Source organism: Rhodobium orientis (genome assembly GCF_003258835.1).
Classification (GTDB): Bacteria; Pseudomonadota; Alphaproteobacteria; order Rhizobiales; family Rhodobiaceae; genus Rhodobium; species Rhodobium orientis.
In genome coordinates this window covers 1-85,023 of record NZ_NPEV01000015.1, presented here as the reverse complement: position 1 = coordinate 85,023, position 85,023 = coordinate 1, and the positions used below count along the sequence as shown (strand labels likewise).

Genomic DNA, 85,023 nt, shown 5'->3' with positions numbered 1-85,023 from the left:
TCTCGGCTACCGAAACCAGGGCCGCAGACCCATCGAGACAATCAACTTATTCGTAAGCCAAGAAGCTTAAGTGGACATACGATTGTATGGGGCGGCGAGGTTCAATGCCGAGCAAGCGCCAATGGCGAGAGGGATGCAACGGGAGAGTGCAGCGTCTCCCTTGCCAAGATTGCGGGTATTACCCCGCACATCTTGCGATCACTTCCAATGCCCGTAGCCCACCAATTCCTTTTCCGTATTTCTCAAGTCTTCGATCATATCCCATGACCCGGACAGCGGACCGCGGTATCCGGGATATGAATCGAGGTACTCCCCGGCCCGAAGTGCATTTCTTGCTGGTGGAGACATACGAGTTATATTCACGAGTGGGAAAAAAGTAGCCTTTGTGACGCAAAGACCTTATCTACAAAAACGTCGTAAAGGTGCTACCCGGCAACCGTGATGACAGGTTAAGTGAGCCGAAATAGCTAAACACAATGTGTGGAACTAGCTACTTTGCACGTAAAAATTGCATAAGTAAGCGGGGCTATACCTGAATTCCGACGAGGGTCCACGTCAAAATAGGGATATGTTCTTGTTTTGTTCGACGATTTCTAGTATAACGTGAGGCAGCGACAATAGTCTCGGAGAGAGGGGCAGGCAAAACGAAAGGAAACGCCGTGCGCCACCCACAAAAAGAGCCGAACAAGCCAGGCGATAAGCCTACATTTTCGATAGATTGGGAGTATTATTCGAGTTTTCTCGAGGATTCTACTCTCTCCGACGAACAAAAACGCGAACTGATTAAAACTCTGTGGTCGATCGTCATGTCATTTGTCGATCTCGGGTTCGGCGTCGATTCCACCCGTCAGGCGCTCGACCGGCGCGAGCGTGACGAACGACCGAGGAAGACCGGCTAGAAAGGAGGCTGGCAAATGAATTTCGACAGCAGTCAGCACCATAACGTCACGGATGCCGTCGTGTATGCGCGGGTGTCCTCCAAAGCCCAGACCCGGCGGGGCGACGGCCTGAACTCGCAGGAGACGCGGTGCCGCCAGTACGCCGACTACAAGGGCTATGCGGTCAAGCGCGTGTTTACCGACGACCTGACCGGCCAGAGGGCCGATCGTCCGGGCCTGCAGGCCATGCTGTCCTTTCTCCGGGTCGATCGCCGAAACCCGCATGTGGTGATTATCGACGATTTGTCGCGCTTTGCGCGCAACGTCCGTGTCCATTTCGATCTGCGCGCTGCGATTCTGGAAGCCGGGGGCATTCTGGAATCGCCGTCGATCGAATTCCGGGAAGATGCCGACGGGGAACTGCACGAATACATTCTTGCCAGCGTTTCCCAGCATCAAAGCCGCAAGAACCGCGAGCAGACGCTCAATCGCATGAAAGCGCGGTGCTATAACGGCTATTACGTGTTTCAGGCACCGGTGGGCTATCGCTACGAAAAGCAGGACGGTCACGGCAGGGTCCTGGTGCGCAACGAACCGCTGGCTTCGATCGTGCAGGAAGCCCTGGAAGGCTATGCCTCCGGTCGTTTCGATACGCAGGCGGAAGTGAAGCGCTTCCTTGAAAGCCAGCCGCTGTTTCCCAAGGATTTGCCCGGCGGACAAATCCGCAGCCAACGCATCACCGACATCCTGACCCGCGTCACCTATGCCGGTTATGTCGAAGTGCCGAAGTGCCGAAGTGCCGAAGTGCCGAAGTGGGAAATACCGCTTCGGGAAGGCAAGCATGAAGGTCTGGTCACGCTATCGACCTTCCAGAAGATTCAGGATCGCCTCAAGGGCGGCGCGAAAGTGCCTGCCCGTCCCGATCTCAATGCGGACTTTCCCTTGCGGGGATTCGTCCTGTGTGGCGATTGCGGGCGGCCTCTGACGGCCTGCTGGTCGAAGAGCAAGACCGGAAGGCGCCACCCCTACTACCTGTGCCACAATCGGGAATGCGAAAGCCATCGCAAATCCATCCGGCGCGATGATCTCGAAAGTGCCTTCGAGGCGTTGTTGCGGCAGCTCAAACCATCGCGGGCACTGTACGATCTTACCAAGGCGATGTTCCGACATGCATGGGACGCCCGCCTGGCTTCGGCCAAGGAAACCCAGGCTGCGGCGCGACAGGAAATCGTCAAGATCAAAAACCAGATCGAGCATTTGGTTGACCGGATCGTCGATACGACCGGCCCCGCGACGATCGCCGCCTATGAGCGCCGCATCGAAAACCTGGAACGGGAAAAGGCGGTCATGTCGGAACGGTGCGCTGAAATCGCCAGCCCGAAACGCCCCTTTGAGGAAATGTTCGAACGCGCCTTCCTATTCCTCGCAAACCCTTGGAAGCTTTGGGCTTCCGGTCGTCTGGAAGACAAGCGGACGGTGCTGAAACTGGCGTTTTCGGAGCGGTTGGCGTTCGATCGGAAAACAGGGCTTCGAACCCCGAAAACCGCGTTACCATTCAAACTGTTAGGAGACTTTCACATGGGAAATTGTGAAATGGCGCGCCGGAGAAGATTCGAACTCCTGACCCCCAGATTCGTAGTCTGGTGCTCTATCCAGCTGAGCTACCGGCGCCTGCCGTATCAAGGGGACCAACTGTGAGGCCAAACCCTTGTCGCCTGCGGCAGCGAACTGCCGAAGCGGAGGCTAGAGGTACGTCGATCCGATCCGAATTGCAAGCCTCGGCGACAATGTTTTCAACGGCCGCGACAGCATGGCGGAAATTCGCCGGCTATCCGGCCAGGGCCCGGTGAATTGCCGACCGAATCCGACAACGAGCCCGCAAGATCGTCAGGGGTGGCGAGGCCGGCGACCTTCGGGAGACCGGCTCCGGAAACCGGGAATCTGGAAGAACGCCCCCTATCCCGCCTTGCCGTTCTGCCCGTATTCGGGCCTGCCGCGGTCCTTCATCGCGTTTCGCTGGCCGTTCCTGCCCCTGTCGGGAATGTGGATTTCGAAACAGGCGCCGGGGCCGGCGTCGGTGAGGCTGATGGTGCCGCCGTGGGCGCGGACGAGTTCGGCCGCGATCGCAAGGCCGAGGCCCGTGCCGCCCTTTCGCGCCGTTGCCGAAAACGCCTGGAAGAGGGTCGGGCGCAACTGCTCCGGCACGCCGGGGCCGGTGTCGCGCACCTGGATCAGCGTCGCCCCGTCGCCGCGCCGTGCGCCGACCTCAAGCCGGCGCACCAGCGTCGGGTCGGCCTTGCCGTCGAGCACCTGGACGGCATTGCGGCAGAGGTTCATCAGGACGCGGAAAAGCTGGTCTGGGTCGGCGTCGATCTCCAGTTCCGGGTCGACGGCGTTCTTCCACTCGATGGTCTCCGAGCCGGCAACGCCGAGGAGGTCGCCGACGTCGTCGACGAGGTGCGACAGGCGGATCAGACGGCGTTCCGGGGCGGCTTCGCCGGCGCGGCCGTATTCCAGCACGGAGCGGGTGTAGCCGATGGCGCGATCGAGGGCGCCGACGATCTTCGGCGTGACGCGCTGAACCGTCGGATCCTCCAGCGTGCCGAGCCGGTCGGAAAAGAGCTGGGCCGAGGCGAGGATGTTGCGCAAATCGTGGTTGATCTTGGAGACGGCAAGGCCGAGATCGGCGAGCCGGCGCTTCTGGTGCAGGGTCTTGACCAGCTCGCGCTGCATGGCGGCGAGCCGGAGCTCCGCATCGCCGATCTCGTCGGCGCGGCCGGAGGGCGCGATGACGGTGTCGGCGTTTTCCGGGTCGTCGCTGAATTCGGCCATCGCCCGGGTCAATCTCTGCATGGGGCGCACGAACAGCCATCGCAGGGAGAGATAGACGAGGGTCGCGGTGATCGCCGAGATGATCAGCGAAAGCGCCAGGATGTTGCGCGAAAAGGTCAGCATCGCCTCGCGCAGGGGCGCATCGCGGATCAGGATCTCGACAAACCCCTCGCCCATGGCCGGGGCGCCGACGACCCGCAGCGTGCGGTCGCCGCCGAAGACCAGCGTCTCGAAGGTCTCGGCGACCGAGGTCCAGGGGTCCATGTCGCGCATGTCGATGTGGCTGTCGACCTCCGGCGGCATGGTGGTCGCGGCAATCAGGCGGCGGCGCTCGCCGTCATAGCCGGCGATGGCGAGGGCGCCAGAGGCTTCCAGGAGCTTGTCCTGGGTCGCCCTATCGAAGGACCGCTCGCCATGCAGGAAGACCGCGGTGATACCGGCCATGGTCAGCCGGTCGCGCAGCCAGCCGTCGCGGAAATTGGCGACGGACGGCACATAGATCATCACTTCGGAAAGCATCACGAAGAGGATGGTGAGGAACAGCAGCTTGCCGGAAAGCCCGGTGCGGTGGCGTCCCGCCGCGCGCGCGCCATCTGGCCCGGCCGCGTTCGCCGTGCCCTTTTGCCCCCCGTTGTCGGCCCCCGCGTCCATAAATGCTCCTGGCTCCGGCGGCGTGCCGCCGGGTCCGCTCAAAGGTTCCCGCGCCTCTCTATTTAGGAACGCGCGCGGCTTATCCAAAGACCCGCACAAGCCGGACCTCCGTTGAAGGTCCGATTCTTCTCAATTCCGAGCGGTCTTTTGCAGCGGCAGATAATCGTCCCTTAACGATGCCCGCAAAAGGCGTATGCGATTCATACAAACCTCAACCACAGGAGGTAATCTCTTGGGCAGTGCTGGAAACGCGGATATTCCCATGACCACGCCCGACGACCCGATCGATACACAACAGACGCGTTACATCGGATGGCACGACGGCAAGATCATTCTGATCCTCGCCGGTTGCGCATGCCTTCTTGCCCTGTTCTTGCATTCTTCCACCCTCGACGGCGTCGGCCGGCACGGCTTCAGCCATGAGACGGTGGGCATCGTTGGTGCTTCCTTCTTCGGATTTATGACGCTCCTAATGCTCCTGGAGCTGTTGACCCATCCGAAAATCGCAATCTCCCTGTCGCCGGATGGCTTGAAAGACGCCAGGGTTTCGCCAGATGTCATTCCCTGGAGCGCCGTCTCGACCCTCCGGATCGCACGCTACGCCAGGTCACCCAATTACCTCTTCCTGAGGATCGATCCCGACGTCATGGGCAACATGGCCTGGTCACCCAGGGGAAATTTGACCCGTTGGTGGTGGCGGTGGACCGGACGAAACGAGGTGGCATTGAACACGGCAGGGCTCGCAATCAGCTTTCCGGACCTCGTCGTTCTCGTACGCCGCTATGCGATCGACCACGGCGGCTTGCGCGAAGACGCGAACGCCAAAGCTCCAGACCCCAGCATTCTCCGCCGGACCTCTGCAGTCAAACAGTCACTGATCTCCGACCAGCTCCGGAACAGCCGACCCTAGCGTATCGCAGCCTTTCCTATCCAAAGACCCGGAGCCAGCGGACGAGGCGCTGGACCCAGGGATTCTTTGCGCCGGGGGCATAATAGTCGACGGCGGCGCGGCGCGAGACCTCCGAAAACGTGGGGTATGGGGCGACGAAGCCGGTGAGGTCGCGAAGCTTCAGGCCGGCGGAGACGGCAAGCGCCCAGGTCGCGATAAGATCGCCGGCCGAGACGCCGACGATGCTGACGCCGAGGATACGACCGCCCTTTCCCGCGACGACCTTGATGCGGCCTTCGGTGCGGCGCTCGGCGCGGGCGCGGTCGTTGCCGGTGAAGGGAACGGTGATGACGGTGACGGCATCGCCATGCTCCTTGCGGGCGGCGTCCTCCGTCAGGCCGATCTGGGCGAGTTCGGGGTCGGTGTAGGTCACCCAGGGGATGATCGGGGTCTTCACCTTGACCGGCAGGCGGAAGAGGATGGAGCGGATGACGAGGCCGGCGTGGTAGCCGGCGACATGGGTGAACTGCAGGCCGCCGGCGATGTCGCCGATGGCATAGATGCGGCGGTTGCTGGTGCGAAGGCCGGCGTCGACTGATATTCCCTTCTTGTCGGCAGCGATGCCGGCGGCGTCGAGGTTCAGGCCGGCAAGGTTCGGCCTGCGGCCTGCGGCAACGAGGATGTGCGAGCCGGCGATGCGCTCCCCGGTCCCCTCCCCCGTCCCCACGGTGACGACGATGCCGGCGGCATTCTTGGCGACGGATTTGACGGTGACGCCCTCGCGCAGGTCGACACCCTCGGCCCTTATCGTATCGAGCACGACCGCGGCGTTCTCCGGATCGTCCTTCGGCAGGGCCTTGGCCGCTTCCAGCACGGTTACCCTGGCGCCGAGGCGGCGGTGGGCCTGGGCCATCTCGATGCCGATGGGACCGCCGCCGACGACGATCATGTGCTCGGGGCACGCCTTGAGGTCGAAGACCGTCTCGTTGGTGAGATATGGCACGTCGGCAAGGCCGTCGATCGGCGGCACGGCGGGCGAGGAGCCGGCGGCGACGACGAAGCGGCGGGCCTTGATGGTGGTGTCGCCGGCGACGACCGTGTCGCGGCCGGTGAAGCGGGCCTCGGCGCGGATGACGGTGACGCCGAGGCTCTCGAAGCGCTCCTCGGAGTCATGCGGGGCGATGCCCGCAATCACGTCGTGGACGTGGGCGTTGACCTTGGCGAAATCGATGCCGGGAACTTGGGCCGCGATGCCGAAGGGCTCGCCCGTCGAAAAGGCGTGGGCGTGCTTTGCCGCGGCGATGAGCGCCTTTGACGGCACGCATCCGGTGTTGAGGCAGTCGCCGCCCATCGCTCCCTTTTCGATGAGCACCACCGGCACGCCGAAGGAGGCGGCCGCGGCGGCGACCGTGAGGCCGCCAGAGCCGGCGCCGATGACACAGATGTCGGGGGTGAGGGTGTCGCTCATCGTTGCTCCAAGGGACGAGAAATCGGGGCCGGCGGAGAACCGCCGGAGGACGGGATCGTTACGGGCGAACGCGCCGGCTCAGCTTTTGTTCGCCCCGTTGCCGGCCGCGCGGGCGCGGCGCCATTTCTTCAGCGCCGCCGGGATCAGCGCGACGACGCCGAGAAGGACGAAGGCGGCGATCAGTTCCGGCGTCAGGATCGCCGAGGTGTCGATGCTGCAGGTGCCGCTCGCCCCGCAGCCGGGATTGGCCTGTTCCTGGGCGGCGATGACGCTGTCGAGGCCGGAGCCGAAGACGGCATAGGCGAAGGTGCCGGGAATGATGCCGACGACGGTGGTGAGCACATAGGTGCCGAGCGGCACGTGGAACAGCGCCGGGGCGAGGTTGACGAGCCAGAACGGAAAGATCGGCGTCAGCCTGAGGAACAACAGATAGCTCGCCGCGTCCTTGCGAAAGCCTTCGGAAAGCTGGGAGAGCCGCGGACCTGCGCGGGCACGCAGCGCGTCGCCGAGCGACGTGCGGGCGGCCAGGAAGATGGCGGTGGCGCCGAGCGTTGCGGCAACGACCGTGACGAGGCCGCCGACGAGCCAACCGAAGAACAGACCGCCGGCAATGGTCAGGAACGAGCCGCCGGGGAACGAGAGCGCGATGACGAGGGCGTAGACGGCGGCGTAGATCAGGATCGAGGTCACCCTGTTGTCGGCGATGAAGCCGGCCACGGTTCCACGGTGGCGGATCAGCTCCGACAGGCTCAGATAGTCGTGCCAGCCGGCGAGATAGCCGGCGACCATGAGGGCGAGGATGGCGACCAGCGGCACCCAGCGCTTTGCGTGTCTGACCAAACCCCTGTCACCCCCCACTGCGTTGTTCCCGCCCCGCCTTGCCGGGGGCGCGGGCCGCGTGCCCCGCTCTGCCTCGTCGATCGACATGCCTGTCTTTCATTCCTTCGTTGTATTGCGGTCCGGGTCAAGCACGCGGCGAAAGGCCGGTGCCTGGCACGGTGGCGATGCCGGCCGTTGCCCCGGGCCGGCGCCGCCCTCCGGTGTCAATGTAGCGATCCGGGCGGCGCAGCGCGTCCACCTCAAGGTCTTTTGATCCGCGCTCACCGACGGTTCACCCGGGCGTGAACCGTGACGTGAACCCTGGCGCCGGATTTCCGCCGTTGCGGCGACGCGGTGCGATTGACTTGCCGCGGAGGCGCCCTTATAAGCCCGGCAGCGCAGCCGAAAGGCAGAGGATCGCCGCGACCGGCGTGTCGCGACGTCTTGTCGCGAGACCTCATTGGACAATTCGCAACAGGTAAAGAGGCCGCCAGCCGGCGGTGGCATGTGATGAAACGGACTTTTCAACCCAGCAAGCTGGTGCGCAAACGGCGGCACGGTTTTCGTGCGCGCATGGCAACCAACGGTGGCCGCAAGGTAATCGCGCGCCGCCGCGCCCGTGGCCGCAAGCGTCTTTCCGCGTAGCGGCCGGCGGCAGGTGGCATCGCGGCAATGACCGAGGCCACGCCGGCGACCCGCACCGCCACGAGCGCCTCTTGCGTCATGAACCGCCTGAAAAAGCGCTCCGAATTCCTGAACGCTGCCCGCGGTGCGCGGGCGGCGCGTTCGGCGTTCGTGCTGCAGGGGCTGTGCGAACGGCCGGCGGAGGCGCCGCCGCGCTTCGGCTTCACGGTGACCAAGCGCACCGGCAACTCCGTGGAACGCAACCGCATCCGAAGGCGGCTGAAGGCAGCGGTAAAAGAGGTCCTGCCGCAGGCGCGCGGCGGCTGCGATTACGTGCTGATCGGCCGGCGCAAGGCGCTGCGGCAGCCTTTCGACCGGTTGACACGAGACCTTTCGGCAGCGATTGGAATGATCCACAAGACCACGCGGTCCCCCAGACACACGGCCTGATGCGTTCGGGCCCGCAAGACGGACCCCGGCGGCGCGGCCGCGACCGGTCCTTTGCCAGGCAAGACAACAGCGAGAGCATTCGATGTCCGAAAACCGCAACCTGATCCTTGCGATCGTCCTCTCGCTGGTGGTGCTGGTGGCCTGGCAATATTTCTACGCCGGGCCGAAGATCGAGAAGGAACAGCAGCGCCAGGCGGCACAGCAGGAACAGACGGCCGCAGCGCCGGGCACTGCTGTCCCTGGAAGCGTCCCCAGCAGCGACAGCGCCACGCCGACGGCCCCGTCCGGAGCGCCGACGCAGACCCCGGGCCAGGCGGCGCCGACGCCGGGCGGCACAACGACGCCGGCAGCCCCGGCTGAGAGCCGCGCCGCGGCGCTCAGCGGCAGCGCCCGCGTTCCCGTCGACACGCCGAGCATTTCCGGCTCGATCAACCTGAAGGGCGGGCGCATCGACGACATCGTGCTGAAGCAGTACCGCGAGACCGTCGAGCCGGACAGCCCCAACATCGTGCTGTTCTCTCCGTCCGGCGCGCCGGACGCCTATTATGCGGAAATGGGCTGGGTCGCCGATCGGGCCGCGAACCTGTCGCTGCCGTCGGCCGACACGGTCTGGTCGGTGGCAAGCGGGACGACGCTGACGCCCTCGAGCCCGGTCGTGCTTTCCTGGGACAACGGCGCCGGGCTCACCTTCAAGCGCACCTACGAGGTCGACAAGGACTACCTCTTCACCGTTTCCGATACGGTGGAGAACACCGGCGATGCCGCTGCCGTGCTTTTCCCCTATGCGCTGATCTCGCGCCACGGCAAGCCGCACACGACCAATTTCTACATCCTGCATGAGGGCCTGCTCGGCGTCTTCGGCGACGAGGGGCTGCAGGAGGTCGACTATGACGACCTGACGGAGGATGCCCGCCACGTGACGCCGCCGAAGGTCTCGCGCGGCTGGCTCGGCATCACCGACAAGTACTGGGCGGCGACGCTGATCCCGCGCCAGGGCACCCAGTTCCAGCCGAAATTCTCCTCGCGCACGGCAGGGGCCAAGAACATCTTCCAGGCCGACTACCTCGCCGATCCGGTGACGGTCGCGGCCGGCGGCTCGGCGACGACCGAGCAGCGGCTGTTTGCCGGCGCCAAGCAGGTCTCGGTCATCGACCGCTACGGCGATGCCTACGACATCGAAGGCTTCGACCTTCTGATCGACTGGGGCTGGTTCTATTTCATCACCAAGCCGCTGTTCTACATCATCGACTACCTGTTCCGCCTGGTCGGCAATTTCGGCATCGCCATCCTCGTCGTCACCGTGATGGTCAAGCTGGTGTTCTTCCCGCTGGCCAACAAGTCTTACGTGTCGATGAGCCGGATGAAGAAGATCCAGCCGCAGGTCCAGGCCCTGAAGGAGCGCTTCCCCGACGACAAGGTGAAACAGCAGCAGGCGCAGATGGAGCTTTTCCAGAAGGAAAAGATCAATCCGCTGTCCGGCTGTCTGCCGATCGTCATCCAGATTCCGGTGTTCTTCGCGCTCTACAAGGTGCTGTTCGTCACCATCGAGATGCGCCATGCGCCGTTCTTCGGCTGGATTCAGGACCTTGCCTCGCCGGATCCGACGTCGGTGTTCAACCTCTTCGGCCTCATTCCCTGGGACCCGCCGCACATGCTGATGATCGGCGTCTGGCCGCTGATCATGGGCGTCACCATGTTCCTGCAGATGAAGCTGAACCCGGCGCCGCCGGATCCGACCCAGCAGATGATCTTCACCTGGATGCCGGTGCTGTTCACCTTCATGCTGGCCTCGTTCCCGGCCGGCCTGGTGATCTACTGGGCCTGGAACAACTCCCTGTCGATCCTGCAGCAATACGTCATCATGCGGCGCCAGGGGGTAAAGGTGGAGCTGTTCAAGAACGTCACCGACACCTTCAAGAAGAAGAAACCGAAGGAAGGCGGCAGCTAAGCCCCGCCGCCGCTCCGCTGACATGGCCGAGACGCCCGACGCTCCGCAGGACCAGGAACCGGCCGTCGATCCCGATGCCCTCACCGAGGCCGAGATCGAGGCCGGGCGGCTGCTGTTCGCCCGGCCCTGGCAGTTCCTGCTCGGCGTCGCCGCCGTCCGCCAACTGCCGCCGGAGGCCGGCATCGAGGTCGCCTTCGCCGGCCGCTCCAATGTCGGCAAGTCGAGCCTCATCAACGCCCTGACCGGCAGGAAGGCGCTCGCTCGCACCTCCAACACGCCCGGCCGCACCCGCGAGCTCAACTTCTTTGCCGCGGCAGAGACGGCCACCGCCTCGCCCATCGTCATCGTCGACATGCCCGGCTACGGCTATGCCAAGGTCGCCAAGACCGCGGTCGCCAACTGGACCGGGCTGATCATCGACTATTTGAAGGGCCGGACCAGCCTGAAACGGGTCTATCTCCTGATCGACGCCCGCCACGGGCTGAAGGAGAACGACGGCGCGGTGATGGACCTGCTCGACGCCACCGCCATGTCCTACCAGATCGTCCTCACCAAGGCCGACAAGCCGAAAAAGGGCGAACTGGAAAAGGTCATCGAAAAGACCGCCGCCGGCATTGCCAAGCGCCCTGCCGCGCACCCGAAGATCATCGTGACCTCTTCGGAAAAAGGCACCGGAATTGCCGAATTACGGGCCGAGGTCACTCGCCTGTCGGCCCTCTGACAGAGTTCTTCGGTCTTACCCTCTCGTATTTTTCGACAATACCTTCTCGAAAAACCTGAAAACTATTCTTAACAAAACACCGAAGTGTTGCACGCGCAACAGTTCTTTATGCTGCACTGCCGAAAGACATGGCATCGCTGCCGTTTTTATTGGCGAGTACGTCGAAACACCTGTTTATTTTCAAAAAAATGAATATTAGGCTTTCCCTCCCAACAAAAACCAAACACCAGATGGGAGGAAACATGAAAGCTCGGGGGATTCTTTCGTCAGCACTCGCTTTCATGGCGCTGGTGAGCGTCGCGGGCAAGGCGCCCGCGGCCGAGCTGGAAGCGTCCATGCTTGCCAACACATGCAATGGCTGTCACGGCCCGAACGGCACCAGCTACGGGCCGGCGGCGCCGACCATCGGCGGCACCAATGCCGCCTATATGTTCGAGACCATGATCGCGTTCCGGGAAGGGGAACGGCCGTCGACGATCATGCAGCGCATCGCCAAGGGCTATTCGGACGAGGAGCTGAAGCTCATCGCCGACTATTTCGCCAAGCAGCCCTTCGGGCGCGTCGTCGACCAGGACACCGACCCGGACCTCGTCGCCAGGGGCAAGCAGATCTACGACAACCTCTGCGAGGACTGCCACGAGGACGAGGGCATGTCGGCGATCGACTATCCGGCGCTCGCCGGCCAGATGATGCCCTATCTCGACCACCAGCTCCACGACCTGATCTCCGGCCGGCGCGACCTGGAAAAGAACGAGGCGCTGTCGTCGAAGGAACGGCGCAAGAAGATGCGCAACCTGAAGGAACTGGTCGAGACCGAGGGCGGGGACGGTGTCGCGGCCGTCATCCACTTCTTCGGCTCGAAGAACTAGGGGGGAGGACACCATGACCAACTTATCACGCCGCAACTTCATCAAGATCGGCGGTGCGGCTGTGGCCGGCGCGACGCTCGGCCTTCCCCACATCGCGCGGGCGGCGGGCGGCAACGTCGTTATCGTCGGCGGCGGCGTCGGCGGCGCCACCACGGCGCGCTACCTGAAGCTCGCCAATCCGGACATCTCGGTCACCGTGGTGGAGCCGAAGGCGAGCTACCACACCTGCTTCATGTCGAACGAGGTGCTCGGCGGCGAACGCACGCTGGAGGGCATCGAGGTCGGCTATGACGGCCTGAAGTCGATGGGCATCACCATGGTCCAGGACCGGGCGGCGGGTATCGACCCTGACGCCAAGACGGTGACCACGGCAGGCGGCGAGACCCTTTCCTTCGACCGCTGCGTGGTGGCGCCGGGCATCAGCTTCGTCACTGACGGCATCGAGGGCTATGACGAGGCGGCGCAGGAAAAGATCCCGCACGCCTGGCAGGCCGGGCCGCAGACCGCGCTCTTGCGCTCGCAACTGGAGGCCATGGAAGACGGCGGCCTCGTCGTCATCATTGCCCCGCCGAACCCGTTCCGCTGCCCGCCGGGGCCCTACGAGCGGGCCAGCCTGATCGCCCACTACCTGAAGGCCGAAAAGCCGAAATCGAAGGTGATGATCCTCGATCCGAAGGAGAAGTTCTCCAAGCAGGGCCTCTTTACCCAGGCCTGGAAGGACCTCTACGGCTTCGGCACCGACGACAGCATGATCGAGTGGAACACCTTCTCCAAGGTCGGCGCGATCAACAAGCTGGACGCGGCGGCGATGACCGTGGAGACCGACTTCGAGAGCTTCGATCCGGCCGTCATCAACTACATCCCGCCGCAGAAGGCCGGCAAGATCGCTCTCAACGCCGATCTCGCCGACGACAGTGGCTGGTGTCCGGTCGACAAGATGACGTTCGAGTCGTCGAAGCATGCCGGCGTACATGTGATCGGCGATGCGGCGATCGCCACGGCGATGCCGAAGTCGGGCTATTCGGCGAATTCGCAAGGCAAGGTGACGGCGGCGGCGATCGTCGCGGCGCTCTCCGGAAAGGAGATGCCGCAGCCCTCCTACGTCAACACCTGCTACTCCATCGCCGGCACCGACTACGGCTTCTCCGTCGCTGCCGTCTATCGCTACAACGCCGAGGACAACACGATTGCCGGCGTCAAGGGCGCGGGCGGGCTGACCCCGGTCGATGCCAGCGCCGAGCAGCGCAAGCGCGAGGTCGCCTTCGCGCATAGCTGGTACAACAACATCCGCAAGGACACCTGGGGGTAACCTGACCGCCCCCCGGACCCAGAGGGACTTCCCGCCCCCGGCGGGAAGTCCCGACGGTCGCAAGGGTCTGCGTCCGTATCTCAAGCAGCAAAGCGGTGAATTAGCCGCGCGACAAACGGAGGCGCAACGTCGTCTTCGCCAAGGGTGGAAACGAGACGTGAAGCGTTTTTGGAACTGGGTGAAACGGCCCGCCGTACTCGGCACGCTGTTTCTCGGCACACTCGGCATCTTCGTTGCCATGGTCGGCTTCAGCGCCGCCCTCGACTACACCAACCGCACCGAATTCTGCATTTCCTGCCACGAGATGCGGACCAATTACGAAGAATACAAGCGCAGCTTCCACCACAAGAATATTTCGGGCGTCCATGTCGGCTGCGCCGACTGCCACGTGCCGAAGGACTTTCCGGCGAAATACATCGCCAAGATCGCCGCCTCCAAGGACGTGTTGCACCACCTGCTCGGCACCATCGACACGCCGGAGAAATACGAGGCGCAGCGGCTGGTGATGGCCCAGCGCGTCTGGAGCCATATGGAAAGCCGCAAGTCGAAGAACTGCCGCGGCTGCCACGACTTTGAGTCCATGGAGCTGGAAGAGCAGAGCCGGCGCGCCCGGCGCAAGCACACCGAGGCGGTCGAGACCGGCGACCACTGCATTTCCTGCCACAAGGGCATCGTCCACAAGCTGCCGGCAAACTACGACGGGTAGGATGGCTCCCCTTCCCTAGCGTTCAAACGCCACGCAGGCTTTACGGCGCAACGGCGCCGGCGCGCGTTCGCGCTTGCGGTCCCCGAAGCGTTCCGCCTGCCGGGAACCGAATGGAATTTCGGGCCTCAGACCCCGCTTTCCGCCGTTCGCTGCAGCGCGCCTTGACGGCGGGCGCTTCCGGCGTCTTTTTAGGGGCAAGACAATCCTGTTTGCGTCGCCCACCCTTTCCGGCGCCGCCGAGCCGCCTCGCGCGGCACCGGCATGGCGGCCGAACAGCCCGACAGACCCAGAACGAGGACCGCCAGCCGTGGACACAGTCGAGCTGCCGCAGCTTGAAAGCTTCATCAAACGGGCGCGGACGATTTCCGAGGCGCTGCCGTATATGCAGCGCTATGACGACACCACCGTCGTCGTCAAATATGGCGGCCACGCCATGGGCGATCCGGAAATCTCGCGCACCGTCGCCCGCGACGTCACGCTTTTGAAGCAGGCCGGCGTCAACCCGGTGGTGGTCCATGGCGGTGGGCCGCAGATCGGCAAGATGCTGGAGCGGCTCGGCATCCAGAGCGAGTTCCGCGAAGGCCTCCGGGTTACCGACGAGCCGACCATCGCGGTCGTGGAAATGGTGCTGGCCGGCGGCATCAACAAGGAGATCGTCGCCGCCATCAACGCGGAAGGCGGGCGCGCCATCGGCCTGTGCGGCAAGGACGGCAACATGGTCACGGTGGAAAAGCTGAAGCGGACCGTGCGCGATCCGGAATCGGCGATCGAGCGGATCGTCGACCTCGGCTTCGTCGGCGAGCCCAAGAAGGTGCGCCGGGAGGTCATCGACCTTCTCGCCCGCGGGGAGTTCATCCCGGTGCTGGCCCCGGTCGCCGCCGACGAGGCGGGCGCCACCTACAACGTCAATGCGGATACCTTTGCCGGCGCCATCGCCGGTGCGCTAAGCGCCAAGCGGCTGCTGTTCCTCACCGATGTGCCGGGCGTGCTCGACAAGAACGGCAAGCTGATCCGGGAGCTGAGCGAGGCCGAGGCCAAGGCGCTGATCGCCGACGGGACCATCCATGGCGGCATGATCCCCAAGGTGCAGACCTGCATCGACGCGCTCGACCAGGGCGTCGAGGGCGTCGTCATCCTCAACGGCACGGTGCCACACCCGGTGATCCTGGAAATCTTCACCGAACACGGCGCCGGCACGCTGATCACGAGATAAATTTAGCGTTCAGGCGCCACGCAGGCTTACGGCGCATCGGCGCCGGCGCGCGTTCGCGCTTGCCTGGTCACGATGGCGGCCCATCATGACCAGGATGATCCGCGAGCCGGTTGCCGGAGCCTGTTGCGTTTGCCGCCGGGCGCTATAGGTTCCCGGCAGCAGCCCTTTCCCCGATCAGAGCACCGTCTTGCGCCAGCACCTGCGTTCCCTCGATGCGTTTTGCGACGTCGACACCTGGATCTTCGACCTCGACAACACGCTCTATCCGGAACACATCAACCTCTTTGCCCAGGTCGATGTGCGCATGCGCGATTTCGTGCAGCGGCTGACCGGCTCCGGCCCGGACGAGGCGCATCGGCTGCAGAAGGACTACTACCGGCGCTACGGCACCACCCTGCGCGGCCTGATGCTGGAACACGGCGTCTCGCCGGAGGAATTCCTGAAATACGTCCACGACATCGACCATTCCGCGGTGCAGCCGGACCCGGAGCTGGGCGACGCCATCGACCGGCTGCCGGGCCGCAAGTTCATCATGACCAACGGCACCGTCAGCCACGCGGAAAAGGTGGCGAACCGGCTCGGTATCACCGGCCATTTCGAGGACATCTTCGACATCGTCGCGGCCGACCACCTGCCCAAGCCGCATGCAGAGACCTATGACCGGTTCCTGACCCTCAACAGCATCGATCCGACGAAGGCGGCGATGTTCGAGGATTTGCCGCGCAACCTCACCGTGCCGCACGACCTCGGCATGCGCACCGTGCTCATCGTGCCGCGTGGCACCCGCGAGGTGTTCCGGGAAAGCTGGGAACTGGAAGGCTCGGCCGACCCGCATATCGAGTTCATCGCGGACGGGCTGGCGGAGTTCCTCGGCGAAATCCTGGCTGAGATCGGCCGGCCGGAGTGACGGACGACACCGGCCTCACATGCCGTAGTGATCCTTGATCATCTTCCAGCCGTCCTCGGCCGTCTCGACGTAGGAGAAGAGGTTGAGGTCGCGGGCGGCGATCGTGCCCTCTTCCACCAGCGCCTCGAAATCGATCACCCGGCGCCAGTAGTCCTCGCCGAAGAGCAGGATCGGCATCGGCTCGACCTTGCCGGTCTGGATCAGGCAGAGTGCCTCGAACAGCTCGTCGAAGGTGCCGAAGCCGCCGGGAAAGCAGGCGAGCGCCTTGGCCCGCAGGAGAAAATGCATCTTGCGGACGGCGAAGTAGTGGAACTGGAACGACAGCGCCGGGCTGATATACGCGTTCGGCGCCTGCTCGTGGGGCAGCACGATGTTGAGGCCGATGGAAGGCGCGCCGATTTCCGCCGCGCCGCGGTTGGCGGCCTCCATGATGCCGGGACCGCCGCCGGAGCAGACGACGAATTCGCGCCCGTAATGCTTCATCGATTCCTGGGAGGCGAGCCGGGCCAGCTTGCGGGCCTCGTCGTAATAGCGCTGCTTTGCGGCCAGCTTTTCAAGGACCTCCGGCGCGGCATCGACGATCGGCTCGCCGCCCGGCGGCGCGATGCGGGCCGAGCCGAAGATGACGATGGTCGAATCGATGCCGCGCTCGCGCAGGATGATCTCCGGCTTCAGGAGCTCCAGTTGCAGGCGCATCGGCCGCAGTTCCGGGCGCAGCAGGAAATCCGGATCATCGAAGGCGAGCCGATAGGCGGGCGACAGGGTCTGCGGCGTGTCGGGCGTGCGCTCCCAGGCCTCGCGGTCCTGGACCGCACTCGGAAAGCCCTGGCCGGACCGGCGGCCTTCGCCATCTTGCATCGCGCATCTCCCCTTGTCGCGCCGTCAGACCTCCCGCGGCCCCGGCCCCTTCCGGTAGGCGTTTCGCGGCGCGAGTGCAAGGGCGCGCGCAAGGCTGCCGCATCGAGGGCGACGGGGCCGCATTGCACTCCGCCCCGGCCGCGGCTATCGTCCGCGCTTCAAAACGGACAACCGGGGTGACCCCCGCCCTTTAGAGACGACCGGAGCCCGTACGCAATGAACCACCTCAACACGGACATCGCCGCGCTTGCCGGCATTATCGACGCCGCATTCGACGACCGTGAGACGATCGGCACATCGACCAGGGGCGAGGTGCGCGAGGCCGTCGACACCGCGCTCGACCTCCTCGACAAGGGCCGGATCCGGGTGGCGGAGAAAAAGGACGGCGACTGGGTCGTCAACCAGTGGGCCAAGAAGGCCGTGCTTTTGTCGTTCCGGCTCTATCCGATGGAGGTCATCAAGGGCGGCCCGGGCGATGCCGCCTGGTGGGACAAGGTCCCCTCCAAGTTCGACGGCTGGCGGGCGATGGATTTCGAGAATGCGGGGTTTCGCGCGGTGCCGAACTGCACCGTGCGCCGTTCCGCCTTCGTGGCGCCGGGCGTCGTCCTGATGCCGAGCTTCGTCAATCTCGGCGCCTATGTGGACGAGGGCACCATGGTCGACACCTGGGCGACCGTCGGCTCCTGCGCCCAGATCGGCAAGAACGTGCATCTTTCCGGCGGCGCCGGCATCGGCGGCGTGCTGGAGCCGCTGCAGGCCGGCCCGACCATCATCGAGGACAATTGCTTCATCGGCGCGCGCTCCGAAGTCGTCGAGGGCGTCATCGTCGGCGAGGGCTCGGTCATCTCCATGGGCGTCTTCATCGGCGCCTCGACCAAGATCGTCGACCGCGAGACCGGCGAGGTCCATATGGGCCGGGTGCCGCCCTACTCCGTCGTCGTCTCCGGCTCCATGCCCGGCAAGCCCTTTCCGAACGGCGATCCGGGGCCGAGCCTTTACTGCGCAGTCATCGTCAAGCATGTGGACGAGAAGACGCGCTCCAAGACCTCCATCAACGAGCTCTTGCGCGACTGAATGGCGAACCGAACGACGGAATATTGCGGCCTCAGAAAGCGAATGGCGGCGGAGGCGCGGCCATGAGCACCGGACCCGGCAGCGGCCTGCCGAAGATGCGCGGCGTCCTCTGGCTGTTTTTTGGCATCGACGGGCGGATTTCGCGCGAGCCCTACTGGCTCGGCATTCTCCTGCTCAACATGGTCATGCTGATCCTGCTCGGCACCGCGATGCGCTATCCGGAGACGCAAGCAACGGTCGGCGTCATCCTGCCCTTTGCGGTCATTCCGATGATCTGGGCGGAGATCGCGCTGATGGCCAAGCGCGCGCACGATTACGGGCTGACGGGCTTCGTCGCGCTGCTCGCCTTCGTGCCCTTCGTCAATATCCTGACGGCGATCTTCCTCGGCGTGGTGCCGGGCGAAAAGGGGCCAAACGCCTACGGCAAGCGGGCGAATCTTCCCGACTGAGCCAATGGACGGTGGCTCCTGGCGAAAGGCGCCGCCGTTTTGCGGCGGCGCAAGTCGCACTTGTGTCCGAGATCAGATAAGAGCGCGCCTACTCGCTCTTTTGCATGTCCATGTTGCCGTGGTCGTGCATCATGCCGCCTCCGTCGCCGGCGAGCGAGCGCGCACCGACCTTGGCGACCGGCATCTTGATGGTGACGTCGCCGGCGTTCTTGAAGGTCAGCGTGACGTCGACGGCCTTGCCTTCGGTCAACGGCTCGGTCATTCCCATGAACATGACGTGGTAGCTGCCGGGCTCCAGCGCCACGGTCTCGCCGGGCGGGACCGGCAGGCCGTCTTCCAGGTGGCGCATCTTCATGACGTCGTTGATCACCGACATTTCGTGGATTTCCACCCGCTCGGCGAAGTCGACCGAGCCGGAGACCAGATAGTCGGTCTTGGACCCGTTATTGGTGATCTTAAGGTAGCCGCCGCCGGCGCGGGCGGCGGGCGGCGTGGCGCGGGTCCAGGCGCCGGTCAGTTGCAGATCGCCGATGGTGGCCGAGCCGCCCTCCATCATCATGGCATGGTCGTCGGCATAGGCGGCCGGGGCAAAGGTTGCGGCGGCAAGGCCAAGCGTCGCGGCGGCAAGGATCGCGGAAAGTCGGGGCATCGGGTCTTCTCCTGTTCGTTCAAGGCAGCGGGCAACCGGCGGCCACCATTGGCCGGGCCGGCCCGATCGGTTCACGGGTCTCAGGAGAGGACAGGGGGCGCGCGGATCGAGCGGTGCCGTACCGCCGCCGGATCGGCAGGGTTCGTTTCGGCAGGCGGCGCGGAGGCGAGGTAGCCGATGGTCCGCAAGAGCTCGGCCGGCGCGTCGGGCACGGCCATCGCCTTGGCAACGCCGAGGCAGCAGGTCAGGCAGTCGGTGACGGCGCTGGCGCTGCTGTCGCCGTCGATCCTGTGGCCGTCCGGATGCAGGCAGGTGACCAGCCTGAAGCCGCCCGTACCGTCATGGAAAACGATCTCGACGCCGCCGGCAAAGGAGACGTTGACGACGAACATCAACAGCGAGAGCGCGGCCAGCGGGCCCCGCAATTCCCGCAATGCACGGAACAGGTTAATAGGCGTTCCTTGCCGGTGTGATGCCGCAGTCGTCATGCGGCCTTACATAGCATGTCTGGCGGCGCCGTAAACGACCGGCTTGCGAGCCGTTCCGCACCGCCCGCCGATCACCGCTCGTCGCCGAAATACTGCTTTTCGAGCTGGTCGACGAAACCGTCTTCCTGGAGCTTCAGCAAGGTCACCGTCACCGGGAAGATCAGCGAGCTATCCTTGTAGGGCAAGGCGTAGCCGAACTTGTCCGGATGGAAGATGCGGCCGACGACGTCGAGGCCGTGGCCCGGATTCTGGCGCTTGTAGTATTCCAGCACGGCGGCATCGGCGACGATGGCGTCGACGTCGTTTGCGCGCAGCGCTTCGACCGCGGCATCGACATCGTCATAGCCGCGCGTGTCGATGCCCTCGTTGCGCATCACCTCCTCGCCGATGCTGCCGGTGAAGACGGCGATGGGGTGACCGTTGAGATCGTCCGGGCCGGTGATGCCGCCCTCGATGGCGAGGCTGGTCATGACGCTGGTGACCGAGGAGGTGATGTAGGCAAAGACGGCGATGCCGATCACAAGCCAGAAGGCGGAAAAGATCTTGCCCATCCACCCGAACAGGCTGGAGCGGCTCGGCAAGGACCCCTTGGTGACGACCAGCATGACGGAATAGAAGCTCGCCGCGACGCCCTCACGCCAGCTCTTGGTAAAGTTCTTGTCGAAACGGCGGTCGAAGAGGGTGAGGCCGATGGTCGACAGGATGATGATGAGGACCAGCCAACCATAGGATTTCAGGTAGCCGGCATCGGCAAGGCCGGTCCAGATATCGCCAAACGAGGTGGTGCCGCTCTCGTCGACCATCACCCTGAGGCCGGCATCGAACCAGGGCTGGGTGAAATCGACGTGCTTGGCGCGGTCCTCGGTGATCGATATGCCGCCGACGGCAACGTCGATCTCGCCGGTCTCGGCCGCCTTCAGGAGTTCCGGAATATGCGGGTATTCGGCATAGGTCACCGTGTAGCCGAGCTCTTCGGCGATCTTTTCCCAGAGCTGGACCGCCATGCCGCCGAGCTTGCCCTCGCCGTCGCGCATGACGAAGGGCGCGCTGACGCGGTAGCCGACGCGGACTTCCTTGCCCGCTTCCGGCGCGACGGCGGTCGCATCACCGCTGTCCTGGGCGCGGACCCCAGTGCCGGCAAAGGCGATCGCCAACCCCATGGCGAGCGCGGCGAGGAGCCCGAAATGTCGGGAAAAAGAAACGGTCATGCGATGCCCCCTGGCCTTGACTCGAATTCCTGTCGCACCGGCATCCGTGCGACGCGCAAAATATGCCGACACCCTATCGCCAAGGCCTCAACAAACGGTTTCGAAAGGCGTTTTCAGTTCTGGAAGAGGAGAAACAGGAAGGCCAGGAACAGCAGCAGATGGACGGCGCCCTGCAGAAGGTTGGTGCGGCCGCTGGAAAAGGTGATGACGTTGACCGCCAGCACCAGGAGCAGCATCACCATCTCCGTCGACTGCAGGCCGAGCACCAGATCGAGGCCGATCAGGTTGGACACCACCAGCATGATCGGAACGGTCAGACCGATGGTCGCCAGCACCGAGCCGAGGAAGACGTTGACCGAGATCTGCAAACGGTTGCGGAGCGCCGCCTTGACGCCGCCGATGGCCTCCGGTGTGGTGACCAGGATGGCGACGATGACGCCGCCGATGATGTGCGGCGCGCCGGCGGTCTCGATCACGTAGTCGATCGGCCGGGCAAGCTGTTCGACGAGGAAGACGACTGGCACGACATAGGCGAGCAGCAGGATGACGTGCGGCAGCAGCGGCGGCGACACATGTCCCTCGGCGCCGTGGCCGTCGCCGTCGGGCTCCGGCTGGGCGAAATAATCCCGGTGCCTGCCGGTCTGGATAAAGAGAAAGACAATGTAAAGCCCGGCGGCCATGGCGCCGACCATGAGCTGCTGCGCGGGCGTCAGGGTCGGGCCGGAGGTGGAGCGGGTGAAGTCCGGCAGGACGAGGCTGAAGACGGCCAGCGGCACGATCAGCCCGAGATAGGCGTTGGCGCCCTGCAGGCTGAAGCTCTGTTCGCGGTGGCGGATGGCGCCGAGAAGCAGGGAGATGCCGACCATGCCGGCCATGAAGATCATGGTGACCGAAAAGAGGGTGTCGCGGACGAGGGTCGGATTGTTGTCGCCATGCATCATCACCGCAGTGATGCTCATGACCTCGATGGCAGCGATGGCGAGGGTCAGCACCAGCGTGCCGTAGGGCTCGCCGAGCCGCTCCGAGACATGCTCGGCGTGGCGGACGACGCCGAGGGCGGAGCCGAGGACGACGGCGAACAGCCAGGCCGAGAGGGCGAAGAGGGAAGCAGGATCGGACAGGTCGGGAAAGAGGGTTTCGCCATAGACGAGGAAGATGCCGCAGGTGATGGCCGCCGCCCCCAGCATCCATTCGCGGGCGATCGCCGACCCCCACCGCGTGCCGGGCGCTGGCGCAGCAGTCTCGTTCGTCGTCTCGTCCAAAAGGCGGTCCCCCTAGCAAAGCGCCCGCGGCGGTTAGCGGGCCGCGCAAGGTCAACCGGCGAATTGAACCGCGAAAAGACGAACAATTCGTGCACCTGCAAGATGTACCGACCCCGAAAAAGCGGGGGAGAAACCACGGCAAAGGCCGTGCACAAAGGTGATCGGGCGGCAATGACGGCCTGGCCAGACGTTTTGCCGCCGCAGGACTGGCCGCAGCTTGCAGCGGAATCGCTTCAATATCGGGGCCAAGTGCTCTAAATGCTCATCTGCTGAAAAAAGACCGACGAGCCTTCATGACCGATACCGCCGCACCGACGACCGACCCGATCCGCCTTGCCCGCGACTTGCTGGCCTGCCCGTCAGTCACGCCCGAGGAGGGCGGCGCGCTTGCCTATCTGGACGACGTGCTGTCGGCAGCCGGCTTCGAGGTCCACCGGATGGTGTTTTCCGAAGAGGGCACGCCGGACGTGGAAAACCTCTATGCGCGGATCGGCAGCGGCACGCCGCACCTCACCTTCGCCGGTCACACCGACGTGGTACCGGTCGGCGATGCGGCGCACTGGAGCCACGATCCGTTCGCTGGAACGATCGTCGACGGCGTGCTGTTCGGGCGCGGTGCCGTCGACATGAAGGGCGGCATCGCCGCGTTCCTGGCCGCCGCCCTTCGGTTCCTGGAGCGGACCGGCGACAGCTTTGCCGGCTCGATCTCGTTTCTCATCACCGGCGACGAGGAAGGCCCGGCCGTCAACGGTACGCGCAAGCTTCTCGACTGGTGCACGGCGCGCGGCGAGGCCTTCGATGCGGCCATCGTCGGCGAGCCGACCAATCCGCAAACGCTCGGCGATGCCATCAAGATCGGCCGACGCGGCAGCCTGTCGGCGACGCTGACGGTGACGGGCACGCAGGGCCATGCCGCCTACCAGCATCTCGCCGACAATCCGATCCCCGGCATCGTCCGCCTTGTCGACGCGCTGATCGGCGAGCCGCTCGACGGCGGCACGGAACATTTCCAGCCCTCGAACCTGGAGGTTACCTCCATCGACGTCGGCAATTCCGCGTTCAACGTCATTCCGGCCAGGGCGACGGCGCGCTTCAACATCCGCTTCAACGACACCTGGACGGCCGAGCACCTGAAAGCCTGGTTGTCCGAAAAACTCGATGCGGCGGCCGGCAACAGCATCCGCTATGACCTTGTCTTCGAGCCGGCCGTCAGCGACGTCTTTCGGACCGAGGCAACGGACCTCATCCGCACCCTGTCCGATGCGATTGCCGAGGTTACCGGCCGGCGGCCGGAACTTTCCACCAATGGCGGCACGTCGGACGCCCGCTTCATCAAGGATGTCTGCCCGGTGGTGGAGTTCGGCCTTGTCGGCCAGACCATGCACCAGGTCGACGAGCGCGTGCCGACCGCCGACCTCGACCGGCTGTCGGCGATCTACGAGCGCTTCCTTGACGGCTTCTTTGCCACGGCGAACGGAAACGGGCGTTGATGCTGACGCTTGAGGAGATTGCCCGCTCGCTGACCGGCGCCTGGCTTCTGATGAAGGGCAAGGAGGCCGGCATGCGGGCCTTCGACGTCAGCATCGACGGGTTCTGGCGCTCCTTCGGCGCGATCCTCCTGATGCTGCCGCTCTATCTCCCGACGCTGCTCGCCCAGCGCGCCGTCAGCATCGAGATGCTGCCGGTGACGGCGGCGGACTTTCCCGACGGCCTGTTCTTTACCGTCAGCGCGCTCGGCATCGCCGTCGACTGGATCGCCTTTCCGCTCGTCGCGGCTGCGATCGCCGGACCGCTCGGCTTTTCCCAGCGCTACATCCCGCTGATCGTCGCCCGCAACTGGACCAGCGTCATCGCCCTTGTCCCTTACGCGCTGCCGCAGATCCTCTACGCGCTCGGCATTGCGTCCGGCCAGATGATGATGCTTTTGACGCTGATCGCCGTCGGCATCGTGCTGCGCTATCGCTATGTGGTGACGAAGGCGGCGCTGGGCGGGCAGACCTCTGTCGTCGTCGGCCTCGTCGCCCTCGACTTCGTGCTCGGCCTCTTCCTCAGCGAGCTGATCGGCCAGATGGTCGGCATTACCTGACCGCGCCGACACCGTTCCATACACACGGGAATGTGAATGGCCGCACACGGCCGCAACCGCGCGCCATCGCGCCTGCCCCTTTACCTGCCTCAAAGCGATGCCATAGTCGGACAAATACGGATGATTCGCGGAGAAGGGGATGCCCGGCCGACCGACAACCCGACGCACCAGCCTGACGCTTGCCCTCGCCCTGGCCGTACTGGCCGTGGCGCGGCCGGCCGCGGCCTCGTTTGAGAGCTGCGTCGCCGGGCTGAAGCGCGACGCCATTCGCGCCGGGGTCAGTCCTTCGGTCGCCTCCACGGCGCTCGACGGCGCCCGCTACGACGAAAAGGCCGTGCGGTTCTCCGGCAAGCAGCCGGAACACAAGACGCCGATCTGGGACTACATGGCCTTCCTCGTCGACGAACAGCGGATCCGCGACGGCAAGGCGATGATGCGCAAATACGACCGGGTGCTGCGCGGCGTTGAGCGGCGCTACGGCGTCGACCGCCACGTGGTCGCCGCGGTCTGGGGCATCGAAAGCAATTACGGCCGCGACCAGGGCGACTTCTACATCCCGCATGCGCTGGCCAGCCTCACCTGCGTCGGCGGCCGGCGCCAGAAGTTCTTCCGCCAGCAGCTCATTGCGGCACTGAAGCTTGCCAGCGACGATCACCTGCGCCCCGACCAGCTCTACGGCTCCTGGGCCGGCGCCTTCGGCCAGACCCAGTTCATCCCGACCACCTACAAACGGCTCGCCGTCGACGGCGACGGCGACGGCCGGCGCGACCTCATCAACTCCGTGCCCGACGCGCTCGCCTCGACCGCGAACTTCCTCAGGAAGGCTGGCTGGCGGCCGGGCGAATCCTTCCTCTGGGAGGTGAAGCTGCCGAACGGCTATCGCGGCCCCTCGGGTCGCAAGCGCACGGCCTCCATCGCCACCTGGCGCAAGCGCGGCCTCACCAAGGTCGACGGCCGCCCGCTCGGCAATGGCGGCAACGCGGGGCTGCTGCTTCCCGCCGGAAAGCGCGGGCCGGCGTTCCTCGTCTTCCGCAACTTCAACGCCATTTATTCCTATAACCTCGCCGAATCCTACGCCCTTGCCATCTCGCACCTCGCCGACCGGCTGGCCGGCTACGGGCCGATCCAGACACCGTGGCCGACCAATGACGGGGGTCTGTCACGGGCGGAACGGCTGGAGCTGCAGAAGCTCCTCAACCGCGCCGGCTTCAATGTCGGGGAACCCGATGGCAAGGTCGGCCAGGGAACCCGCGCCGGCATCAAGCGGGCGGAGGCGCATTACGGCATGGAGGTCACCGGCCGGGCCGGGCGGGAGATCTATCGAAGGTTGGGCGGGCGGTAGGACAAGCCCGTGCAATTCCTCGCATGGAGCCTCTGGATTGCCGCGTCGGCCTGTCGGCCTCCTCGCAATGACGTTGAAAATAAAAACAAAACTGTCATTGCGAGCAAAGCGAAGCAATCCAGAGCGGCCGTCCCCTCACGCAGAAGCACCCTCTACCCATAGTCCACAGCCGTCAGAAACAGCCCGTCCGGCGGGGCGACGGGGCCGCAGCGGGTACGGTCGCGGGCTTCCAGGGCCGCGCGCATGTCGTCCGGCGACCAGCGCCCGGTGCCGACCTCGGCCAGCGAGCCGGCCATGGAGCGGACCTGGTTGTGCATGAAGGAGCGGGCCGAGGCACGGATTTCTAACCCCTCGCCGAACCGCTCGACGCTGAGCACGTCGAGCGTCTTCACCGGGCTCTTGGCCTGGCATTCGCTGGAGCGAAACGTCGTGAAGTCATGCAGGCCGACGAGGTGCTGGGCCGCCTCGTGCATGCGTGCCGCGTCGAGCGGCTTTGCCACCTGCCAGGCGCGGCCGCGTTCCACGGTGAGCGGCGCGCGGCGGTTGACGATGCGGTAGAGATAGTGCCGGGCGGTCGCGGAAAACCGTGCGTCGAAATCGTCGGCGACGTTTTCCGCCGACAGCACCGCGATCGGGTGCGGCCGCAGATGGGCGTTGAGGGCGTCGCGCACGGTATCGCTCGGCCAGTCCTTCGACAGATCGATATGGGCGACCTGGCCGAGGGCGTGGACGCCGGCATCGGTGCGCCCGGCGCCGCCGACGGTGACCGCCTCGCCGCAAAAGCCGGCGACGGCCGCCTCCAGCGCCTCCTGGACGCTCACGCCGTTCTTTTGCCGCTGCCAGCCGACGAAGGGTCCGCCGTCATATTCGACGGTCAGCTTGTAGCGTGGCATGATCCGATTATCTCGAGGCTTCGCCGGCGGGAATGAAGCGTTCGAAGCCGCGACTGTAGGTGACGTTGCCGGCCTTGTCGGCGAGGCTGCGGGACTTCAGGGCCAGCACCATATGGGCCTCGCCGGCCTCCTTCGACCACGGGCAGCGGAACGCCTTGGCGTCTTCTGAGGAAAAGCCGAAGCGCCGGTAGTAACTGGGGTGGCCGATGACGAAGACGATGTCCTCGCCCTTTGCGGCGAGGCGGCCGAGCCCCTGTTCGACGAGCGCGGCGCCGATGCCGCGCCGGCGATAGGCCTCGGCGACGGCGAGCGGCGCAAGCGTCACGGCAGGAACGGGCCCTTGCAGGGTGTCGATGACGACGCGCGAGAACAGGACGTAGCCGACGATGTCGCCGTCCGCCTCGGCGACGAGGCCGACGAGGACGTCACCGTCGCGGTGCAGGTCCTCGGTGAGCTGGGCGTCGTCGATCTTGCCGAAGGCATCGCACAAAAGGCGGACCACGGACGAGCGCTCGGCGATGTGCTCCTCGCGAACGATCAGGTCGGCGGGTTCGGTCATGACGGCCCCCTCCGTCTGTTACCGGAGCACGGAGCCGACCGTCAGACCGGCACCGCGCAGGAAGGCCTCTGCAGACATCGCCGCCTTGCCGGCGCGCTGAACCTCCAGCAGCCGGATGGCTCCGTCACCGCAGGCGATTGTCAGTGCGTCGTCGAGCAGCGTTCCGGGTACTCCTGTCCCCTCGGCGGGCTCGGTGCGCAGAACCTTGATCCGCTCCGTCTTGCCGCCGCGGGCCATCTCGCACCAGGCACCCGGGAATGGCGAGAGGCCACGGACGTGATCATGCAACTCATCGGCGGTCCGCGTCCAGTGTATACGTGTCTCGGCCTTGTCGATTTTTTTCGCGTAGGTGACGCCGTCCCCCGATTGCGGGGTGCAGGACAGGGCGTCGCGCTCCAGCGCGGCAAGCGCCCGGACCATCAGGTCACCGCCGAGCCGCGCGAGCCGGTCGTGCAGTTGGCCTGCGGTCATTTCCCGTGTGATCGCAACCTCTTCGGACATGCAGACCGGGCCGGTGTCGAGCCCCTCCTCCATGCGCATGACCATGACGCCGGTGGCCTCGTCGCCGGCCATGATCGCCCGGTTGATGGGCGCGGCGCCGCGCCAGCGCGGCAGCAGCGAGGCATGCAGGTTGAGGCAGCCATGGGCCGGGGCCTCGAGCACGGGCGCCGGCAGAATCAGTCCGTAGGCGACGACCACGGCGGCGTCCACGCCGAGTTCGGCAAAGCGCGCCTGCTCGTCCGCGTCGCGCAGGGTCTTGGGCGTGCGGACCGGAATGCCGAAGGCCTCGGCCTTTTCGTGTACCGGGGATTTACGTTCGTCCATGCCGCGACCGGCCGGCCGCGGAGCGCGCGTGTAGACGGCGGCGATCTCGTGGCCCTGGCCGAGGATTTCCACCAGCGTCGGCACGGAAAAATCCGGCGTTCCCATGAAGGCGATCTTGAGGGGCATGGCTGGCAGCGCGCCTTCCCGGCGGTTCGTGGTCGGTCAGGCCGGTTTATCAAACGGGTCGACGAGAGCAAGCCCGAGCCCCTCGAAATCACCGAGGTTTCGTGTCGCAACGGCAAAGCCGGTGTGGCGGGCAATGGCCATCACCATCACAGCCAAACAGTATGTTCAGTGAACCGGGAGCCTTACGCCGCGCCGACCTTTTCGAACTTGACGTCCTGGCGGGCGTATTTCTTGAACTTCTTGACGACCCGGTCGCGCTTCAGCTTCGACAGGTAGTCGATGAAGAGGCCACCATCGAGATGGTCGATCTCGTGCTGGATGCAGACCGCAAGAACGCCGTCGGCCTCGATCTCCTGCCAGGTGTTGTCATAGCCGAGGAACCTGACCCGGATGCGGTCCGGGCGCTCGACATCCTCGTAATAGTCCGGGATCGACAGGCAACCTTCCTGGTAGACCTTGGTCTCCTCGGACTTCCAGAGGATTTCCGGGTTGGCGAGGCAGATCGGGTTCTCCTCCTCGTCCTTTCCGGCGACGTCGACGACGATCACCCGCTTCGGCACGGCGACCTGGATCGCGGCAAGGCCGATGCCCGGCGCGTCGTACATCGTCTCCAGCATGTCGTCCATGAGCTGGCGAATGGTGTCGTCGACCTCTTTCACCGGTTCGCAAACCAGCCGGAGGCGGGGATCGGGCAGGGTTATGATATCGAGCTTGGCCATGGGGTTAGAAATAGGCAATCCGTTTTTAATGGTCAACTTTGTACGCGCGAATGCACGCGTTGGATGTCGAACGCCGCCCCGAATCGTTCTATCTTTGTTTCATGAACGAGACCTTGTTGCTTATCGGGGACCGCGCCGTCTCCACCGGCGAGGCGGTTATCGCCGTTGCCGGCCTCTTCTTCCTCATCCTCCTGGTCATGACCGTGGCGCTTTGGCGCAATGCGAGGGCCCGGGCCGAGGCGGAAGCGGCCGCGGCGGAGCGTGGCCACGAGATGGAAGCGCGCATCGCCGATCTTCTGAAGACCCAGTCGGAAATGACCGGGCGCATGCAGACCATGGCCGAGGTGTTCGGCTCGCGCCAGTCGGACCTGACGCGGGCGCTGGCAGAGCGGCTCGACGGCCTCGGCCACCGGCTCGGCCAGTCGATGTCGCAGAGCTCCAAGGACACGCAAACCAACCTCAGCCAGCTCAACGAGCGGCTGGCGCTGATCGACCGGGCGCAGAAGTCGATCCAGGACCTGACCGGCCAGGTCTCCGGCCTGCAGCAGGTGCTCGCCAACAAGCAGACCCGCGGAGCCTTCGGCCAGGGGCGCATGGAGGCGATCATCTCCGACGGCCTGCCGGCCGGCAGCTACACGCTGCAGGCAACGCTGAGCACCGGTACGCGGCCCGACTGCCTGATCCACATGCCGAATGAGGCGCCGGGCCTCGTCGTCGACGCCAAGTTCCCGCTGGAAGGCTTCACCCGGTTCCGCGAGGCGGAAACGCCGGAACGGGCACAGCAGGCGGCACAGCAGGTGCGGCGCGACATCTCAAAGCACGTGCAGGATATTTCCGAGCGCTACTTCATTCCCGGCGAGACCCAGGACACCGCGTTCTTGTTCGTGCCGTCGGAGGCGATCTTTGCCGATCTGCACGAGCATTTCGACGACATCGTCCAGAAGGCGCACCGGGCGCGGGTCGTCATCGTCTCCCCTGCCCTGCTCGTCCTTTCCATCCAGATCGTGCAGACGGTGCTGCGCGACGTGCGCATGCGCGAGGAGGCCCTCGTCATCCAGCGCGAGGTCGCCCATCTTGCCGACGACACCAACCGGCTGCGCGACCGGGTCCTGAAGCTGCAGAACCATTTCGGCCAGGCAACAAAGGACGTGGAGCAGATCCTCATTTCCAGCGACAAGATCATCAAGCGTGGCGGCAAGATCGAGGCACTGGAATTCGACGATGTGCCGCGGGACGGCGAGACCGGCCGCAGCTCTTCGCAAAACGCTGCCGAGTAGACAGGAATTCTCTCCAATGACCGTGCTTTTTTCCGCGCCCCGCTGGGACCAGGACGTCTGGATGGGGCGCATCCGCGAACGCGCGCCGGGCCGGGCGCTGCAATCGGCCGGCGCGGACGGCGTAGTCGACGACCCTGAAGCCGTGCGCTACGCCCTCCTCTGGCAGGCGCCGCACGGCATCGTCGCCGATCTTCCCAATCTTGAGGTCATCTTCTGGCTCGGCGCCGGCGTCGACCATCTGATGGCCGACCCCGACGTCCCCGACGTCCCGATCGTGCGGGTGGTCGATCCGAGCCTGACGCGGCGGATGACCGAATGGGTGGTGCTGCAGGTGCTGACCCATCACCGGGACCAACTGCGCTACCTGGACCAGCAGCGGCACCGGGAATGGCGCGCCCATCGCTGTCCGATGGCAAAGGACGTGCGCGTCGGCGTCATGGGCCTTGGCGAGCTCGGCCGCGATGCCGCCGAAATGCTGCGGCGCCTCGGCTACGACGTCGCCGGCTGGAGCCGCAGCGAGAAGACCATCGAGGGCGTCGCCTGCTTTGCCGGCGATGCCGGGTTTGGGGCTTTCCTTGCCCGCACCGCCATCCTCGTCTGCCTGCTGCCGATGACGCCGGCAACCGAAGGCATTCTCAACGCCGATCTCTTCTCCAGGCTCGCCCGCGACGGCCGGATCGAGGGTCCCGTCGTCATCAATGCCGGGCGCGGCAAGTCGCAGGTGGAGGCCGACATCGCCCGCGCGCTCGACGACGGCACGCTCGCAGGCGTCAGCCTCGATGTCTTCGAGACCGAGCCGCTGGTGGAGGCGAGCCCGCTCTGGGGCCACCCCCGCGCCATCCTCACCCCCCACGTGGCGGCGGAGAGCGACCCGGACCACCTGATTTCCTACGTCTTCGACCAGATGGAAACGTTCGAGGCCGGCGGGGAACTGGTCAATGTGGTGGACCGGACGCGGGGGTATTGAGGCAGGGTTTGCGCCGGACGGCCGTCATTGCGAACGAGCGCAGCGAGTGCGGCAATCCAGGGCTCCACGCTCGGAGCAAGCGGCTCTGGATCGCCGCGTCGCCTTCGGCTCCTCGCGATGACGCCGTGTTTTACGTTTGAAACCCGGCAAATTCGCTCCGCCGCCTCTCACGCAATGCGCCTGATCGCGGTGACGGGGAGGCCGGCTTCTTCCAGGCGCCGCGTGACCGCGGCAAGCGGCTCATACGCCACCGTCATGGTGAAGCCGTTGGCGTGGAGCAGGGTCTGCGGATCGCTCAACACGCCGACATGGCCCTTCCAGAAATAAAGGTCGCCGCGACACGGCATGGCGCAGGCCTTTTCGTTGTTCATGCGGCTGCCGAGCTCGTCCTCCTGCATGTCGGAATCGCGCGGCGCGTCGATGCCGGCGGCCTGGCAGGCAATCTGGATCAGCGCCGAGCAGTCGAGGCCGAGGCTGGTGCGCCCGCCCCACAGGTACGGCGTGCCGGCAAAGCGCTCGGCAACCGCGACCCAGTCCGGCTCGGCCTCGCCGACGGGCATCAGGTGACGGGAGACCATGGCGGTGCCGTCGGCAAGGACGGCGTAGTCGAGGTCGCGGACCCTCTCCTCGCCGACGACCGTGACGCGGGAGCCCATGGAGAGGAGCCCGAGCGGCGGCAGCTTCAGTTCCGGCTGCGGATAGCGATAGCTCCTGAGCGCCGCGACCCGGTGGGTCGGCTCGGGGCCGGGGATGCCGAGGGCGCCGGCCGGCAGCCAGCCGACATAGCCGTCGGTGGCAAGCTGGCCCCAGCACCAGGCATCGCCCTCTTCAAAGACCGTGAATGTCTCCCCGAAGAGGGCCTCGGTGTCGATGGGCGACCGCTCGTCGGCCTCGGGCCTGAGCGGTATGGCGTCGGCATTGACGCGGCGCTCGATGCCTTCGGCAAAAATGCCGGCCTCGACGCGGCCGCGATAGGCCTCGGCGGCGAGATCCGGGCGGACCGGATGGCGGCGGCGGTCGAATTCTGTCATCGCGGCAGCGCTCCTGCCTTGGCGACGATCAGGTCGCCAACGCGTTCCAGATACAGCGCGCCCTCCACCGTGCGCTGGACGATGACGTTGCGCCGGTCCTTGTCGTCGCGGCGGCGGGCGACGAGCTTCAGGCGGCCCATGGTGTCGAGCGCCCGCGTGATTGCCGGCTTGGTCACGCCAAGCTTTTCGGCAAGGCCGCGCACGGTGTGCGGCGGGGCTTCGAGATAGACCGTCATCAGGATCGTCATCTGCCGCGCCGAAAGGTCGGCATCGCCGCCACGCACAAGGTCGAGCGTCACGTCATGCCAGAGTTTCAGCGCCTGGCTCGGGCGAATTTCAACGGTCATCGGATACGCACACTCTCGCAACTGACCGAATTGTCGCATCGGACCGGCGACGCGCGGGAAGGACCGTCGCCGGCCCGATCATTTCGGGCCCGAGACAGTTTTCGACGGAAGCGCCGTCCTTGGCAAGGGCGGCGTTCGGGGTTTTCGGATCAGGCCGGCGGATAGCGGTCGGACAGAACCTTGAAGAGGGCGCGGATGGCCTGCGCCTCGCCACCCTCGGGGCGCCCGGTCTTGCCGGCCGGGCACCAGGCGTAGATGTCGAAATGGGCCCAGCTTTTCGCCTTTTCCACGAAGCGCGCGAGGAAAAGGGCCGCCGTCATGGAGCCGGCAAAGCCGCCGCTGGAGATGTGGTTGATGTCGGCGATCTTGGACTCCAGCAGCTTCTTGTAGGGTTTCCACAGGGGCATGCGCCAGAGCGGGTCGGCGGTCGCCTCGGCGGCCTCAGCGACGGCGGCGGCCAGATCCTCATCGTCGGTGTAAAAAGGCGGCAGGTCGGTGCCGAGGGCGACGCGGGCGGCACCGGTGAGGGTTGCAAGGTCGAGGACGAGTTCCGGCTCCTCCTCGTCGGCGAGCGCCAGCGCATCGGCGAGCACCAGCCGGCCCTCGGCGTCGGTGTTGCCGATCTCCACCGTCAGCCCCTTGCGGCTCGAAAGCACGTCGCCGGGCCTGAACGCGTTGCCGGCGACGGAGTTCTCCACCGCCGGGATGAGCACGCGCAGGCGCACCGGCAGTTTGGCCGCCATGATCATGGAGGCGAGGCCAAGGACGTTGGCAGCACCGCCCATGTCCTTCTTCATCAGCGCCATGGAGGTGCCGGGCTTGAGGTTGAGGCCGCCGGTATCGAAGGCAACGCCCTTGCCGACCAGCGTCACCTTCGGCGCCGCCTCGTCGCCCCAGGCGATGTCGATGAGCCGCGGCGCGGAGGTGCTGGCCCGGCCGACGGCGTGGATCATCGGGAAGTTCTTGTCCAGAAGCTCGTCGCCGACGGTGACCTTGAACTCGGCCCCGTGCGCTTCGGCGAGTTTTTCCGCCGCATCGGCGATCTCGGCCGGGCCGAGGTCGTTGGCCGGGGTGTTGACGAGGTCGCGGACCAGCGTAACGGCCGCAACGGTGCGGGACAGCACCTCGGCATCGACGGTCTCGGGCACGACGAGGCGGACGGAGCGGGCCGATTTCCTGGCGTAGAGGTCGAACCGGTAGGCGCCGAGGGCAAAGGCGAGGATCGCCGCCTCAAGGTCGTCCACCTCCCCTTCCAGGCGATAGACGCCGTCGGCAAGGCCGGTCGCCAGCTTGCCGGCAAGGGACGGTGTCTCGGCGCGGACCTCAGGCTTGCCGAGGCCGAAGAGGACGGCGGCGGGCGCGCCGGTCTCGTCGGGGATGGTCAGGAGCGCGCCGGCACCCGCCTTGAAACCGTTCGCCGCGACCCAGGCGCGGGCCATGCCGGTGCCGCCGGCAAGGGTTTCTTCCAGGTTTTCAGGTCCGAGGAAAAGAACCGGGACGGCCGCTTCGGCGGCGGGATCGGACGCGGCGACCAGGCAGTCAGGCAGGGTAACGGACATCGGCGGAGAACTCCTCGGCGGGCAGACGGAACCTCGGCGGACGGGCGGCCCGGTTAACCAACTATTAGGGTTAACAGACTATTGATCGGGAAAGCTCATCCGGTTCCGAAAAGCCGTAATGGCCAGAGATGACGATGTCCATATCTTCCCTTCGCCGCCTTGCCAAAAGCCCCGCCACCGGCGGGCTGGTGCTGTCGATCGCGCTGGCGCTGGCCGTGTCGGCCTGCGCCTCCAAGAAAAAGGCGTCGCTCGGCTCCCATACCGATGCCACCGGCGCAAGCTATGGCGGCAAGGACTATTCGGCAGCCGAGGTCAGCGCCGCGGTCGAGAAATGGGGCAGGCGCTATTCCTCCGATCCGGACGATCCGGAGATCGCGCTGAACTATGCCACCGTGCTCAGGATGAACGGCCAGCTCGACCAGGCCATCGCGGTCTTGCGCAAGGCGACCATCAAGCACCAGAAGGACCGCCAGATCGCCGCCGCCTACGGCAAGGCGCTGGCCGCCAAGGGCCGCTTCAGCGAGGCGATGAAGGTGATCCGCGCCGCGCACAGCCCGGACCAGCCGGACTGGCGGCTGTTGTCGGCCGAGGGCGCGATCCTCGACCAGACCGGTGCCAATGCCGAGGCTCGCGCCAAATACGCCCAGGCGCTGAAGATCCGGCCGAACGAGCCTTCCGTCCTAAACAATGAAGGCCTTTCCTACGTGCTCTCCGGCGATCTCAACAAGGCCGAAGCGGTGCTGCGCCAAGCCGTCGCCCAGCCGGGATCCGACAGCCGGGTGCGCCAGAACCTTGCCCTCGTCCTCGGTCTTTCCGGCAAGTTCGACGAGGCGGAAAAGATCGCCCGCGACGAGCTCGACCCGCGCCAGGCGGAGGCCAACATCGCCTATTTGCGCGGCATGCTCTCGCAGCGCAATTCCTGGCAGAAGGTCCGGGAAGCCGACGCCAAACGCACTTCGGGATAAAGCCAACCCGCCTTTTACCGCGACGCCTTGAAGAGCAGCCCGTTTGGCTGCTCTTTTTTCTGGAAGGGGGGGCGGGATCGAGCGCCCGGCGGGCGCAAGCCGTCAGCGGTTGACGATCTGGATGATCGCCGGACCCATGATGACGGCGAACAGCACCGGCAGGAAGAAGACGATCATCGGCACCGTCAGCTTCGGCGGCAGGGCGGCCGCCCTCTTTTCCGCTTCGGTGATTCGCATCTCGCGGTTCTCGTCGGCCATGACGCGCAGCGATTGCGAAAGGGGCGTGCCGTAGCGCTCGGACTGGAGCAGCGCGGTCGTCACCGACTTGACACCTTCGAGCCCGGTACGGCCGGCGAGGTTCTCGTAGGCCTGGCGGCGGTCCTGGAGGTACGAAAGCTCCGCCGTCGTCAGGGTCAGTTCCTCGGCAAGCGGGATCGAGGATTCGCCGATCTCGCCGCCGACCTTGCGGAAGGCGGCCTCGATGGACATGCCCGACTCCACGCAGATCAGCATCAGGTCGAGGGCGTCCGGCCAGGCACGGCGGATGGAGAGCTGGCGCTTGGAAGTGACGTTTGAGACATAGAGCGCCGGAGCGTAGAAGCCGACGGCGGCAATGACCGAGGCGATGAGGACCTTGATCATCACCGGCTGACCGGACGGCAGCACCAGGAACATGTAGAGAAGCGCGATCACGAACAACGCGATCGGCGCGACGAAGCGGGCGAACAGGAACATCACCAGCGGCGCCTGGCCCCTGAATCCCGCCATCTTCAGCCTGTTGACCGTGTTCTCGTCGATCAGCAGCTCGCGCAGGTTGAACTTGTTCACGACCCGCTGCATGTAGTCCTTCGGCTGCGGGCGCAAATTGACCTGCTCGGCCTTGCTCTGCTGCAGGCGGGCCCGCTCGCGGGCGCGCATCGCCTCGCGTTCGGTGGCCACATTCCGCATGCGCGACTTCAGTTCGTCGCGCTGCAGCATCGGCAGCGCCACGGTCATGATGGTCGCCGACACCGCAATGACGGTGAAGACCATCAACAGGATCTGGGGATCGGCGATGAGTTGGGTGAGGGTCTGGAACATTGCGCCGGCCGCCGTCTAGAAGTCGAAATTGATCATCTTGCGCATCACCATGATGCCGATGAACATCCAAAAGGCAGATACGCCGAGGATGATGTTGCCGACCGTCTCGTTGAACAGGATCGCGATGTAGCTCGGCGTGGTCAGGTAGACGAGGGCCATGACGATGATCGGCAGCGAGCCGATGATGCCCGCCGATGCCTTGGCCTCCTGGCTCATGGCGACGATCTTGCCCTTGAGCTTCTTGCGGTCGCGCAGCACCTTGGAGAGGTTGGAAAGCGCTTCCGACAGGTTGCCGCCGGCCTGCTGCTGGATTGAGATGACGACGGCAAAGAAGTTGGCTTCGGCCAGCGGCATGCTTTCCGGAAGCTTCTGGACCGCTTCCGACAGCGGGATGCCCATCCGCTGGGTCTCCAGGATGCGCTGGAACTCGGTGCGAACCGGCTCCTGGGCCTCGCGGGCGATGATGCCGAGGCAGTCGCCGAGCGGCAGGCCCGCCTTGACGCCGCGCACGATGACGTCGACGGAGTTGGGGAACTCGTTGAGGAATTTCTTTTCCCGGCGCTTGCGCCGGAATTTGATCAACCAGTTCGGAAACCCGAGGAGACCGACGATCGCAAGGCCTCCGGCGACATAGATCGGCGCGCCCAGCACCTTGGCGACAACGAAGAACACGGCGCCGCAAATGGCGCTGACCACGTAGAACTTGCCTTTCGACCAGTTCAGGCCCGCCTGGCGCAATCTTATCTTCAGGCCCGGGCCGGCGCGCTTCTTTGCCTTTGCTTTCTGGGCTTCCTCAAGCTCGGCCAGCCGGTCCTGGACCTGGCGCCGGCGCTGGTTGATGTCGGTCGCGGCACGGACGTTTCCGGTCGACGGCTTGGGCTTACGGTTGACGACCTCCAGCCGCTTTTCCGTACGCGAGTTGCCCGACACCATCGGATAGAGCAGCGCATAGAGGATACCGCCAACGCTGAGGACGACGAGACCGGCGACGGCAAGGACGATCAGGCCGGAATTGAACATGGCTCAGCCTCACTCACCGGCCGCACTCTTGATGTCGGACGCGTCGAGGGCGGCGGCGAGCCGCGTTTCCTCGTTGTAGTAGCGGGCGCGCTCCCACATGCGCGGCTGCCCGATGCCGGTCGAGCGGTGCTGGCCGATGATCTTGCCGGTCGCGTCCTCGCCGATCATGTCGTAGACGAAGATGTCCTGGGTGATGATGACCTCGCCTTCCATGCCCAGCACTTCGGTGACGTGGGTGATGCGGCGCGAACCGTCGCGCAGGCGCGCCGCCTGCACCACGACGTCGACCGAGCTGACGATCATTTCGCGCACGGTCTTGGTCGGCAGGTTGAAGCCGCCCATGGCGATCATCGATTCCATGCGCGACAGGCATTCGCGCGGGCTGTTGGCGTGGATCGTGCCCATCGAGCCGTCGTGGCCGGTGTTCATGGCCTGCAGCAGGTCGAACACCTCGGTGCCGCGCACCTCGCCGACGATGATCCGTTCCGGACGCATGCGCAGGCAGTTCTTGACCAGGTCGCGCATGGTGATCTCGCCCTCGCCCTCCAGGTTCGGCGGGCGGGTTTCCAGGCGCACCACGTGGGGCTGCTGAAGCTGCAGTTCCGCGGAGTCCTCGCAGGTAATGATGCGCTCGTCGGCGTCGATATAGCGGGTCAGGCAGTTGAGCAGCGTCGTCTTGCCCGAGCCGGTGCCGCCGGAAATGATGACGTTGCAGCGGACCCGGCCGACGATCTGCAACAGCGTCGCGCCCTCCGGCGTGATCGAGCCGAAGCGGACGAGCTGGTCGAGGGTCAGCTTGTCCTTCTTGAACTTGCGGATGGTCAGCGCCGGCCCGTCGATCGCCAGCGGCGGCGCGATGACGTTGACGCGCGAACCGTCGGGAAGGCGCGCGTCGCAGATCGGGCTCGCTTCGTCGACGCGGCGGCCGACCTGGCTGACGATCCGCTGACAGATGTTCATGAGCTGCTGGTTGTCGCGGAAGCGGACGTCGGTGGGCTTCACCTTGCCGTTGACTTCGATGTAGGTGCATTCCGCACCGTTGACCATGATGTCGGCGATGTCGTCGCGGGCGAGCAGCGGCTCCAGCGGGCCATAGCCGAGGACGTCGTTGCAGATGTCCTCCAGCAGGTCTTCCTGCTCGGCGATGGACATCACGACGTTCTTCAGCGCGATGATCTCGCTGACGACGTCGCGGATTTCCTCGCGGGCGGATTCCACGTCGAGCTTGGCGAGCTGCGACAGGTCGATGGTGTCGATCAACGCCGAAAAGATCAGCGTCTTGACGTCGTAGTAGTTCTCGGACTTGCGGCGCGAGGTGCTTTCGACCTTGTACTCGGCAAGCGCCGGCGCGGACGGGCCGGCGCGCTCGGCGTCGTCCATGGCGTTTTCGTCGTTGACGTTGCCGACCTTGATCGGCGGCGGATCGATCCGCGGCTCGATCGGGCTGCTCGGCTCGGCCTTCGACACCTTCGGCGGCTCGGCCGTGGTCACGGCCGGCTTTTCCTTGGCGCCAGATCCGAAACTGCCCCGCTTACCGAACATGCCTGAGGATACTCCGGGTTACCAAAATCAGTCCTTCTTGCCGCGCAGTCGCGACAGGATCGGGGCCAGGGCGGAGCGCTTCTGCTTGCGCGCCTCGGCGCGGCCGGTCACGACCTGGCCGATGAATTTAAACGTCTCGGCGGCGGCGTTCTTGGGATCGGCCTCGCCGATCATCTGGCCGTTGTTGGCGGCCGCGCCGAAGAGCTGGCCGTCGAAGGAAATCTCCGCGATCGGCTTCATGGACAGCGCGCGGACGAATTCCTCGGTGCGGATTTCCGGGCGCTTCGGCGTGCCGACCTGGTTCAGCACCAGATGCGGCGGGCCGTCATTGGCGCGCACGGATTGCAGATAGTCGCAGATGTTCTTGACGTTGCGCAGGTTGGCAAGATCGGGCAACGCCGTGATGACGATCTCGTCGGCGATCGACAGCACCCGGCGCGACCAGCTCGTCCAGACATGGGGCACGTCGAGGACCACGGTCGGAACGCCGGAGCGCAGCACGTCGACGATGTTGTCGAAGATCTTTTCCTCGAAATCATAGGTGCGGTCGAGGGTCGCCGGCGCCGCCAGCAGGCTGAGGTGGTCGGTGCATTTCGACAACAGCCGGTCGATGAAGACGTCGTCGACCCGGTCCGGCGAGGCAACCGCCTCGGCGATGCCCTGGATCGGATCCTGGTTGAAGTCGAGGCCGGCGGTGCCGAAGGGCAGGTCGAGATCGGCGAGGATGACGTCGTTCTGGTAGGCGCGCGCGATCGACCAGGCGACGTTGTGGGCGACGGTCGAGGAGCCGCAACCGCCCTTGGCACCGATGAAGGCGACCGAGCGGCCGAGCGGTTCGGAGTCCTCGGAATTGTAGAGATCGCCGACCATGGCGACGAAGTCGAAGACGTCGATCGGCGCGATGACGTATTCGCTGACCCCCTTGCGGATCAGGTCGCGGTAGAGGACGACGTCGTTGATATGGCCGATCAGGACCACGCGGGTGCCGACGTCGCAGACGTCGGCGAGGCCGTCGAGCTGCCCGAACAGGGCCTCGCGCGGCAACTGGCTCTCGACCACCACCAGGTTCGGCGTCGGCGCGGACTGGTAGAACTCGACCGCGGAGTCGATGCCGCCCATATGAACCTTGACATGGGCCTTCATCATCCGCCGGTCGGAGGCGGCCTGCTCGATGGTCTGCGCGACCTCGGCGGTCTCGCAGAATGCCTGGATGGAAATGCGCGGCACCGGCCGCGCGTCGCGGTTCAGCGCCGGCGCCCGTTCGACCGCATCCTGATCGCTCTCATAGGCCAGACTGGACATCATCATCCTCCGACCTTGGCGACGTTGCCTTTGTCGTCGTCGCCATACTCGGTCGCCGTCTTCTCGCCCTTGCGGTACTTGTCGAAGACGACGCCGCGGCGGGCCGGATCGCCCGGGGTGGCGGCGCGCGGCTGGATCAGGTCGGTCGGATCGGCGACCATCGCCGCGAGATTGCTCTGGGTCGCGCAGCCGAACTCGTCATAGCCGGTATTCTGGTGCTTGGCGGTCAGGTCGTCGCGCCAGATGCCGCAGCGATCCGTCATCGCCTGCATGCGCAGGTAGGAGATCCGGATCGGCGCCTCGGCGAGCGGATCGTCGACCCGATAGGTAAGCGGAGAAATGACGCCGCGCGGGACGCCGGCCGCGGTCAGTTCGGCATGGATATGGCGGGCGACCGAAATCGCCGCGGTCTCGTTGGCGGAGCCGGCAGGAACGAGGATCTCGACGCCGCCGTCGCCGCGCTTCAGGGCATCGCGGCCGAAGGCGCGCACCTTCCTGGCCAGCGAGGGCGCCAGGGTCCGGGTCGCCCGGCCGACTGGAATATCGAAGGTTTCCGGGGCCTCGGCGAGGACGATCGGGTGACGGGTCCGGTAGCCGTCGGTGGCGATCGCGCCGGTCGTCTGGCTCTTGCACCCGGCAAGGGCGGCAACGCCCATGGCGAGCGCGGCAAGGGCGACCAGTCGCGGTGCCGGACGCCGGAGCACCGTCTGACGCTGCAGCCTTGTTGACCTTTGACCTGTCATCTTCCGTGACCTCCGAACGCGCTAGCCTGCACGTCACTCATAGATAAAGCCGAAGCGGCCGTAATATTTGGTATCCGTCTCGCCGCCGCCGATGCGGTAGGTGCGGTTCAACCGGTTGAGGAAGTAGCCGGCGGCATCGGAGGGCGGATTGAAGTTCTTGTCGGGACGGGTGATCTTCTTGGGCGAGACCGGGTTGACCACATAGGGCGTGACGAAGACCACCAGTTCGGTCTGGGAGCGCTGGAAATCGCGGCTCTTGAAGAGCGCACCGAGCACCGGCACCTGCATCAGACCGGGAACGCCTGCAATGCTCTGGCGGATGTCGTCCTTGATCAGGCCGGCGAGCACCAGGGCGCTGCCCGAGGGCATTTCCACCGTCGTGTTGGCGCGGCGCACCCTGAGCGCGGGAATGGTCAGGCCCGTCGTCGACAGCGTGATGGCCCCCTCATTGGTGAGTTCGCTGACCTCGGTCTTGACGTGCAGGCTGATATTGCCCTCCGTCAGGACCACCGGCGTGAAGTCGAGGCTGACGCCGTAGGGCTTGAACTCGATGGAAACCTCGCCGTTGTCATAGCCGACCGGAACCGGGAACTCGCCGCCGACGAGGAAATCGGCCTTTTCGCCCGAGATCGCGGTCAGGGTCGGCTCGGCCAGCGTGCGGATGACGCCGTCCTCCTGCAGGGCCCGGATGGTGGCGTCCGCGGTAGTGCCGCCCGCGGCGTAGGAAAAAGCGCCGGCCGTGGACGACAGGGCCGTGCCGTTCGTGGAGAACGGATTTTCCGTCAGAACGTCGAAGGCGACGCGGCCGTTCTGGCCAGCGACCCGCAGATCGACGCCGAGCTGCTTGATGATGGAGCGCTGGACCTCGGCGATGGTCACCTTCAGGTGAACCTGCTCCTTGCCGGCGACGGCGATCGTGTTGACCACCTTTTCCACATCGTTGCCGACGAATTTGGCGGCGATGTCGGTTGCGCGCTTGGCATCGACCGGGCTCGCGGCCGAGCCGCGCAGGATGATCGAACCATTGACCGCCTCGACCTCGATGGCACTGTCCGGGATGACGCGGCGAATCGCCCGGGCAAGATCGCCGGTGTCCGGTTCCACGGACAGGTCGAAGGCGGCAATCTGGCGACCGCCGTCGCCGAACAGGAAGACGTTTGCCTGGCCGAAGGCGACGCCGAGGATGTAGACGCGGCGGGAATTGCGGACAACGGCGTCGGCGATTTCGGGACTGGAGACCAGCACGTCGCGGACGTCTTCGTCGAGCTCGACGACGACCGACTTGTTGAGGCCGACATTGAGCGGCCGGGTGACGCCGGCGTCGGCCTTGGAAATGCGGATGACCTTGGGATAGTTCGATCCGGCGAAGGCGGTTCCAGGACCGGCGAGCACCACGAAGGCAACAACGAGGGCAAGCGCCAGCGCGACGGCAACTGACGGAGCCGGCAGCGAGCCGCGCTTCACCCATCCAACCATTGCCCTACTCCTTGCAAGGAAACCCATGGCGACGCTCATCATTGGGACATCGACTGCGACTGCAGCCCGAACTTGACGTAGTTGACGCCGGAGCGCCGCTTCTTGATCGGCTCGTCCTCGCCGTCGGGGCGCGCGTCGACGATCGATCTCAAGGCCAGCGACAGGGTGCCGACCTGCTGGGCCCGGGCGACGACCTCGACCTGGGTCGGCGTCAGCTCCAGCGTCGCGGTCTCGCGGGCGACGACGACCTTCTCGCCCTTCTTGTCTTCGATCTTCTGGTCGATGGCGAGGATGCGGATGTTGGTGAGGATCGTCTCGCTGTACCACTCGGCGCGTTCGTCGTTGCCGGTGTTCCTCTGGCGCGTCAGAACGACGTCGACGCGGTCGTTGGGAAGGATGAACCCACCGGCGGTGTTCAGCGCGGAGACCTGCACCGCGATGGCGCGGCGGCCCTTCGGCAGGATCGCCGACATGAAGCCGGCATCGGCGCGGATCAGCTTCTGCTCCTTGATCGGCTCGCCATCCAGGAACGGGGTGCGGGCGATCCCGCCGGAAAGCTCTTTAATGGCGTCGGGACGCTTGGACCGGGTGATCACGGTCGACGACAGGCCTTCGGCCGGCCATTTCTGCCAGCGCAGGTCGTCGGCTCCGACCGATTTGCCGATCGGGATGTCGATGGAGGCGACGAGGACATCCTCGGACGGGACTTCCTCGACCTCGCGGACGATCTGAGGCGCGCCCGGCTTTTTGCCGACCATGTTCACCAACAGCATGGCGGCAATCAGACCGGCGCCGAGAGCTACGGCAAGAACGATGATACGCGTGACTTTCATGCCCACATCCGATCGGTGACCCGGTGACGGTTTGTCACCACGCGGTCCACTGTCGTCGGCAAATGGTCAAATTACGGTTAATGCGGCATGAAGTTTTTAGGTTCACAAATCGTAACCGGCCGTTTTCGACGGACAAATCAACGAACTATCGCCGACATCCAGAACGTGTTCGGATAGACGATGAGCGCCGAGGCGGCCAGCGCAATGCCGTAGGGCGCGCCGTTGCCGGCGTTGTGCAAACGCTTCAGCCAGTCGTGTCCGGCCACCGCTGCGGGAAGCGGGACGTGGCGGAAGGTGAGAAGGGCCAGCGTGAGCCCACCACCGATGACGGAGGCGATCAAAAGGAAATCGAAGGTCGCCGGCCAGCCGAACCAGAGGGCGACGGCAGCGGCGATCTTGGCGTCCGCCCCGCCCATCCAGCCGAAGGAAAAACAGGCGAAGCCGACCGCCAGCACAAGGGCGCCGATGGCAAGGTGCTGGCCGAAGAGCTGCAGGCCGAAGCCGGCAAAGGGCGCAGTCACGAAAAACCCGCCGGCAAGCGCCAGCGACACCCAGTTGGAGATCTTCATGGTGAAGAGGTCCGAACTGGCGGCAAAGGCCATCGCGGCGGGAAAAAAGACCAAAAGGACCAGGCCGAAAAGTCCGATATCGGAAAACATGCCGCCTCCCATCGCTGACATGGCTCCTGTGATAACCGTGGCGACTGAAGATGCGGTAAACGCAGCCGCTCAAATGCCGAAGCATCGATGCCCCCGGAACGGAAGAAAAGCCGGCCCGCCTTGGCGCGCCGACTTTTCTTGAATCCGTCGGAGGGATCTGGCGGCACCTTCGAAAAGCGCCGCCTTCCCACTTGGCGATTCTGTCACTACTTCACGGAGGCGGAAGCCAGTTCAGACGAGATGTAGTCGAAGGTCGCGGACAGCTGGTCGCCGAGAGTCGTGGCGGCGGTGATGATGCCGACGGCGATCAGGGCGGCGATGAGGCCGTATTCGATAGCGGTAGCGCCTTCTTCGTCCTTGACGAAACGCATGACCAGGTTCTTCATTTTCAGCTCCATACTTCTCTAAAGTTTGCACCGGTTCGTCGGATTGTTGTCCGGCCGATCGAAACCATGGACACCCTAGCAACGGCATCTTTCCAAGTGATTAAGTTGATCGTACACACCTGCCCCTATTCGCCATGAATATTGGTTTGGTTAACAATCCTTCAACTTGATCGTACACATCGAAACCGAAATTTTTCTGAGTATTTTTTTACATTTTACTGAGATAAACTTTTTGACTTGAAATGTTAGGCATCCCTCGACTCCGGGATTGGCTTTGCCGGGGCAAGACAAACCCACCGTCGAAGACCGAAAATAACGCCGCACGTTGGCCCGATAAGCCTTCCCTGGCGGATGCGCGTGCCGGTTCGACCTCCTGAGCCAAGAAGCAGGCCCGAAGGCTTCCGCAAAACCGCGGATAAAAACCATACAATGTGCACCTGAGATACTGGCGACCCCGCAACGCAACCGATTCAAAGGGGTTTTCGGCAACCCGCCGTGCGGTTAGGGAAAGATTCACCAATTTCGGGAAAGGATCGGGACGTCCCTTCTTAAGGAGCGGTTTCATGTTCCGGCCCGCAAAGACGGCTTCTGCCGCGTCGGCGATCATTCTCGGCTTTCTTGTCCTTGCCACGGCCAGCAGCGCGCCGGCGCTCGCCAAGGAACCGATCTTCGCGTCCGTCGATCGCGCCAAGGTGATGCATATCGAGGGCGGCGCCGACACGATCATCGTCGGCAATCCCGCGATTGCCGATGCCGTCATGCACGACGCCAACACGCTGATCATCGTCGGGCGGGGCTACGGCAGCACCAATCTGATCGTTCTCAACGTCGACAACGAGCCGATCGCCGACGAAACCATCATCGTGCGGCCGAACGAGACCTCCATGGTGACGGTGCAGCGCCGAGGGGCGCGCTACTCCTATACCTGTGCGCCGGACTGCGCACCGGCCCCGATGCCCGGCGACCAGGTCGACTATTTCGACAATACGGGCAAGCAGACCTTGCAGCGCAACGAAGCGGCCCAGGCAGCCGCCACCGGCTTCAAGAAGAAGTAGGGTCGTTTTCCGGAGCACCCCACCAGATCCCGGCCCGCGTGCCCGGCCCGCATCCCCGTTGCGTTAACCCGGCGTTTACGACGCTCCCGGTTCGGGCCGCGTTTGCGGTAACTGCCGGTGATAGAAACCCTTCATCAATGTTCCCCTGATATTAATCCGGAGCGAAATTGTTCCGATCCATCATTTGGTTGGCGGAGCAAAGAGGGGAAGGAATGCGCGACATCGCGACATCGACCGGGAAAACCATTGGCCGCATGGCCCGGCGTCTCGTTCCGCGCCGGTTCCTCGCCAATGAGGACGGCGTCTACGCGATCGAGTTCGCGCTGGTGTCGATCTGGTTCTTTCCGCTGCTGTTCATGATCTTCGAGGTCGCCTTCACGATCTTCGCCAACCAGTTGCTCGACAACGCCGTCTCCGATACCGCGCGATTGATCCGCACGGGCCAGGCGCAGCAGCAGTCGTTCAGCAAGGCGAAATTCAAGGAACAGGTCTGCGACAAGCTCACCAGCATGTTCGATTGTGACGCCTTCCTGCATATCGACGTGCGCACCTACGACAACTTCACCTCCGCCAACGCCGCCTCCAATCCGGTCGACGAGGTCACCGACGACGAGGGCGATACCAAGCTGAAGGTTGACGAAGGCAAGATGCAGTACGACCAGGGCGGCGCCCGCGATATCGTTGTCGTCCGGGCCTACTACGAATGGCCGATGATCAGCCCGATGACGGGCCTCATCTTTTCCGACATGTCGAACGGCCGCCGCCTGCTCGCCTCCGTTGCCGCGTTCCGCAACGAACCGTTCCCCTGGTGAACCGCAGGTGCCGCCGATGACGTTCCTGTCCCGTATCTCCCAGAATGCCCTTGAAAGCGCCCGCCGCTTCCGCCGGGACCTGGCCGGTATCGCCGCGGTCGAATTCGCGCTGCTGGCGCCGATCCTGATCACCACTTTCATCGGCACGGTGGAACTCTCCGAAGCGATCACCGTCAACCGCAAGATCACACAGACCGCGAGTACCCTGGCCGACCTGGTCACCCAGGAAACCCAGATGACCGACGACGAGATCTCCAACGTCTTTTCCGCGACGGAAACGGTGATGTCGCCCTACGACGCCACCGGCCTGAAAATCGTCGTTGCCGCCATCGGCGAGGACGAAGACACCGGCAATGCCGAGGTCAAATGGAGCAAGGCGCAGAACGACAGCGCCTGGGCGAAGGGAGCAGCGCCGCCGGTCTCCATTCCCGACACCCTCGACCTGTCCGACCAGTGGCTGATCATCGCCAGGGTCGAATTCAGCTATCGGGCGATCTTCCCCACCCTCGCCGACGAGCTTTTCGGCTCGCCGAACTTCGAAATGGAAGAGATCACGTTCCTGAGGCCGCGCAATTCCGCGACCATCGAATTCAACTGACCGGCGCGGCCGCCTGCAGGCCGACCGCCGCCGCCCGTCCCCTTCCCCGGCTCATCCATTGTCCGGCCCGACAGCGGCCGGAGGGGCCGTTGCCGGCGCCGTTGCTGCCGGCGCGAACACCTCCACCATCGGCCGATAGGCGTCCTCGGTAACCCCGGAAAAGCCACCCGCGAAATAGCGCTCCACCGCGTCATAGGCGGTGCGGTCGAGGGATTTCAGCCTGAGGAGCGCGGAGCGCAAGCGGTCCTTCAGGGGCTGCGGAAGGCGTTTTGAGACCGCGTGCGGCCCGTGGGCGATCGGCCGCGACCGCCAGACGATCCGCACGGCGGGACCCGCGACGTCCGCTGCCGCCGCGAGGCCGGCGAGCGGCCCGCGGCCAGCGTCGTCCGGCTCCCAGGCGACGGCGGCGTCACCAAGGCCGGCCAGCACCGTGCCGATGGCGGCCTTCGGCCCGTCGGCATGGCGGATGCGGGAAAAGAAGGAGGCCGGCTCGAGGCCGGCCGCGGCAAGTTCGGCGATCGGCACCAGATCGCCGGCCGTGGCGCCGGGACGGCCGAGGATCAGGGATTTGCCTTTCAGGTCGTCGATCGCGCGGACCGCCGCATCGGCGCGCACCACGATGACGGCGCGATAGGAAAGGCTGCCGTCGGCGGCCGCGGGCGCGGCAAGCGGCTCGATGCAGCCGCAGAGCGCGGACGCGGCACCATAGGCGGCGGCGCCGTAGATGGCGTAGTCGATGCGGCCGGTGGTGTGGGCGTCGATGAGGCTGGAATAGCCGACCGCGGGGACGAACTCGACTGGCAGCCCGGCTTTGGCGCTGATGCGGCGGCGAAACGGCTCCAGTTGCTTGAGGCGCTGGATCGGGTTGGCGCCGACGACGACGCCGATCCGCAGCACCTTGACCGTGTCGCGCCAGTCGGCGCGCGCCGGCAGCCCGGCCGCCAGCATGGCGACAACGGCGGCAACGAGGAGTGGCACTGTGCCGACCCTGATCCGGATCATCTGTCCTGGTCCCGGTGTTCCGCCCCCTCGCCTTGCCGATACTGCGTCACAAGGCCCGCGATTTCAAACCGAAATGCTTGCGCGATCCGCTTGCCTTGCCGCAATCGCCCGGCCAAAACGGGACATCTGTTCGACCTGTTTGCTCTTGCGCCAACGCCCTGCCCCGGACCCTTCGCCATGACCGAGACCAAGATCGACACCGTCATTTTCGATATCGGCCGGGTGCTCGTCGCCTATGACCCCCACCTCCTGTTCCGCCAGATCCTGCCGGACGAGGCGGCCGTCGACCGGTTCCTTGCCGAGATCTGTACCTCGGAGTGGAACTACCAGCAGGATCTCGGGCGAAGCTGGGACGTGGCGATTGCGGAACGCATCGCGCGCTTTCCAGAGCACGAAGACGCCATCCGCGCCTTCCGCACCCGCTGGCAGGAGATGGTGCCGGGCCCGATCCCGGAAAGCGTTGATCTCCTTGAAGCGCTGCACCGGAACGGCGTGCCGCTCTATTCGATCACCAATTTTTCCAGCGACACCTTCGCCGAGACGAAGGCGCGGTTCCCGTTCCTGTCGCTCTTCCGGGATATCGTCGTCTCGGCCGAGGAAGGCCTCGGCAAACCCGACCCGCGCCTCTTCCGGCTGGCGGTCGACCGCTTCGGCATCGAGCCTCAGCGCTCGCTCTTCATCGACGACGTCGCCGCCAATGTGGAGGGCGCACGCTCGGTCGGCCTTCAGGCGGTTCAATTCACCTCGCCGGCAGCGCTTCGTGCGGATTTCGAACGCTTCGGACTGCCGGTGGCGTGACGCTTTTGGGCCGGAGCACGGTTGAACGACCGTTGCCCTCCCTCCTGCGACACCAACCGCCTTCCCCCCGGGCTATTGGCCCTGTCCAAACAATATGCCGATTGCTGCCGGAACGCCGTTGCCTGGATTGCTTCGCTTCGCTCGCAATGACGGTCTTGGTTAGTTTTACGAACAATTTCAACGTCATTGCGAGGAGGCCGTTAGGCCGACGCGGCAATCCATAGGGATCTGCGACAGGCTTCCGCATTGGCAGCACGAGATCCCGGCTCTCCGCTTCGCTCCGGCCGGGATGACGGCAGAGGGTGCGGCAACAGGGGCGCTCAACGCGCGACCTGGCGATTGGCCTGTTGAGCGGCGGAACTCACCCCGCCGCCTCTTCGAAATCCGACAACACGTTGACGCAATTGATGCCGAGTTCGGCGACGGCGTAGCCGCCTTCCATGATGAAGGCCGTCGGCAGGCCGGCGCCGGCAAGCATCCGGCCCATCTTCCGGAAATCGTCGCTCTTCAAGGTGAAGCGCGAGATCGGATCGTTTTCGAAGGTATCAAGGCCGAGGGAGACGACGAGGGCCTCGGCACCGGAGGCCCTGATGCGCACGAGCGCGGCGGCCAGCGCATCCGAATAGGCGGGCCAGTCGGTGCCGATGGCAAGCGGCATGTTGACGTTGCAGCCCTCGCCCGGCCCCGTGCCGGTCTCGTCGGCATAGCCGAGGAAATAGGGGAACTCGTCGGCCGGATCGGCGTGCAGCGAGACGAAGAGGACGTCGGCGCGATCCTCGAAGATGGCCTGCGTGCCGTTGCCGTGGTGGTAGTCGACGTCGAGGATGGCGACGCGCTCGGCGCCCTTTGCCAGGAACCCTTCGGCGGCGATCGCCGCATTGTTGAGAAAGCAGTAGCCACCATAGAAGTCCGACGCGGCGTGGTGACCGGGCGGGCGGCAAAGGGCGAAGGCGGCGCGGTCTCCGGCGGACACGATGTCGACGGTGGAAAGCGCCGTGTCGGCGCCCTTCCGTGCCGCGTCCCAGGTGCCCTCCGTCAGCGGCGAGCCGGCATCGAAGGAGTAGTAGCCGAGGCGGCCGTCGATGTGGCGCGGCGCCTTGTGGCGCCTCAGGCCCGGCACCGGCCAGACGAAGGGAAAGGCTTCGGCGTCGCGGCCGGCAGCCCGCCAGTCGGCCCAGAAACCTTCCAGGAACTGCAGATAGTCGGCGCTGTGCACGCGGGCGATGAGCGCATCGTCGTGGGCCGTCGGGGCTTCGATGCTGCCGAGGCCGACTTCCTCGATGCGCGCCTTGACGATCTCGGCCCGTGCCGGCTTTTCAACGGCATCGACGAGGGCGCCGTCGGAGAGTTCCTTCTGAGGGTCGTGGCGCGCGTGGTCGGGGGAATAGACGGTCCGCATGGCGGGGATATCCAGAAAGGACGGCCGGCGCGCCGTTCTTTTGGTCGGCACGCCGGTCCGAAAAGGATGCGGCCGCGGCAAGCCGCGACGCGCCAGGTCGAAAAAATCAGATGGTCTGGTTGTAGTCGCCGACTTCCGGGTTCTCGCGAAGGACGCCGTCGACGGCATGGAACATGTCGCGCATGCGCTCTTCGGACACGGGGCTTTCGACGACGACGACCAGTTCCGGCTTGTTGGACGAGGCCCGCACCAGGCCCCAGGTGCCGTCGTCGGCGACGACGCGCACGCCGTTGACGGTGACCAGGTCGAGGATGTCGTGACCGGCGACCTTCTCGCCCTTTTCCTTCATCTCCGTGAAACGGGCGACGACCTTGTCGACGACGCCGTATTTGGTCTCGTCGTCGCAATGGGGCGACATGGTCGGCGAGCCCCAGGTGTGCGGCAGGGCCTGGCGGAGCTCCGCCATGGTCTTGTCCGGGTTGTTGTCGAGCATCTTCAGGACGGCGATCGCCGAGACGAGGCCGTCGTCATAGCCGCGCCCGATCGGCTTGTTGAAGAAATAGTGGCCGGACTTCTCGAAGCCGACGAGGGCGTTGAGTTCGGTCACCCGGCGCTTGATGTAGGAGTGGCCGGTCTTCCAGTAGTCCGTCTTGGCGCCGTTCTGCTGCAGCACCGGGTCGGTCATGAACAGGCCCGTCGACTTCACGTCGACGACGAACTGGGCGTTGGGGTGCTTGGCGGAGAGATCGCGCGCGAGCATGACGCCGACCTTGTCGGCAAATATCTCCTCGCCCTTGTTGTCGACGACGCCGCAGCGGTCGCCGTCGCCGTCGAAGCCGACGCCGATCTCAGCGCCCGTCTCCAGCACCTTGTCGCGCAGGGCATGGAGCATCTCCATGTCCTCCGGGTTCGGATTGTAGCGCGGGAAGGAGTGGTCGAGCTCGCAGTCCAGCTCGATGACGTCGGCGCCGATCTCGCGCAAAACGCGCGGGGCGAAGGCACCCGCGGTGCCGTTGCCGCAGGCCGCGACGACCTTGATCGGCCGCTTCAGCTTGAAGCTCGACGTCAGGTCCTCGGTGTATTTGTCCGGGAAGTTCTCGACGAAGACGTAGGTGCCGCCGCCGGACAGGTCGAACTCGCCGTTCAGCACGATGTCCTTGAGCCGGCCCATCTCGTCCGGGCCGAAGGTCAGCGGGCGGTCGCAGCCCATCTTGACGCCGGTCCAGCCATTGTCGTTGTGCGACGCGGTGACCATGGCGACGGCCGGAACGTCGAGGGCGAACTGGGCGAAATAGGCCATCGGCGAGAGCGCCAGGCCGATGTCGTGGACCTTGATGCCGGCCGCCATCAGGCCATTCACCAGCGCCATCTTGATGGCCGAGGAATAGGACCGGTAGTCGTGGCCGGTGACCAGTTCCGGTTTGACGCCGCGCTCCTTGATCAGGGTGCCGAGGCCCATGCCGAGCGCCTGGACGCCCATCAGGTTGAGCTCGGGCGGCTTGTCGGAGCCGGGATGGCCGAACCACCAGCGCGCATCGTATTCGCGAAAGCCGGTCGGCTTGACGAGCGGCTCGGTTTCGAAGGCGTAGGTGTTGGGCTGGAGCGACGGCTTGGGGGTCGGAAACATCGAAAGGCCTCGCGCTATGCTTTTGCGAAAATATCTAGGACGGTGTTAGCCGATCGGCCAACTTTTGCCTAGACCGGACATAGGATGAATGAGGTAAAGGCCGTAGTTGTTCCAGCCCTGGCCGCGCGGACGGGCAAGACGGAACCGACGGGAAAGGGTCCGTCTCTCAGGGGCGCAGTACGAGTTCGCCGCCGCGCATGTCGGCGCGCGACAGGCGGCTGAGGAACGACATGCCGAGGAGCGTGACGGAAAGCTCGCCGCGGCGTGCGACGAGGGCCCGCACATTGCCGACGCGGATGGAGCCGAGGCGGATTTCGCGAAGATCGGCGGCCGCCGTCGTCGTCGTGCCGTTGGCGGTGCGCACCGGTACGGTGAATTTCGACTCCGGCGGCAGAACGCCGATGTTGCGCGCATCCTCATAGGTGAGGACGACGGCGGTGGCGCCGGTGTCGATGACGGCATCGATCTGGCGGCCGTTGATGCGCGGCTCGGCAAAGAAATGGCCGCTGCGGTCGGCCTTCAGCACCATGGTGCCGCCGCTGGCCCGGGCCTTCGGCCGCTCCGGTTCGCTATCGCCGAAGGAGACGGCAAGGCTGTCCGGATTGTCGGCAACGTCCTGCAACAGCCGCGGGCCGTAGAGCGCCGCAACGCAAGCAAGGACCAGAATAACGATGATGCGCGCCATGGCGTCCGCTCCGTTTACCCCTTTCCGCTAGCAGAAAAACCTTGTCGGGCCGTAAAATCGGAGGGTGCTGGAGCATTTCTCGCGGTTGTTGAACCGCGAGAAATGCTCCAACCTTTTGTTTCTGCCCGTATTCTTGTCCGAAAACCGGTTCCCACTTTTCGCTGCCACGGACCTGCGGTTCGGGAATACGGGCTATTTTCGCGGTTTGGCGCGCGTCGTCGGGTCAGCGGCGACGGGGTCTTCCGGCCAGGGGTGCTTGGGATAGCGGCCGCGCATGTCGCGGCGCACATCGGCCCAGGAGCCGCGCCAGAAGCCGGGAAGGTCCCGCGTCAACTGAATCGGCCGGCCGGCGGGCGACAGGAGTTCGATCACCACCGGCGTTCCGGCGAGCACCGGATGGGTGTCGAGGCCGAAAAGCTCCTGCGGGCGGACGGAAAGCGTCGGGCCGGCTTCCGCGCCGTAGTCGACGGGCGCGGTGCGGCCCGTCGGCAGGGAAATCTCCTCAGGCGCCAGCCGGTCGAGCATGGCCCGCGGCGCAAGGGCGTCGAACGCGGCGTGAAGATCACCTGAGGAAATCTCGGCAAGCGCCGCCTTGCCGGCGATGAAGGGGCCGAGCCAGGTGTCCAGGGTTTTCGTCAGGGCATCGTCTGCGACGTCCGGCCAGTTTTGCGGGTCGCGGGCGTGGACGAACGCTATCCGCCCGCGCAGGCGCTCCAGCTTTGCCGTCCAGGGCAAGCAGGAAAGGCCGAGGCCTGCGATGCCCTGAAGGAGCGCGGCCGTCACCGCCTCCGGATCGGGATTAGGCTCCGGCGTCTCGTCGAGGACGAGGCTGTCGAGGCGGCGGCGGCGTCTGGCGCGGACGGCCTTTGCGGAGCGGTCGAAGGCGATGTCGATGCTCGTCTCGATACGGTCGGCGAAATCGGCCTCGATACCGGCAAGCGACAGCGGGGCCGCCAGCGTGATGCGGGCCGCCTTCGCGGCGCCCTGCAACTCGGCGACGGCGAGGAACGGCGCGCCGGCGAGCGTGTGCGTCTCGTCGAGGCGGCCGCCGCGGCCGTTGGCGAGACGGAAATGGCCGTGGGCGCCCCTGGCCTGGGCGATGCGGTCGGGATAGGCGATGGCCAGCAGGCGGCCGGCGTCGGCCGGGTCGCCCTTGGTCATTGTCCCGCCGGCGCGGCGTGCCCAGCCTTCCGCCAGCTTGCGGGCGCTCGTGGCCCTGCCCTTTTCGGTCCGCAACCGGCGCAGGCGGTCCGTGACGTCCACGTCCGTGCCGCCGAGGCCACGTTCTGAGACGAGGACGGCGATCTCGGCGGCAAGCATCGCCTCGCCGTCTTGCGCCGCGCGGGCGACCATATGGGCGAGCCGCGGGTGAAGCGGCAGGTCGGCGATGGCCTTTCCGGCCGCCGTCAGCCGGCCGTCGTTGTCCAGCGCGTCGAGGTCTTTGAGGAGTGCCACGGCCTCGGTCCAGGCCGGTTTCGGCGGCGGGTCGAGCCATTGTAGGCTCGCCGGATCGCTCGTGCCCCAGGCGGCGACGTCGAGGACGAGGCCGGCGAGGTCCGCTTCCAGGATCTCCGGCCGGTCGAAGGGCTGCAGGGCCGCCGTCTGGCCCTCCTCCCAGAGCCGGTAGCAGATGCCGGGCTCCAGCCGGCCGGCACGGCCGCGGCGCTGGTCGGCGGCGGCGCGGGAGACGCGGACGGTCTCAAGGCGCGTCAGCCCATTAGCCGGCTCATAAACCGGCTTGCGGGCAAGGCCGCAGTCGATGACCACGCGCACGCCCTCGATTGTCAGCGAGGTCTCGGCGATCGCGGACGCCAGCACCACCTTGCGCCGGCCGGGCTCGGCCGGGCGGATGGCGCGGTCCTGGTCGGCCGGCCTCAGAGCGCCGTAGAGGGGGCAGAGGTCGACGGTCTCCGGCACGGCCTCGCGGAGCCGCTCGGCCGTGCGCTCGATCTCGCCCTGGCCGGGCAGGAAGACAAGGACGGAACCTGTCTCCTCGCGCAGCGCCTTGCGGACGGCGGCAGTCGCCTCGTCCTCGATGCGCTTCAAGGGATCCCGGCCGAGATAGCGGGTTTCGACCGGAAAGATGCGGCCCGGGCAGTCGATCACCGGGGCATCGCCGAGGAGCGATGAAACGCGGGCGCCGTCGATGGTCGCCGACATGACGAGGAGACGGAGGTCGGGGCGCAAGGCCTCGCGAACCTCCAACGCCAGCGCGAGGCCGGTGTCGCCGTCGAGGCTCCTTTCGTGGAACTCGTCGAAGAGCACGGCGGCGACGCCCGAAAGTTCCGGATCGCCGAGGATGCGCCTGGTGAAGACGCCTTCCGTCACCACCTCGATGCGGGTCTTTTTTGAAACGCGGCTCTCCATCCGCACCCGGTAGCCGACCGTTTCGCCGACCTCCTCGCCGAGCATGGACGCCATGCGCCGGGCGGCGGCGCGGGCCGCGAGCCGGCGCGGCTCCAGCACCACGATGCGGCCGTCGCCGCGCCAGGCGGCGTCGAGGAGCGCCAGGGGCACGCGGGTCGTCTTGCCGGCGCCCGGGGGTGCGACGAGCACCGCGTCGGGCCGCGCGCTGAGGCTTTTCAGAAGCTCCGGCAGGGCGGATTCGATGGGGAGTTGCATCGGCACCTTCTTGCAGACGGGCATTGACCGCGACCAGGAGCCAGCGGACAGACCGCGCTCTCCATATCCTCCATGCGTTCCGAACCGAAGGTCGTCAATGCCCTTTCGGGCCGCTCACGCCGTGTAGCGGGCGGCGGAAAGGTCGATGGCGAAGCGGTCGGTGCCCTTGGCGAGCGCGCAAAGACCCGCGAGCGCCGGCTCCGCCGTCGTCACCACATAGACCGGCATCGCCGTGACGAGGTCGCGGTGCGGGGCCTTTGCCTCAAAGGCCGCCCTGAACCCGCCAGCCTGCAGCCAGGGCACGATGCGCGGGGCGATGCCGCCGGAAAGGAATACCCCGCCCTTGGCGAGGAACACCAGCGCAAGATCCCCGGCGGTGCGCCCGAGCGCGGCGACGAAGCACTCGAGCGCCCTGCCGGCGAGCGCATCGTCCTTGGCCGCGGCGGTGATCTTTTCCGGCGCGTCGAACGTTGGCGCGCTGCCGGCGGCGGCGCAGACGGCGCGGTAGAGCCTGAGCAGGCCCGGCCCGGAAATGACGGTCTCGGCGGTCACCCGGCCCTCGATCCGTTCCAGGTGGCGCCAGATCTCCTCATCGTCGTCACCTGGGCCGAGTTCCACATGGCCCGCCTCGCCGGCCACCGGCACCCAGCCGCCGGGCGACGGCACCAGACCGGCAACGCCGAGGCCGGTTCCGGGGCCGAGCACGAGCTTTGCCGCGTGCGCCACCGGACCCCTGCCGCCGATCTGCGAGAGTTCGCCGGCGTCCAGACCCGGCAGGGCGAGCGCCTGTGCCGCGAAATCGTTTACGAGAATGACTTCGTCGAGGCCGACATCGCCGGCAACCTTCTTCGGCGTGATGTCCCAGGGATGGTTGGTGAGGCGCATGTCGTCGCCGCCGACCGGGCCGGCAAAGGCGATGATCGCGGTGCGGACCCGGGTGCCGAATTCGGCCAGCACGGCCGCCATCGCCGCGCCGAGGCCGGGATAGTCGGCGACCTTGACCTTCTTCAGGAAGCGCATGTCGGCGGCCGGATCGGCGAGGTAGCCGAGGCGCAGATTGGTGCCGCCAAGATCGGCGAGGACAAGCGGAAAGTGGAGATGCTGGGGCAATGGGGCGCCGTCGGTCACGTCGGGCGGGCTTCTTTTCCGGAGGAGTGTCTGCGTTGGAGCGACGCGTGATTTGCGGCCACTCTAAATCGGTTCCCCTGAAACTTGAAGCGCTTCCCGCCATTGCCCGGCGCGGCTTATTGGGCGGCATCGACCTGGACGATGACGGACTCCATGGTCTTCAGGAAGTCGTCCGGCAGGTGGCAGCGGATGAGGTGACCGGCCCCGAGATCGCGCAAGGCCGGCTTTTCCGTCTCGCAGAGATTGTCGGGGATGCGGTGCTTGTGCTGGCAACGGGTCTGGAACGGACAGCCGGACGGCAGATTGACGGCGGACGGGATCTCGCCTTCCAGCACGATGCGCTTCTTCTCGATCGCGGTATCGGCGATCGGCACGGCCGACAGCAGCGCCTCGGTATAGGGGTGGTAGGGCGGGGCGAAGACCTCGTCGGTCAGCCCCTCCTCCATGATGTGGCCGAGATACATGACCACCACCCGGTCGGCGAGATAGCGCACGACGGAGAGATCGTGGCTGATGAAGAGGAGCGTCGTGCGCGAACTCCTCTGGATGTCCATCAGGAGCTCGGTGACGGCGGCCTGGACCGAGACGTCGAGGGCCGAGACCGGCTCGTCGGCGACGACGACGCGGGGCCGGCCGGCAAAGGCGCGGGCGATGCCGATCCGCTGCTTCTGGCCGCCGGAGAGCTGGCGCGGCATGCGCTCAGCGAATTCGCGCGGCAGCTTGACGAGATCGAGGAGGTCGAGCATGCGCTCGCGGCGTTCCGCCTGGCTCTTGCCGACCTTGAATTTCTCCAGGACGCGGATGATCTGCGCGCCGACCGCGTGGCTCGGATTGAGGGTGTCGAAGGGGTTCTGGAACACCATCTGGATCGAGCTCAGCGTGCCGGCATCGCGGTTCTCCACCTCAAGGCTGCCGATGTCGGTCTCGTCGAGCCGGACCGAGCCGTCGGTCGCGGTCTCAAGCCCCAGGAGCACCTTGGCGAAGGTGGACTTGCCGCAGCCGGATTCGCCGACGATGGCGACCGTCTCGGCTTCCAGCGCCGTCAACTCGATCTCCTCCACCGCCTTGACGACGCGCTGCCCGCCGCCGCCGAACATCTTGTTGGCGGAGACCTCGTAGTGCTTCTTCAGGTCGTTGACGACGAGGACCGGGCCGCCGGCCTCAACGGCGTCCTGCTGGACGGCGTTTTCCGGCGGCGCGTCCCAGTCGATCTCTTCAAAACGCACGCAGCGGCTCGTGTGGCCTTCGCCGCCCGGCACCGGGCGCATCGGGATCGGGCCGACGTCGCAGATGCCGGGACGGAAGTGCTCGCAGCGCGGACCGAAACGGCAGCCCGGCGGGCGTTCCGTCGGCAACGGCAGTTGCCCGGGAATGGCGACCAGCGGCCGTGTGTTCTTGTTGGCGCCGGGAAGCGGCAGGGAACGCAGGAGCCCCTGCATATAGGGGTGGCGGATGTTGTTGAACATCTCCTTGCAGGTGCCGACCTCGACCGCCTCGCCGGAATACATCACCGTGATCTTGTCGCAGGTCTCCAGGATGAGGCCGAGATTGTGGGAGATGAAGAGGATCGAGGTGCCGAACTTGTCGGCCAGTTCGGCGATCAGCTCGATGATGCCGGCCTCGACCGTGACGTCGAGCGCCGTCGTCGGCTCGTCGAGGATCAGGAGCGAGGGCTTCGACAACAACGCCATGGCGATGACGATGCGCTGCTGCTGGCCGCCGGAGATCTGGTGCGGGAAGGCGCGCATGATGCGCCTGGGGTCCGGCAGGCGCACGGCCTCCAGCATGGCGATGGCGCGCTCCTCGGCCTCGGCCTTGGAGACGTCCTCATGTTCCAGCGGCACCTCGACGAGCTGGCGGCCGATGCGCATGGCCGGATTGAGGCTCGCCATCGGCTCCTGGTAGACCATGGCGATCTTGGAGCCGCGGATTTTCCTCAATTCCCCGTCCGACATGTTGACGAGGTCGCGGCCCATGAAGGTCATGGAGCCGTCGACGATGCCGCCATTGACGCCGAGGTCGCGCATGATGGCGAGGGCCACCGTGGACTTGCCGCAGCCGGATTCGCCGACAAGGCCCATCGCCTCGCCGGGCATGACGCGGCAGGAAAAGTCCTTCACCGCGTCGATCTCCACGGCGCGGGTGAAGTAGGAGATCGACAGGCCCTTGATGTCGAGGATCGGCTCCGGTGAGGTCGTTGTTTCGTCGCTCATGATCCGTTCCTCAGTCTTTCAGCGACTGCTCGCGCAGCCCGTCGGCCAGGAGGTTGAGGCCGAGCACCAGCGTAGCGATGGCGATCGTCTGCGGCAGCACGATCGTCGGCACGATGCGGATGAAGCCGCGGGTCTGGTTGATCATGGAGCCCCAGTCGGGGGATTCCGGCGCCAGGCCGAGACCGAAGAAGCCGAGAGTGCCGAGCAGGATCGTGGTGTAGCCGATGCGCAGGCAGGCATCGACGATGAGCGGGCCTCTAGCGTTCGGCAGGATCTCCCAGAGCATAATGTAGGCCGGGCGCTCGCCGCGGGTCTGGGCGGCGGCAACGTAATCCCGGGTGCGGATATCCATGGTCAGGCCGCGCACGATGCGAAAGACGCCGGGCGAGGAGGCGAAGACCACGGCGGCGAAGATGTTGAGCTCGTTCGGCGCCAGCGAGAAGACGCCGAGCGGATCGGCATCGAAGACGAGGCCGGCATAGACCCAGCCGCCGACGACGAGGGTCACCGCCATCAGCGACCAGAATATCTGCGGCCGCGCCGCATAGCGGGAATGGAACAGGATGCCGAGGAAGATGATCGGGAAGATGAAGAAAAGACCGGCCATGAACACGGGGATCGCCGTTTCCCGCACGCCGGGCGTCACCAGCAGGTAGAACAGGAGGATCACGGGGAAGGCGAGCACCAGATTGGCGATGAAGGAGAGGACGGCATCGATGCGGCCGCCGAAATAGCCGGCGGGAAGGCCGAGCGTGATGCCGACCACATAGGCAACGAAGGTCGCCGCCGGGGCGATCGCCAGCACGAAGCGCGAGCCGTGCACCATGCGGCTGAAGAGATCGCGGCCGAGATTGTCGGCGCCGAAATAGAGCGGAATGCCGGTTTCCGCCTCCACGGTGCCGGGCACGGCGCGCTTTAAAAGCGCGAACTGTTCCAACGGCGGGAAGGTGGCGATGACATCGGCAAAGAGCGCGGTCAGGAGCCAGAACAGGACCAGCGTCAGGCCGACGAAGCCGACGCCGGAATCGAACAGATGGCCGTAGAGCCCGAGGCGGCCGCGAAAATAGAAGCTGGTGCCGAGGATCACCGCAAGGCAAGCCCAGACCGGCCAGAAGCGGAACAGGGCGCCGATGAGGATTTCCAGGGAACCGATCTCGGTCATCTGTCGGCTCCCTACTGCACGCGGATGCGCGGGTTGAGAAAGGCGTAGCCAACATCGGAGATCAACTGGGTGATGATGACGACGGCGACGGAGACGAGCGAGCAGGCGAGCAGGAGGTCGATGTCGTTGTTGTCGGCGGCCTCCACGAGGACCCATCCGAAGCCCTTGTAGTTGAACAGCTTCTCGACGATGACAACGCCGGTCAGCAGCCAGGGGAACTGCAGCATGATGACCGTGAACGGGGCGATCAGCGCATTCCTCAAGGCATGGCGCAGGACAATGACGGGGAAGGAAAGGCCCTTGAGGCGGGCCGTGCGGATATATTGCGAGGTCATGACCTCGGCCATGGAGGCGCGGGTCATGCGGGCGATGTAGCCCATTCCGTAGAGGGCCATGGTCATCACCGGCAGGGTGAAGTTCCAGAAATCGATGTCGCCGGCCTTGGCGACGCCCTTGAACCAGCCGAGCCAGGTGGCGAAGATCACGGTGAAGATGATGCCGGAGACGTATTCGGGCGTTGCCGTCGTGATGATGGAGAAGATGGACAGACTTCGGTCCGTCTTGGAGCCTTCGCGCATGCCGGCAAGGACGCCGATGATCAGCGCGCCGGGCACCATGGTTGCCATCACCCAGAAGGCGAGGATGCCGGTATAGCCGAGGCGCTCGGGCAGGACGTCGTTGACCGGGCGGCGAAAGCGGGTCGAGCGGCCAAACTCGCCGGTCAGCGAATTGCCGAGCCATTCGCCGTAGCGCAACAGGAACGGGCGCCGGTAGCCGTTCTTTTCCAGCCAGTTCTCGATGGCCTCATCGGACATCCGGATGTTGCCCTGTTCCAGCGCCAGCTTGCGCAGGTTGGGCTCCAGGTTGACCAGCGAGAAGACGATGAACGTGAGGGCGATCATCGTCGCCAGCATGACGCCGAGACGCCGCAGAATGAAACCGAGCATTTAGAGCCGGACCTCCCCCGTCGGGCCGAGGCAAACGAGACGGGGAACGGCCGACACCGCCCCCCGGCCGAGGTGTCTATTCGTCGAGCCAGACGTCGTGGAAGTGCTGCTCGTAGGCCGGGTGCATGGCGTCGCCCTTCACGGCGTCGGTCATGTGCTTGAAGAGCGAACGCCAGTAGGGCTGGATGATGACGCCGGAGTCCTGCAGGATCTTCTCCACGTTCTCCATCATCGCCTTGCGCTTTTCCACGTCCGGGGTCGCCAGCGCCTCTTCCAGCGCCGCATCGAACTCCTTGTTGGACCAGGCCGACTCGTTCCAGGCGCCGCCGCTGCGGTAGCCCAGCGCCAGCACCTGGACGCCGAGCGGGCGCATGTTCCAGTTCGTCGTGGAATAGGGGTATTTGGTCCAGTTGTTCCAGAACGAGGAGCCGGGAATGACGGTCCGCTTGATCTTGAAGCCGGCCTCGCGGAGCTGCGCGGCAATCGCGTCTGTGGTGTTGCGGCGATAGTCGTCGTCGATGGAGATGAGCTCGTGCTCGAAATCCATCTGGCCGGCCTCTTCCATCAGCTTCTTGGCCGCCTCGATGTCGCGCTTGATCGGCGGCAGCTTGAAATATTCCGGATGGATCGGGCAGACATGGTGGTTTTCCGCCACCGTGCCGGCGCCGCTAATGCCGAGCTGCAGCACCACCTCGTTGTCGACGGCAAGCTGCAGGGCGCGGCGCACCCGCTCGTCGTCATAGGGCTTGTTGGCGACGTTGGTGCGCGCGACCACGGTTGCCGACGTCACCGCCTCAGACTTTTTGAGGCCGAGAGCGTCGAAGACCTCCACGAAGTCGGCCGTCGACTCGTAGTTCATCTGCACTTCCTCGGCCTCGAAGGCGGCGACCTCGGCCGCCGGATCCGTGCCGAAATCGGTCCATTCGACGCCGTCGAGCAGCGCCTCGCCGCCCCACCAGGAGCCGTTCTCGCGGCGCTTGACCTCAGCGCGCACGCCGACCTCCAGGGCGACCAGCTCGAAGGCGCCGGTGCCGATCGGGTTCTCCGACAGCTTGCCACCCATCTTTTCGAAGTCGCGGTGCACGACCAGCGCCGGGTAGTCGACCATGCCCGGGATGATGGTGATGTCGGGCTTGGGCAGGGTCAGCTTGACGGTGTGGTCGTCGACGATCTCGATCGCGCTGTCGCGGGCCTTGCCGGTCTCCTCGTCGATAAGGGAGGACATGCGGCCGGCCATGGAGTTGCCTTCGACGTTCTTTTCGCACCAGCGATTGAGGTTGAAGGCGACGTCCTCCGCAGTGAAATCGTCGCCGTTGTTCCAGGTCACGCCCTTTCGCACATTCAGCACATATTCGGTGGCGTCGTCGTTGATGTCCCAGCTTTCAAGGAGCCAGGGCTTGAAGGTGAAGTCGTGGGTGTAGAGCACCAGCGGCTCGACGACCTGGCGGGCGACATTGGCCATTTCCGACCAGTCGAAGATGCGCGGATCGTCGACGCGGCGGACATTCATGGAGACTTTCAGGATGCCGCCCTTCTTGGCCTCCTGGGCCCGCGCTTCGCCCGGCACGGCAATGCCGAGAAGGCCGTAGGCGGTGGCGGTGGTGGCGCCGAAGGCGGTCGCCATGGCGAGGAATTCGCGGCGGTCGACCAGGCCCTTTCGCGCGGCTTCCGCCCACTCCCGGATCTGGGGCTTCAGCGGCTTGCCGTTGATGGTCTCGTTGTGTTCGGTCATTGCTGCACTCCCTTAATCACTCGCTGTGCGGTGTCGTTTTGGCGCCGGCCGTTGTCAGCCGGCGCTCGTCTCGTTGGCGCGCCATCTCGGATGCGGGACGGCACGCGTCGATCGTCTCAAAACGCCATGACGAAGATGCGCTCGTCAGTGCTGTTCCCCTCGTCCCCGGGATATCGTTGCGCGGATCGGTTTCATTCCGGCCGCGTGATTTTTCGTTCTGTCGGGGCGGGACAATGGAAGCCGTGGGGACCGTACGCGGTCCGCGGGAAAGCGACACCCATCGTCCAAATATCGTAATTTGGCGGCTTCAGGCCCTGTCGGTGCTAGCTTAAGTCCTCCCGGCGCGGTGTCGTTCTTGAAACGCGCTCGCCCGAGGATAGTGCGCCGAGAGCATGGCGCGCAACCGTCTATCCGGATATCGCTCGAAAAATCCGGATCGCTGCTTCCGGGAAAAGGAAATACAGCAGAATGACTTACAGAGGCTCCGCACTTACCGGAACGCCTGGTTCGGATACTGTCGTTCGCCCCTCATATGCAATGGAACGAAACGTTCGGCATGTAATACCGCATGCGGTTCCGGGTCTGCCGGGCATCGCGGCCGATCACGGTCCCAACCGGGTCGCGGCAAGGCGGTCCTCATCGAGCGCGATCCCGAGGCCCGGCACCTCGCCCAACAGCAGCCAGCCATCGGCGTGGGCGAGCGACGCGCGCAGCGGGAAGTCGCGGCGCGCCAGGGACCATTCCGGCGGATCGTAGGGGAATTCCAGCCACGGCGCCTCGCCGATGCCGGCCGTCAGATGGGCGTTGGCCAGCACCCCGATGCCGTTGGTCCAGCTATGGGGCGTGAAGGCAATGTTGTGCTCACGGGCCATCAGCGCGACGCGCCTCAGGCCCGTGATGCCGCCGACGAGGGCGACGTCGGGCTGCAGGATGTCGAGGGCCCTGTCGGCAATAAGGTCACGGAATTCGTGGAGCTCGCGGGTCATCTCGCCGCCGGCGATGCGCACCGATGTCGCCTCGCGGAGCGCCCGCATGCCGGCGCGGTCGGCGCGGTGCAAAGGCTCCTCCATCCAATAGACGCCGAGGCGCTCCAACTCGCGGGCGACGGCCAGCGCGTCCTTGAAGGTCCAGGGCGCGGCCGTGTCCGAGGGCATGCGCCAACCCTGGTTGCAGTCGACCATCAGGTCCAGCTTATCGCCGAGGCGGGCGCGGATCGCTTCCAGCACCTTAAGATCGGCGCGCCAGCCGTCGCGACCGCCGGCGCTTGAGGAAAACCGGATCTTCATGGCCGGGAATCCTTCGCCGGCAAAACGTTCCGCCGCCTCGACCATTTCGGCGGTCTCGCGCAGGACGCCGGACGAGGCATAGAGCCGAACCCGGTCGGCGCGGCCACCCAAGAGCCGCCAGACAGGCTCGCCAGTGATCTTGCCGAATAGGTCCCACAGGGCGAGATCGAGCGGCCAGCAGCGGCCGTAGTGGAACTGGATGTGCGACAGCACCTCGTAGTGGCGTTCGACGCGGCGCGCGTCCTCGCCGAGAAACAAGTCCTCGTGGCCGGCAAAGCCGAGCATCAGGTCGCCGGAGCCGACGCCTTCCCTCCCCTCGTCGTCGCGGACGCGGACGATGGTGGCGTCGAAATGGGTGCGCGGCCGGCCGTCCCAGCTCGCCTTGAACGGTGGATCGAGGGGCAGGCGGTGGTGGGAAACGGCGATGGACGCGATGCGGCTCACGGGCGGTGTTCCGGTGCAGGGGACATCGCTCAGGCGAGGGCCATGACGCGCGCGGCAAAGGCGTCGATGTCGGCGTCCGTGACGGTGCGGGCCGTCGCCTCGCGCATCGGCGCATTGGCCGGGAGGCGCATCTCGGCGGCAAGGTCCTCGGCCGTCCTGTCCTTGAACGCCTCCGGCAGGCGCTTTTCGACGTCGCAGGAGGCCACCAGGCCGGAGAACCAGTCCGGCAGCGCGGCGGCATTTTCCAGGCCACAGGCGCGGGCGGCGCGGGCGAAGCGGCCGTCATCCTCTTCGACCGACCAGGCGAGCGTGGCGTCGAGGCCGAGAGCCGTTGCAAAGCCGTGGTGGATGGGGCCGAGGCCGGAGAGCGCATGGGAAATGGTATGGGCAATCGCGGTGCCGCAGGCGTCGATGCCGATGCCGGCATAGGCGGCGCCGAGCAGCATCCGGCCGCGGGCGGCAAGGTCGGTCGGGGTCTTGACCGCCGTCTCCAGCGCCCCGGCGATCAGTTGCAGGGCAAGGAAGGAATGGACCTCAGCGGCGGCGAAGCGGCGCCGGTTGGTGCAGGCTTCCAGCGCATGGACGAAGGCGTCGAGCCCGGTCCAGGCCGTCAGCGTCGACGGCAGGGTAACGGTCGTCTCCGGATCGAGGATGACGACGTCGGGCTTTGCCGCCGCGTCATGGACCCAAAGCTTCTTGCCGTCCGGGCCGGCAAAGACGGCGGTCGCGGTCACCTCCGCTCCGGTGCCGGCCGTCGTCGGGATGGCAATCATCCGCATCTGCCGGCGCGGTAGCGGGTTTTCGCCGAGCTTGTAGTGGAGCACGCCCTCGTTGGACGCGGCGACGGCGGCGGCGATCTTGGCCGCATCGATGGCCGAGCCGCCGCCCATGACGACGACGAGGCCGGGACCGGTCATGCGGACGCGTTCGGCGGCGGCGTCGATGTCGGTCGCCTTGGGCTCGCCGGCGATCGCGGCATGGATCTCGATGGTGGCGCCGGCCGCGCCCAGCGCCTCGGCAACGGGCGCGGTGCCGCCCATTTCGGCAAGGGTCGCATCGGCGATGAGGAGGATGGGCGCCTCATCGCCCGACGCCCGCAAGGCGGCGGCATGGTCGGCGATCCTTTTCGCCTCGCCCGCTCCGAAGACGAGCTCGGGAATGGGGCCGAGCCGGAAGGGCTGGGTAGCGAAGGCATCGAGCGGGTTTTCGGTCGTCATCTGGCGGCCTTTCGCGGCCGAACCGGTGGTTTGACAGTCCGGGCCTTGCGACCTTAGCCAAAAAAGCGGCGCGCATCAAAAAGAGGCAGGGGGCAAGTGTGGCCGGTCAGAAATCCGTCGGCGCGCCGCCCTCTTCCTTGCGCCTGGCGACGAAGGCTTCCAGTTCCTCGCGGATCGCCTCATCCATCGGCGGCGGCTCATAGGCGGCGACGATCTTCTTCCAGAGCGTGTTGGCGCGCTCGTGGACCGTGCGCCCGCCATGCTCCATCCAGGTCTCGAAGTTGCTCCAGTCGGACAGGAACGGCGCGTAATAGGCGGTGCGGTAGCGCTCCATGGTGTGGGCGGCGCCGAAGAAGTGGCCGTTCGGGCCGACCTCGGCGATGGCCGCAAAGGCAAGGCTGTCGTCGTCGACCGGCACCGGCTGGTGGTAGTAGGCGATCTGCTGCAGCACCTCGCAGTCCATGACGAACTTTTCCATGCTGGCGAGCAGCCCGCCTTCCAGCCAGCCGGCGGCATGGTAGATGACGTTGGCATGGGCGGTGGTGGCGCCGAAGAGCGAGTTCATGCTCTCCCAGACCGCCTGGCCGTCGGGGAAGTTCGCCGCATTGGCGCCGGTGGAGCGGAACGGCAGGCCGTAGAAGCGGGCCATCTGGCCGGACATCTGGGTGGCGCGCATGAATTCCGGCGTCCCGAAGGCCGGCGCGCCCGTCTTCATGTCCACATTGGAGGTGAAGGCGCCGTAACCGACCGGCACGCCCGGATTGATCTCCTGAAGAAGCGCGATGGCGGCGAGCGCCTCCGCCGTCTGCTGGGCGATGGCGCCGGCAAGGGTCACCGGCGCCATTGCACCCGACAGGGTGAACGGGGTGACGAGCACCGGCTGGCCGCGCCGGGCCATGCGCATGGCACCATCCAGCATCGGCCAGTCGTGTTTCAGCGGCGAGGAGGAATTTATGTTGGTGAACATGCGTGGCCGGGCATCGAACTCCTCGTGGGTGAGGCCGGCGGCGATGCGCACCATTTCCATCGCGTCCTCGACCCGCTCCGTGCCGAGGCAATAGGCGTGGATCACCTTGTCGGTGAGGACCAGCTTGTCGAGGATGGCATCGAGGTGGCGCACGGACGGGTGGATGTCGATGGGCTCGACCGGATAGCCGCCGACGAAATGGATGCAGTTGAAGGCGTGGGAGAGCTTCAGGAGGGCGCGGAAATCCTCCCGGGTCCCCGTCCGGCGTCCATGGTCGAGGTCGGTGACGTTGGGCGGGCTCGAAACGTTGCCGAAGGTGGTGTGGCGGCCGCCCCAGACGATGCTGCGCTCGGGATTGCGCGGCGTGATCGTGAACTGTTCCGGCGCCCTTCGCACGCGCTCCATGACGAAGTCGCGGTCCATGCGGACGCGGTCGCTGTCCGGATCGACGTCGACGCCGGCTTTCTTCAGGACGTCTTTCGCCTCCTCGTTGAGGAAGTCGATGCCGATTTCTTCGAGGATCCGCATGGCGGTGAGGTGGATCTTCTCAACCCCCTCAGCGTCGAGCGGCTCGATGGGCGGGTCCTGGTAGGTGGGCTGGCGCCACGGCATCTGCTCGAGGACCGGCTTCGTCGTGCCGTCGCCGCGGTTGCGGCGGCGCCCCCTCTGCCTTTCCTCGCGTCCGGTCATGGCGTCTCCGATCCGGTTCGGGTGTGGCGCCAAGGTTGGCGACGTTGCCGACCTGTCGTTGTGCAGGGCTCGACGGATACTGGCAATTGCACGACAGCATGTGCCTCTCCGTCAATCATCCGGTGACCGCGAGCGGTCGTTCCCCGGCGACGCGGCAGGAATGCGCCGTCATTCTCTTCCCTCTCCGACCTTTCGCCCGAAGCCGTCGGGCTCCTCCAGCGCCGCGTGGGCGCGGACGATCGGCTCCAGCCGGTCGAGGACCGTGCGTGGTGCCGGTGTGCTCTTCCCTGCTTCCGTGTCGACGTGGAGCAGCATCTGCTCGGCTGTTGCAACGATCTGCGCACTTTCCGTATTCCGGATCGTATGAAAGACGTGCAGCCGCTTGTCGTCGGCTGAGACCACCTGGCAGGTGGTGTGGAGCCTTTCCCCGAGCTTTGCCTCGCCGAGATGGCGGATATGGGTCTCGACCGTGTAGTAGCTGGCGCCCTTTGCCACGTAGTCGGCATCGACGCCGATGAGGCGCAGAAGCGCGTCGGTGGTGTCGCCGAAGAGCTGCAAATAGCGGTGCTCGGTCATGTGCCCGTTGTAGTCGATCCAGGCCGGGCCGACGGTGGTCTCCACCAGCCGCAAGGGCCCGGACAGATCGACCTCGGGCGCCGGGGCTTCGGCCTGCAGCCGCGCCTCGAAATCCTTCAAGAGCGCGCCGGCGCCCCAGCCGGCGCCGTCATTGCCGGCCTTCAGGGCCTGCAGGATGGCGACGAGGTTGTCGTCGCGGATGCGCTCCAGATCGCGGATGGTGAGGACCCCGGCCTGCGCGTCGCTCTGGTCGGCAATCCGGTTGATCAGGTCTTCGGTCAGGTCCGGCACGTCCATCAGCTTGGTCCACGGCCATTTCAGGGCTGGGCCGAACTGGTGCAGGAAGTGGCGCATGCCGGCCTCGCCGCCGGCGATGCGGTAGGTCTGGAAGAGGCCCATCTGGGCCCAGCGGAGCCCGAAGCCGTAGCGCATGATGTCGTCGATCTCGGTGACCGTCGCGACGCCGTCATTGACCAGCCACAGGGCCTCGCGCCAGAGCGCCTCCATCAGCCGGTCGGCGACGAAGGCCTCGATCTCGTGCTCGATGGCAACGCCCTTCATGCCGATTTCGGCAAGCAGTTTTTCCGCGCGGGCGATGGCCTCGGGGCTGGTCTTCTTGCCGCCGACCAGTTCGACCAGCGGCACCAGGTAGACCGGGTTGAAGGGGTGAGCGACGAAGAAGCGCTCCGGGCGCCGCATGTCCCGCTGCAGGTCGCTCGGAAGGAGGCCCGATGTCGACGAGCCGATGATCGCGCCTTCCGGCGCGGCGGCGTCGATCTCGGCGAGCACGCGTTGCTTAAGGTCAAGCCGCTCCGGCACGCTTTCCTGCACCCACTGGGTATCGGCGACCGCCTCTTGAAGCGATGCCGCGAAGGTCAGCGTACCGGGCTTCGGCAGCGGCGCCATGGTCAGCCGGCCATAGGCACGGGCGGCGTTGGCCAGCACCGTCTCGACCAGACGTTTGCATTCCGGGTGCGGGTCATAGACGGCGACGTCGTGGCCGGAAAGCAGGAAGCGGGCGGCCCAGCCGCCGCCGATGACGCCGCCGCCGATGCAGGCGGCCTTTTTTATCCGGTGCATGGGGGCGCCCTACCGCTTCGTCAGCTTGAGGCGCTTGCGCACCTCGTCCGGGCCGACGATCGCCGCGCCCATGCCCTCCACCACCTGAACGGCCTTTTCGACCAATTGGCCGTTGGAGGCAAAGACGCCCTTGGAGAGGTAGATGTTGTCCTCCAGCCCGACCCGGACATTGCCGCCGGCCAGAACGGCCGCGGCGGGATAGGCGAGCGCGTTGCGGCCGATGGAAAAGGCCGAAAACGTCCAGCTTTCGGGCAGGTTGTTGACCATCGCCAGGAACGTGTTGAGATCGTCGGGAGCACCCCAGGGAACGCCCATGCAGAGCTGGACGAGGACCGGATCCTCGATGATGCCCTCGTCGGCGAGCTGCCTGGCGAACCAGAGATGGCCGGTGTCGAAGGCCTCGATTTCGGGCCTAACGCCGAGTGCCGTCATCTGTCGGCCCATTTCGCGCAGCATGTCGGGCGTGTTGGCCATGATGTAGTCGCCGACGCTGAAGTTCATGGTGCCGCAATCGAGGGTGCATATCTCCGGCAGGCAGTCGCGTATGTGGGCGAGGCGCTCGGTGGCGCCGGCCATGTCGGTGCCGGCCTCGGCGAGCGGTAGAGGGGTTTCCACGCCGCCGAGCACGAGGTCGCCGCCCATGCCGGCCGTCAGGTTGATGACGACGTCGATATCGGCGGAGCGGATGCGGTCGACCACCTCGCGGTAGAGCGCCGGGTCGCGCGCCGCGGCGCCGGTCCGCGGGTCGCGGACATGGCAGTGGACGACGGCCGCCCCGGCCCTTGCCGCCTCGATGCCGGCCGCCGCGATCTCCTTCGGGGTGACGGGCACCTTGTCGGATCTGGCCGTGGTGTCGCCGGCGCCGGTGACGGCACAGGTGATGAAGACCTCCCGGTTCATGGCGAGCGGCATGGCTTTCCTTTTTCGTTGTTCGTTGGCGTCGCCGGGCGACGGCGGCGGGCGCAGTCTGGTTTCCGGCGAGACTGACATCGCGCCGGCACGGCATGCATGATATTTTCAGAACAAATTCTGCCGTTTTCGGAACAATCGGGGCACATTGGCGTGTTCGACACCGTGCTTTCGGCGGGCGGGGACGATCCGCTCGATCTCGACATCCTGGTGTTGCCGGAGGCAACGCTGATCCTTGTCGCCGCGGTCATCGAGCCGCTCAGGGCGGCCAACCGGCTCGCCGGCCAGCAGCTCTATCGCTGGCGCTTCCTCAGTTCCGACGGCGAACAGGTGCCGACGGCGAGCGGATTGCCGATCCCCGTCGACGGCCGCTTCGATCCGGCGGACGGCGACGCCGCCCTGGTCGTCGTTGCCAGCTACGGATGGGAGGCCAAGGCGACGGCGACGCTGCGCCGGCAGCTTGCAACGGCGGCACGGCATCGCAGCGCGCTCGTCGGCGCGGAGACGGGTGGCTGGCTGCTGGCGGCATCCGGTCTCCTTAACGGGCGGCGGGCGACCACGCATTGGGAGGACTTCGAGGCGTTCGAGCGGCGGTTTCCAGAGGTTCACCTGGTGCGCGACCGCTATGTGGTCGACGGACGGCGGATCACCACCGGCGGGCCGCTGCCGACGCTGGACCTGATGCTGGAGCTGGTCCGCCAGCGCCAGGGCTACACGCTGGCGCTGGAGGTCTCGCGGCAGTTCATCTACGACCCGGCGGGAACGACGGCGGCGACCGCACACACGCCCTCCATCGGCAATCTCCGGTTGATCGATGCGCGGGTCGCCGAAGCGGTGACGCTGATGGAGGAGACCATCGATACGCCGCTGCCGCTCACAAAACTCGCCCGCCGGGTCGGCGTGACGGCGCGGCATTTGCAGACCCTCTTCCGGCGGTCCCTCGGCGTCAGCCCGCACACCCACTACCAGGCGCTGAGGCTGAACAGCGCACGGCGCCTCGTGATCGAAACGCGCATTCCTGTCGCCGACATCGCCGCGGCGACGGGGTTCCACTCGGCGACGGCGTTTTCCCGCTGCTACCGGGCGCGCTACGGCGAGAGCCCGCGGGCGACCCGCCAGTCCGATGCCGCGGCGCGGTGAAGGCAGGCTCCCTTTATACTAAGGGTTCCCGTCCCAGACGCTGCGCGGCACCATCACCTCGCCGCGCATGATCAGGCGGGCGGTGCGGATCACGCCCGCAGCTTCCACGACGAGGGCGCCGTCCGCATCACGGCTATACTCCATCACCACCTCCATCGTCCCCATCGCATGCTCGATGCGGATCGCCGCCGGCGATGGCGGGGGCGGCGGGCCGAGGCCTTCGGCGACGGTGCCCGGCGAGAGCAGGCAGGCCGCCGTGCAGATGGCGCCGCTGACGGCGTGGCTCGGGTGGCAGGCATCGGGCACGAAATAGCGTGACGACAGATGCGCGGCACCGCGCGGCGGCGCCAGCAGCCCGACCTTGGGCACCACCTTCCCGGCAACGTCGCCGAGGCCGATGCGCCGCCCCGCCTCCCGGCGCATCGGCTCCATGCGGGCAAAGAAGGCGGCGTTCTCGTCGAGCTCCGCCTTGGTCTCGTAGCCGGTGAGGCCGAAATCCCCGGCGCGGGCAATCATCATCGGCATCGCCACGTCGATCAGCGTGACGGGAATGCCGTCGATCTCCTCGACCGTCCGCCCGGTCGGGAACATCGCGCCGGTCTTGCCGCCGGTGACGCCGCGGAACTTGACCAGGACCGGGGCCGCCGTCCCCGGCACGCCGGCGATCGCGGTGTCGCCGTCATAGACGACCCGCCCGTCCAGCGTCGTCACCACCTCGGTGATGCGCGCCCCAGTGTTGGTGGCAAGGATGTCGACGGAGGTCGCCGCGCCCTTTGGCGCCTTGAGCCCCATCTCGATCGCCGCCGGGCCGACGCCGACGAGGATGTTGCCGCACGTCGGCGCGTAGTCGACCCGGCGCTCGTTGCCGGAGATCTGGGCGAAGAAGAAGTCGACGTCGGTGTCTTCGCTCGTCGACCGCGACAGCATCGCCACCTTGGTGGTGACGGACTCCGAGCCGCCCATGCCGTCGATGCAAAGCGGATGGCCGGCACCGAGAGCGGCGAGCAGCACGGCGCTCAACGTCTCCCGGTCCGCCGGCAGGTCGGCGCGGTCGAAATAGAGACCGCGCGAGGTGCCGCCGCGCATGAACAGGCAGGGGATCGCCGTCTGGGTCAAAACACCTCCATTGCGAGGGTAGCCGCGGCCTCAAGCCGATGTTAACGCCTTCTGCTATACGCCGTTTTTGCGGGGTAAGCCAAAAGCGGGTATTGAGGTATCCTGTTTGGAACGCCGGTTGTATCGATGCTCCGGTCAGGGCGCAGCGTATGGGGGCCGATTGATGACATCCGACACCGGATCGCCCGGCGGCAGGCCGCGACGGCTCCTGCGCATGGCCGCGGCCGCTCTTGGCGTTCTCGCCCTTGTCGCCTGCGCGACGCCGGCGGCGCGCAATGTGGTGCCGGAGACGGAGGTCGGCGAGGCTGAGCCGCTAGACGGGCTGCCGGTGCGGCACTGGGCCAATGCGGCGCCGAAAGACGTCATCCAGCGCGAGCAGCTCCGCGTCGCGCAGTACCGGGCGTCCCAGCGGCTGAAGGGCGAGAAGACCTACGACGTGCTTGCGCTTTCCGGCGGCGCCTGGGACGGCGCGTTCGGCGCCGGCCTCCTCAACGGCTGGACGGCGCGCGGCGACCGGCCGGACTTCGAGATGGTGACCGGCGTCAGCACCGGTGCGCTGATGGCCTCCTTCGTCTTTCTCGGTCCGCAATACGACGCCCAACTCAAGCAGATGTACACCGAGTTCAAGACCAACGACCTGGTCGTCTACACCATCGCGTCCGGCATTCTCGGGTCGTCGCCCTCGGTTGCCGACAGCAAGCCGCTCGCCAACATCATCGCCCGCTACGTCACCCGCGATTTCCTGCGCGAGGTCGCTGCCGAGTACAAGACCGGCCGGCGGCTCTATGTGGTCACCACCAATCTCGATGCCCAGCGCCCGGTGGTCTGGGACATGGGCATGATCGCCGCCCGGGACACGCCACAGTCGCTCGAGCTGTTCCGCAAGGTGCTGCTGGCGTCGGCCTCGGTGCCGGCGCTGTTCCCGCCGGTGCGCATTCCGGTCACCGTCAACGGCACAGAGCACGAAGAACTGCATGTCGACGGCGGCGCGACGACCGAAATCTATGTGGCACCGCTCGACATGCCGGCGCGCGAGCTCGTCCGCCAGCATGTGCGCCGCGACCAGAGGATCAAGTTCTACGTGATCTGGAACGGTAAGGTCGACCCGGAATGGGAGCCGGTCAAGGCGAGCACCGTTTCGATTGCCGGACGGTCGATTTCGACCCTCATCAAATATCAGGGCCTCAACGACCTCGCCCGCATCTACCAGTTCTCGCAAAAAGTCGACGGCGACTACTATCTGGCCTTCATTCCGAAGGACTTCCAGGAGGAGCGCAATGAGATCTTCGATACCGACTACATGTCGAAGCTCTATGGCCTCGGCTACCGGCTCGGCCGCGACGGCTATGACTGGAGCAGGAAGCCGCCGAACCAGTAACGCGACAGCGCGCCGGGGCCCTGCGTCGCGGCGGCAGTCGACAGGCCGGCCGGGCTTTGCCATAAGCGGTGCCTGAGCAGTCACCGGTCCGGGGAGCCCGCCGCTTGCCCGCGCCCCCTTGCCCGAGCCCGAAAGGCGCACCGCCATGGACGATCTTTCGCGCACCTTCGGCCGCGACACCGTCGACCCGGAGGGCCGGCGCAGCCGCATCCGCTCCGTGTTCCAGGACATCGCGCCGCGCTACGACCTGATGAACGACCTGATGAGCGGCGGCACCCACCGCATGTGGAAGGCGCGGTTCGCCGACATGGTGAAGGAGAGCACCGCGGTCGCGGCGGCGGCAGAACGGGGGACGGCGGCGCGCATCGTCGATCTTGCCGGGGGCACTGGCGACATTGCCGAGCGCATCCGAGCTCGGCTGCCCGATGCCGACATCTTTGTCTGCGATCCGAGCACGGCGATGCTGTCGGTCGCGCAGCAACGGCCGGAGCTCACGGGCACCTGCATTGCCGCGGAGGGCGAACGCCTGCCCTTTGCCGATGCCTCAGTCGATGCGGTGACGCTTTCCTTCGGCCTTCGCAACATGACCGAGCCGGAAGGGGCGCTCGCCGAGGTCAACCGGATCCTGGTGCCGGGCGGCCAGCTCTTCATCCTGGAATTCTCACAGCCGGAGCCCTGGTTCGCGCCGGTCTACCGGGCCTTCTCGCGCACGGTCATCCCGACGCTCGGCGCGGTCGTCACCCAGAACCGCGGCGCCTATCGCTACCTGATCGAATCCATCGCCGCCTTCCCCGACCCCAAGGTCGTCGCCGCCTCGCTGACGGCGACCGGCTATGCCAGGGTGGACATTAAGCGCCTCTTCTTCGGCGTCGCCGCAATCCACGCCGCCACCAAGCCGCAGGCCTGAGGCAGGCCGCGTTTCGCCCGGACCACACGACACGCTTGAACCCGTTGTTTTAACACAGGTTCCTATGCGCAATATCTGTCGACTTTGTGGGAAAGCGATGCGGACCGGCGGCAGGGAATGCCACCCGCTCCCGTAGCGACCTTCGGCGATGTCCGTGTCCTTGCGCGCTCAAAAGCGGTAACCGAATACGCAAACAGGCGGCGGCAACGGCCTAAATACACAATATACATTCCGGTATTCCAGCAAAATCGGCGCTTTTTCCGGCCAAGGACCGACGGGTTTTTCGTGCGCTCCTCGCCCGCTTTTCGCGTTATGGGTGTATGTGCCGCATATACATTCATAAAATACAATGTGGCCGTTTGTCAGGGTTTGCCTTCTGTCGGGGCGCAAGAATGATCAAAAGTTGAATCATACCGTCTTACTTACTTTAAGCTTTTTAATGCCACCATGCATTTCAATAGGTTATTCACCCTATCTTAGAAAGTTTGATAGCACATTCTAATTTACCTGATATTGCATCCGTGCCAAAGTGACGCAGCGAATCGGAGGAAACGCAGAGAACCGGAGCTGGCGGCGGAAAACAGCATTTCCGGATTTGACTAAAGACAAAGACAGCTCCGCAAAACCTCTTCTAGCCTCCGTCCCGCTCGCGCAAGCAAATGCGCAACCCGTCGTCGTTCACAACTACACTCATTCAAAAGTGGAATGTGAACGGCATTTGTCACATCAACGGGGCAAATCACATGAAAAGCACTGTGAAGAAGATACTAAGCGTATCGACCGCCTTCGGCATTGGTCTCGCCTGGACGGCCGCCGCCTGGTCGGCGGAATCCCTCGACGACGTCATGAAGCGTCGTGGGCTGACCCAGAAGGACCTCTTGGCGGCAGCCAAGACCTACACGCCGACCGGTGGTCGCGACGAGTTCCTCGTGTTCTCCTCCGGCGGCCAGAGCGGCCAGGTTCTCGTCTACGGCATTCCGTCGATGCGGATCCTGAAATACATCGCCGTCTTTACCCCGGAACCCTGGCAGGGCTACGGCTTCGACGACGAGTCCAAGGAAGTGCTCGCCCAGGGCAAGATCGGCGGCAAGCAGCTCAACTACGGCGACACCCACCATCCGGCGATGTCGGAGACCAACGGCGAGTATGACGGCGAGTGGCTGTTCATCAACGACAAGGCCAACCCGCGCGTTGCCGTGATCGACCTGAAGGACTTCGAGACCAAGCAGATCGTCGTCAACCCGATCATGAGTTCGGAGCACGGCGGCGCCTTCGTCACGCCGAACACCGAATATGTCATCGAGGCGACCCAGTACGCCGCCCCGTACAGCAGGGACTTCGTTCCGCTCTCCAAATTCAACGACGAGTATCGCGGCGCCGTCACCTACTGGAAGTTCAACCGCGAAGCGGGCCGGATCGAGCCGGAGAACTCGTTCTCCGTCGAACTGCCGCCCTACAGCCAGGACCTTTCGGACGCCGGCAAGCTGGACTCCGACGGCTGGTCGTTCACCAACTCGTTCTGCACCGAGCGTTACATCGGCGGCATCGAGTCCGGTCGTCCGCCGTTCGAAGCCGGTTGCTCGCAGAAGGACACCGACTTCCTCCACATGATCAACTGGAAGAGGGCGGCCGAACTCGTTGCGGAAGGCAAGGCGACGAAGATCAATGACCATGATGTCATCACGATGGACACCGCCATCAAGGAAGGCATCCTGTTCCTGATCCCGGAACCGAAGAGCCCGCACGGCGTCGACGTTTCCCCGGACGGCAAGTTCATCATCGTCGCCGGCAAGCTCGACACCCACGCCTCGGTCTACTCGTTCGAGAAGATGAAGGCGCTGATCGACGCCAAGGACTTCGCAGGCACCGATCCCTACGGTATCCCGATCCTCGACCTGAAGAAGTCGCTGCACACCCAGGTGCAGGTCGGCCTCGGCCCGCTGCACAACCAGTACGATTCCAAGCCGTGCATCGTCTACACCTCGATCTACGTCGACAGCCAGGTCACCAAGTGGAACTACTGTGAGGGCAAGGTTCTCGACAAGATCTCCATCCACTACAACATCGGTCACCTGATGAGCATGGAGGGCGACACCGTTTCGCCGAAGGGCCACTATCTGGTCTCGCTCAACAAGCTCGCCATCGACCGCTTCAATCCGGTCGGCCCGCTGCATCCGCAGAACCATCAGCTCATCGACATCTCCAACGACAAGATGGAGCTGATCTACGACATGCCGCTGCCGCTCGGCGAGCCGCACTACGCGGTTGCCATCTCCGCCGACAAGCTGAAGCCGAAGATCCGCTACAGCACCGGCTGGAACAGCCGCAAGGACGAGCGCTCCGAGTATCGCGTGCGTCCGGGCCGCGAACGCACCGAGGTCGCCGACGGCGTCACCCACGTCTACGGCACCCTGATCCGTTCGCACATCACGCCTGAAATCATCCAGGTGGAAGAAGGCTCGACGGTCTCCCTGCACTTCACCAACGTGGAGCGCGCCGAAGACGAGACCCACGGCTTTGCCATCTACGGCTTCAACGTCAACCTGTCGGCCGAGCCGGGCAAAACCGTGTCGGCGACCTTCAAGGTCGATAAGCCGGGCGTCTATCCGTACTACTGCACGGAGTTCTGCTCGGCGCTGCACCTGGAAATGCAGGGCTACCTGCTGGTGACCCCGAAGGGCTACCAGGCCGAAGAAGTCGCACTGCAGGAAGGCCAGTCCTACAGCCAGGAAGACTTCGACAAGCAGGTCAAGGCCAACACCGACACCCAGGCCGTGATCGACAGCGTCGTTGAGTACATCACTGCTCGCAACTTCAAGGACTTCCCGCCGGTCGTCGCCCTCGTCGAGGACGCCACCGACCAGCTCAACTTCGCCGCCGACGCGAAGAAGAAGGCCGAGGACTATGCGACGAACGAGGACTGGCAGAACGCCACCCTCTGGGCACAGCAGTGGTTCCAGTACCAGGTCAAGGCGGCCGATATCGGCCTTCGCGCCAAGACCTACCTCGACCAGAACGACGCCAAGGTCGTCAAAGAGTGACGCCTGCGCATGACGCATGACGGATCGGGGGCGGGATGTTCCGCCCCCTTTCCATCCGGCAATGGGAGAGAACAAAAAATGAGCATGCGCGGTATCAACACCATTCCTGCCCTCGTCCTTGCGGCCTTCATCGGCGGCGGACTTGCGACAGCCACATTCGCCGACGCGGGACCGGCGGCAGCGGCCGAAAAGGCGGCCGATGCGAAAAAGAAGCGCGATCCGGGCAAGCGGATCTTCATGCGCAAGACCTGCATCGCCTGCCACGGACGCGACGGCAAAAAGGCGATTATGGATTACCCCAATCTGGCGGGCCAGGACGTCAAATACATGATCAGCCAGATGGAGGACATCATCGCCGGCAAGCGCGTCGGAAGCGTCGACGAGACCGGCAATCCGCGCTCCGAAGGCATGCGCGGCGCGCTCGTCACGGCCGACGGCGAAGTCCGGATAACCGACGAGGAAATCAAGCAGGTTTCGACCTGGTTGAGCGAAATGGAGCCGGCACCCGTACAGCCGCTCGATCCGCCGATCACCGAGGAGCGGATGACCGCAGGCGCTGCCGCCTACAAGAAGGGGCGGTGCCGCACATGTCATGGGCCCGACGGCAAAAAGCCGCTTAAGGGATACCCCTATATCGCCGGCCAGAAGCGGACTTATATAATCGCGCAGATGACCGACACGCGTGAGAAAATCCGCACCAACGGCCGGTCGAAACTGATGTACCCGTTCGTCCGCAAGATGGAGGACGACGAGATCGCCCTCATCGCCGACTACCTTTCCCAGATCGATCGCACCGCCGACTAGGCCGCAGCGACCCTTAGATACGAACAACGGAGGTTCTGATTATGAAACTCATGAAAACCGGACTGGCGCTTGCCGCAGGCATGCTGCTGCTGGCTACGCCGGCCTCCTACGGCTGGAACGAAGGCGGCGGCGAACAGGACGAAGCGATGCACCTGGAGCCGGACGCGGAAAACGGCATGGACGTCTACGAGGTCTGTTCCGCCTGCCACCTGCCGGAAGGCTGGGGCACCGAGGACGGCACCTTCCCGCAGCTCGCCGGCCAGCACCGCACCGTCATCATCAAGCAGCTTTCCGACATTCGCGCCAAGAACCGCGACAACCCGACCATGTATCCGTTCGCGCTGCCGCGCGAGATCGGCGGCGCCCAGTCGATCGCGGACGTGGCGGAATACATCTCCCGGCTGCCGATGAACCCGGAACCGGGCGTCGGCCCGGGCGACAATCTGGAACTCGGCGCGAAACTCTACGCGGACAACTGCGTGCGCTGCCATGGCGACAACGGCCAGGGCATGCCGGACAAGTACTATCCGCGCATCCAGGGCCAGCATTACAAGTATCTGGTCCGCCAGTTTGAGTGGATCCGCGACGGCAAGCGCCGCAACGCCAATCCGGAGATGGTCGAGCAGATCAAGAACTTCTCCGACGAGGACATGGTCGCCGTGATGGACTACGTCTCGCGCCAGAAGCCGCCGGCAGACAAGGTCGGCCCTCCGGGCTGGATCAATCCGGATTTCGACTGATCCCATCCCGCCGGGCGGGCGCCTTTGCGGTGCCCGCCACGCGGCCCTCCGCCCGCCCGGCATCCTTCATTTTCTTAAAGACGAAACAACGGCTCTGGCATGAGTGACAAACTTCAAAAAAAACGCGGAATCGTCGTCACATTCCTGGTCTCGGCAGCGGTGGTTCTGCTTGCCGTCCTTTATTTCATGCCGATCTGGTGGGTGTCGCTGACCGCACCCAACTATCCGCCCGAGGCGTTTCCCGACGGCGTGCGCATCAATTTCCACATGAACGGCGTCTTCAACGGCTGCCGCAAGGTCGATAAGGCCGAAATCGACGAAGACGTGGCGCTCGACTGCGTCCACGAGATGGACACCATCAACCACTTCGTCGGCATGTACCCGATCGCGTCGGGCGGCGTCGTCGAAAAGGCGTTTTCTCCATTCCTGATTTCCATGCTCGGCGTCATGATGATCGGCTTCATGATCACCCATCGCGGGGTCCGGCTGACGGTCATGGTGATCGGCTTCGGCGGCGTCGCCGCCTGGATGTACCTGACCTATTACACGCCAGAAGGCCTGAAATGGCAGACGCCCGGCTATCTGTCGTCGATGGTGATCTCCCTCGACCAGACCTCGGAGGAGGCCAAGAAGGAAGAACTCAACCCGATCATCGCGCAGCTCAAGGAATCCCTGCGCGAGAGCGGCGTGCGCACCGAGACCTCGGCGCCCGACGTGGAGGTCGCGGCCGAGGAGGGCAGCTCGGAAGAGAACTACCAGATCCTGAAAAGCGCCTTTGAGAACGACCAGACCCGCAAGCCCGCCGACGAGCGCGAGGAATGGACCGGCTCTGGCGAGCAGGTGCTGTTCTGGCATTACCACCGGGCGCTCGGGCGCTGGTTCAACAATCCGCAGGAAATCAACCCGATGGTCGCCAACATGCACATGGCCGGGACGATCCTGTTCTGGGTCGTGATCGTCGGCATGGTGGCGATGCTGGTCGCCGCCTGGAAGACCACCTGGCCGCTCTACTGGCTGCTGGTGATCATCCCGATCCTGTTGCCGGTGTTCTTCATCGCCGAATATTCGGCCTGGCTCTGGTGGTACGGGCACAGCCTCAACGAGATGGGCGCCTTCACGCTGAAGCCGTTCATGCCGACGGTCTTCGGACAGGGCAAGGTGGCGCAGTTCACCACCCACTCCTATCCGAATATCGGCTTCGGCCTGATGGTGGCGTCGTCCGTGCTCTTGATCCTGGCCGCCCTGATCCGGCGCAAGTCGTTGCGCGACGCGCAAGGCAACGCGGCCTGACACAAGGCCCTCACCCGCGCGGGAACGCTCCCGTTTCCCGCGCGGGCGAAAAAGACAATCCGCGCCGGCCGGAGAGCTCCAATCGCCGCGGCGACGCCGGGATACGAAAGAACATGACACTCAACCGGACGACCCTGTTCCTCGGCAGCCTCGCGGTGGCCTGCCTTGCGGTCCTTGGCGCCTATGCCAGCGGCGCCGGGACGGCGCCGGCTGCCGAGACCGCGGCCGGTCAGGCCGAGATGATACCGCTGCAGCCGATCATCGATGCGGCGGAGGAAAACGCCATCATCGAGCTGGCGCCCGGCGTCTATCAGGGCCCGGTCACCTTAGAGAAGCCGCTGACGATCGACGGCGGCGGCAAGGCGATCATCGACGGCGGCGGCAAGGGCACGGTCGTCTCGCTGTTCACCAACGGCGCCACCATCAAGTCGCTGATCATCCAGAACTCCGGTGACCTGCACAACGACCTGGACGCCGGCGTCCACATCGAGGGCGACTTCAACGTCGTCAAAGACAACATCGTGCGCGAGTGCCTGTTCGGCGTCGACATCCAGCAGGCCGACAACAATGTCGTGCGGCGCAACAAGATCTCCTCCAAGGCGGATAGCGGCCTCGGCGTCAAGGGCGACGCGATCCGCCTCTGGTATTCAAAGAACAACAAGGTCGAGGACAACGAGATCTTCGACAGCCGCGACGCCGTCGTCTGGTACTCCTCCGACAACACCATCGCGCGCAACAAGATCCGCAACGGCCGCTACGGCCTCCATTTCATGTATTCCAAATACAATCTGGTGGAGGGAAACGAGATCCGCCAGAACTCCGTCGGCATCTTCCTGATGTACAGCGACGATGTGGTGGTGCGCGGCAACCGCGTGTTCCAGGCGCTCGGCCCGACCGGCATCGGCGTCGGCCTGAAAGAGACCAGCAACGTCGAGATCACCGACAACGACATCCTCTACAACGCCACCGGCATCTATCTCGACCTGTCGCCGTTCCAGCCGGACACCACCAACCGGATCTTTCGCAACCGCATCGCCTACAACGCCACCGGCGCCCTGTTCCTCAGCGACTGGACCAACAACATCTTCAAGGACAACGTGTTCTGGAACAACATCCGCCAGGTCGGCGTCGGCTCGTTCGCGAGCGCTGCCCGCAATGTCTGGCAGGGCAATTACTGGGACGACTACGAGGGCTTCGACCTCGACCGCGACGGCACCGGCGACCGGCCCTATGCGCCCAAGGTCTATTCCGACCGGCTGTGGATGGACGTGCCGCCGGCCGGCTTCTTCAAGGGCACGCCGCTACTCACCGCCCTCGACTTCCTGGAGCGCCTGGCGCCGTTCTCCGATCCGCTGATCATGCTTAAGGACCAGCAGCCGCGCATCTCCACCCAATTCGAGCCCGCAACCAACGCGGCCGACAATGCCGACGCCGGATCGGCGAGCGGCCGCGTCGACCCCTTCGGACTGCATTCCGACTAGGCCGGACAAAAAAGGCTGAACCAATGGCCAAACACCTCACAGCAAAGCAGCGTACCGAACGGCGGATGATCCTGATGTCGGTCATCGCCGGCGCCGGCACCGTCGGGCTCTCCCTGCTCGGCTTCGTGCCGATCATCGCGGCAGCCGCGAAACGGCTGCGGCCGCCCGGCGCGCTCGCGGAAAAATCGTTCCTCGCCTCCTGCATCAAATGCGGCCAGTGCGTCCAGGTCTGCCCGGTGGAGGCGATCAAGCTGGCCGATGCAGGCGACGGCTTCGGCATCGGCGTTCCCTATCTCGATGCCCGCACCCAGGCCTGCGACTTCTCCTGCGACGCCGTGCAGTGCGTGCTGTCCTGCCCGACCGGCGCGCTGACCCACGAGATCGACAAGAAGGAACAGGTGCACATGGGGCTTGCCCAGCTCACCCGGCCGAATGCGTGCCTGGCGCGCAAGGGCGAAGGCTTCAAGGGCCTTGCCCGCGGCGCCGATTTCGAAGGCACCCACCGCTACGTTGAGATCGACCGCTGGAACCCGATCAAGATCGCCGACCACCCCTACGACCTGGAGCTTTGCGACCTGTGCGTCCGCGAATGCCCGATCGAGAACGCCATCAAGCTTGAGCCGATGAGCGACGATCCGACTGACAAGCGCAGGACGCCCGTCGTCCAGGAGGCCTGCGTCGGCTGCGGCATGTGCGAGATGATCTGCCCGGTCGAGGAGCCGTGCATCGAGGTCGAGACGCGCAAGATGTGGGGGACGGCATGAACCGCTTCATCGACTCCCTCCGGATCATGCTCGGCGGCGCCCCGCACCGCCCGGAAAAGGAAGACTTCACCGAGGAGGCAGCGGCGCTGCACAGGTTCAAGCAGACGCCGGAGCAGAAGAAGCTGCGCGTTGCCGCCATCAAGGCGGAGTTCGAGGACAAGGAAAAGAGCCACAAGTGGCGGAACCTGCGCTGGGCCTCGATCATCATCGTCAACCTGATGTTCATCGTCTCCTTCCATTTCGACGTCCAACTCGTGGAAGGGGCGCTGACCGCCTCGCGCTTCGTCGGCTTCCACATGGCCGACCTCAATTCCTCGCTGCAGGTGGTGCTGGCGCACAAGGAGATCCTCATCAACCTCGTCATCGGCACGGTGACGGTGGCGCTGGTGTGGTGGCTGGTCGGCGGGCGTTCGTTCTGCTCCTGGGTCTGCCCCTATCACCTGGTCGCGGAGTTTGCCGAGAAGATCCATCTCTGGCTCGCCGAGAAGAAGCTGGTTTCCGACCACGAGTTCCATCGCGGCATGCGGCCAGCTCTCTATGTGATCTTTGCCGTGCTCGCCTTCGTTACCGGCTATACCGTGTTCGAAACGATCTCGCCGGTCGGCATCCTCAGCCGCGCGCTGATCTATGGCGCCAGCCTTGCGCTGATATGGGTCGTCGTGCTTCTCCTCATCGAGATCTTCTATTCGCGGCGGTTCTGGTGCCGCTATGCCTGCCCGATCGGCCTTACCTACGGCTTCGTCGGCAGCGTGTCGCCGGTGGCCGTGCGCTACGACCTGCAGCACTGCCTGCACGAGGGTGAGTGCCGCAAGGTCTGCATGGTGCCGCATGTGCTTGAGATGACGAAGAAGCAGAGGGCGACCGACTTGAAGATAGATATCGGCGCGGATTGCACCCGCTGCGGCATGTGCGTGGACGCCTGCCCGACGGGCGCCCTCACCTTCAAGCTGCGCGGCACGGGAGGTCTCCTGTGATCCGCATCGAGGACATCTCCAAGACGTTCCGGCGGCGGCGGGTGCTCGACGCGCTGTCGCTGGCGATCCACGAGACCGACCGCATCGCGCTGATCGGCGCCAACGGCGCCGGCAAGACGACGATGATCCGCTGCCTGCTCGGGGAATACGTCCATGCCGGAACGATCACGGTGAGCGGCCACAGGCCGCGCAAGGACCGCCGCGAGGTGCTGTCGGAAATCGGCTTCGTGCCGCAACTGCCGCCGCCGCTGAAGATGCCGGTCGGCGAACTGATCCGGTTTTCCTCAAAGGTCTGCCACACCACGGTCGACCGCATCGGCGGCGTTGCCGACCGCCTCGGCCTCGATCTTTCCGAAGTGGACTCGCGCCCCTTCTACAAGCTCTCCGGCGGCCAGAAGCAGAAGATCCTCGTTGCCATCGCGCTCGGCCGCGACAGCAAGCTCCTGGTCTTCGACGAGCCGACCGCCAATCTCGACCCGCAGGCGCGCCGGGCGCTGTTCTCGCTCATCAGCGAGCGGCTCGACGAGCCGATGATCATCTCCTCGCACCGGCTGGAGGAGATCTCCGGCCTCGTCAACCGGGTGGTGGAGCTCGACCGCGGCAAGGTGGTGCTCGACGACCGGGTGGCCGATGCCGGCGACATCTCGGAAATCCAGGCCTGCGAGATCGAACTCATCCAGCCCGACGGTGCGTTCGAGCGGGCGATCGCCGACTGGCAGTTCGCCTCGCCCGACGGCGGCGCCACCTGGACGGGCGAGATCGCCGGGCCGGACCGCATCCGCTTCCTCGGCCTGATGACCCGCTATGCCGGCCTCATCCGCTCGGTGCACCTGAAGGCGGCGCCGAATGCCGCCTCGGCCCAGGCCGGGAGTATCCAGGGAGACCCGTCGCAGGGCGACGCCCATGTCTGAGCAAGCCGTATCCCTCGTCCGTTCGCTCGCGCTTGTCGTCCTCGTGCCGCTTCTCCTCGCGGGCTGCTTCGGCGAGCCGGAGACCGGGCCGGTGAAGATCCGCTACGGCCGGGATATTTGCGACTTCTGCCGCATGATCATTTCCGATCCGCGCTTTGCCGCGCAGATCCGCGGCGGGCCGAAGCACAAGGCCTACAAGTTCGACGACATCGGCGACGGCATCCATTTCCTGGAACAGCAGGAATGGAAGGACGATCCCAAGGTCGAGTTCTATGTGATGAATTCCGAAGACGCGGAAACCTGGCTCGATGCGTACAAGGCCCACTATGTGCGCGGTCAGCCGACGCCCATGGACTATGGCTACGCGGCGGTCCCCGACGCCCGCGAGGACGCGTTTACCTATAACGAGATGGCCGAGAAGGTGCGCGAAGCCGGCCCCAGCAGCCGCTGCCTGCCGCAGAGCGGACCGGCCATTACCCCCATCACGCAGCAGCCCCAAGGATAGCCCGACCGTGTCCCAGTTCCTCGTCGCCGCGCGCCTCGACATCTCCGAATCCCTGCGCGCCAAGTGGTTCGTGGTCTATGTGGTCGTCTTCGGCGGCCTGATCGCGGCGCTGTTCGCCTTCGGGCTGACCGAGTCCCGGGTGATGGGCTTTACCGGCCTGACCAGGCTCCTCGTCACCTATATCCAGCTTTCCATGGCGATCCTGCCGATCTTCGTCCTGATCACCACGGTGCGCTCGCTCGCCGGCGACCGGGAGACCGGCGTCTCGGAATACATGCTCGCCTTTCCGGTCTCGCTCGCTGCCTGGTACTGGGGGCGCTTTGCCGGCCGGTTCCTGATCGTCTTTGCGCCGGTCTTCATCGCGATGATGGGCGCGGTCGCCTATGGCGCCTTCAAGGGCGCCAGCGTTCCCTGGGACCACATCCTGTTCTACACCGCGCTGCTGGCGGCGCTGGGCGTCTGCTTCCTCGGCATTTCCTTCATGCTGTCGAGCTTCGCGCCGTCGATCGACATCGCCCAGGGCACCGCCTTCCTGATCTGGCTGGTGCTCCTCCTGTTCCTCGACCTGATCCTTCTCGGCGTGATGATCCGCGAGCAGTTCCCGGCCGACCTGCTGGTAGCCATCGCGCTCGCCAACCCGATGCAGGTGTTCCGGACCGCGGCGATGATGCTGTTCGACCCGCAGCTCGTGCTCCTCGGCCCCTCGGCCTACGTCATCCTCGATCATTTCGGCTATTACGGCTATCTCGCCTGGGCCTTCGCCTATCCGACTGCCATCGGCCTGGTGCTGGCCGCCATCGGCTACTGGCGGTTCAAGTCTGGCGACTTGGTTTAGGACAGGGCTTCCGCCGTCATTGCTGTGCAAGTTCACGAATTCGGTGATGGCTGTTCGGTTTTCTTTTGTTCGGCGAAGGTCTTTGGCGGGATGTTTCCGATTGCCTGGTGGGGCCTGAACTCGTTGTAGTAGATGATATATTCGATGAGCTCGTTGGCCAGGTGCTCGGGGGTGTCGAA

General features: G+C 65.4%; 76 protein-coding genes, 1 tRNA gene and 1 pseudogene. 36 read left to right on the top strand and 42 right to left on the bottom strand.

Features of this window, described 5'->3' with window-relative positions; translation table 11 throughout:
- Nucleotides 1–914: 914 nt before the first annotated feature.
- Nucleotides 915–1,934: pseudogene (locus CH339_RS09445) on the top strand (recombinase family protein); the annotation flags it as partial.
- Between the two features lie 538 nt (nt 1,935–2,472).
- Here the strand turns inward: CH339_RS09445 and CH339_RS09440 are convergent.
- Together CH339_RS09440 and CH339_RS09435 are read right to left on the bottom strand one after the other, a co-directional pair.
- Nucleotides 2,473–2,549, bottom strand: a tRNA-Arg gene (locus CH339_RS09440).
- A gap of 285 nt (nt 2,550–2,834) precedes the next feature.
- On the bottom strand, nt 2,835–4,361 hold the full coding sequence (locus tag CH339_RS09435) for a sensor histidine kinase (protein WP_111434098.1): 1,527 nt from the start codon (nt 4,359–4,361) through the stop codon (nt 2,835–2,837).
- A 262-nt stretch (nt 4,362–4,623) separates the two neighbouring features.
- Here CH339_RS09435 and CH339_RS09430 point away from each other — a divergent pair, with 262 nt between their 5' ends.
- Nucleotides 4,624–5,271 carry a hypothetical protein gene (locus CH339_RS09430; protein ID WP_111434097.1) on the top strand — a complete coding sequence of 216 codons (648 nt, stop codon included), beginning with the start codon at nt 4,624–4,626 and terminating at the stop codon, nt 5,269–5,271.
- 16 nt (nt 5,272–5,287) lie between these two features.
- Here CH339_RS09430 and CH339_RS09425 read toward each other — a convergent pair whose 3' ends face one another.
- A complete protein-coding gene (locus CH339_RS09425; protein ID WP_111434096.1) occupies nt 5,288–6,718 on the bottom strand; it encodes a dihydrolipoyl dehydrogenase family protein in 1,431 nt (476 codons plus the stop codon).
- A 78-nt stretch (nt 6,719–6,796) separates the two neighbouring features.
- Nucleotides 6,797–7,558 carry a TVP38/TMEM64 family protein gene (locus CH339_RS09420; protein ID WP_244669038.1) on the bottom strand — a complete coding sequence of 254 codons (762 nt, stop codon included), beginning with the start codon at nt 7,556–7,558 and terminating at the stop codon, nt 6,797–6,799.
- Nucleotides 7,559–8,047: 489 nt separating this feature from the next.
- Between CH339_RS09420 and rpmH the strand changes: the two genes are divergently transcribed.
- The 9 genes from rpmH (at nt 8,048) to CH339_RS09375 (ending at nt 16,284) form a co-directional block, all read left to right on the top strand.
- Entirely contained in the window at nt 8,048–8,182 is a 135-nt protein-coding gene (rpmH, locus tag CH339_RS09415) for a 50S ribosomal protein L34 (protein ID WP_111434094.1), read from the top strand.
- 27 nt (nt 8,183–8,209) lie between these two features.
- On the top strand, nt 8,210–8,611 hold the full coding sequence (gene rnpA, locus CH339_RS09410; RefSeq protein WP_244669037.1) for a ribonuclease P protein component: 402 nt from the start codon (nt 8,210–8,212) through the stop codon (nt 8,609–8,611).
- Nucleotides 8,612–8,693: 82 nt separating this feature from the next.
- Complete coding sequence (yidC, locus tag CH339_RS09405; protein WP_111434093.1) at nt 8,694–10,559, top strand: membrane protein insertase YidC; 1,866 nt, start codon at nt 8,694–8,696, stop codon at nt 10,557–10,559.
- Between the two features lie 22 nt (nt 10,560–10,581).
- Nucleotides 10,582–11,280, top strand: a complete 699-nt coding sequence (yihA, locus tag CH339_RS09400; protein WP_111434092.1) for a ribosome biogenesis GTP-binding protein YihA/YsxC — start codon at nt 10,582–10,584, stop codon at nt 11,278–11,280.
- Between the two features lie 335 nt (nt 11,281–11,615).
- Nucleotides 11,616–12,149, top strand: coding sequence for a c-type cytochrome (locus tag CH339_RS09395; RefSeq protein WP_146610142.1), 534 nt, complete (start codon nt 11,616–11,618; stop codon nt 12,147–12,149).
- Nucleotides 12,150–12,162: 13 nt separating this feature from the next.
- Complete coding sequence (locus tag CH339_RS09390; protein WP_111434090.1) at nt 12,163–13,458, top strand: FCSD flavin-binding domain-containing protein; 1,296 nt, start codon at nt 12,163–12,165, stop codon at nt 13,456–13,458.
- Between the two features lie 157 nt (nt 13,459–13,615).
- Nucleotides 13,616–14,164 (top strand): NapC/NirT family cytochrome c, encoded by a 549-nt coding sequence (locus tag CH339_RS09385; RefSeq protein WP_201240939.1) that lies wholly within the window; start codon nt 13,616–13,618, stop codon nt 14,162–14,164.
- A gap of 382 nt (nt 14,165–14,546) precedes the next feature.
- On the top strand, nt 14,547–15,377 hold the full coding sequence (argB, locus tag CH339_RS09380) for an acetylglutamate kinase (RefSeq protein WP_111434106.1): 831 nt from the start codon (nt 14,547–14,549) through the stop codon (nt 15,375–15,377).
- A 187-nt stretch (nt 15,378–15,564) separates the two neighbouring features.
- Nucleotides 15,565–16,284 (top strand): pyrimidine 5'-nucleotidase, encoded by a 720-nt coding sequence (locus tag CH339_RS09375; protein ID WP_244669036.1) that lies wholly within the window; start codon nt 15,565–15,567, stop codon nt 16,282–16,284.
- A 15-nt stretch (nt 16,285–16,299) separates the two neighbouring features.
- Here CH339_RS09375 and CH339_RS09370 read toward each other — a convergent pair whose 3' ends face one another.
- Nucleotides 16,300–17,142 carry an LOG family protein gene (locus tag CH339_RS09370; protein ID WP_111434088.1) on the bottom strand — a complete coding sequence of 281 codons (843 nt, stop codon included), beginning with the start codon at nt 17,140–17,142 and terminating at the stop codon, nt 16,300–16,302.
- Nucleotides 17,143–17,358: 216 nt separating this feature from the next.
- On the opposite strand from CH339_RS09370, the gene dapD reads away from it, so the two are divergent.
- Both dapD and CH339_RS09360 read left to right on the top strand, forming a co-directional pair.
- Nucleotides 17,359–18,216 (top strand): 2,3,4,5-tetrahydropyridine-2,6-dicarboxylate N-succinyltransferase, encoded by an 858-nt coding sequence (gene dapD, locus CH339_RS09365; protein WP_111434087.1) that lies wholly within the window; start codon nt 17,359–17,361, stop codon nt 18,214–18,216.
- A gap of 62 nt (nt 18,217–18,278) precedes the next feature.
- The gene (locus CH339_RS09360) at nt 18,279–18,665 is read left to right on the top strand and encodes a DUF805 domain-containing protein (protein ID WP_111434086.1); all 387 of its coding nucleotides are present in this window, start codon (nt 18,279–18,281) and stop codon (nt 18,663–18,665) included.
- A gap of 88 nt (nt 18,666–18,753) precedes the next feature.
- Here CH339_RS09360 and CH339_RS09355 read toward each other — a convergent pair whose 3' ends face one another.
- From CH339_RS09355 to CH339_RS09340, 4 genes are all read right to left on the bottom strand, one after another.
- Nucleotides 18,754–19,314: a copper chaperone PCu(A)C gene (locus tag CH339_RS09355; protein WP_111434085.1), complete on the bottom strand. Its 561-nt coding sequence runs from the start codon at nt 19,312–19,314 to the stop codon at nt 18,754–18,756.
- An 80-nt stretch (nt 19,315–19,394) separates the two neighbouring features.
- Nucleotides 19,395–19,739, bottom strand: coding sequence for a hypothetical protein (locus tag CH339_RS09350; protein ID WP_111434084.1), 345 nt, complete (start codon nt 19,737–19,739; stop codon nt 19,395–19,397).
- Between the two features lie 134 nt (nt 19,740–19,873).
- Nucleotides 19,874–21,010: a transporter substrate-binding domain-containing protein gene (locus tag CH339_RS09345; protein ID WP_201240938.1), complete on the bottom strand. Its 1,137-nt coding sequence runs from the start codon at nt 21,008–21,010 to the stop codon at nt 19,874–19,876.
- 113 nt (nt 21,011–21,123) lie between these two features.
- On the bottom strand, nt 21,124–22,197 hold the full coding sequence (locus CH339_RS09340; RefSeq protein ID WP_111434083.1) for a calcium:cation antiporter: 1,074 nt from the start codon (nt 22,195–22,197) through the stop codon (nt 21,124–21,126).
- A gap of 368 nt (nt 22,198–22,565) precedes the next feature.
- Here CH339_RS09340 and dapE point away from each other — a divergent pair, with 368 nt between their 5' ends.
- The 3 genes from dapE (at nt 22,566) to CH339_RS09325 (ending at nt 25,700) form a co-directional block, all read left to right on the top strand.
- Nucleotides 22,566–23,762, top strand: a complete 1,197-nt coding sequence (gene dapE, locus CH339_RS09335; protein ID WP_111434082.1) for a succinyl-diaminopimelate desuccinylase — start codon at nt 22,566–22,568, stop codon at nt 23,760–23,762.
- The gene (locus CH339_RS09330; RefSeq protein WP_111434081.1) at nt 23,762–24,358 is read left to right on the top strand and encodes a hypothetical protein; all 597 of its coding nucleotides are present in this window, start codon (nt 23,762–23,764) and stop codon (nt 24,356–24,358) included. The genes dapE and CH339_RS09330 overlap by 1 nt, the downstream gene beginning before the upstream one ends.
- Before the next feature lie 139 nt (nt 24,359–24,497).
- Nucleotides 24,498–25,700, top strand: coding sequence for a lytic murein transglycosylase (locus CH339_RS09325; protein WP_111434080.1), 1,203 nt, complete (start codon nt 24,498–24,500; stop codon nt 25,698–25,700).
- Between the two features lie 152 nt (nt 25,701–25,852).
- Here the strand turns inward: CH339_RS09325 and truA are convergent, their stop codons facing one another.
- From truA to def, 4 genes are all read right to left on the bottom strand, one after another.
- A complete protein-coding gene (truA, locus tag CH339_RS09320; RefSeq protein ID WP_111434079.1) occupies nt 25,853–26,593 on the bottom strand; it encodes a tRNA pseudouridine(38-40) synthase TruA in 741 nt (246 codons plus the stop codon).
- Nucleotides 26,594–26,600: 7 nt separating this feature from the next.
- Nucleotides 26,601–27,152, bottom strand: coding sequence for a GNAT family N-acetyltransferase (locus CH339_RS09315; protein WP_111434078.1), 552 nt, complete (start codon nt 27,150–27,152; stop codon nt 26,601–26,603).
- 18 nt (nt 27,153–27,170) lie between these two features.
- Nucleotides 27,171–28,103 (bottom strand): methionyl-tRNA formyltransferase, encoded by a 933-nt coding sequence (gene fmt / locus CH339_RS09310; RefSeq protein WP_111434077.1) that lies wholly within the window; start codon nt 28,101–28,103, stop codon nt 27,171–27,173.
- A gap of 182 nt (nt 28,104–28,285) precedes the next feature.
- Nucleotides 28,286–28,822, bottom strand: a complete 537-nt coding sequence (gene def, locus CH339_RS09305) for a peptide deformylase (protein ID WP_111434076.1) — start codon at nt 28,820–28,822, stop codon at nt 28,286–28,288.
- Nucleotides 28,823–28,923: 101 nt separating this feature from the next.
- Between def and CH339_RS09300 the strand changes: the two genes are divergently transcribed.
- Together CH339_RS09300 and CH339_RS09295 are read left to right on the top strand one after the other, a co-directional pair.
- Nucleotides 28,924–30,099, top strand: a complete 1,176-nt coding sequence (locus CH339_RS09300; protein ID WP_111434103.1) for a DNA recombination protein RmuC — start codon at nt 28,924–28,926, stop codon at nt 30,097–30,099.
- Nucleotides 30,100–30,115: 16 nt separating this feature from the next.
- Nucleotides 30,116–31,066 carry a 2-hydroxyacid dehydrogenase gene (locus CH339_RS09295; RefSeq protein ID WP_111434075.1) on the top strand — a complete coding sequence of 317 codons (951 nt, stop codon included), beginning with the start codon at nt 30,116–30,118 and terminating at the stop codon, nt 31,064–31,066.
- A 167-nt stretch (nt 31,067–31,233) separates the two neighbouring features.
- On the opposite strand, the gene CH339_RS09290 is transcribed toward CH339_RS09295, so the two are convergent.
- The 3 genes from CH339_RS09290 to CH339_RS09280 all read right to left on the bottom strand — a co-directional run bounded on the left by CH339_RS09290 (nt 31,234) and on the right by CH339_RS09280 (nt 34,003).
- Nucleotides 31,234–32,097, bottom strand: coding sequence for a C40 family peptidase (locus CH339_RS09290; RefSeq protein WP_111434074.1), 864 nt, complete (start codon nt 32,095–32,097; stop codon nt 31,234–31,236).
- Nucleotides 32,094–32,444, bottom strand: a complete 351-nt coding sequence (locus CH339_RS09285) for a MarR family winged helix-turn-helix transcriptional regulator (protein ID WP_111434073.1) — start codon at nt 32,442–32,444, stop codon at nt 32,094–32,096. Before CH339_RS09285 ends, CH339_RS09290 begins: the two co-directional genes overlap by 4 nt.
- A 149-nt stretch (nt 32,445–32,593) precedes the next feature.
- Entirely contained in the window at nt 32,594–34,003 is a 1,410-nt protein-coding gene (locus CH339_RS09280; RefSeq protein ID WP_111434072.1) for a leucyl aminopeptidase family protein, read from the bottom strand.
- Between the two features lie 134 nt (nt 34,004–34,137).
- Between CH339_RS09280 and CH339_RS09275 the strand changes: the two genes are divergently transcribed.
- The gene (locus CH339_RS09275) at nt 34,138–34,968 is read left to right on the top strand and encodes a tetratricopeptide repeat protein (protein ID WP_244669035.1); all 831 of its coding nucleotides are present in this window, start codon (nt 34,138–34,140) and stop codon (nt 34,966–34,968) included.
- 102 nt (nt 34,969–35,070) lie between these two features.
- On the opposite strand, the gene CH339_RS09270 is transcribed toward CH339_RS09275, so the two are convergent.
- The 9 genes from CH339_RS09270 to CH339_RS09230 all read right to left on the bottom strand — a co-directional run bounded on the left by CH339_RS09270 (nt 35,071) and on the right by CH339_RS09230 (nt 44,009).
- Nucleotides 35,071–36,048, bottom strand: a complete 978-nt coding sequence (locus CH339_RS09270; RefSeq protein WP_111434070.1) for a type II secretion system F family protein — start codon at nt 36,046–36,048, stop codon at nt 35,071–35,073.
- Nucleotides 36,049–36,063: 15 nt separating this feature from the next.
- Entirely contained in the window at nt 36,064–37,068 is a 1,005-nt protein-coding gene (locus tag CH339_RS09265) for a type II secretion system F family protein (RefSeq protein WP_111434069.1), read from the bottom strand.
- Nucleotides 37,069–37,077: 9 nt separating this feature from the next.
- Nucleotides 37,078–38,610, bottom strand: coding sequence for a TadA family conjugal transfer-associated ATPase (locus tag CH339_RS09260; protein WP_111434068.1), 1,533 nt, complete (start codon nt 38,608–38,610; stop codon nt 37,078–37,080).
- 27 nt (nt 38,611–38,637) lie between these two features.
- Nucleotides 38,638–39,912: a CpaE/TadZ family protein gene (locus CH339_RS09255; RefSeq protein WP_111434102.1), complete on the bottom strand. Its 1,275-nt coding sequence runs from the start codon at nt 39,910–39,912 to the stop codon at nt 38,638–38,640.
- A gap of 2 nt (nt 39,913–39,914) precedes the next feature.
- Entirely contained in the window at nt 39,915–40,655 is a 741-nt protein-coding gene (locus CH339_RS09250) for a CpaD family pilus assembly protein (RefSeq protein ID WP_111434067.1), read from the bottom strand.
- A gap of 33 nt (nt 40,656–40,688) precedes the next feature.
- Complete coding sequence (locus CH339_RS09245; RefSeq protein WP_111434066.1) at nt 40,689–42,131, bottom strand: type II and III secretion system protein family protein; 1,443 nt, start codon at nt 42,129–42,131, stop codon at nt 40,689–40,691.
- Nucleotides 42,132–42,169: 38 nt separating this feature from the next.
- The gene (gene cpaB / locus CH339_RS09240) at nt 42,170–42,964 is read right to left on the bottom strand and encodes a Flp pilus assembly protein CpaB (protein WP_111434065.1); all 795 of its coding nucleotides are present in this window, start codon (nt 42,962–42,964) and stop codon (nt 42,170–42,172) included.
- A 137-nt stretch (nt 42,965–43,101) separates the two neighbouring features.
- Nucleotides 43,102–43,623 (bottom strand): A24 family peptidase, encoded by a 522-nt coding sequence (locus tag CH339_RS09235; protein ID WP_111434101.1) that lies wholly within the window; start codon nt 43,621–43,623, stop codon nt 43,102–43,104.
- Between the two features lie 206 nt (nt 43,624–43,829).
- Nucleotides 43,830–44,009 (bottom strand): Flp family type IVb pilin, encoded by a 180-nt coding sequence (locus tag CH339_RS09230; RefSeq protein WP_111434100.1) that lies wholly within the window; start codon nt 44,007–44,009, stop codon nt 43,830–43,832.
- A gap of 563 nt (nt 44,010–44,572) precedes the next feature.
- Here CH339_RS09230 and CH339_RS09225 point away from each other — a divergent pair.
- The 3 genes from CH339_RS09225 (at nt 44,573) to CH339_RS09215 (ending at nt 46,474) form a co-directional block, all read left to right on the top strand.
- Complete coding sequence (locus CH339_RS09225) at nt 44,573–45,064, top strand: pilus assembly protein N-terminal domain-containing protein (RefSeq protein WP_111434064.1); 492 nt, start codon at nt 44,573–44,575, stop codon at nt 45,062–45,064.
- Between the two features lie 212 nt (nt 45,065–45,276).
- Entirely contained in the window at nt 45,277–45,876 is a 600-nt protein-coding gene (locus tag CH339_RS09220) for a TadE/TadG family type IV pilus assembly protein (RefSeq protein WP_111434063.1), read from the top strand.
- A 16-nt stretch (nt 45,877–45,892) separates the two neighbouring features.
- Entirely contained in the window at nt 45,893–46,474 is a 582-nt protein-coding gene (locus CH339_RS09215; RefSeq protein WP_111434062.1) for a TadE/TadG family type IV pilus assembly protein, read from the top strand.
- A 51-nt stretch (nt 46,475–46,525) separates the two neighbouring features.
- Here the strand turns inward: CH339_RS09215 and phnD are convergent, their stop codons facing one another.
- On the bottom strand, nt 46,526–47,476 hold the full coding sequence (gene phnD, locus CH339_RS09210; RefSeq protein ID WP_111434061.1) for a phosphate/phosphite/phosphonate ABC transporter substrate-binding protein: 951 nt from the start codon (nt 47,474–47,476) through the stop codon (nt 46,526–46,528).
- A 177-nt stretch (nt 47,477–47,653) separates the two neighbouring features.
- Between phnD and CH339_RS09205 the strand changes: the two genes are divergently transcribed.
- On the top strand, nt 47,654–48,274 hold the full coding sequence (locus CH339_RS09205; protein ID WP_111434060.1) for an HAD family hydrolase: 621 nt from the start codon (nt 47,654–47,656) through the stop codon (nt 48,272–48,274).
- A 361-nt stretch (nt 48,275–48,635) separates the two neighbouring features.
- On the opposite strand, the gene CH339_RS09200 is transcribed toward CH339_RS09205, so the two are convergent.
- From CH339_RS09200 to bcoG, 14 genes are all read right to left on the bottom strand, one after another.
- Complete coding sequence (locus CH339_RS09200; RefSeq protein ID WP_111434059.1) at nt 48,636–49,673, bottom strand: histone deacetylase family protein; 1,038 nt, start codon at nt 49,671–49,673, stop codon at nt 48,636–48,638.
- A gap of 106 nt (nt 49,674–49,779) precedes the next feature.
- Nucleotides 49,780–51,300 (bottom strand): phosphomannomutase/phosphoglucomutase, encoded by a 1,521-nt coding sequence (locus tag CH339_RS09195; RefSeq protein ID WP_111434058.1) that lies wholly within the window; start codon nt 51,298–51,300, stop codon nt 49,780–49,782.
- A gap of 166 nt (nt 51,301–51,466) precedes the next feature.
- Nucleotides 51,467–51,985: a retropepsin-like aspartic protease family protein gene (locus tag CH339_RS09190; protein ID WP_111434057.1), complete on the bottom strand. Its 519-nt coding sequence runs from the start codon at nt 51,983–51,985 to the stop codon at nt 51,467–51,469.
- Between the two features lie 192 nt (nt 51,986–52,177).
- Entirely contained in the window at nt 52,178–54,607 is a 2,430-nt protein-coding gene (gene hrpB / locus CH339_RS09185; RefSeq protein WP_244669034.1) for an ATP-dependent helicase HrpB, read from the bottom strand.
- 114 nt (nt 54,608–54,721) lie between these two features.
- On the bottom strand, nt 54,722–55,735 hold the full coding sequence (glk, locus tag CH339_RS09180) for a glucokinase (protein WP_111434055.1): 1,014 nt from the start codon (nt 55,733–55,735) through the stop codon (nt 54,722–54,724).
- Nucleotides 55,736–55,851: 116 nt separating this feature from the next.
- Entirely contained in the window at nt 55,852–57,948 is a 2,097-nt protein-coding gene (locus tag CH339_RS09175; RefSeq protein ID WP_111434054.1) for an ABC transporter ATP-binding protein, read from the bottom strand.
- Nucleotides 57,949–57,958: 10 nt separating this feature from the next.
- Nucleotides 57,959–59,110 (bottom strand): ABC transporter permease, encoded by a 1,152-nt coding sequence (locus CH339_RS09170; protein WP_111434053.1) that lies wholly within the window; start codon nt 59,108–59,110, stop codon nt 57,959–57,961.
- Between the two features lie 11 nt (nt 59,111–59,121).
- Entirely contained in the window at nt 59,122–60,057 is a 936-nt protein-coding gene (locus CH339_RS09165; protein WP_111434052.1) for an ABC transporter permease, read from the bottom strand.
- Nucleotides 60,058–60,133: 76 nt separating this feature from the next.
- Nucleotides 60,134–61,789, bottom strand: a complete 1,656-nt coding sequence (locus CH339_RS09160; protein ID WP_111434051.1) for an ABC transporter substrate-binding protein — start codon at nt 61,787–61,789, stop codon at nt 60,134–60,136.
- Between the two features lie 602 nt (nt 61,790–62,391).
- Nucleotides 62,392–63,519: a mandelate racemase/muconate lactonizing enzyme family protein gene (locus tag CH339_RS09155; protein ID WP_111434050.1), complete on the bottom strand. Its 1,128-nt coding sequence runs from the start codon at nt 63,517–63,519 to the stop codon at nt 62,392–62,394.
- Nucleotides 63,520–63,548: 29 nt separating this feature from the next.
- The gene (locus tag CH339_RS09150; RefSeq protein WP_111434049.1) at nt 63,549–64,736 is read right to left on the bottom strand and encodes an iron-containing alcohol dehydrogenase; all 1,188 of its coding nucleotides are present in this window, start codon (nt 64,734–64,736) and stop codon (nt 63,549–63,551) included.
- Nucleotides 64,737–64,842: 106 nt separating this feature from the next.
- Nucleotides 64,843–66,393: a trimethylamine methyltransferase family protein gene (locus CH339_RS09145; protein ID WP_111434048.1), complete on the bottom strand. Its 1,551-nt coding sequence runs from the start codon at nt 66,391–66,393 to the stop codon at nt 64,843–64,845.
- A 168-nt stretch (nt 66,394–66,561) separates the two neighbouring features.
- Nucleotides 66,562–68,049 (bottom strand): carnitine 3-dehydrogenase, encoded by a 1,488-nt coding sequence (locus tag CH339_RS09140; RefSeq protein WP_111434047.1) that lies wholly within the window; start codon nt 68,047–68,049, stop codon nt 66,562–66,564.
- A 9-nt stretch (nt 68,050–68,058) separates the two neighbouring features.
- Nucleotides 68,059–68,961 (bottom strand): 3-dehydrocarnitine:acetyl-CoA trimethylamine transferase BcoG, encoded by a 903-nt coding sequence (bcoG, locus tag CH339_RS09135; protein WP_111434099.1) that lies wholly within the window; start codon nt 68,959–68,961, stop codon nt 68,059–68,061.
- 150 nt (nt 68,962–69,111) lie between these two features.
- Here bcoG and CH339_RS09130 point away from each other — a divergent pair, with 150 nt between their 5' ends.
- The gene (locus tag CH339_RS09130; protein WP_245408127.1) at nt 69,112–70,098 is read left to right on the top strand and encodes a GlxA family transcriptional regulator; all 987 of its coding nucleotides are present in this window, start codon (nt 69,112–69,114) and stop codon (nt 70,096–70,098) included.
- An 18-nt stretch (nt 70,099–70,116) separates the two neighbouring features.
- On the opposite strand, the gene CH339_RS09125 is transcribed toward CH339_RS09130, so the two are convergent.
- Complete coding sequence (locus CH339_RS09125) at nt 70,117–71,214, bottom strand: PrpF domain-containing protein (protein ID WP_111434045.1); 1,098 nt, start codon at nt 71,212–71,214, stop codon at nt 70,117–70,119.
- Between the two features lie 163 nt (nt 71,215–71,377).
- Between CH339_RS09125 and CH339_RS09120 the strand changes: the two genes are divergently transcribed.
- The 12 genes from CH339_RS09120 to CH339_RS09065 all read left to right on the top strand — a co-directional run bounded on the left by CH339_RS09120 (nt 71,378) and on the right by CH339_RS09065 (nt 84,844).
- Complete coding sequence (locus CH339_RS09120) at nt 71,378–72,592, top strand: patatin-like phospholipase family protein (protein ID WP_111434044.1); 1,215 nt, start codon at nt 71,378–71,380, stop codon at nt 72,590–72,592.
- A 145-nt stretch (nt 72,593–72,737) separates the two neighbouring features.
- Complete coding sequence (locus tag CH339_RS09115; protein ID WP_111434043.1) at nt 72,738–73,499, top strand: ubiquinone/menaquinone biosynthesis methyltransferase; 762 nt, start codon at nt 72,738–72,740, stop codon at nt 73,497–73,499.
- 755 nt (nt 73,500–74,254) lie between these two features.
- Nucleotides 74,255–76,540 (top strand): Sec-dependent nitrous-oxide reductase, encoded by a 2,286-nt coding sequence (nosZ, locus tag CH339_RS09110; protein WP_201240937.1) that lies wholly within the window; start codon nt 74,255–74,257, stop codon nt 76,538–76,540.
- Nucleotides 76,541–76,618: 78 nt separating this feature from the next.
- Nucleotides 76,619–77,344: a c-type cytochrome gene (locus CH339_RS09105; RefSeq protein ID WP_170138457.1), complete on the top strand. Its 726-nt coding sequence runs from the start codon at nt 76,619–76,621 to the stop codon at nt 77,342–77,344.
- Nucleotides 77,345–77,385: 41 nt separating this feature from the next.
- Nucleotides 77,386–78,084 (top strand): c-type cytochrome, encoded by a 699-nt coding sequence (locus CH339_RS09100; RefSeq protein WP_111434040.1) that lies wholly within the window; start codon nt 77,386–77,388, stop codon nt 78,082–78,084.
- A 99-nt stretch (nt 78,085–78,183) separates the two neighbouring features.
- On the top strand, nt 78,184–79,374 hold the full coding sequence (locus tag CH339_RS09095; RefSeq protein WP_111434039.1) for a hypothetical protein: 1,191 nt from the start codon (nt 78,184–78,186) through the stop codon (nt 79,372–79,374).
- Between the two features lie 113 nt (nt 79,375–79,487).
- On the top strand, nt 79,488–80,855 hold the full coding sequence (nosD, locus tag CH339_RS09090; protein ID WP_111434038.1) for a nitrous oxide reductase family maturation protein NosD: 1,368 nt from the start codon (nt 79,488–79,490) through the stop codon (nt 80,853–80,855).
- Nucleotides 80,856–80,878: 23 nt separating this feature from the next.
- Nucleotides 80,879–81,619: a 4Fe-4S dicluster domain-containing protein gene (locus CH339_RS09085; RefSeq protein WP_111434037.1), complete on the top strand. Its 741-nt coding sequence runs from the start codon at nt 80,879–80,881 to the stop codon at nt 81,617–81,619.
- Complete coding sequence (locus tag CH339_RS09080) at nt 81,616–82,593, top strand: NapH/MauN family ferredoxin-type protein (RefSeq protein ID WP_111434036.1); 978 nt, start codon at nt 81,616–81,618, stop codon at nt 82,591–82,593. Before CH339_RS09085 ends, CH339_RS09080 begins: the two co-directional genes overlap by 4 nt.
- Complete coding sequence (locus CH339_RS09075) at nt 82,590–83,504, top strand: ABC transporter ATP-binding protein (protein WP_111434035.1); 915 nt, start codon at nt 82,590–82,592, stop codon at nt 83,502–83,504. Before CH339_RS09080 ends, CH339_RS09075 begins: the two co-directional genes overlap by 4 nt.
- Entirely contained in the window at nt 83,497–84,009 is a 513-nt protein-coding gene (locus CH339_RS24950) for a nitrous oxide reductase accessory protein NosL (RefSeq protein WP_201240936.1), read from the top strand. The genes CH339_RS09075 and CH339_RS24950 overlap by 8 nt, the downstream gene beginning before the upstream one ends.
- Before the next feature lie 7 nt (nt 84,010–84,016).
- Nucleotides 84,017–84,844 (top strand): ABC transporter permease, encoded by an 828-nt coding sequence (locus CH339_RS09065; protein WP_201240935.1) that lies wholly within the window; start codon nt 84,017–84,019, stop codon nt 84,842–84,844.
- Nucleotides 84,845–84,876: 32 nt separating this feature from the next.
- Here CH339_RS09065 and CH339_RS25375 read toward each other — a convergent pair.
- Nucleotides 84,877–85,023: integrase core domain-containing protein (locus CH339_RS25375; protein WP_146610090.1), on the bottom strand; the 147-nt coding region annotated here is incomplete at its 5' end.

What these genes read in the sequence shown, in the direction of transcription:
- CH339_RS09435 (WP_111434098.1), bottom strand. Translation starts at nt 4,361, where the DNA reads ATGGACGCGGGGGCCGACAACGGGGGGCAAAAGGGCACGGCGAACGCG.
- CH339_RS09430 (WP_111434097.1), top strand. Translation starts at nt 4,624, where the DNA reads ATGACCACGCCCGACGACCCGATCGATACACAACAGACGCGTTACATC.
- CH339_RS09425 (WP_111434096.1), bottom strand. Translation starts at nt 6,718, where the DNA reads ATGAGCGACACCCTCACCCCCGACATCTGTGTCATCGGCGCCGGCTCT.
- rpmH (WP_111434094.1), top strand. Translation starts at nt 8,048, where the DNA reads ATGAAACGGACTTTTCAACCCAGCAAGCTGGTGCGCAAACGGCGGCAC.
- rnpA (WP_244669037.1), top strand. Translation starts at nt 8,210, where the DNA reads ATGACCGAGGCCACGCCGGCGACCCGCACCGCCACGAGCGCCTCTTGC.
- yidC (WP_111434093.1), top strand. Translation starts at nt 8,694, where the DNA reads ATGTCCGAAAACCGCAACCTGATCCTTGCGATCGTCCTCTCGCTGGTG.
- yihA (WP_111434092.1), top strand. Translation starts at nt 10,582, where the DNA reads ATGGCCGAGACGCCCGACGCTCCGCAGGACCAGGAACCGGCCGTCGAT.
- CH339_RS09395 (WP_146610142.1), top strand. Translation starts at nt 11,616, where the DNA reads ATGCTTGCCAACACATGCAATGGCTGTCACGGCCCGAACGGCACCAGC.
- CH339_RS09390 (WP_111434090.1), top strand. Translation starts at nt 12,163, where the DNA reads ATGACCAACTTATCACGCCGCAACTTCATCAAGATCGGCGGTGCGGCT.
- argB (WP_111434106.1), top strand. Translation starts at nt 14,547, where the DNA reads ATGCAGCGCTATGACGACACCACCGTCGTCGTCAAATATGGCGGCCAC.
- CH339_RS09370 (WP_111434088.1), bottom strand. Translation starts at nt 17,142, where the DNA reads ATGCAAGATGGCGAAGGCCGCCGGTCCGGCCAGGGCTTTCCGAGTGCG.
- dapD (WP_111434087.1), top strand. Translation starts at nt 17,359, where the DNA reads ATGAACCACCTCAACACGGACATCGCCGCGCTTGCCGGCATTATCGAC.
- CH339_RS09360 (WP_111434086.1), top strand. Translation starts at nt 18,279, where the DNA reads ATGAGCACCGGACCCGGCAGCGGCCTGCCGAAGATGCGCGGCGTCCTC.
- CH339_RS09355 (WP_111434085.1), bottom strand. Translation starts at nt 19,314, where the DNA reads ATGCCCCGACTTTCCGCGATCCTTGCCGCCGCGACGCTTGGCCTTGCC.
- CH339_RS09345 (WP_201240938.1), bottom strand. Translation starts at nt 21,010, where the DNA reads ATGACCGTTTCTTTTTCCCGACATTTCGGGCTCCTCGCCGCGCTCGCC.
- CH339_RS09340 (WP_111434083.1), bottom strand. Translation starts at nt 22,197, where the DNA reads ATGCTGGGGGCGGCGGCCATCACCTGCGGCATCTTCCTCGTCTATGGC.
- dapE (WP_111434082.1), top strand. Translation starts at nt 22,566, where the DNA reads ATGACCGATACCGCCGCACCGACGACCGACCCGATCCGCCTTGCCCGC.
- CH339_RS09330 (WP_111434081.1), top strand. Translation starts at nt 23,762, where the DNA reads ATGCTGACGCTTGAGGAGATTGCCCGCTCGCTGACCGGCGCCTGGCTT.
- CH339_RS09325 (WP_111434080.1), top strand. Translation starts at nt 24,498, where the DNA reads ATGCCCGGCCGACCGACAACCCGACGCACCAGCCTGACGCTTGCCCTC.
- truA (WP_111434079.1), bottom strand. Translation starts at nt 26,593, where the DNA reads ATGCCACGCTACAAGCTGACCGTCGAATATGACGGCGGACCCTTCGTC.
- CH339_RS09315 (WP_111434078.1), bottom strand. Translation starts at nt 27,152, where the DNA reads ATGACCGAACCCGCCGACCTGATCGTTCGCGAGGAGCACATCGCCGAG.
- fmt (WP_111434077.1), bottom strand. Translation starts at nt 28,103, where the DNA reads ATGCCCCTCAAGATCGCCTTCATGGGAACGCCGGATTTTTCCGTGCCG.
- def (WP_111434076.1), bottom strand. Translation starts at nt 28,822, where the DNA reads ATGGCCAAGCTCGATATCATAACCCTGCCCGATCCCCGCCTCCGGCTG.
- CH339_RS09300 (WP_111434103.1), top strand. Translation starts at nt 28,924, where the DNA reads ATGAACGAGACCTTGTTGCTTATCGGGGACCGCGCCGTCTCCACCGGC.
- CH339_RS09295 (WP_111434075.1), top strand. Translation starts at nt 30,116, where the DNA reads ATGACCGTGCTTTTTTCCGCGCCCCGCTGGGACCAGGACGTCTGGATG.
- CH339_RS09290 (WP_111434074.1), bottom strand. Translation starts at nt 32,097, where the DNA reads ATGACAGAATTCGACCGCCGCCGCCATCCGGTCCGCCCGGATCTCGCC.
- CH339_RS09285 (WP_111434073.1), bottom strand. Translation starts at nt 32,444, where the DNA reads ATGACCGTTGAAATTCGCCCGAGCCAGGCGCTGAAACTCTGGCATGAC.
- CH339_RS09280 (WP_111434072.1), bottom strand. Translation starts at nt 34,003, where the DNA reads ATGTCCGTTACCCTGCCTGACTGCCTGGTCGCCGCGTCCGATCCCGCC.
- CH339_RS09275 (WP_244669035.1), top strand. Translation starts at nt 34,138, where the DNA reads ATGTCCATATCTTCCCTTCGCCGCCTTGCCAAAAGCCCCGCCACCGGC.
- CH339_RS09270 (WP_111434070.1), bottom strand. Translation starts at nt 36,048, where the DNA reads ATGTTCCAGACCCTCACCCAACTCATCGCCGATCCCCAGATCCTGTTG.
- CH339_RS09265 (WP_111434069.1), bottom strand. Translation starts at nt 37,068, where the DNA reads ATGTTCAATTCCGGCCTGATCGTCCTTGCCGTCGCCGGTCTCGTCGTC.
- CH339_RS09260 (WP_111434068.1), bottom strand. Translation starts at nt 38,610, where the DNA reads ATGTTCGGTAAGCGGGGCAGTTTCGGATCTGGCGCCAAGGAAAAGCCG.
- CH339_RS09255 (WP_111434102.1), bottom strand. Translation starts at nt 39,912, where the DNA reads ATGTCCAGTCTGGCCTATGAGAGCGATCAGGATGCGGTCGAACGGGCG.
- CH339_RS09250 (WP_111434067.1), bottom strand. Translation starts at nt 40,655, where the DNA reads ATGACAGGTCAAAGGTCAACAAGGCTGCAGCGTCAGACGGTGCTCCGG.
- CH339_RS09245 (WP_111434066.1), bottom strand. Translation starts at nt 42,131, where the DNA reads ATGGTTGGATGGGTGAAGCGCGGCTCGCTGCCGGCTCCGTCAGTTGCC.
- cpaB (WP_111434065.1), bottom strand. Translation starts at nt 42,964, where the DNA reads ATGAAAGTCACGCGTATCATCGTTCTTGCCGTAGCTCTCGGCGCCGGT.
- CH339_RS09235 (WP_111434101.1), bottom strand. Translation starts at nt 43,623, where the DNA reads ATGTTTTCCGATATCGGACTTTTCGGCCTGGTCCTTTTGGTCTTTTTT.
- CH339_RS09230 (WP_111434100.1), bottom strand. Translation starts at nt 44,009, where the DNA reads ATGAAGAACCTGGTCATGCGTTTCGTCAAGGACGAAGAAGGCGCTACC.
- CH339_RS09225 (WP_111434064.1), top strand. Translation starts at nt 44,573, where the DNA reads ATGTTCCGGCCCGCAAAGACGGCTTCTGCCGCGTCGGCGATCATTCTC.
- CH339_RS09220 (WP_111434063.1), top strand. Translation starts at nt 45,277, where the DNA reads ATGCGCGACATCGCGACATCGACCGGGAAAACCATTGGCCGCATGGCC.
- CH339_RS09215 (WP_111434062.1), top strand. Translation starts at nt 45,893, where the DNA reads ATGACGTTCCTGTCCCGTATCTCCCAGAATGCCCTTGAAAGCGCCCGC.
- phnD (WP_111434061.1), bottom strand. Translation starts at nt 47,476, where the DNA reads ATGATCCGGATCAGGGTCGGCACAGTGCCACTCCTCGTTGCCGCCGTT.
- CH339_RS09205 (WP_111434060.1), top strand. Translation starts at nt 47,654, where the DNA reads ATGACCGAGACCAAGATCGACACCGTCATTTTCGATATCGGCCGGGTG.
- CH339_RS09200 (WP_111434059.1), bottom strand. Translation starts at nt 49,673, where the DNA reads ATGCGGACCGTCTATTCCCCCGACCACGCGCGCCACGACCCTCAGAAG.
- CH339_RS09195 (WP_111434058.1), bottom strand. Translation starts at nt 51,300, where the DNA reads ATGTTTCCGACCCCCAAGCCGTCGCTCCAGCCCAACACCTACGCCTTC.
- CH339_RS09190 (WP_111434057.1), bottom strand. Translation starts at nt 51,985, where the DNA reads ATGGCGCGCATCATCGTTATTCTGGTCCTTGCTTGCGTTGCGGCGCTC.
- hrpB (WP_244669034.1), bottom strand. Translation starts at nt 54,607, where the DNA reads ATGCAACTCCCCATCGAATCCGCCCTGCCGGAGCTTCTGAAAAGCCTC.
- CH339_RS09175 (WP_111434054.1), bottom strand. Translation starts at nt 57,948, where the DNA reads ATGAGCGACGAAACAACGACCTCACCGGAGCCGATCCTCGACATCAAG.
- CH339_RS09170 (WP_111434053.1), bottom strand. Translation starts at nt 59,110, where the DNA reads ATGACCGAGATCGGTTCCCTGGAAATCCTCATCGGCGCCCTGTTCCGC.
- CH339_RS09165 (WP_111434052.1), bottom strand. Translation starts at nt 60,057, where the DNA reads ATGCTCGGTTTCATTCTGCGGCGTCTCGGCGTCATGCTGGCGACGATG.
- CH339_RS09160 (WP_111434051.1), bottom strand. Translation starts at nt 61,789, where the DNA reads ATGACCGAACACAACGAGACCATCAACGGCAAGCCGCTGAAGCCCCAG.
- CH339_RS09150 (WP_111434049.1), bottom strand. Translation starts at nt 64,736, where the DNA reads ATGACGACCGAAAACCCGCTCGATGCCTTCGCTACCCAGCCCTTCCGG.
- CH339_RS09145 (WP_111434048.1), bottom strand. Translation starts at nt 66,393, where the DNA reads ATGACCGGACGCGAGGAAAGGCAGAGGGGGCGCCGCCGCAACCGCGGC.
- CH339_RS09140 (WP_111434047.1), bottom strand. Translation starts at nt 68,049, where the DNA reads ATGCACCGGATAAAAAAGGCCGCCTGCATCGGCGGCGGCGTCATCGGC.
- bcoG (WP_111434099.1), bottom strand. Translation starts at nt 68,961, where the DNA reads ATGCCGCTCGCCATGAACCGGGAGGTCTTCATCACCTGTGCCGTCACC.
- CH339_RS09120 (WP_111434044.1), top strand. Translation starts at nt 71,378, where the DNA reads ATGACATCCGACACCGGATCGCCCGGCGGCAGGCCGCGACGGCTCCTG.
- CH339_RS09115 (WP_111434043.1), top strand. Translation starts at nt 72,738, where the DNA reads ATGGACGATCTTTCGCGCACCTTCGGCCGCGACACCGTCGACCCGGAG.
- CH339_RS09105 (WP_170138457.1), top strand. Translation starts at nt 76,619, where the DNA reads ATGAGCATGCGCGGTATCAACACCATTCCTGCCCTCGTCCTTGCGGCC.
- CH339_RS09100 (WP_111434040.1), top strand. Translation starts at nt 77,386, where the DNA reads ATGAAACTCATGAAAACCGGACTGGCGCTTGCCGCAGGCATGCTGCTG.
- CH339_RS09095 (WP_111434039.1), top strand. Translation starts at nt 78,184, where the DNA reads ATGAGTGACAAACTTCAAAAAAAACGCGGAATCGTCGTCACATTCCTG.
- nosD (WP_111434038.1), top strand. Translation starts at nt 79,488, where the DNA reads ATGACACTCAACCGGACGACCCTGTTCCTCGGCAGCCTCGCGGTGGCC.
- CH339_RS09085 (WP_111434037.1), top strand. Translation starts at nt 80,879, where the DNA reads ATGGCCAAACACCTCACAGCAAAGCAGCGTACCGAACGGCGGATGATC.
- CH339_RS09080 (WP_111434036.1), top strand. Translation starts at nt 81,616, where the DNA reads ATGAACCGCTTCATCGACTCCCTCCGGATCATGCTCGGCGGCGCCCCG.
- CH339_RS24950 (WP_201240936.1), top strand. Translation starts at nt 83,497, where the DNA reads ATGTCTGAGCAAGCCGTATCCCTCGTCCGTTCGCTCGCGCTTGTCGTC.